This is a genomic window from Mycetocola sp. Y442 (assembly GCF_056898615.1).
The window spans coordinates 1-114,858 of sequence record NZ_JBXHBV010000003.1 but is presented as its reverse complement, the minus strand read 5'-3'; the positions used below and the strand labels follow the sequence as shown (position 1 = coordinate 114,858).

Here is a 114,858-nt window from a genome sequence, read left to right as displayed (position 1 = left end):
CGTCTTCGGAGGCGATGAATCCGCCCTCGCCGTTCTTCAGCGGGATGACGATCTCGTCGTTCGGCTCGAAGCCCGTCGACCACGCGGTGTCGGTGTTTTCCACGCGCAGAGCCTGGTCGCGGCGGATGAACAGTCCGTGATCGTTGCGGATGAGTCCGCCGGGCAGCAGGTGTGCTTCGGTGAGCATCTGGAATCCGTTGCAGATTCCCAGCACGGGCATTCCGGAGTTCGCCGCGTCGATGACCTCGGCCATGATCGGAGAGACGGATGCGATCGCACCGGCGCGCAGGTAGTCCCCGTAGCTGAATCCGCCGGGAAGAACGAGGGCATCGACGCCGTGGAGGTCGTGTTCGCCGTGCCAGAGCGCTACCGGCTCAGCACCGGCGATGCGGATCGCGCGCTGAGCGTCACGCTCGTCGAGCGACCCGGGAAAGGTGATGACGCCGATGCGCATGGCTACTCCGCCTCGGGGTAGGTGATGGCGACGACGTCTTCGATGACCGCGTTTGACAGGATCTCGTCAGCGATCTTCTCGACGTCCGCGCGGACGGCATCCGTCACCGGACCATCGACGGTGAGCTCGAATCGCTTGCCGATGCGAACCCCGCTGAACTCGGTCTTGCCGAGACGGGCGAGCGCTCCCGCGACGGCCTTACCCTGCGGGTCAAGCAGTTCGGCCTTCGGCATAACTTCAACGACGATTGTGGGCACGGATGTCTCCCGGCTGTCAGAGGTGGGCGAGCTTTCATCCTATCGGCACCTCGAACTTTCGAATGATGCCCTTAACAGGTGGTCGAAGTAGGATTTCGAACGAAAGAGAGACGATGAATCACTCCGCCCTCACCCCGGTGTTCGCCGTATTGCGATGGTCGCTGCATTCGCTGCTGATCGCACTCATCGTCGTCGTCATCGTTCGGTCGGTGATCACCGACTCGCCCATCGCCGGGCTCATCCACGGCCTCGCGGTCCTCATGCTCGCGATCTACCTCGGCGGTGCGCTCGTCGCCCACCTCAAGCCCGAGTTCGTCGCATCGTCCCGCTGGGTTCCGGTGCTGTGGATCGCCCTGCTCACGGGAGTGTGGGCCGCACTTCTCTCCATCACACCCGATGCCGCCTTCATCGTCTTCCCGCTCTTCTTCCTCTACCTGCAGGTGCTTCCACCGAAGGTTGCGGTACCCGTCGTCGCGGCGACGACGGGGGTCACCATCCTGGCCATCGGCCTTGATTCGGGGGTTTCGGTTGGCGGCGTGATCGGGCCGCTCATCGGTGCCGGTGTCGCCCTCGCCATCGGATTCGGCTATCGGGCGCTGTATCGCGAGGCAGAGGAACGCCAGCAGCTCATCACCGAACTGCTCGAGACCCGCGGTGAGCTCGCCATCGCCGAGCGGTCGGCGGGGATGCTGGCCGAGCGCGAACGACTGGCCCGCGAGATCCACGACACAGTGGCGCAGTCGCTGTCGAGCATTCAGCTGCTCCTGCACGCTGCGGAACGACTCGACACCGAACGGCCTGGCCTCAAGCAACTGCAATTGGCCCGGGAAACCGCGGCCGATTCACTCGTCGACACCCGGCGCATCATCCGCGAACTGACACCGCCGGCGCTCGATGACCGGACCCTTCCCGCCGCGCTCAAACGCCTGGCAGCGTCCACCGAGCAGACCCTCCGTGCCGGCGGAGCAGGCACGACCGTGAACTTCTCCGTCGAGGGCGATCCCGTTCCTCTTCCCATGACCGTCGACGCCACCCTGCTGCGGATCGCCCAGGGGGCCATCGCCAACGTGGCGAGGCACGCTCGGGCAACGCGCGCCGACCTCACCCTCACCTATCAGTCAGACGGCGTCTCCCTCGACGTCGTCGATGACGGCAGGGGATTCGACCCCGAACTCGCAGCGTCAGCCGCTCGAGCCGATGGCACCTTTGGGCTCACCGCCATCCGCCAGCGCGTCGACGCCCTCGGCGGAGTGCTCAGCATCGAATCGAGGCCGGGGGAGGGGACAGCGCTCGCCGTGACCCTGCCCATCCTGCAGTCGAGTTCCGCCATCCGATCCGAGACGCAGCCGAAGGTCAGCACATGATCCGCCTCCTCATTGCCGACGATCATCCCGTTGTGCGCGCCGGTCTCGGTGCGCTCTTCGCGACCGAGCCCGACTTGATTGTTGTCGGCGAGGCGGCATCCGGGGAGGAAGCTGTCGCGCGGAGTTACGCCGGCGTCGACATCGTGCTCATGGACCTGCAGTTCGGCGGCGGCATGCAGGGGGCAGACGCGACGAGGCGCATCCGCGAACGTCCCGGTGCTCCGCACGTGCTCGTTCTCACCAATTACGACACGGATGCCGACATCCTCGGTGCTGTCGAAGCGGGAGCCGCCGGCTACCTGCTCAAGGACGCGCCGCCCGAGGAACTGATTGCGGCGGTGCGTGCTGCAGCGCGGGGCGAGAGCGCACTCGCTCCCACCGTCGCCGGTCGGCTTGAGGCCCGCCAGAATGCTCCGGATGATGCGCTGAGCGCGCGCGAAACCGAGGTGCTCACCCTCGTCGCCGACGGCATGTCCAATCGCGACATTGCCAGGCGGCTCTTCCTCTCCGAGGCGACGGTGAAGAGCCACCTCGTGCACATCTTCACCAAGCTGCAGGTCTCCTCGCGAACCGCCGCCGTGGCATCCGCCCGGGAACGCGGAGCGATCCGTTCGGCCTGAGCCGCGGCTCGGCAGTCAGGCGTCAGGAGCGCGCGGTCGCGTGGAGCGTGCGGACGTCAGACCGTGATCGACTCGGCCGGCTCGTGGAGCGTGCGAAGTGCTGCGACGACATCGGTGTGCCACCGACGGGCGAGGGGAACGACCTTCCGGTACATCGCTGCCTCGTGGGTGGCGCCCTGATAGCGAACGGCGCTCGCGGCGACGCCCGATGCGCGCAGGATCGTCGCGTATCCCTCGCCGTCCAGGCGCAGCGCGTCGTACTCGGCCGTGAGGATGACCGCCGGCGGAAGGCCGCGGTGGGTGAGCGCTCGTGCCGGTGAGGCATATGGCTCGCTCGCTCGCGACCGGTCGCCGAGGTAGGCCTCAGCGACCTGGACGAGCTCGCGCCTGGCCAGGAAGCTCGGGATGCGCATCTCGCGGATCGGAGCCATGTCGATGCTCTTGCCGGTGAGGTCGGTCACCGGCACCTCGAGCACCTGAAGCCGGAGGGGATGTCCGAGCCTGTCGCGGTTGAGCAGGGCGACGCTCGCAGCGATGTTTCCGCCGGACGAGGTGCCGTTGAGGGCGAGCCGGTCCGGGTCGATGCCCAGTTCGTCGGCCTTGTCGATCAGCCAGCGAAGGGCCGCGTAGCCCTGTTCGACCTGCGTCGGGTAGCGATGTTCCGGCGCGAGCGCGTAGTCGACGGCGACGTGGATGACGCCGGCATCAGCGGTCCTCGAGCGGAACGCCGCGTCGACGCTCGTGTCCTCGACGCTGCCGAGCTGGAACGATCCGCCGAAAAACGCGAGCACGGCGGGGAGCGCAGTTCCATCCGTCGGTGACGTCCCGAGGGGGCGGTAGACCCGGACGCGAACCGTCGGGAAACCGGTGACATCGACCAGATAGTCGGTGATGTCGACGTCCGGGGGTTCGATCCCGACCCGTCCGAAGAGTTTGGTGTCCCACTTCTGGGCATTCCGGCGCTTCCATGCCGGTGTCTTGCGTTTCGCGACCTCGGCGGGCGTGAGGACGGGCTTGGGGGCGCGGGAGACCGATTTCGCCGCCGCGGCCGTCTTGTCGTGTGATGCCTCCCGGCCGGCGACCGCGGTCCCAGCGGCTTTCGTGCCGACGGTGCCCGCCGGCGATTCACGAAGGGCCCTGAACGCGGCGAACCGTCGCCAGGGGACCACTTTCGACAGGGCGCTCGTGAGGAAACCGGTGACGATGCCGCGCGTTTCGGCGACCATGTCGCGGCGTCGCTCCAGGTACAGCTTCTGGAAGTACGGATCGAGTGGCATCAAATTCCCCTTGCTCAGTCGCACGAGGCTATCAACTTCCATAGCCGGACACCCGGGCCTTGCGACCCGGAAAGGGTTCTGGCAGGCCCGCTCAGGAAGCGGAGATCTCGACCCGGATGAGGTTCGCCCACGGGTCGTCAAAGCTCACGGTCCTGCCATCGTCGCGCACCTGAACCTTGTGGTGCGTGAGCCGCTCGGTGAGTTCGCCGAGCGAATCTGCCTCCGGTACCCGGATGTCGATGCGGCCAAGGCCGAGTGCCGGCATCCGCGGGCCGGCGCCTCGGGAATTCCAGACGTTCATGGCCATGTGGTGGTGGTACCCGCCGGCGGAAACGAAGAGCGCCTGGTTTCCGAGTGAGGTCGTTGCGTCGAAGCCCAGGGTGTCGACGTAGAACTGACGTGCGGTGGCGACATCGCCGACGGAGAGGTGGACGTGCCCGACCTGGGTGCTGCCGAAGATCGACTCATCGCCCGGTGTTGACTGTCCCTCGAGGGTGAGGTGCTCGGAGAGGAACTCGTTCGGGTCGACGTAGAGCGTCGCCATCTCAACGGAGCCGTGCACCCAGCTCCACTCGGTGCGGTCGCGGTCCCAGTACAGTTCGACGCCGTTGCCCTCTGGGTCGGTGAAGTAGAAGGCGATGCTCACGAGGTGGTCGGCGCTTCCGGTGAAGGTTCCTGGTGCCTTGCGCGCGACCGAATACAGTGCAGCTGCGAGAGCTGCTTTCGACTCGAAGAGGATCGCCGTGTGAAACAGTCCGGCCGAGCCGGCGGCGGCGTGGGTGAGCTCTGGAGCGTGTTCGAGGATCACCGTTGGCACGCCGCCGCGACCGAGCGTCACTGTTCGGTCGGTGGCCGACAGGATCCGCAGGGTGACGGCATCCGTGTAGTAGGTCGTCATCGCATCGAGGTCGGCAACCAGCAGGGTGACGGGGCCCATCGCGGTATCGGCGGCGAGCTTGTCTGGGGAGGGGAATGCGTTCATGATGGGTGCAACGTTAGTTGTAGCGACAACATTCCGCAAACCTCAGGATGTCGGCACAAGCTCCCGGCCGAGCGACACTGTCCTTGGGTTGTTGGCATAGTGGCCGTAGTTCGGGATGCCCTGATACCCGGCCGAACGGTACAACGCGATTGCCGTCGGATGGTTGAGGTTGGTTTCGAGGATCATGAATGTCACCCCGTGCTCGCGCGCTGAGTTTTCGAGCCAGGACAGGATGGCGCGGGAGTAGCCGCGGCCCCTGGCCCGCTCGTCGACGAACATCCGTTTGAGCTCTCCTCTGCCGCTTTCGACGCTTCGCCAGGCACCCATCGCGACCGGTTCGCCATCGACATAGCCGACGGCGAAGGCTCCGCGCGGAGGCTGGAAGTCGGCTTCGTCGACGGGGCTCTCGTCAGATCCGCCATAGATGCTGACGTACAAGTCCTGAAGCTGGTCGATGAGTCGGCGAACATCGGGGTGCGAGTAGTCGCGCCGCGCAATGGTGAGGACGGGCTCGGTGTGCTGCATGGATCGGCTCGAGCGTACTCAGGCGGCCGCGACGGTGCGCTTGCGCAGGTCGAGCAGGCTGAGCACGAGCGCAACCACGAGCAACCCGACAATGATGAGCGTTCCGCGGCCGTAGGCATCCCGATAGATCGCCTCTGTCGTCTCGAGTCCCTGCTCGGCGTACAGCGTCGCGAAGAACGTGCTCGATGCGACGGCGACTCCGATCGCCGTTCCGACGCGTTGACCCACCTGCGCCACCGAACCGGCGACACCGCCCTGGGTGACCGGAACCTCCTGGAGCGTGAGCGTCTGGTTCGGGGAGATGACGAAGCCACCACCCGCTCCGGCGATGGTGAGCACGGCGGCGAGGAGCCAGGGCGTCAACTCTTCGGGTGTGAAGGCGACGATCGGCAGGGTGGCGCCGATGCCTGTTGCCGCGAGCGCGACGCCGACCACGACGATCTTCCTGCCCTGTGTGTTGACGAGACGCCCGCCGAGCCACGACGTCACCGCTGAGGCGAGGGCAAACGGAATCGAGACCATTCCCGCGAAAACAGCCTCGAGCCCGAGGCCCTGCTGCAGGAACAGGGTGACGATGAGGAACATGGCGGGGATCGCCGCGAAATATGCGGTCGCGATGAGGATGCCGTTGCGGTACGACGCGAGGCGAAGCAACCCGAAGTGCACCACGGGTGACTTGCCGATGCGGAGGTAGCGGCGCTCCCACCAGACGAACGCGGCACCGGCAACCACGAACCCGATGAGCCAGAGCCAGCGGCGCGGGTCGTCATCCGGGCCGCCTGTTGTCAGGACGAACGGCAGCATCAGGCTGAAGGTCGCGAGCCCGAGCAACAGGATGCCGGTGACGTCGAGGCTCGATGCCCCACCCTCGTGAATTTGCCGTTTGGGCAGGAGCCGCCAGGCGAACCAGATCGCGAGGAGGCTGAGCGGGATGTTCATCCAGAACAGGAGCCGCCAGCCGTTCTCCAACCCGCCGATCCCGATGAGCAGCCCACCGACGGTCGGACCGAAGGCCGTTGACAAGCCGATCGTCGCGCCGAACAGGCCGAAAGCCCTCCCGCGTTCGGCACCCTGGAACAGTTGCTGGATCAGTCCGAGCACCTGCGGCATCTGGATTCCTGCCGCGACCCCCTGCAGGATGCGACCGAGGACGAGGATCTCGATGCTCGGCGCGAGCGCGCACAGCAGGCTCGCGAGCATGAACGAGGTCAGCCCGATGAGGAACATGTTGCGGCGCGACTTGAGGTCACCCAACCGGCCGGACGGCACGAGCGCGAGTCCAAAGGCGAGTGCGTAGCCGGCAACGATGAGCTGCAGTTCCGTCGCACCCCCGCCGAGCGATTCTTCAATCGACGGCAGGCCGACGTTGACCTTCGACAGGTCGAGGATCGTCAGGCAGGCAACCCCCGCGCAGACCCAGAAACTCTGCCATTTAACGCGTTCACCGTGTGCATCGGTTTTGGAGGTATCAGCCACCCTTCGCACTCTACGCGGTGAGGCGAAGGAGCAATTCCCGGTAGCGGTCTGCCGTTTTCTCGACTATGGCCTGTGGCAGCTCCGGTGGCGTTCCGGTCTGGTCCCAATTCGCGGCGAGCCAGTCGCGCACGATCTGCTTGTCGAAGCTGGCCATGCGGGCTTCCGGTGTGTCCGCCGTCGCGTACACCGCGGCATCCCAGTACCTCGACGAATCGGAGGTGAGCACCTCGTCGCCGAGGGTGATGAGGCCCGTCGCGTGGTCGCGACCGAACTCGAATTTGGTGTCAGCGAGGATCACACCGCGTTTTTCGGCGAGAGCGGATGCCTCGGCGTAGATCGCGAGGGACAGATCACGTAGTGCCGTGGCATCCGTTTCACCAACGAGCTCGACGCTCTGCTCGAACGAGATGTTCTCGTCGTGCTCGCCCATCGGCGCCTTGTACGCGGGGGTATAGAGGGGCTCGGACAGGCGGTCGCCGTTGGACAGGCCGGCGGGCAACGGGATGCCGCACACGCTCTGTGACGCGACGTACTCCTTCCAGCCGGAGCCGGTGAGGTAGCCGCGGACGACGCATTCGACGGGGAACATGTCGAGTTTCTTCACGAGCATTGCGCGACCGGCGACCTCACGGGGGATGATCTCGGCGACACCGCCGTCGTGGGTCAGTTCGTGGTCGGGCAGGAGGTGGTTGGGCACGCTCAGCTGGTCGAACCACCACAGGCTCAGTGTGGTGAGGAGTTCACCCTTGCCGGGGATGCCGGGGGAGAGCACGTGGTCGAAGGCGCTGACCCGATCGCTCGCGACCACGAGGAGAGAGTCGGATGCCGTGCCGTCGGCGCGTTCGTAGAGGTCACGGACCTTGCCGGAGTAGACGTGTTTCCAGCCGGCCAGGTCAGTCGATTCGCTCACGGACCCATTATCGCGGGGTTCGATCCCGAGCTCGACCTCCGTTTGCCACAAAGGGCGCGCGACGGGCGGCATCCGCCGTTCTACGGAGCCATATTTGGCAGATCGATCTCGTGGCGGGAGGCGGGCTGGGCTGGCGATACTATTGGCGTCGAATTGCTCGTGAGGTGGCGAGCCAGCGAGCGAGATGTGGGAGCGGAATGTCGACGGCGTGGACGGGACACAACTGGCAGCTGATCGACCCGGAGGACTCGCTGACCATGGTCGGTGCCACTTTCGGAATCGGAACGCTCAACGAGCCGCTCGACGCGGCCGGGTCACTGTCGATCGCGCTCGCCGCCCTCAAGGCGGAACTGACCCGTCCGGTCGAGCTGGGCGACGGCAGGACCTATGTGCCCGAGGGGCTCGTCGATCTCCGCTCGGACACCGCCACCATCGCCATCCGTGGAAGTCTCGAGGGTGTCACAGCCGCCTGGCGGAGGTTGCCGACGCTCTCCGCCGACGCGATTTCCGACGATGTTTTCCCTGTGCGTCCCGAGCAGCCTGTCTGGCCCGCTGACCTGCTGGTTCGAACCGGCCGCAACGCCGCAGTGCTCTCGCGCTGGCAACTCACCGCTCCCGACGTCCACGAGCGCGCGAGCGCACTTCTGGCTCGACTCGATCCGTCAGCGGGGAACGTACCCGCGGTGTTCTTTACGACCGATGAATCCCTCGTGGGCATGGGGTTCCCCGTTCGGGAGGACCTGCCAGTCTTCGCGCCGGTGACGTGGGCCGATGGTACGGCGCAGCCGGACCTGACCCCGGGCATTGACCCGACCGTGCTCGCGAACAACCGGGCAGGACTTCTGCCGCGTCCCGACGAGGACGTCCTGTGCTCCGCCCTGGTGCCTCGCACTCCCGCTGGCGCTGCGGCTGCAGATGTGCTCAGGGCACAGCTGCAGGCCATGCCTGCGAACAGCAGCGCAGGCCTGACGATCCGCGGGATTGTTGTCGGCCTCGGCGCGAACTACTGCGTCTTCCTCCTGGCAGACCGGGTTCCGGACGAGGCGACCAGGCGGATGCTTCTCGGCGAGTTCAGCCGAAACCTCGGCATGGTGCCTGATCCCTGGTTGGACATCGCAGCCGCCGAAGTGAGCCGCCAGCCGTCGCCCCGCCTCGAGCGGGAACGCCGGGTCTTCGGCCTCGATCCGGTGCTCCAGGCAACGAGCGCCGACATCCGGCATGCCATCGCCTGCGCCGCCGAGACCATCCACCTTGCGCTCGGCCTCAGTCCCGCCGAACTCGACACGGGTTCGAGGCTCAACCTCGGCTCGATTCCCGGAGACCTCGAGCCGCTCGTCGGCTTCTGGGAGCCTCAGCTGGACGGCGCGCACGAGTTCCGCAGCAGCGGTGCGAACGGGACGCCCGTCACCACCGTCGCGGTCACGCCGAACAGCATCCTTCTCCCAGCGCGGCGACCCGAGAACATGCCGGGCCCGGCGACTCAGTGGGAGGGCGTCGACGCGGCTCGACTCCTCGCTGTCGTGAATGACGGGGCAGGCACACTCACCGTCATCGATGAGTCGATGGCGACGGTCTCGTTTGCACCTGCCCAGTTCCCTGACGCCGACCAGCTCATGCAGATCGTCGGCTACCACCTGGCCGGGGTAGTGCAGCTCTCGTTCCTCAGCGCGGTTCGGTTGCCGGACGATCCGCCGCCAGCGCCGGGTGGAGGATCGGCCCCCGGCGGATCGTCCGCGCCGGGTGGCGGATGGGCGCCAGGAGGGCTTTCTGCCCTCGGCGGCAGAGCGGCCTCAGGTGGGTCATCCTGGTCCGGCGGTCCATCCGTTTCAGCCGGTCCATCCGGTTCAGCCGTTCCATCCGTTCCATCCGTTCCGGGCAGCCTATCCACGCCAGCCACGGCAGCGGCGGCAGGTGCGCGATCGGGTCGACGCCCCAGGCCTGCATCGAGTAAACCTCCGAGACACTGGCTCCCACGAGTCCTTGGACTGCTGACCGCTGCTGCGCTCGTCACCGCGTTTATTGTCCTCCGTGGTGTTTTCGATGGCCCCGCCGTCACGAAGGAGGCGACGTTCGGCGACACGGTGCGTCTCGCGAATGAGACCGAGATCACCGCGCGCGACTTCGACGTGGTCTTTCCTGGCGCCGATCAGACGGAGTACATCGTCAGTGCGACCATCGAATTCTGCGCGGGTGGCGACACCGATGCGGATGATCTGCCTCCGGAGACCCAGCGCACCGTTTCGCCCGAAGACTTCGTGATGGTGAATAAGGATGGGCAGGAGGGCCGGCTCATCGACAGTGATGACCAGCTCACGAAGGTCACCCTCGATCGCGACGAGTGCACAACGGGCGAGCTGGTCTTCGAGAGCCCGGAAGTGTTCACTCCCGCGATCGCTTACGCCAACGAGGTCGGCGACGAGATCACCTGGCTCGAGTAGCGCAGGCGGGTCAGGTGGGGCAGCCGATTCAGTCGGCGACCCTGGCGGCGATATCCGTCCGGAACTGTGCGCCCTCAAGCCGGAGGTGGCCGAGCGCGTCGTATGCGCGAGCGCGCGCCTCGGTGAAGTCGTCACCGAGCGCAACAACGCTGAGCACCCGACCGCCCGTCGACACGAGGTCGGCGCCCCGTCTCGCGGTTGCGGCGTGTGCGATGTGAACGCCGGGGACGGCATCCGCCTGCTCAAGTCCTGAAATCGGCAGGCCGGTGACGGGCGATGCCGGATAGTTCTCGCTCGCGAGGACGACGGTGACGGCGGATGCCGGCGCGAACGTCGATGGATCGATGGTGCTGAGTGTTCCGGTTGCGGCTGCGTACAGCAGCTCAGACAGCGGTGACTCGAGGCGGGGCAGCACCACCTGGGTTTCGGGGTCGCCGAACCTGGCGTTGAACTCGATCACCCGGATGCCCCGGTCGGAGTCGCTGTCGCTGTCGCGTTTCGAGGTGAGGATGAGGCCCGCGTACAACAGCCCGATGAACGGGGTCTGCTCCTCGGCGAGCTGCCTCACCACGGGGACGGCGATCGTCTCGAGTACTTCAGCGACGAACGCGCTCTCGCTGCCGAACGACTCGTCGAGCCAGGGGAGCGGCGAGTATGCGCCCATTCCGCCGGTGTTCGGGCCTTCGTCGTTGTTGCCGAGTCGCTTGTAGTCCTGGGCGGGGGAGAGCGGCACGACCGTGTGCCCGTCGCTCACGAAGAAGAGCGACACCTCCTGGCCGTCGAGGAACTCCTCGACGAGCACGCTGCCGAGCTCGAGGTAGGTGCGTGCGTGCGCGAGCGCGGCATCCCGGTCGGTGGTGACGAGCACTCCCTTGCCGGCGGCGAGGCCGTCGGCCTTCACGACGTAGGGTGCGCCGAACGTGTCGATGGCGGCTTCGGCTTCGGCGATCGTCGCTGCACGGCTGGCGCGGCCCGTCGGAACGCCGGCGATGTCCATGATGCGTTTGGCGAAGGTCTTGGAGCCCTCGAGCTGGGCGGCGGCCCTGCCCGGCCCGAAGACCGGGATGCCCTGTTCGCGAAGCTCATCGGCGACGCCGGCGACGAGCGGTGCTTCCGGCCCGATGATGACGAGCTCGATGGCCTCGGCGATCGCGAAGTTCGTGACGGCGACCGGGTCGTTCGGATCGAGGTCGACGGTGGGCACAGTGCCGGCGATGCCCGCGTTTCCCGGGGCGGCGATGATGCTGTGTGCGGCATCCTCCCCGACGAGGGACAGGATGATGGCGTGCTCGCGGGCGCCGGAACCGAGGACAAGTATCTTCACGCGTACTAGCCTAGAGCGCATGGCACGTGCACGGATTGCTGACGATATCGGGCGTGAGGCCGTCGACAGGGCGGTCCGCGAGGCAGCCCTCCGCGACGACATCGCCACCGCGGTGCGCTACACGCTTCAGCTGCTCGCGGAACACTCGGAGGGCAATACCCTCGAGGTCCGTGTGCCGCCGTTCGGGGCCGTCCAGTGCATCGAGGGGCCGCGGCACACCCGTGGTACCCCGCCGAATGTCATCGAGATGGGTGCGGACACCTGGCTGGACCTCGCGACGGGACGATTGTCGTGGGCTGAAGCGGCGGCATCCGGAGCGGTGCTCGCCTCTGGGCAGCGTGCCGACCTCACGGGCCACATACCGGTGCTGCGCCTGCCGAGGTAGCGCCCGCGCGCTCGCGCCCTCGCTCGCCGAGCGCTGCAGGTGCATGCCCGCGCTGCACATACTTCTGCAGCGCAAGCATGGATGTGGCGCGCTCGACGAAGTGCGGGGGGCTCGTGCTCTCCGTTAGCGCGGGCCCGCCCGCTCACGCCCGCGTGCCCGCGTGCCCGCCCGCTCGTGCCCGCTCACGCCCGACGCTCGCTCGCGCGCGCCCGGCTCGCCGAGCGCTACAGGTACATGCCCGCGCTGCACATACTTCTGCAGCGCGAGCATGGATGTGGCGCGCTCGACGAAGCGCGTCGGGCTCGGGCTCTCCGTTAGCGCGCGTCCACCCGACGAAAGCGAGCCGCGCTCAGCGCCCGGGGAGGGCGTCGGGCTCGCCGAGCGACCGGCGCGCCAGGAGCGTCGCCCCCGCAGCCGCAGCCGGCATGGTGACGAGCGCGCCGAACGGAACGAGGAAGAGCAGGAAGACGGCGACACCGAAGCCGAGCGTCGTCGAACGCTGCGCGCGGAGGGCGGCCCGGCGCTGGGCGAGCGCGAGTCCACGCCGCTCGAACGCCACGGTCGACAATTCGAGCGCGAGAAACCAGCCACCGGTAACCGCGCCGAGCAGCCACGCGAGCAGCGTGCCGATCACGGGAACGAAGCCGAGCAGGAACAATCCGATACCGATGCCAATGGTGACCGCGAGAACCCGGATCGATTCGCCGATGCCCCGCGCAATCGACGCGAGAATCGGAGCCTCGACCTCGTGCGGAACGCCCCCGAGCGACTGTTCAACGCGCTCGGAAATTCTCTCGAAGAAGGGCTGGCCGATCAGCAGGGTGATGGCGGCATAGCTGTAGACGAAGATCATCAGTCCAGCACCGACGAGCGCAGCCATCACAAGGATGCGAATCCCCGTGCGGTACACCTCGTCCCAGTTCTCGGCGAACGGCGTGACGAAGGTTGCGATGTTCTCGAGGTTGAGCGCGAGCGCCACCGCGGCGGCGACGATCAGGACGAGCGTGATCAGCCCGGGAATCGCCCCGATCAGCATCAGCCGCGGTGAGGTGGCCCACAGGCGAAACCCTCGCCCAAGCAGACGGATGCCCATGGCGAATCCCGACACGAACCCGGTCTTCGTCTTCTGATCAGTCATGCCATCAGGCTAGCGGTCCGGCCCGCACCCGGCGCGGCGGCGTTCAATCCGGTTTGCCGGGCGGTGGCACAGCTTGATGGGCGAGAATAGGAGCATGAATTCTGAGCCAGAGCGGCCCGCTGCCCCCGAACGCTTCTCCGAAGAGCCGGCGACAGTGCAGGTCCGACGTTCACCGCGATACGCCAACTTCATGTTGCTCGGCGCGCTCCTCGGAGCCATTGCCGCGTTCGTGCTCACGCTCGCCTTCCCCGAGAACCCCGACTTCGGTCGCCTCCAGGTCTTCGGCTTCCTCCTCCTCATCGGAGTGGCCGTCGGCGTCGGTCTCTTCGGTCTGCTCGCGATCCTGCTCGAGCGGCTCGTCGGGCGGAAGGTGCACAGCGTACGAGCCGATAGGGTAGAGGTGCACGTGGCCCGAGCTGAGGAAATCGATGCTCGGACGGATGCCGAAAAGCCGGTTTCCGACGCGTCAACCGAGCACCATCCCCCGCAACTTCCCCCCACCAGCTAGGGCAACGCGTGAGCATGAACTCCACGATCCACGACGGCTCAACGAGCTATCGTGCAGCCGGCGTCGATACCGCGGCGGGAGATCTCGCCGTCTCGCTGATGAAGCAGGCGGTCTCCGCCACGCACGGCCCCGAAGTTCTCGGCGGGTTCGGCGGGTTCGCCGGACTCTACGACGTGTCGTTCCTCACGTCATACACCCGGCCGCTGCTGGCGACGTCCACCGACGGCGTCGGTACCAAGGTCGCGATCGCCCAGGCGATCGACAAGCACGACACCATCGGCCAGGACCTCGTCGGCATGGTGGTCGATGACATCGTCGTCGTCGGAGCGAAGCCGCTCTTCATGACCGACTACATCGCGTGCGGCAAGGTCGTGCCCGAGCGCATCGCCGACATCGTTGCTGGCATCGCCCGCGCCTGCTCCGCAACCGGAACCGCACTCGTCGGCGGAGAGACGGCAGAACACCCCGGCCTGCTCGGCCCAGACGACTATGACGTCGCGGGAGCTGCCACCGGCGTGATCGAGGCCGACGCCCTGCTCGGCGCACACCGCGTCGAAGACGGCGACGCTGTGATCGCCCTCGAGTCGTCGGGGCTCCACTCCAACGGATTCTCGCTCGTGCGGCACATTCTCGCCCAGCGCGGCGTCGCGTTCACCGACACATCATCCGAACTCGGCGGTCTCGTCGGCGAAGTGCTCCTCGAGCCGACCCGCCTGTACACCACGCCGCTCCTCGACCTGATCGCCCGCCACCCGGGCGCCATCCACTCCCTCTCGCACGTCACGGGCGGTGGCATCGCCGCCAACCTCGCGCGCGTGCTCCCCGCCGGCAGCTGGGCCGAGGTCGACCGAAGCACGTGGTCGCCCGCCCCCGTTTTCCGGACGCTCAGCGACATGGCCGGTTCGTCCCTCGAGAGCGCAGAGGGAACATGGAATCTGGGCATTGGATTCTTCGCGATCGTCAAGGCGGATGCCGTCAACGCGGTCATCGCGGATCTCGCCGCTGGCGGCATCCCGGCCTGGCAGGCCGGAACCGTGCACACGGGAGCACGGGACTTCAGCGGGTTTGAACAGGGCGCCAAGGGCGTCGACGGCGGTGCCGTCCGACTCGTCGGAAGCTACTCGCACTAACACCCCCAAGACCACCGCAACGCAAGGAGCCCGCTAGGTATGTGCGGCATCGTCGGCATCGTTTCCCCTGAGCCGGTCAATCAGCAGGTTTACGACGCTCTGCTGCTGCTGCAGCATCGCGGGCAGGACTCGACCGGCATCGCAACGGCCGACGGCCCGACCTTCCACATGCACAAGGCCAAGGGGCAGGTGCGCGAAGCGTTCCGCACTCGCGACATGAGGTCCCTCCTCGGCAAGATGGGCCTCGGCCACGTTCGATACGCCACGAAGGGCATCGCGGACAACGAGCAGGAGGCCCAGCCGTTCTACGTCAACGCGCCGTACGGCATCATCCTCGTGCACAACGGCAACCTCACGAACACCCGCGAACTCGCCGATGACCTGTTCCACATCGATCGCCGCCATGTGAACTCGACGAGCGACACCGAGATGCTGCTCAACGTCCTCGCCACCGAACTTCAGTCGCAGATCACCGGTCTTGAACTCGACCCTGACCAGGTTTTCACCGCGGTGTCGCAGGTACACGAGCGGGTAGAGGGGTCGTATGCAGCAATCGCCATGATTGCGGGACACGGCCTTCTTGCATTCCGTGACCCGTATGGCATCCGCCCGCTCATTCTCGGCCGGCGCTCCGCCGGGCTCGTTGGGGACGAGTGGATCGTCACGAGCGAGTCGCTCGTGCTCGAGAGCGCCGGTTATGAGGTCGTGCGCGAGGTCGCGCCGGGCGAGGCGATCTTCATCACGACGTCCGGGGAGATGTACTCGCGGCAGTGCGCGAAGAACCCGCGACTCGTCCCATGCAGTTTCGAGTATGTCTACCTGGCTCGTCCGGACTCGGTCATGAACGGAATCTCCGTCTACGAGGCCCGGCTGCGGCTCGGTGACCGCCTGGCGACGACCATCGCCGAGTACGCGCCGATGGGAGACATCGACGTCGTGATGCCCATCCCCGACTCGTCGCGCCCCGCTGCGATGCAGGTTGCCCAGAAACTCGGCATCGAGTACCGCGAGGGCTTCTACAAGAACCGGTACGTCGGCCGCACGTTCATCATGCCGGGTCAGGCACAGCGCAAGAAGAGTGTCCGCCAGAAGCTCAACGCGATGTCGATGGAGTTCAAGGGGAAGAACATCCTCATCGTCGACGACTCGATCGTGCGGGGAACAACGTCGAAGGAAATCGTCGACATGGCACGGGCAGCCGGCGCCAACAAGGTCACCTTCACCTCAGCGGCCCCGCCGGTTCGATACCCGCACGTCTACGGCATCAACATGCCGTCCCGCTCCGAGCTCATCGCCCACAACCGCAAGATCCCGGAGATCGCCCGAGAGCTGGGTGCCGACCACCTGATCTACCAGGAGGTGGCTGACATGAAGGATGCCATCATCCAGGGCTCGAATGTCACCGAGCTTGAGATGAGCTGCTTCACGGGGGAGTACGTCACGGGTACCGTCACCCCCGAGTACCTCGAGTGGGTCGAGCGCAACCAGCTCTCCTAGCCCGATCTGACGGGCTGCGTCGCTGGGTGACTGCCGTTCGGCGGTCTGTGATTAACTCGCACATGGCGTAAACAATGTCAAGAGCCGACAATGTTCTTCCGTAAAACTCTTACTTCGTGAGAGAGTTTTTCTAACGACGGGAGAGAGCACATGAGCATTACACACCGAAACACCGGTCGGCTGCACAGCCCTTTTACCGAGGTCCGCGAGGCCGCTCGCGACCAGGTTCTGATGACGCTGGCAAGCGCAACGGGTCTTCTCTCGGTGGTCAGCGTGACCATCATGATGGTCCTCGGTTCCGGCTGGAACTAGGCTGCAGCATCCGCGCCACTCACAACACACGCACGACGAAAGCACACAAACGCATGACACTCCTGGAGAGTTCCCCTTCCGCCCCAATGACGTGGGCGGCGACGGAGGAACCCGAAGCGCACGCCACCGCCGAGTGGCGCCTCGCCGACACCGATTTCTGGGCAGCGTCCTACCTCGGCTACTTCGGTGGGACGATCGACAAGCAGGGCGAGCACTACTTCGTTCGCGACACCTTCGCCCGTTATATCGGGGACTTCTCCGACCTGCCGACTGCGCAGCGTAAACTGGAGGCTCACCTCGCGTCTCTCCTCGTGGAGCAACGCGACCGGCCTTGAATTGACTGGCTCGGGCGATGATGGCCGGTTCTTTCCGGTTCTGACCCCCCAGAAAGGACGCGAGTGGCATGCCCCTCAACGTCGTTCGACACGAAGCCGAGCACCTCTACGCCCGCGAACCGCACCGCGCAACCGCTCTCGGTGCGGTCCAGGCGGTACTCCGTCTCCACCGCGCTGAAGAAATAAGCATCGAGCGTGTGCGCAAGGCCTCCGGGCTCAGCAAGAACGAATTCCACGCGATGCGATACCTGCTTCAGGCGCAACGCGAGGGTCGTGAGATGGGTCCAAAGGACCTCATAGTCATGCTCGGTCTCTCGAGTGCCGCAGTGACGAAGATCGTGGACCACCTCGTGGAACTCGGGCACCTCGACCGTCTCGCCCACAAGACCGATCGACGCGCCTGGATCCTGCAGCCGACCGCCGCAGGGGCGAAGAACATCGAGGGGTCATACGGCAACTTCCACCTCTCGGTGGTCGAGTCGATGGAGGCGCTCTCGCCCTCCGACGCTGAGGTGGTTGAGCGGGTGCTCTCCGAGGTCACCCAGCGACTCGAGTCTGCTGACAACCAGTAGCCAACCGTGGGCCAGGACTGGCCATCGATCCCGGTGCGCCCCGGTTCGTAGCGGAATCACAGACTCGCGATATAGCGTGTGGGGATGGTTTCAGAGGACGAGTTCGCCCGTGACATCGCCGCCGGCGAAAGCCCAGACCGGCCTGTTCGGCGGATGCTCCGCCGCGCGCGAGCGTGGATCGACGATCGACCGAGGCTCCGACACGCTTACCGCACGTGCGTGGGTATTCTCGGCGGACTGATTGCCGTCGTCGGCCTCATGCTCGTTCCCCTGCCGGGGCCTGGCTGGCTCGTTGTCTTTCTCGGGCTCGCCATACTCGGAACCGAGTTCGCGTGGGCCAGGCGGCTCGCGGCATTCGTCAAGCGCCAGTTGTCGCGCTTCTGGGCATGGTGGAACGCGCGCAAATCAGTTCGCGCAACGGGCTGCGTGCAGACGCCTGGTCAATGACGATCTCGGCGACACCGATCTATGCGGCGCAGAACTAATGCGGCGCAGAATTAATGCGACACCGAACTCTGCGGCGGTTACGCGCGCTTGGGTTCGTCCGCTGCCTTGTAGTCGTCGGCGTATTCCGCCCACTTCGCTGCCTCGCCTGCGTACGACTCGTCGTCGGAGTGCCCCGTGAGCTCGCGCTCAAGAGCGTCGTAGTTCACGTCGGGACTAAACGACTTCAGCTCACGTGCGATCTTCGTGTGCTTTGCCTTTTGACGGCCACGCCCCATGCGAGACCCCCTTACGAATTAGTAGCGAGGCGGTGGAGATCCGCCCTGTGATTTAGCCAACCAGGGAACGATAAAGACTAAATTCGATCTTAGCATGGCGGACCTTGGCTACCCGCCGTTGTCTGGCACAAAGCTGCGGGCAGTCGATCGTCGTCAGCCGCGACGTTGGCGGCGCGGATTCTTCGCCAGGAGCGGGCCTACCGGCGCGGCGGGCGCAGCGGTACTCGGGTCACCGGTCGAACGGGCTCGCCGCGGCGCGCCTGTCCGGGGAGCGGCCGCGACCGACGCCCGTAGATGAGCTCGGAAGAATCGAGCAGCCATGGCACCAGGGCGATGGTGACGCCGTGGACGAGCATGAGTTGCTGTCGCATTCGGTTGGCGCGTCGGTTGTGAAGCAGGCTCTCCCACCAATGACCGACGATGTACTGCGGCATATACACGGTGACGACCGTTGGCCCGCATTTCTCCCTGTACCTTGCAATGTAATCGATGAGGGGAGTGGCAACCTCGCGATACGGCGATTCGAGCACCACGAGCAGAACGCGGATGTCGTGCTCTGCCCACTGTCGCTCGAGCTCCTGCGTGGTTTCGTCGTCGACGGCGATGTGCACGGCGACGATGGATTGGTGACGCGCCGCGATCGCGTAGTCGAGGGCCTTGAGTGCCGGTTTTTGCATCTTGTTGATCAGCACCACGGCGAGGTCGCCGGCAGCCCCAAATGTCGTGGTGTCGTCGACGGTTATCTCCTGCTCGACGTCGCGATAGTAGCGGTTCACCCCGAGCATGAGCGTGTACAGCACGGGGATCAGCAGAAAGACGAGCCAGGCACCGTGGGTGAATTTGGTAATGGTCACGACGATCAGCACGACCGCAGTGAGCAACGCGCCGCCGGCATTGATCGCCAGCGCGCGCATGATCTCGCCCCGATTCGTCGCGCCTGTCCGAAGCAGCCGCACCCAATGCCGCACCATTCCGGTTTGGCCAAGCGTGAATGACACAAAGACCCCGATGATGTACAGCTGGATCAGCAGAGTGAGGTTGGCCTGGTAGACGACCAGAATCGCGCAGGCCGCGAGCCCGAGCACGATCATTCCGTTGGAGAAGACGAGCCGGTCCCCGCGGGTGTTGAGCGACTTCGGGGCATAGGAGTCGCGGGCGAGCACGGCTCCGAGGAGGGGGAATCCGTTGAACGCGGTATTGGCGGCGAGGAGCAGAACGCACGCGGTTGCCGCCTGGATCAGGTAGAACAGGATGCTGTTCGCCCCAAAGACCGCCGCGGCCACCTGGGCCATCAGGCTCGGTTGCGGTGCCGTTTCGCAGTTCGCGAACCCGATGAGGTGACAAGGATCCTCGGCGTAGTGCACCTGCGCGATGAGTGCGACGGCGGTCAGCCCGGCGAACAGAACAATGGCTGTTCCGCCCATCAGTACGAGAGTCGCCTGGGCGTTCTTCACCTTCGGGCGGCGGAACGCCGGCACGCCGTTCGACACCGCTTCGACGCCGGTGAGTGCACTGCACCCGCTTGAGAAGGCTCGGAGGAGGAGCAGAACGAAGGCTGCCTGGGTGAGGCTCTCGCCTTCGACCGTAAAAGCAGCGCTCTCCGCCACCGGCGCATCGCCGACGGCCGTTCGCATGAGGCCAACAACGATCATGACGAACACGCTGGCGATGAACAGGTAGGTGGGTGCGGCAAACGCCTTGGACGACTCCCTGACGCCGCGAAGGTTCGCCGCCATCAGGAGCACCACAAATCCGACGGCCAGCTCGACCCGCCATGGATTGAACACGGGGAGGGCGGAGATGATGTTGTCGACGCCGGATGCCACGGACACCGCCACGGTGAGCACATAGTCAACAAGAAGAGCCGCGGCGACAACGAGTCCGGCTTTCTCACCGAGATTCTTGTGCGCGACTTCGTAGTCACCGCCGCCGGACGGATAGGCCTTGATGAGCTGCCGATAGCTGGCGACGACGACGAGCAGCAACACGATGACGCACGCCGCCACCCAGGGCGCGAAGCTCAGGAACGCGAGTCCGCCGAGTGTCAGGATCATCAGGAGTTCCTGAGGGGCGTATGCCACCGACGACAGCGCGTCGCTGGCAAAAATGGGCAGGGCAAGTCGCTTGGGCAGCAACTGTCCGTCCAGGTGTGCTGTGGGGAGAGGCTCGCCGATGAGGATGCGTTTGACCTGTCGGCTGTCAGACCCAGGTTTCTTACCCGGAATAGTCACGAGCGCGAACATACTCCTTCGCCACCCAGAGTCAAGAGCGGGAAGGTGACGGCGCTGAAGCGTTCAGCGCACGATCAGGAACCGGTGACGCATCTCGATGAGTGGGTCACCGGCTCCCTGGCGGCGGGGCATCAGCTCTTAAGTCCGCCGAGTGATTCCCTCACCGTGGCGCGCACGCGGTCCAGCTCGTCTTTCAACTGCCGCACGACGTCGTCGGTCACGTCGCCCCCGGCGCTGACATGCCCGCGCAACTCCGACCGGATGGCCTGACGGAAGTCGGCGAGCACGGTGTCGGCGTCGTGAAGAGCGATGCGACTCGCCGTGCGCGGTGCCGCGTCGTCGGTGGAGACGGACGGCGCACTCGTTGCCGACTGCTTGGCCTGTTGGGCGGCGGATGCCAGATCCGCTTTGAGGGTGCGCATCGCGTGCGTCACACCGGTACGAACCTCGTCGGCCAGGCGGCGGACCGAATCCGTCAGCTCGAGTTCGATTGCGTCGAGGTCGACGCGACGGTTCTCGAGTTCGTGGCGGCCTGCGTCCGTGATCGAGTAAACGGTCTTGCGGCCGTCGCTCGACTTGGTGACGAGCCCTTCTTCTTCGAGCTTCGCGAGCCGGGGATAAATCGTGCCGGCGCTCGGTGAGTAGGTGCCACCGAACCGTTCCGAGAGTGCCTGGATCAGCTCATAGCCGTGCTTGGGGCCCTCGGCCAGGAGGCTCAGCAGGTAGAGGCGCAAGCTGCCGTGGCCGAACACCGGGCTCATGCGTGGCCACCACTTATGAAGGCATCGTCATCGCTTTCCGGTTCAGTCGAGGCACCCGTCGAGGCACCTGTCGAGGCGCCCGACTGGGGTGTCTGACCGTCTTCCGCGTCGCTCCTGCGTACAACGGAGACGCTGCCGGAAACGGAATTGGCGAGCACGTCGGTGTAGAAGTTGCCGTCTCCCTCTGTCGTGCTTGAGAACCCGCGACCGCGCGTGCCCCGAATCACTGAGTTGTCGAGCTGGAGGGTGCCAGAGACCGTATTGACGACATATTTCGTGCCTGTGTGCGCGGGGAGCCGTGCGGTGAGGCTGCCGGAGACGGCGTTCGTCGAGATCCGGTCGCACCGGCCGAAGGCGTCGATGAAGACGTTTCCCGACACGGTGTCGCTCGTGAACCGGCTGATCTCGCCCGCCACAGTGATGTCGCCCGAGATGCTGTGCGCGTTGATCGCGCCGACGTGGGACTGCACGCTGATCTCACCGGACACACTGTTGAGGTCGAGGTCGCCCGTGACCGACTCGATCTGAAGTTCCCCGCTGACCGTGGAGAGGCGCGCACTGGTCGTCAGGCCGGAGATCAACGCTCCCGCCGACACCATGCCGAACGTCAGCGCGATCTTCCGAGGCACGAGCACGCTGATCTGCGCCTTCGCGGAGTTCGAGCCGAACGATTTGAAGACCTCGAGGAAGTTGTCCCAGCCGAGTTGAGGGTGGTCGATTTCGAGCACGTCGCCGTCGATTGAGACCTTGAGCTCTTTGCCGGAAACGCTGTGCACCTCGACGCGGGCGCCGGGCTCATCGTGGCCGAGAATGTCGATCTGGCCGCCGATCATGCCGACCTTGAGCTTGCGCACAAGCTCCACGTCGATGACCCGGGATTCCCCGGGGAGCACTATCCATTTTTCGAGTGACATTGTTGATCCTTCTCCTGCCGACCATCAGGGGTCGCCGTCTGTGGAAGACGAGATATATCTCGTTCCGAACACGATATATCGCGTTTTCGCGGAGGGCAAGAGGCCTCGAGCAATACTCAGGATTCAGCTGAGGAGCCGGATCAACCCTGTTCGACCGGCAGGCCGGCGTCGGTCCAGGCGTGGGTCCCGCCCTCGACGTTGACGACGGCGTAGTCGCGACTTTCCAGGTATTCGGCGACCTTCGCGCTCCGCCCGCCGAGGGCGCAGATGAGGTAGAGAGTGTCGTCTTCGGGGAGTTCGTCGATCCTGTCGATGATCTGGCTCATCGGGATGTTGATGGCGCCAGCCGCGCGCACCTGCTGGAATTCGTCTGGCTCGCGCACATCGATGACTGTGGCGCCATCGAGCGCGGCGAGTTCGGAGACGGTGATGGTGTCCATGTGGGGTCCAATCGATCAGAACGTATCCTGCGATTCTCCGCTTGCCGCGCGGCATCCGCAAAACCGATCCGGGATCCCGCTTGACCTTGACGCAGCGTCAACCTCTAGTGTGGCCTCGAACAGGACAGAGAAGGAGCAGCGGTCATGGAGTGGTCGATTCAGGAGATCTCACGCCACGCGGGCACGACCTCGCGGGCGCTTCGTCACTACGACGATATCGGGCTGCTGACCCCGACCAGGATCGGCGACAACGGATACCGGTACTACGACGAAGCGGCACTCGTGCGCCTGCAGCGCATCCTGCTTCTTCGCGATCTCGGGCTCGGACTGCCCGCCATCGGCGAGGTGCTTGCACAGGCGACGGATGCCACTGGCGCCCTCCGCGGTCACCTCGCGTGGCTGCGAAAAGAACAGGACCGACTCGAGCTGCAGGTCGCGTCGGTCGAAGACACCATACGGAAACTGGAAAGGGGTGAACACCTGATGGCAGAGAACATGTTTGACGGGTTCGACCACACGCAATACAAGGAAGAGGTCGAGGAACGCTGGGGCACGGAGTCCTATGCGGCAGGCGACTCCTGGTGGAGGTCGCTGAGCGATGCGGAGAAGACCGAGTGGCAGGGGCGCTCAGCAGCGCTCGGCTCGGACTGGACCGCGGCGGCCGAATCGGGGGTTGCTCCCGACGGCCGCGAAGCGCAGGAGCTGGCCCGGCGCCACGTCGAGTGGCTCACATCGATCCCGGGTGCCCCGGGGGCGATCAAGGAGTACGTCACGGGGCTCGGCGAGATGTATGTCGCCGACGAGCGCTTCGCCGCCAATTACGGCGGCACCAGGGGCGCTGAATTCGTGCGCGACGCCCTCGCGCTCTACGCGGACCGCAACCTGTAACGGCCTGGTGAACCTGTGCCAGCGGCATCCGCTCGTCGTGATTGAGGCGAGCGGATGCCGCGCGCACGGTAGGTGCACGGCAGCGTCAGGGGGGCGGCTGGTCAGCTCGCGGGGGAGTCGATCAGGGGTGCGCTCGGTTCGGCCGAGCCCGACAGGCGGTTGTCCGATGCCTGATCGCGCGGCAGTTCGATCCGGAACCACGGGATCGTGATGCCGCAGAGCGGGCCGATGAGCACGGCGAAGAGCAGGGTGCCGATGCCGACGTTGCCGCCGAGGAGCCAGCCGATGCCGAGCACGGTGAGTTCGATGCCGCTGCGGCCGACCCAGATCGGCCACCCGGTGAGTTCGTGCACACCGGTCATCAGGCCGTCGCGCGGGCCGGCGCCGAACCGGGCGCCGAGGTAGAGTCCCGTGGCGAGAGCGAGCGTGAAAAGTCCGGCGGAGAAGAGCAGGATCCGGGCCCAGAGCACCAGGTCCTCGGGGATCAGCCAGAGGCCGAGATCCGCGGCGAGTCCGACGAGGAGCACGTTGAGGACGGTGCCGATCCCCGGCTTTTGCCGCAGCGGTATCCAGAGCAGAAGAAGGAGTGCACCGATCAGGATCGTGATCAGTCCGAAACCCCAGCCGGTCTTGAGCGAGACGCCCTGGGTCAGGACATCCCACGGCGAAACACCGATCCCCGCACGCACAATGAGCGCGATGGCAATCCCGTAGAGGAAGAGGCCAATGAGGAGCTGGAGGATGCGGCGGGTCATGGTTTCAATCCAATTTCACAATTGGCCTTCTGGCAAGAGGCCAATCTCTCTATAGTGGCCCCATGGTTGATGTCCACATCACGGCCCGCGCGCTCTCCTCCTTGCTTGGCCCCTGGCGCAGTGGGGACGCGGCCTACCGGAGCCTCGCCGACCGGGTCCGCCTGCTGATCCTCGATGGCCGCATTCCCGCCGACACCCGATTGCCGGCGGAGCGGGACCTGGCCGAGCGCCTCGACGTCAGCCGTACCACGGTGACCGCCGCCTACCGTGAGCTCAGGGACAACGGATTCCTCGAGAGCGTCCGCGGGTCGGGGAGCGTCGCCCAGCTTCCCGGGGTTCGGCCGGGACCCGTGACGGCCCGCCGATCGGGCTACCTCGACTTCAGCAAGGCGGCGCTGCCCGCCATCGGAGCGATGACAGGAGCTGCCGTGCGCGCGGCCGCCCGGCTGCCGCGCTACCTCGACGATTTCGACTACGACACGATCGGCCTGCCCGAGTTACGCGCGGCGATCGCGGACCGGTTCATCGAAGCGGGGTTACCCACCTCGCCGGACGAGATCATGGTCACCCTCGGCGCGCAGCACGCGATTGGACTGATCGCGAGGACCCACCTGTCGCGCGGGGATCGGGCGCTCATCGAACACCCCACCTATCCGCACGCCCACGACGCGCTCCGCTCAGCCGGGGCACGCCTGGTGCCGATCCCGGTAACCGCCGAGGACGGCTGGGACGCCGACGACCTCGAGGACGCGCTCGACAACTCGTCGCCGACCCTTGCCTACCTCATGCCTGACTTTCACAATCCGACCGGCGCGAGCATGCCGCTGGAGACCCGCCGCCGCGTGTGTCGTGCTGCCGCCCGGCAGGGGACAGTGCTGCTCATCGATGAAACGACGCGCGAACTCGATATCGACAGGCCGGGTTCTTTCCCTCCGTTCGCGGCGTCCGATGACGCCGGAGCCAAAATCATCACGGTCGGTTCGGTGGGAAAGACCGTGTGGGGCGGCATCCGTCTTGGCTGGATCCGCGCCGACCGGGGCGTCATTCGCAAACTTGTGGCCGCCCGGTCGATCGGCGACCTCGGCACTCCGATTCTCGAGCAGCTCACCGTGCTCGAACTGCTGCCAGACATGACCTCCATCCTCGAGACGCGACGCTCACAGCTTCGGGCAACGCGTGATCGCCTCGAGGACCTGCTCGGCGATCGCTACCCGTACTGGGACGTGCCGCACGTCAACGGCGGGCTGTCGGCCTGGGTCAACCTCGGAGTGCCCGTCAGTTCACAACTCGCGCTCGCCGCACGCAACCAGGGTCTGCTGATCGCGTCAGGGCCACGGTTCGGCATCGACGGCGCCTTCGAGCGGTTCATCCGCATCCCGATCACCTACGGGGTGGACGACACCGAGCGGGCAATCGACGCCCTCGCAACGGCGTGGCAGTCGATCCTCCGCGCGCCTGTTCCCGAGTCGGCGCTCCTCGCCGAGGTGGTGTGATCGACCGAGTGGATCTCGCCCGCGGAATTACGCCATGACCCGGGCGATAACGGAACGCTGAGCATTTGTCGTACGTGCAGTTCCTGCACGGGCGCTGTGACAGAATTTGCTGTGTAGAGCGGCCACGCGTCGTTTCTCCCGCCGCGCTCGCGGCAGTCACCGCATCGCCCTCAGGAGACCCGTGCACGTCCTTGCCGTTCTAAGCATGAAGAACCGTGCGCTCATCGCACTCGTCACCATCGTCGCCGCGGTCTTCGGCGGGATTGCCCTGTCGAGCCTCAAGCAGGAACTCGCTCCGAGCGTGAGCTTCCCACAGCTCGCCATCGTTGCCAGCTACCCTGGCGCGTCGCCCGAGGTGGTCAACGACGACGTCTCCACTCCGATTGAAACCGCCATCCAGGGCGTTGCCGGTATCGAGTCGACGAGCACAACCTCATCGACCAACCTCGGTCTCATCTCCGCGACTTTCACCTACGGCACCGACCTCGCCACCGCCGAGCAGAAGATCAACCAGGCGATCAACCGGATCAAGTCGACACTCCCCGAAGACGTTGAACCCGAGGTCCTCTCCGGCGGACTCGACGACCTTCCGGTGATTCAGATCGCTGCCAGTGCAACCGGCGAGAACACCGACGCGCTCGCGGACAGCCTGAACGCAACGGCCGTGCCCGACATCGAAGATATCGAGGGTGTGCGCGAAGCGGCTCTCATCGGTGAGGTCGGCAAGCGGGTCACCATCGTGACGGATGCCGTCCGGCTGGCACAGGAGGGCGTGCAGCGGACCGCGATCAGCGACACCCTCGAACAGTACGGTGTGCTCATCCCGGCCGGTGACATCATCGAAGACGGAAGTACGTTCTCCGTCCAGACCGGCTCAAAACTCGGCTCCGTCGAGGAGCTTGCCGGACTGCCGCTGGTCAGGGATGCGCCCGGGGCACCGGGTTCGGCCGTGCTCACCATCGGCGACGTCGCGTCGGTATCACTCACCGACAACCCGGTGACGAGCATCTCCCGTGTCGACGGCAAGCCGGCGCTCACCATCGCCGTGACCAAGCTTCCCGCCGCCAACACCGTTGATGTGTCCAAGGGCGTTCGCGCACTGATTCCCGACCTCGAGGAAGCGCTCGGTTCCGACGTTCAGCTCGACATCGTCTTCGACCAGGCGCCGTACATCGAGCAGTCCATTGAGTCGCTCGCGACAGAGGGCCTGCTCGGACTGGTCTTCGCCGTTCTGATCATCCTGGTCTTCCTGCTCGATGTGCGGGCGACCCTGGTCACGGCCATCTCCATCCCGACGTCAGTGCTCATCACCTTCATCGGCCTGCAGGCGACGGGATACACCCTCAACATCCTCACCCTCGGTGCGCTCACGATCGCGATCGGACGCGTCGTCGATGACTCGATCGTCGTGATCGAGAACATCAAGCGGCACATGGCCGCCGCGCGCGACCGAACGGCTGACGGCCGTGCCCTGTCGATCGTCACCGCGGTGCGCGAGGTTGCCGGCGCCATCACCGCGTCGACGATCACCACTGTCGCGGTGTTCCTGCCGCTCGCGTTCGTCGGCGACATGACGGGTGAGCTCTTCCGCCCGTTCGCGCTCACCGTCACGATCGCCCTCGTCGCGTCGCTCTTCGTCTCGCTGACCATCGTGCCGGTGCTCGCGTACTGGTTCCTCCGCGCGAAGGAGCGGAAACCGGCGAAGGCCGCCAATTCGGCGACCACGTCAGTCACGGCAGCCACGGCGACAAATGACCAGAAGGCCGTTGAGCCGGGGGCGGCGCACGTCGTCACCGCCGATGCCGTCACCGATGGCGCCGTCACCCCGCACGCTGCCGGGTCAGACGCGACGGCATCCGAGGTCGTCACCGCTCGCGAGACCGCACACACTCAGAGCGCGGTTCCGAGCGATGCCTCGGGCGAGCAGCAGGCACAGCAGCAGGGGCACCGCGAGGCCGAGCCCGCCGTCTATGCCTCCGCTGCCGCCGTCGCGGTGGCCACCCGCCGTGGTCGCAAGACCGGCGTGGAAGACGAAGACGAACTCGAGCACCCGACCCTTCTGCAAAAGGGATACCTGCCGATCATCAACTGGACGCTCAAGCACTCGGTCGTCACACTGCTGCTTTCGGTGCTCGTGCTCGGTGGCACCCTGGCCCTGGTGCCGTTCATGAAGACCAACTTCCTGGGCGACTCGGGGCAGAACACGCTGAGCGTTTCGCAGAAGCTCCCCGTTGGCTCAAGCCTCGATGCACAGGATGCTGCGGCGTCCAAGGTCGAAGATGCCCTGCGCGGCATCGAGGGAATCGACACGGTTCAGGTCTCGATCGGTTCGTCCGGTGGACTTCTCTCCGCGTTCGGCGGCGGCGGCGAAGGCAGCATCACCTACTCGGTGACGACGGATGAAGACGCCGACCAGGAAGCGCTCCAGTCCACCGTGCGCTCCGAGCTCCAGGACATCGCTGACGCCGGCGAGATCGAGCTCAGCTCCGCCGGTGGTTTCGGTGCGTCGAGTGACATCGAAGTCGACATCACGGCGCCTGACCAGGAGACACTGCGGGAGGCGACGGATGCCGTCACCGACGCGGCCAAGGACCTCGAGGGAATGCGCCAGGTCACCAACAACCTCAGCGCATCCAGGCCGTACATCGAGGTGAAGGTCAACAGGCTCGACGCCGCTGCGGCCGGCTACAGCGAGGTTGCGCTCGGCGGCTACATCTCGCAGGCGATGCAACCGACATCCGCTGGTTCGATCGTGCTCGACGAGACCACCGTCAGCATCTACATCGCGACCGACAGCCCGCCAGCGACCATCGGTGAGTTGTCAGCGCTCGAGGTTCCCACCCTTCTCGGACCGGTGCCGCTCGACACCCTCGCGACCGTCGAGGAGGTCGACGGCCCGTCGACGATCACCTCGGTGCGGGGACAGCGTTCGGCCACCGTCGCCATCACTCCGGCGAGTGACAACATCGGTACGGCGAGTGCCGAGGTGTCAACCGCGCTCGACGAGATTGACCTGCCCGCGGGTACGACCGCGACGCTCGGCGGTGTGACCGCTGACCAGGGCAACGCCTTCCAGCAGCTGGGGCTTGCCATGCTCGCCGCGATCCTCATCGTGTACATCGTCATGGTGGCCACCTTCCGGTCGCTTCGCCAGCCGCTGCTTCTGCTCGTGTCTGTGCCGTTCGCGGCGACGGGTGCCATCGGCCTGCAGGTCATCACCGGTGTTCCGCTCGGTGTCGCCTCGCTCATCGGTGTGCTGATGCTCATCGGTATCGTCGTGACCAACGCGATCGTGCTCGTCGACCTCGTCAACCAGTACAGGTCGCGCGGCATGGCGGTGACCGATGCGGTGCGTCACGGTTCGTCGCGGAGGCTCCGCCCGATCCTCATGACGGCACTCGCGACGATCTTTGCCCTGGTGCCCATGGCGCTCGGGCTCACCGGCGAGGGCGGCTTCATCTCGCAGCCGCTCGCAATCGTCGTGATCGGTGGTCTCGTCTCGTCGACGCTCCTGACGCTCATCGTGCTGCCGACGCTCTACAACCTGGTCGAGGGTGCACGTGAGCGGCGTCTCGATCGGCGGGCGGAGACCGAGCGCGAGATCGAGCGTGCGGAAGCGGCGACCGAGCAGGCGGAACCGGCGAAGGCGGCATCCGTCAGCTAAACGCCGAAGGGCAACGTCACCGAGTCAGGACGCCGACGGTTGCAGCGCTCTGGTGCGCTGCGGTCCGCCGCCGCGTCACCGCGCTCGATACCCGGTCGATGACAAATCCGAGTGCGATGGCGATCACGATTCCCGCCACCGCGCCGAGGAGTGGCTGGTCCTTCACCCAGTGCCCCGCGAGCAGGCCGATGAGAACCGAGTACGCCGCCCATGACACGCCGGCGAGAACCGTGAGCGGCCAGAACCGCCGGTGGGGGAACCCGGTGGCTCCCGCTGTCATGTTCACGGCGATCCTGCCGATGGGGACGTACCGCGCGGTCAGGATCAGCGCTGCCGGTCGGGAACGGATGCCGTGAGCGGCCCAGTCGAAGGCGCGGACGGTTCGCGGATGCCGCATCCACGCGAATCGGGTGGTTCCGATGATTCGTCCCAGCAGGTAGGCGATGTTGTCGCCGAGTGACGCCCCGACTGCGGCCACGAGGATGATCAGGATCGGGTTCGGTGCTCCGGCTGAGACGCCGATCGCGGCGGCGGCTACAACCACGGTTTCACTCGGAACCGGTGGGAAGAACCCGTCGATGACGACGACGGCGAAGACGACCGCATAGACCCACGGTGAGGTGGCCGTCGAGAGAAGGGCGTCGGAGAGGAAGTCCATGACGGTCCGTTTCGATCACGGCGTCGCAGAAGTGCGGCACCGTTTCCGAGGCTACGAAGGCCTGACGGTCGCGGCATCCTCCTCAGGTATTGGGTGAGGTCACCCCAGCGGAGGAGATCCGGGAGGGCGTTATCTCGACAAACCGTGGTGCGCGGAGGTCAGGCCTGGGTGCCGATGGCGAAGCGCACGGCACCGGCCTCGTCGACCTCAGCGTCAAGAATCTTGTCGTCGAGCATCACCGCAGCGTTCTCGTCGACAAAGATGCGGGCGCCGCTCGACTCGACGACGGCATCCGTCGGTTCAGGTGCCGTGGCGACCGCGACGGAAAGGTCGGTCGACGACGGTTCCGGGCTGGTGATCCGAAGGCCGGCATCCTCGGTCCCCGCGCTCTGGAGCGTGATGGTCTTAACGATGGTGCTTGCGTTATCGGTGAGGGTGAGCATGAGCGTCCTTTGCGATCGGCGGTGAGGAGTGTCCCACCCTTCCGAACCTGTCGGCCGACCTCAAGCTGGAGCCCGGCATTCACACGAAAGACGGAGGTCGGAAACGACGAATGCCTCCCCGCCGCGAGGCAAGGAGGCATTCGTTTGGTTCGTGGACCGTTAGGCCCGGCTGCCGCTGCGCGAGTTGCGCGTGACGAGGCCGTAGATCAGGAGCACGACGATGGAGCCGACGATGGCGGTGAGCCAGGTCGAGATGCTCCAGAACTCGTTCATGTCGATGCCGAACAGCAGGCCACCGAGCCAGCCGCCCAGAAGTGCGCCCACGACACCGAGAAGCAGTGTGATGAGCCAGCCGCCGCCCTGTCTGCCAGGAAGAATGGCCTTTGCGATTGCGCCAGCAATCAGACCGAGAAGAAGAAATGCCAGGAAGCTCAAGGCTCCACCTCCATTTGTCCGATGGATCTCCGTTGCCGGAGTCCCGTTGAACCCGCCCGGTTAGGCTGGTGTAACTCGAGAGTACCGCGTTCGGTGTTTATCTGGGGAATTGCCGCAAAGTCATTGCGAAATAGAGAAAAGTACGTGACAATTCCGCCTTTGTGCCGTAATGTAGCCAAGTCGGCTCTGGACACCGTGGATGTACCGCGGAAGGGTTTGTAAGTCTGGTGGGCCGGTTATACATCGCGAAAACGCGACTTGTATTCACTTTGATGTGAAACGGTCCCGGCCATCGACTGCCCGGGTATATGAATGCCGCAGCTCTGCTGTGCGCTTCTCGATTCATGCATGAACTAAAACCCGGAAAGTACTATGCCCAAGAACAATAAACCCGCTGGCGGCCGCCCCGCCCGCAACTTCGACCCGAGCTACGCCCGTAAGAGCGGCGGCCCGGCAGGAACCACAGCTGGCAGCAGGAGCCCGGGACACCGCGGATACCGCGCCGCAGAATCCGACGCACCGAAGAAGGCTCGCTGGAACGCCGACGAGCGCGCCCAGCGTCGTCACTCCGACGAGCCGCGCGAACAGCGCGCTCCCCGCGACGACCGTTACGACGGTGGCGCCCAGCCGCAGCGCGGCGAGCGTCCCGCGTACAACCGCGGTGAGAACCGCACCGAGCGCCCGGCCTACGGCCGCGACGACCGTGCTCCCCGCGATGACCGTGCACCCCGCGGCGACCGCAGCGAGCGTCCCTCGTACGGCCGTGACGACCGCGCCCCGCGCGGCAACGGGGAGCGTCCCGCGTACAACCGTGGTGAGAACCGCACCGAGCGCCCCGCGTACAACCGTGGCGAGAACCGGACCGAGCGTCCCTCCTACGGCCGCGACGACCGCGCGCCCCGCAGCAATGGTGAGCGTCCCGCGTACTACCGTGGCGAGAACCGCACGGAGCGTCCCGCTTACAACCGTGGTGAGAACCGGACCGAGCGTCCCGCGTACAACCGTGATGACCGTGCACCTCGCGGTGACCGCGCCGAGCGTCCGTCGTACAACGACCGCGCCCCGCGCAGCAATGGTGAGCGTCCCGCGTACAACCGTGGTGAGAACCGCACCGAGCGTCCGGCGTACAACCGTGGTGAGAACCGCACCGAGCGCCCCGCGTACAACCGTGGCGAGAACCGCACGGAGCGTCCGTCATACAACCGCGAAGACCGCGCTCCCCGTAGCGACCGCTCTGAGCGCCCCGCGTACAACAACGACCGCCCGTTCACGCGTGGCGAGCGCATCGAGCGTCCGTCGACGCGTCGCATCTCTGCGGGCCGCGACGACCGCGCACCCCGCCGCGACAACAACTTCGACCGTCCCCGCGACGCCGGAGCAGACAAGAACTTCTACCCGAACCGCGACGCCAAGGGAAACTTCACCCCCGAAGACGACGTCGTGCTCGAGCGCCTCGAGGCACAGGCCACGCTGGCCGTTGACGTCGAGGGCATTTCGTTCACCGACCTTGGCCTCGGTGGCAACATCGTCGCCGCTCTCGCTGAACTCGGCGCACCGAGCCCGTTCCCGATCCAGGCAGCAACCATCCCCGACGTCATCGCCGGCAAGGATGTCCTCGGCCGCGGTCGCACCGGATCAGGCAAAACCATCGCCTTCGGCGCACCGCTCGTCGAGAAGCTCATGGAAAACGGCGGGGGCAAGAAGCGTGCCATGGGTCGCAAGCCCCGCGCGCTGATCCTCGCACCGACCCGTGAACTCGCGCTGCAGATCGACCGCACAGTGCAGCCGATCGCCCGCAGCGTCGGCCTCTTCACCACGCAGATCTACGGCGGAGTGCCGCAGGGTCGCCAGGTTGGCGCTCTCCAGCGCGGCGTCGACATCATCGTCGGCACCCCAGGCCGGATCGAAGACCTCATCGAGCAGGGACGCCTCGACCTCTCCGAAGTGACCATCACGGTCCTCGACGAGGCCGACCACATGTGCGACCTCGGCTTCCTCGAGCCTGTGCAGCGCATCCTGCGCCGCACGGCAAACGGTGGCCAGAAGCTGCTCTTCTCGGCAACCCTCGACAAGGGTGTTGCTTCACTCGTCAAGGAGTTCCTGCCGTCCCCCGCCGTGCACGAGGTCGCCGGTGAAGACCAGGCCTCCGCAACGATCGACCACCGCGTTCTCGTGGTCGAGCACCGCGACAAGGACCGCATCATCGAGGAACTCGCGAACCGCAACGAGAAGACACTGATCTTCTCGCGCACCCGTGCATACGCCGAGCGCCTCGCTGACCAGCTGGAGGATGCAGGCATCCGTGCGGTGTCCCTCCACGGCGACCTGAACCAGGCCCGTCGTACCCGCAACCTCGCGCAGCTCACCTCCGGGCGAGTGAACGTGCTCGTTGCAACCGACGTCGCCGCGCGTGGCATCCACGTTGACGACATCACCCTCGTCATCCAGGCCGACGCGCCCGACGAGTACAAGACGTACCTCCACCGCTCGGGCCGTACGGGCCGCGCCGGCAAGGTCGGTACCGTCGTCACGATCATCCCGAAGGCGCGCCAGCGTCGCATGACCGACCTGCTCGGTCGCGCCGAGATCGAGGCTGACTACGTTCAGGCTCGCCCCGGTGACGAGATCATCGAGGAGCTCGCCGGTCGCATGACCAACAAGAAGCTCACCGCCTAACAGCTGAGCCGCCAGAACACCCGTTCCGGTCGAGACCACCCGTTCGCACGTGTGTTTTCGACCGGAACGGGTGTTTTCGTGTACCCGGCAGAATGAGTGGATGCACATTCGCCCCTTCCGTGCCGATACCGAGGTCGACGACACCGAGGCGGTCGTTGCGCTCTGGCATGCCTCCGGGCTGACCCGCCCGTGGAACGATCCCCACCGCGACATCGAGCGCAAGCTCACGACGCAGCCCGAGCTGTTTCTCGTGGGTGAGACGGATGCCACGGTGACGGCGACAGCGATGGTGGGCTTCGACGGTCACCGGGGGTGGGTCTCGTACCTGGCCGTCGATCCGTCGCAGCGCGGTCGCGGTTCCGGTCGCGCGCTCATGGCCGAGGCGGAACGGCTTCTCGCCGATCGCGGCTGCCCCAAGATCATGCTCATGGTGCGGTCGACCAACACCGACGTGCTCGCCTTCTATGACAACCTCGGCTATGCCGCCGACGATGTGACGGTGCTCGGTAAGCGACTCATTGCAGACTGAGGCCGGCCGCAGAGACCCGTTGCGGACCCGCGTACAGCCAGTCCCTCTTCGAGCCTTGCCCACCTCCGTTTCAGAGGCGTGACGACAGGCAGCCGCTCGTCATCGTGACCTCTCAGAACAGCATCGGCTGTTCGGTCGACGGCAGGATGCGCGCGCCTGTCGATCCGTCATCGCTCGTGAACGCGGGCCGCTCTCCGGCGTCGTTTCGCAACATCCCGAGCGCTTTCGATCGGATGCCGCCCGTCGCCGGGTCTTCGCGGCCCCGTTCGAGTCCGTGGGCGCGGATCAGCGGCGAAATGCGTGCGGCGAGCCAGGTGCGGTACTCCTTCGGCGCGTACTGCCCGCGGGCGTAGAGCGCTGTGTACTTCGTGACGAGTTCGGGATGCTGCCGCTCGAGCCAGTGCATGAACCACGGCTTCACTCCCGGTTTGAGGTACAGCGAGGTGAAGAGCACGCTCGTTCCTCCCGCCGCCTTCACCTGCCGCAGTGCCTCGTCGAGGTGGGCCTTCGTGTCGGTGAGGTACGGCAGGATCGGCATCAGGAACACGCTGCAGTCGAGCCCTGCGTTGCGTACCGCGGTGACGGTGGCGAGTCGCGCCTTTGCCGACGGAGTGCCCGGCTCGATCGACTTCTGCAGCTCGTCGTCGTAGATAGCGATCGACATCGCGAGGTCGACGGGCACGGTCTGGGCGACCTCGGCGAGCAGCGGGATATCGCGGCGGAGCAGCGTGCCCTTGGTGAGGATCGACAGTGGTGTGCCGGAGTTCGCCAGAGCGGTGATGATGCCCGGCATGAGCGAGTACTTGCCCTCTGCGCGCTGGTACGGGTCGGTGTTGGTGCCGAGCGCGACGGGGTACTTGCCCCAGCTCGGCTTGGCGACCTCCTTCGCGAGCACGTCTGCGACGTTGATCTTCACGACGACCTGGTTGTCGAAGTCGTCGCCGGCGTTGAAGTCGAGGTAGCTGTGGGTGGGGCGGGCGAAGCAGTTGTGGCTGATGACCCCGTTCGCGACGAAGTCACCGGTTCCCGTTGTGATGTCGATCATGTTGATCTCAGAGCCGAGATCCTCGATGGAGACGATCTGAAGGCGGTCACTTCCCTCGACGACGTTGCCCACGATCGATGATGCTCTGTCCTGCGCGGGGAGGCTCAGCCCAAAGCCGAGAAGCGACTCTTCAACAGCAAGGGTAGGCCGCTGACTGCCGTCGGTCGCCCGCTGCACGTACTTCCAGCCGCGCTCCGTGAGGAAACGGTGGTCGCCGCTGGCGATGAGTTCGGTTCCGTCGGCGAGGGTGATGCGGAACGGTCGCTTCACAGTGCCCCAGGCCGCGAGAACCGGAGTCTTCACGTAGTGGCGGTAGGAACCGCGAGTCTCGGTTCCCATGACCTCGTCCCCGACCTGCACGAGCCGCAACGGCTTCTGCCGGCCGTCACCCATCAGAATGAGGGTGTCGGGGTCGAGGCAATAGACGCACGCATGACTGCAGCCACGGTAGGGGTTGATGGTCCAGCCGAACGGCATCTGCGACTGCCGCGGGATCTTGTTCAGTGCTGACTTCGCGAGCACCTCGTGGAACGTCACTCCGGCGAACTCAGGCGTCTGCACGCTGCGCACGAGGTTGTTGAGCTTGGCGAGGCCCGGGAGCGCCGAGGGCTCCTCGGTGCCGAGCTGCTGACCATCCCACCTCATGCACTCCATTAGAACATGGATTCGAGAATAGCGGGCTATCTGTGGAGTGAAAGTGCGCGAGCGCGTTCTATGTGCGCCGACCGCTGCAGATCCATGCCCGCGCTACAGAAGCTTCTGCAGCGTGAGCATGGACGTGCAGCGCTCGGTGCAGAGGTGCGCTAGAGCAGAGCCGCGGCCACGACAAGGAGGCCCGCGCCAACCGCCCAGAACAGCACGACGAACGCCCAGTCCCGGGCCCGGAACGGCACGAGGTACCGCTCCGTCCGCGACTCGTGCGCACCGAATGCCCGCGCGTCCATGGCGAGGGCAACCCGTTCAGCGTGACGGATGGCCCCGACGAGCAGCGGCACGATGTAGCCGAGACCACGACGGATGCCGGCGAGCGGCCCCCTGCCGCCTGACACTCCCCGAACGCGGTGCGCCCGTCTGATCTGCTCGAGTTCCAGCCGGAACCGGGGCACGAACCGATAGGCGGCGAGTGCCGTGTAGCCGATGCGATAGGGCACGTGCAGCTGCTGGACCAGCGCCCGAACCAGGTCGGGACCGGTCATCGTGAGCCCGGCGATCAGCGCGAGTGACAGCAGCGCCCCGAGTCGGAGTGCCGTGGCCAGCCCGATCAGCCAGGCCCCGAGATAGAAGCGGTACTCGCCGAGCTGGAACAGGAGCGGCGTGTCGTCGACGCGTGCGGCATCCGTCCACAGCCCAAAACTGAGCGACAGCACCGCGACAATCGCCGGCAGGCCGAGCCAGAGCGCAACCGCGAGCCGGGCACTGAGTTTTGCCCCGACGGTGATGAGCAGAAGCGCAAGCAGGATAAAGACGAGCGGAGTCGCAATGTCGCGCACGAACAGCAGGTAGACCATGAACGGCAATGGCCCCGCGATCTTCGCCAGCGGGTTGAGCCTGTGCAGAAAGTGACGACCCGTCACCCCTCGCCGTACGGAGTACGGGTCGAGCGCCGCCGTCACGGGAGGCTGCCCGGCAGGTCAGCGACCCGCGAGAGTGGCATCCACGACGGATGCCGCGTCACGCCCCGCATCGCCCGCGCGAGTGGGGGAAGAATGAGCCCGGCCCTCGAGAGCAGTTCGCCGTCACCCAGGATCTCAGCGGCCGGCCCGAACGCCAGCAGCCGCCCGTCGTGCATCACAGCCACGTGGCTCGCATACTCCGCAACCAGCTGGAGGTCGTGGGTCACGGTGATCACCGTCGTCCCCGAGCGGTGCAGGTCCCGAAGCAGGGTGAGCAACTCGTTCGCCCGCTGGCGATCCTGGCCAAACGTCGGCTCGTCGAGGACGAGAACCGGGGCGCCGGTGATGAGCGCCGTGCCGACCGAGAGCCTGCGCTTCTGCCCGCCGGAGAGAAGGAACGGGTGGGCGTCGCGGTGCTTTTCCAGACCGAACCGCTCGAGCATCGCTGTGACTCGCGCCTCGATCTCATCCGCGTTCAGCCCGCCGCCCGAACGTCCGCGGCGCACCCGCAGCCCGTGGGCGAGTTCGTCAAACACCGTGTTCTCGATGAACTGGTGCTCGGGGTTCTGGAAGACGAACCCGACGTGGTCCGCCAGCATCCGCGCATCACTCGTCGCCGGATCAAGATCGCCGACGCGAACCCGCCCTTTCGGCGGCGGAACGACTCCGGCAAGAGCCTGCACGAGCGTGGTCTTGCCCGCTCCGTTGGCGCCGATCACCGTGACGAAATCACCCCGGCCGATCTCGAGCGACACGTCACGGATGATCGGGGTGCGGCCGCGGGTCACGGTGAGACCGCGAACGCTCACGGCCGCGTCCCTCGGAACGACGGCCGGCTCAGGCGTGCGTTCCGCGAGAGGGGGAAGAGAACGGATGCCGTTGAGCGCGGCCGTCAGCTCGGCCGGTGTGAGCGGGAGTGGATCGAGTACCACTCCGGCGCTCCTCAACCGCAACGCGGCGAGGGTGGCGACGGGCAGCCAGACCCCGAGTTTCGCGACCTGGTCCGCGGCCCCGGCGAGCACGGTTCTCGGGTCGCCCTGGAACGCGATTTTCCCGGTGCCGTCGAGGACGATGACCCGGTCGACGAGGTCCATGGCCGCGTCGAGGTTGTGCTCGATGAGGACAACCGCGTGGGTCCCCGCCGCAGCGATATCGCGGAGAACCGCGTAGACATCGGCAATTCCGGTCGGGTCCAGGTTGGCGGTCGGCTCGTCGAGTACGAGTACCCCGGTGTCCATCGCGAGGGCGCAGGCGATGGCGAGTCGTTGCTTGCCGCCGCCCGACAACAGGTCGGGGTTGTCGAGACGCCTCTCCCACAGCCCGACGGCATTCAGTGCGCGTTCGGCTCGCTCGAGCACCTCGGCGACGGGGAGAAGGAGGTTTTCCGGCCCAAAGCAGACCTCGTCGAACACCGTGCCGGTGACGAGCTGCGAATCGGGGTCCTGGAAGACCATCGCGACGTCCTGCGACAACCGCGACACCGTGGCATCCGCCGTTCGGATGCCGTGCACCGTGACGGTCCCTGAGAGCGTAGCGGCGACCGCGTGCGGGACGAGGCCGTTGAGTGACAGGGCGAGTGTCGACTTGCCGCAACCCGACGGGCCGAGGAGCAGGACGACTTCTCCCGTGCGAACGTCGAAGCTCACACCGTTCGGGGTGTGGTCTGCGCTCCCGTCATAGCGGATCCGCACATCGTCGAGCCGCAGCGCGGCGGTGTGATCCGGCATTCAGCTGGTCACGCGGAGGCCACTGGTGCGTTGGCCGAATCCGGGACGTGTGGCCTGCGGTCGACCTCACGCTGCAGCCCCCGCGCCACCCCGGTCTTGTCGATTCGGCTGGCGATGACCCGCCCGAGCCAGGTGAAGATAATCGGGCTCACGGCGAACAGGCCGAAGTACACGACACTGAGGCCCGCGCTGAACTGTTCGGCGCCGATGGCCAGATAGACCCCGGCGCCGAAGATGATCCCGGCGATCGCCGCAGCGAGGTAGAAGACCCAGGCCCGCCAGTACCGGTAGCGGCTGACGAGGAATGGCAGCTCCTGCAGCAGCCCGATCGCAAGGCCGGCGCCGAGGTAGCGAAGGAACCACTGGGGGCTGAAGGCCGCGGCAATGAGCCCGGCGAAGAGACCGGTGAGCAGCGCGACTCCGCCGCGTCGAAGGAGCGACTGTGCGACAACGCCGGGGAGGAAGTACACGCCGACAAGCGAACCGTAGAGAACCGGGATAGTCGCAGACATAAGCCCGTTGAGATAGCCGCTGACCACAAAAACCAGGCCACCGGCGACGCCGATGGCTGCGCAGGTGAGCAGGAGGCGGGTGCTCGCGTTTCGCATGTCGATCTCGGTTTCGGGTGAGCTGGTTCAGGGGTGAGGTAACCCTAAGTTTAGTGCGTGTCGTCTGGGAGTCGCGCTCAGGATTGTCGGCGACGCGGCGTCAATCGCACCCCGGGCAACGGCGGTGCCGGGATCCGCTCACCACCGTGGCCCTCAACCGAACCAAAACGGATGCTGCGCGATTCCCACGCGTCCCGCGCGCTCACGATCTCCTCGTGGCTCCGTGCCACGAAGTTCCACCACATGATGAGTTCCTCCGCGAATGGCAGGCCTCCGAGCAGGACGAACCGGCATCCGTCCGGGCTGGCGATGTCGAGCGATTCACGCTCCGTGCCGAGGTAGAGGAGCGGCCCGCGCGTGAGCGATTCTCCGGCCACCTCGAGAGTGCCCGAGAGCACCATAACCGCGTACTCGTAGTGCCCTTCGAGCGGGAGCGTGACGCGCGCACCAGCGTCGATCACGGCATCCGCCCCGACCAGTGGTGTGAATACGGTCGCTTCAGAGACGACGTCGCCGAGCCTGCCAACGAGGACGCTCGCGGTGAGGCCGTCCGCGCGGTAAACCGGAAGCTCGGTATGGCGCTCGAAGAACGGATCGATGTCGGCGACGTCGCGGGGGAGCGCCACCCACAACTGGAGGCCCCGAAGCGGGCTGCCGACGGGGCCGAGCGAGAACTCGGAGTGGGAGATGCCGTACCCGCTCGTCATGATGTTGAGTTCGCCCGGCTCGACGGCGACATCGCTGCCGACGCTGTCACGGTGTCGGATGCTGCCTTCGACGGGCCAGGTCACCGTCTGCAGTCCGGTGTGCGGGTGCGGCAGCACCTTCATCCCGACCTCTTCGTCGTCGAACCTGTCGAGGAAGCACCACGCGCCGACCATGGGCAGCGCGCGCTGGGGGAGCGACCGGTGCACGACGATCCCACGGATGCCTCCGAGCGGGACCTCGCGAGACTCGAGCCGGCGCGTCGTCTGCCCCGTCGCACCGGGGCGCGAGCTGAGCGACTCGCTCACCGGCTGGTCGAGTCGCGTCATTGCTGGACTGGTTCCCAGTCGACGGTGCCCTCGAACTCGGGATGACGCTTCAGCCAGGACTGAACGAACGGGCAGAAGGGGACGATCGTCTCGCCGCGAGTGGAGGCGTCCTCAAGGGCGCTCCGCACGAGGGTGGAGCCAAGGCCCATCCCCTCGAACTCTGGCTGTATGAGTGTGTGAGTGAAGGCCAGTCGGCCGGGGTTCTGGCGGAATGCGACGAATCCGGCCAGCGAGCCATCGACCCGGATCTCATACCTCGACTCGTCGTCGTTCCTCGTGACGCTGGTGGTCTGGTCGGCATCATCAGCCACAGGTTCCTGCTTTCTCACGAACGACGGAAGGGTTCATTCCAACCTATTCCTGTCGTCGTCGAGGCGCGAGCGGATTCCCTCATCCGGTCCTGTCGGGTCCGGTCACGGCGCGCCCGGTCACGGCGCGGCCGAGCCGAACGGCCACGGTCCCGGTCAGGCGAGAGCGAGCATTCCTGCTGCGACGAGCGCGAGCACGAGTCCGAGCCACTGCACGGGGGCGATCCGTTCCCTGAGCACCACGGAGGCAAGAAGGATGGTGCCTGCGGGGTACATCGCCGTGAGCACGCTCATCACCGAGAGATCACCGATCCGGATGCCGATGAGCAGCAGCGTATTGGCGAGCGCGTCGACGATGCCACACGCGATGGCGAGGCCCAGGCCCTGGCGCCACCCGGTCCGCGCTGGTGCGGAGGGGCGCCGACCGCGACCGGGGTTCCTGGTACGCAGCCAGACCAGAAACACGGCGGTGAACATCAACGCGGCGTTCACGGCTCGGTTCATCACGAGTGGAACGATCCCGGAATCCTCGGGCGTCTGGTCGATGAGGATGATGAACGCGCCGATCATCGCGCCGGAGCCGATCGCCATCAGCACACCACGGATGCTCGGTCGCACCGCGCCCTTTTCGGGAACGAAACCGACCAGGATGACGGCGACGAGCGCGAGTCCGAGGGCAAAGAATCCGAGGACGCCGAACTCGTCGCCGGTGGCCAGGCCCCAGGTCATCGGCACTATCGCCGACACGACGGCGGTGAGCGGTGACAGGATCGACATCGGTCCGATCGCGAGGCAGGCGTAGAGCAGCGAGATGGCGATGGCGCCGGTCACGCCGGACAGCCCTCCCCACAGCACGGCTTCCGCCGACCAGCGCCCGAAGCCGAGAGGCAGGACGGCGAGGAGAACGACAAGACCGGACACCGCCGCGAGCGCTGTGACCCTGAGCGGGCTGATTCGCTTCGACGCGAGGCCGCCGAGGAAGTCGGCCGCGCCATAGACGAGAGCGCCGAACAGGCCGATGACCGCGGTGAGCATGACGAAAGCGTAGTTGACCCGCTACCGCCGGGCGCTCGCCGCGGTCCGGGAGCCCCGTGCCCGGCGGGCAACGTACAGTGGAGGGAGGGCCAGTCAGCCCACACTCCCGCGGGAAGGACGATCATGCGCGCTCGGCGGACCCGCGTGCTCCGCGGCCTTCTCGCGGCCGCACTGGCCACCTTCGCCGCCGCGCTCTCCCACACGATTTCCGGCGACGCTGCTCCCGGCATCTTCGCGCTCGCCGTGGCATCCGTCCTCGCCGTATTCGTGTGCATCACCCTCGCCGGTCGAGCGCTTTCGCACTGGCGTCTCGCGGTTTCGGTCGTGCTCAGCCAGCTGGGCTACCACCTCCTCTTCGCGCTCGCGCCAGCGACGACGGGCACAGCCACGACGGGCACAACGACAACGGGCACAGCGTCCAGCGCGGGGCACCACCCCGGAATGGTTCTGCTGTCGACGGATGCCGTGACCCACGCCCACGCGACGCCCGCCGCGGCCATGTGGCTCGGTCACGCGCTCGCCGCCGGTGTCACGATTGTGGCCCTGGTTCGCGGCGAGCGAGTGCTCGTCGCTCTGTCCGAGACCCTCCGGATGGGCGTTCGGGCGCTCATCATCGCCCGTGTCGTCCCTATTGGCGGCAGCGGGGTTCGCACCGCGGCCGACTGGTTGCCCGTGCTCGTTGCCCGTCAGCGCGTGCTGCTCTCAGCCATGCGCCATCGCGGGCCTCCCGCACCCGTTCGCCGGACCCGCTCGTTCGCCTGACAACGGAGGGGACTTGCCCTCCCCGACGGGGAGCATCCGTTCGGCACACAGCAGACCATTTTCTTTCGCCGACCGCCGCTTTGCGCGCCGGTCGCACCCCAACGAATTTCGGAACTCATGAATCGAACTCACACAGTCCACCCAGGCACACAGCTGGCCCACGCGCAGGGGCAACCCGCGCCCAGAGTATGGAAGGTTGGGCAGATGCGTATTCGCCGCCTTCTTGGACTCTCGACACTCGCCGGGCTGCTCGCGGTTGCCGGCCTCGGCCTCGCCGGGGCGCCCGCGCAAGCGCACAACGCGCTGGTCTCCTCGACACCCGCTGCCGATTCCGTCGTGACGGAGCAGCCGGGTACATTCTCGGTCACCACCAACGACGCCATCCTCGAGGCGGGCGGCACGTCGAATGCCATCCAGGTTCGCGGCCCTGGTGCGGAGACCCTCTACTACGGTGACGGTTGCATGACCGTTTCGGGCAGCACGCTCAATACCCCGGTGCAGCTCGGCCAGCCGGGCGACTACACGGTCCTCTGGCAGGTGGTGTCCGCTGACGGGCATCCGATCTCGGGAGAATTCACGTTCACCTGGCAGCCGGCATCCGGCCAGGAGCTCGCGGCGGGAGTGCCAGCCGTGCCGGTGTGCGGGCAGGCCCAGGCGCCGGTTGAATCGGCCTCCCCGGAGCCGAGGTTCACCACCCAGGCAACAGACACCGCCTCCCCGTCGGGTCCGATCGAGTCTGAAGACACGACCGCCGCGCCGAACGACTTCCTCTGGATCGGCGGGGCGCTCGCCGTTCTCGTGATCGCGGCAGTGGTTGCCGTCGTCCTGGTGCGGCGAAAGAAGGGTCCGCCCGCCGGCCCCGGTGCCGACGAGGCTGGCGAAACTGACGCCGGTGACGCTTCTTCGCCACGGGACCCGCGCTAGCGAGGGCCCAGCGCTCGACGCGCCCGGCGCCGAGCGCTGCACATGCATGCGGGCGCTGCAGAAGTATCTGTAGCGCTCGCATGGGACTGCAGCGGTGGCGGTGCGCCAGCCGCGGGACCCCCCCCGCGATTACCGAGCGCTGCACATGCATGCGGGCGCTGCAGAAGTATCTGTAGCGCCCGCATGGGACTGCAGCGGTGGCGGTGCGCCAGCCGTGGGACACCTCCCGCGATTAACCGTTGTCGGCGGCAGCGGCTATCGTTTGCGAGGTGACAAACGTGCTGCCAGAAGCGTCAAGGGCCCCCACCGCAGCCGACGTGCTGCACTCGGTCTTCGGCTTCGACTCGTTCCGGGGTGAGCAGCAGGCGATCGTCGACCAGGTCATCGCCGGCGGTGACGCCGTGGTGCTCATGCCCACCGGCGGCGGCAAAAGCCTCTGCTACCAGGTGCCCTCACTCGTGCGCGACGGCACTGGTATCGTCGTGTCGCCGCTCATCGCCCTCATGCAGGACCAGGTCGACGCACTTCTGGCCGTCGGCGTCCGGGCAGCCTTTCTCAATTCGACCCAGGACCCGGTCGAGCGTGATCGCGTCGAGCAGGCGTACCTCGCCGGGCAACTCGATCTGCTCTACGTCGCCCCCGAGCGACTGAGCTCGGAGGCCACCAAGCGGTTCCTCGCGAACGGAAAGATCGCGCTCTTCGCCATCGACGAAGCCCACTGTGTATCGCAGTGGGGGCACGACTTCCGCCCCGACTATCTCGCCCTCGGCGAGCTGGCCGAGCGCTGGCCCGACGTGCCGCGGATCGCACTCACCGCAACGGCGACGGATGCCACGCACCGCGAAATCACCGAACGCCTGCACCTGCAGAACGCCGCGCACTTCGTCGCGAGCTTCGACCGGCCCAACATCCAGTACCGCATCGTGCCGAAGAACGAGCCGCGCAAGCAGCTCGTCGATTTCATCTCCAAAGAAGGAGCGGGCGAGGCCGGCATCGTTTACGCGCTCAGCCGCAACACTGTGGAGAAGACCGCGGCCCACCTGCAGGCACACGGCATTCACGCCCTGCCGTACCACGCAGGCCTCGATGCATCGGTTCGCCAGAAAACGCAGGCCAGGTTCCTCCGCGAGGACGGCATCGTCATCGTCGCGACCATCGCTTTCGGAATGGGCATCGACAAGCCCGACGTGAGGTTCGTCGCCCACATCGACCTGCCGAAGAGCGTCGAGGGGTACTACCAGGAGACCGGTCGCGCCGGCCGTGACGGAGAACCCTCGATCGCATGGCTCGCTTACGGGCTGCAGGACGTGGTGCAGCAACGCCGCATGATCGACGAGTCACCCGGCGACCTCGCCCACCGCAGGCGCATGTCCGCACACCTCGACGCGATGCTCGCACTGTGCGAAACGGTCGAGTGCCGCCGAACCAACCTGCTGAGCTATTTCGGCCAGCCGTCAGAGCCATGCGGCAACTGCGACACCTGCCTGGATCCGCCCCAGGTCTGGGACGGAACGATCCCGGCACAGAAGCTGCTCTCCACGATCGTCCGGCTCAAGCGCGAGCGGAACCAGGAGTTCGGTGCCGGCCACCTCATCGACATCCTCCGCGGAAAGACCACACCGCGCACCACTCAGTGGAAACACGAGTCGATAGCGACGTGGGGAATCGGGCAGGACCTCAGCGAGCAGCAGTGGCGTGGCGTCATCCGGCAGCTCCTGGCCAAGCGCCTGCTCGCAACGCGCGGTGAATACGGCACCCTCGGTCTCACCGACGACAGCGCATCGGTGCTCTACGGCACCCAGCAGGTGCCCATGCGCACCGAGCCGGAGCGGCGAGCGTCCGCCAGCAAGGCGCGCCGACAGGCGGCATCCGGCCTCGCCCCCCAGGATGTCGAGCTCTTCGAGGCGCTCCGCGCGTGGCGCGCGGCGACGGCGAAGCAGCAGGGTGTGCCCGCGTACATCGTCTTCGGCGATGCAACGCTGCGCGCCATCGCCGCCGCGCGGCCCGATTCCTTCGATGCGCTTGCGACGATCACCGGTATCGGCGAGAAGAAGCGGGCGACATACGGGCAGCCGTTGCTCGACGTCGTTGCGGGCCGTGAACCCGCCGAGCCGCACGAGCTGTCTGCTCCGTAGCTCGCCACTCCTCGGCTCACGGCCGTTAACGCACTCAAGCGCCGTGCCCGGGGGCACAGCGCTTGAGTGAGAAAGAGTATTCGGGCTGCTTAGCCCTTGCGAGCCTTGTCTTCGCGCTTCGCCGACTTGTCGGCGCGCTTCTCCTTCAGTGACTTCGCTGGTTCTTTCTTGGCGGAGTTTTTCTGGGGTGATTTGCTTGGCATGAGTGCTCCTTCGACCTGCCAGCCGCGTCGGCTGTGTCTCTTGACCATACGCTGTATCCGCGCGAAGGGCACGTCTTCGATCGCTCGACGGAATCTCGCGCTGCACCTTGTGGGGTCTGAATGAGGAATCACCCCCCTGACTGTAGGTTTCCACAGCGCGAGTGTGGGGCCTGTTCTCTCCAGTTGTAGCGGTGGAACGGCATTTTTCGTATCGGCAGGTGCCGCTCGTAGGTTTTATTCAGACGTACTTCAGTGCCGAAAGACAAGGACCTTCCCATGGCTGACACCACCATCCGCCCCGATGAGATTACCCGCGACGACGTGCTCGCTGACCTTCCCGCGGGTGGCCCGGACGGATCCAGGGTGAACGTGCCTGACCTCGCACACCGGTTGCTCGGTACCTGGCCGGAGCAGCGGCTGAATGCCAGGGCACTCGCCGCGCGCGAGGAGTTCCACCGCATCGAGGGTCAGAGCGTCGACGAGCACCGCGAGCGTGTCTTCGGCCAGCTCAAGCTCCTCGTCGAGAACGGCCAGGTGCACCGCGCCTTCCCCGTCGCGCTCGGCGGCAAAGACGACCACGGTGGAAACATCGCCGGGTTCGAGGAACTCGTCACCGCCGACCCGTCGCTGCAGATCAAGTCCGGTGTGCAGTGGGGCCTCTTCGGATCGGCCGTCATGCACCTCGGATCTCCCGAGCACCACGCGAAGTGGCTGCCAGGCATCATGAGCCTCGACATCCCCGGTGCGTTTGCGATGACAGAGGTCGGCCATGGCTCCGACGTCGCCTCAATCGCGACGACGGCCACCTATGACCCAGAGACGCAGGAGTTCGACATCCACACGCCGTTCCGTGCGGCCTGGAAGGACTACCTCGGCAACGCGGCGGTGCACGGGAAGGCTGCAACGCTCTTCGCCCAGCTCATCACCAACGGTGTCAACCACGGCGTTCACTGCTTCTGGGTTCCTCTCCGTGACGACGAGGGCAACTTCCTCCCCGGAATCGGCGGTGAAGACGACGGAATCAAGGGCGGGCTCAACGGCATCGACAACGGCAAGCTCCACTTCACGCACGTCCGGATCCCTCGCACGAACCTGCTCAACCGATACGGCGACGTCGCCGAGGACGGCACGTACTCGTCGCCCATCTCGAGCCCGGGTCGCCGGTTCTTCACGATGCTCGGCACCCTCGTGCAGGGGCGTGTGTCGCTTGACGGAGCCGCTGTCGCGGCATCCGCTGTCGCCCTGCAGATCGCGATCACCTACGGAAGTCAGCGGCGTCAGTTCAACGCGGCCAGCGACACGCAGGAAGAGGTCATCCTCGACTACCAGCGTCACCAGCGACGGCTGCTGCCGAAGCTCGCCACAACCTACGCGGAGATCTTCGCCCACGACACGCTGCTCGTGAAGTTCGACGGTGTCTTCAGTGGCAAGTCCGACACCGAAGACGATCGGCAGGACCTCGAGACGCTCGCGGCCGGCCTCAAGTCGCTGTCGACCTGGCACGCACTCGACACCCTCCAGGAAGCGCGCGAAGCGTGCGGTGGCGCCGGCTTCATGGTGGGGAACCGGTTGACGAGCCTGCGCGCCGACCTCGACGTCTATGTCACGTTCGAGGGCGACAACAACGTGCTGCTTCAGCTCGTCGGCAAGCGGCTCCTCGGCGACTACGCCAAGCGGTTCAAGGGCGCTGACGCGGCGACGCTCGCCCGATTCGCGGCGGAACAGGCTCGCGGAAAGGTCGTTCACGGCACCGGACTTCGCTCTCTCGCGCAGACCGTTGCCGACTTCGGGTCGACGGCACGGTCCGTCGGGCACCTGCAGAACGAGGCAACACAGCGCGAGCTGCTCACGGCCCGTGTCGAGGGAATGGTTGCCGGGATCGCCGGTCGGTTGCGGGCAGCGAGCAAGCTGAGCGCAACGGATGCCGCTGCGCTCTTCAACGCCAACCAGAACCAGCTCATCGAAGCGGCTCGCGCGCACACCGAGCTGCTCCAGTGGGAAGCATTCACCGAGGCACTCGCCGACGTCACCGACCCGGGGACGAAGAAGGTGCTGACCTGGCTCAGGGACCTGTTCGGACTCGGGCTGATCGAGAAGAACCTCTCCTGGTACCTGATCAACGGCAGGCTGTCCGGCCAGCGCGCCGGTGCCGTCACGGCGTACATCGACAGGCTGCTCGCGCGCCTCCGTCCGCACGCCCTCGACCTGGTCGAGGCGTTCGGGTACACCCAGGAGCACCTCCGGGCGCCGGTAGCCTCCGGCATCGAAGCCGAGCGCCAGGACGAAGCCGCAGCCTACTTCGCTGATCTTCGCGCCTCGGGCACCGCACCCGTGCAGGAGAAGTCGCTGAAGGCCAAGAAGAAGTAGTCGCACTCGAAGCCGCCCTTCCCGACCGGGGAGGGCGGCTTCGTTGTGGGCGGGAGCTGTCGACGGGCGTCGTCGCTACCGGCGCAAACGGCGGTACGCCCTCGCCGACAGCGGCAGAAACACGAGCGTGATCAGGAGCGGCCAGCCGAGCGCCATGCCGAGCGCGGCATCCGGCAGCCAGCCCGACGTGATGCCGGTCGGATTGCCGAACAGCTGGCGCGTGGCTGTGGCCGTGGCTGAGATCGGGTTCCACTCGGCGACGGCGCCGAGCCAGCCCGGCATCGTCTCGGGTGCAACGAAGACATTGGACAGAAAACCGATCGGCCAGATCAGGACCTGAACCGCCATGGTCGCACCGGGTCCGCGAAAGACCAGCCCGAGAAAAATGCCGATCCAGAGCAGGGCGAACCTGAGCCACAACAGGAGCAGGACGGCGACTAAGGCTGAACCGATGTCGGTGGTGATGCGCCACCCGATCAGCAGCCCTCCACCAAGAAGCACGGCGAGGTTCAGGATGGACGACGCCATGTCCGCTCCGCTGCGCCCGAGCGCCACCGCCGAACTGTGGATCGGCATCGACCGGAAGCGATCGGTGATGCCCTTGGCGGCATCCGTCGACATCGCCAGCATCGTGCCTTCGAGTCCGAACAGCATGGTCAGCGTGAACATGCCGGGGAGCAGGAAGTTGATGTAGTCGCCGCCGCCGGGGACCTCGATCGCGCCGCCGAAGAGGAACCCGAACATGAGGAGCAGCATGATCGAGAACAGCAGCCCGAAGATCGGCAGGGCGGGCTGCCTCACCCAGTGCAGCAGCTCGCGCTGGGTGAGGATCCAGCCGTTGCGCAGGGCCGACGAGCGAGGAACCGACGAGCGGGATGCCGGCGCGTGCGGCGCCGGGGAGTGGGTGAGCGTGGTCATGATGGGTTCTCCTGTGCGGTGAGTGCGAGGAACACCTCGTCGAGGGTGGGTCGGCGGAGCACGAGGTCGACCGGCTGGATGCCGGCGGCGTCGAGAGCACGCACCGTTGCCATGAGCGCCGCAGTGCCCGACCGCGCCTCTGCCGTCAGGGTGCGCGCCGCCTCGTCGAGGGTGGCCTCGCCGCCGCTCCGGATGGCATCCGCCGCTGCCGCGAGGTCAGCGGCATCCGCAACGGTGACGACGATGCGATCGGCGCCCAGTTGCTTCTTGAGTTCGTCCGGGGTTCCCGAGCGGATGACGTGACCCGCGTTCATGACGGAGATCGTGTCTGCGAGTTGGTCGGCCTCGTCGAGGTACTGGGTGGTGAGGAGGACTGTTGTGCCCGCGCGGGCGATTCGGCGGATGGTGCGCCAGACCTCGTTGCGTCCGCGCGGGTCGAGTCCCGTCGTCGGTTCGTCGAGGAAGAGGACCGCGGGGGAGAGGATGAGGCTCGCGGCGATGTCGAGGCGTCGCCGCATGCCGCCCGAGTACCCGGACACCGGCCGGGTGGCTGCCTCGCTGAGGTCGAAGGCCGCGAGCAGTTCGTCGGCGCGGACCCCCGCGCTGCGCTTGCCCAGGCCGAAGAGCCGGCCGAACATGATGAGGTTCTGCCTGCCGCCGAGGATCTCGTCGACAGCGGGGCTCTGCCCGACGAGGCCGATGCTCGCCCGGACACCGGCCGGCTGGGAGCGCAGGTCGTACCCGGCGACGGTCGCCTCGCCCGAGTCCAGGTCAATGAGGGTTGCGAGTGCGCGAACGGCCGTGCTCTTGCCCGCACCGTTCGGCCCGAGCAGGCCGTGGATCCTGCCCGCCGGGATGGTGAGGTCGAAGTCGTCGAGCGCGTGAACGGCACCATAGCGTTTGCGCAGCCGGGTGGCGCTGAGGGAAGGTGCCTGCGGGGATCGGGCGGGAGGGGAGCCGGGCCGGGAGGAGGCTGGAAGGTTCACAATACTCCTTGTCGTATGCCGTACGGAGTTAATGAGGAAACCGAGCGTACACCATACGGAGTAAGTACACTAGGGGCATGACCGCGAACGATGACCCAGGGCACACAGACCCGGATCGCACGCTGGCGCTGCTCTGGCGCCACACCCTCGGCGAACAATCCGGCGCTCGCGGGCCGAAGCAGAAGACGACGGTGGACGCCGTCGTCGCGAACGGCATCGCCCTCGCTGACGAGGAGGGGCTCGAAGCGTTCTCGATGCGCAAGGTCGCCGAGCGCATGGGCATGGGCGTGATGAGCCTGTACACCTATGTGCCAGGGCGGGAGGACCTGATCGGGCTCATGGTCGACCAGGTCACCGGCGAAGTTCCACACCCGCCGCTGGAGGGCGACCTGCGCTCCCGGCTGGATACCGTTGCGCGGCACCTGTGGGCTGAGTGTCGGAGACATCCGTGGCTGTTGTCGGTCGATACGTCGCGGCCAGCGCTCGGGCCGCACATCTCCGACCGCTACGAGTGGGAGCTCTCCGCCGTGGAGGGAATCGGTCTCAGTGACATCGACATGGACCAGGTGGTCACCCTGATTGCCGGGTTCGTGCTGAGCGCTGCCCGGATGGCCCGCGACATGGATCAGACCCAGCAGCGGTCGGGTGTGAGCGACGCCGAGTGGTGGGCGGCCAACGCGCCGGTGCTCGAGAAGGTCATGGACGGGTCGAGGTACCCGCTCGCTGGCCGGGTCGGGCAGGCCGTCGGAGAGGTGTACCAGGCGGCGAGCGACCCGCAGCTGGCGTTCGAGTTTGGGCTTGCCCGCGTGCTGGACGGGATCATGGCCTACGTCGCGTCAGACCGGTAGCGGGCTCACTGAACCTCCGCGCCCGGCGGCGGGACGGCATCCGCCCCGCCGTCATCTCGGGCGCTGCACAAACATGCGGGCGCTGCAGAAGTATCTGCAGCGCCCGCATGGATCTGGAGCGGTCGAGCTAGCCCGCGGCGACCGCGGCAGCAATCGCCGCTGGGATTGGGGTCTCACCCGAGATTGCTTCCCAGGTGAAGCCGGCCGTCTCGGGGAAGGTCAGCGCTGCGGTGATCAGCGACGCGACATCCGCGCGGGGGATCGAGCCCCGCTCGGTCTCGGTCGCGAGGGTGACGAGGCCGGTCGGCTCATCGTCAGTGAGCGCACCTGGCCGGAGGATCGTCCAGTTGAGCGACGTCTTCTTCAGCTCGATGTCCGCGTTGCGCTTGGCGGCTACGTAAGCGGCCCAGACGTCGTCGCTGGTGTCGACCTCGCCGTCGATTCCCATCGCGGAGACCTGAACGAACCGCGTGACCCCGGCGCGCTCGGCAGCCTGCGCCGACTTCACCGAGCCCTCATAGTCGACGGTGTGCTTGCGTTTGGCGCCGGAATTGGGGCCGGCGCCCGCGGCGAACACGACAGCATCCGCCCCATCGAGGATCGGGACGAGGTCGTCGACGCTCGCCGTCTCGATGTCGCAGACGACCGGCTCTGCACCGAGAGCACTGATTTCAGACGAGTGGTCAGCGTTGCGGAAGACGCTGACGACCTCGTCGCCGTTCTCGACGAGCTGTGAGGTGAGGATGCGGCTGATCTTGCCGTGTCCTCCGATGATGACGATTCGGCTCATTGTTTTCTCCCTGATCGTAAAAGTCGTAGCAGTCGTAGCAGTCGTAGCAGTCGTAGCAGTCGTAGAAGTCGTAGCGGTGGCGCCGTCGGTCAGGACGGACGCTCCTCAGGCGACTTCGTCTTCGCTGGGTCGGTCTCGGGCAGAGACCCGAGGACCTCGTCGATGCTCGCGAGGCTCTCCTTCGAGAGGCTGACGCCGGACGCCTTGACGTTCTCGCGCACCTGCTCGGGGCGGGAAGCGCCGATGATGGCGCCGGCCACGTTGTCGTTAGCCAGTACCCAGGCGACGGCAAGCTGCGCCAGGCTCAGGCCGTGCTCCTCGGCAATGGGCTTGAGGTTCTGCACGGCGGTGAGCACCTCGTCGCGGAGGAACACCTTCACCGAGTCGGCGCCGCCCTTCGCGTCTGTCGCGCGGGAGCCCTCCGGGAGCGGCTGGCCCGGCAGGTACTTGCCCGAAAGGATGCCCTGGGCAACGGGGGACCAGACGATCTGCGAGATGCCGAGCTCGCGGGAGGCCGGCACGACCTCTTCCTCGATGACCCGCCACAGCATCGAGTACTGGGGCTGGTTCGAGATGAGCTGGAAGCCGAGCTCCTTCGCGAGCGCAGAGCCACGGCGCAGCTGGTCTGCGTCCCACTCCGAGACGCCGATGTACAGCGCCTTTCCCTCGCGGACGATGTCGGCGAAGGCCTGCATCGTCTCTTCGAGGGGAGTGTGGTGGTCGTACCTGTGCGCCTGGTAGAGGTCGACGTAGTCGGTGCCGAGCCGGGTCAGCGACCCGTGGATCGACTCCATAATGTGCTTGCGGCTGAGACCGGAGTCGTTGGGTCCCTTTGGTCCGGTCGGCCAGTACACCTTCGTGAAGATTTCGAGCGACTCACGCCGTTCGGAGGCGAGCGCCTCGCCGAGCACGGTTTCCGCCGCGGTGTTCGCGTAGGCGTCGGCCGTGTCGAACGTCGTGATGCCGCTCTCGAGAGCTGCGGCGACGCACTGTTTCGCTGTGTCGTTCTCAACCTGTGACCCGTGGGTCAGCCAGTTGCCGTAGATGATTTCGGAGATTTTCAGGCCTGAATTGCCGAGATAGCGATTGTCCATGCGGCCACGCTACGCCCAGCCGGCGGTTCGAGGCCACAGAAGTTCGAGACCTTGCACCAGCTCGCGTTCTGTGCCACAGGTTCTCTGGCGGATGCCGCGATGCGGCTTCGAGAGAAGGTGCTGGACCCCCTGTCGCACCGCGCAGACAGGGATACTGTCGAGGTATGCGCGAGATGTATCCGGAGATTGAACCGTATGACACAGGGCACCTCGACGTGGGTGACGGCCAGCTGATCTACTGGGAGACGAGCGGAAACCCGGACGGTAAACCCGTCGTCTTCCTGCACGGCGGGCCCGGCGGTGGAACGACCCCGAGCCAGCGGCGCGTCTTCGACCCGGAAAGGTACCGCATAGTTCTCTTCGACCAGCGCGGCTGCGGCAAGAGCACGCCGCACGCGAGCGCGCCGGAGGCGGACCTCGAGTCCAACACCACCTGGCACCTGGTCGGCGACATCGAGAAGCTGCGTGAACACCTCGGTGTGGACACCTGGCAGGTCTTCGGCGGGTCGTGGGGCAGTTCGCTCGCCCTCGCGTACGCCCAGACCCACACCGATCGGGTGTCCGAGCTCGTCCTCCGCGGCATCTTCACCCTGCGCCAGGTCGAACTCGACTGGTTCTACGAGGGCGGCGCATCCGCAGTCTTTCCTGACCTGTGGCAGGGTTTTCTCGAACCGGTGCCGGTCGACCAGCGCCGAAATCTCATCCGAGCGTATTCAACGCTCCTCAACGACCCGGACCCGGCCGTGCACGAGCCGGCGGCGGTTGCCTGGTCGCGCTGGGAGTCGTCGACCATCACCCTTCTCCCCAACGAGGCGACCGTTGCGCGCTTCACCGAACCCGCCTACGCCGTTGCGTTCGCCCGCATCGAGAACCACTACTTCATGAACGGCGGCTGGTGGGAGGAAGGCCAGTTAATTCGGGATGCTCCGAAGCTCGCCGGCATCCCCACCGTCATCGTGCAGGGTCGATACGACATGTGCACGCCGCCGATGACGGCGTGGGCGCTCGCCGAAGGGATGCCGCACGCCGAGCTGAAGATGATTCCGGATGCCGGTCACGCCTTCGACGAGCCAGGAATCCTGGATGCCCTCATCGAAGCGACCGATCGGTTCGCCTCCTAGCGATGACGCTCGTGCCGCGCAAGCGGTTCTGCGGGTGCGATCGGGTGCGGGTAAGTTATCCCGGTGACCTTCAATCCAGACTCTGACATCTCCGGCAGCAATGTACGCAAGCGCGGTCGTGGAACAGCGATCGGCGTCGGCGGTGGTGGACTCGCTGTCGTGGCGGTCTTCCTCATCGCCCAGTTCACCGGGATCGACCTGAGCGGGTTCATCGGGGGAGGCGGAGAAGCCGGCGGTTCGGCGCCATCGGCCACGTCCCTCAGCGAACAGTGCAAGACGGGCGAGGACGCCAATGAGAACATCGAGTGCCTCATGGCAGGGGCGGGGTCGTCGATCGATGACTTCTGGATTGACAACTACAGCACCGTCGCAAGCGGCGCGTACCGGACGCCAGGCTTCGACCTCTTCGAGTCATCGACGACCACCGCGTGCGGAGCGGCATCCAGTTCGACCGGGCCGTTCTACTGCCCCGGCGACGAGACGATTTTCGTCGACACCTCATTCTTCGCGCAGTTGCGCCAGCCGCCGTTCGACACGACGGGCGGTCCGCTCGCCCAGTTGTACATTGCGGCACACGAGTGGGGGCACCACATTCAGGCGATCTCGGGAATCATGGAGTCCGCCGACCGCACGGGAACCGGTCCCGACTCCGATTCCGTGCGCATCGAGCTCCAGGCCGATTGCTTTGCGGGCGCCTGGGTAGCCGGGGCGAGCGAGACCGAAGATAAGAACGGCGTGACATTCCTCGAGCGGCCGACAGCGGCGCAGATCGCCGACGCACTTGATGCCGCCGCCGCGGTCGGTGACGACCGCATCCAGGCGGGCTCAGGCCAGGGCGTGAACTCCGAAGCGTGGACCCACGGGTCGAGCGAACAGCGCCAGCGCTGGTTCAACGCCGGTCGCGAGGGCGGACCCGGCGCCTGCGATACCTTCGCGGTGGACGGCTCCCAGCTCTAGATTGGTCAGGAAGCTCGAGTTTCGGGACCGGTGCACGCGGTGATCCCCTGCACCGGGATGGTCTCGTCTCACCACCCTGCCCCATAAACTGAGCTTTTCTCACCCGAAGAGGGGGGATCGCTCGCCACCTGCTCCGGGTTACTCTTTCAGGACAGAACGTGAAGTTCCATCACGTTCGGTGTTCTACGGCCACGCTGAGCCGTCCTTCCTCCTCCCTTGCCCACGGACAGGCGGTGGTGACTTTCGCGGCCTGTTTTCGGTGAGAAGAGTGCTGAAGTGCCCCGTCCGAGCAAGCCGGCTTCCCGGCTAAGCGTTTTCGACTCGAACAGGTCGGTCGCGCTCGCAGCGGTCTTTACCATTCTCGCCACCCTGGCCGTTCCGCTCAGTGCCGGGGCCGCACACGCCGCAGAGCCCTGCGCTCCCGGTTCGAATCCCATTGTGTGCGAGAACTCAAAGCCGGGCACGGCCCCGGACATCTGGGACATCGATCGTGCGGGAGACGCGAGCATCCAGGGATTCGCCACGGATATCAGCGTTAATGTGGGCACTCGCGTCGACTTCAAGATTGATTCTGAGGTTCTCGATTACACGGTCGACGTCTACCGCACGGGTTATTACCAGGGTCTCGGCGCTCGCTTCATTGAGCGCGCAATTCTTGCCCCTAACCGTGCAGAGGACCAGGACGAGTGCATCACTGACGAAGCGACGGAGCTCTACGACTGCGGTACGTGGGACGTGTCCGCATCGTGGGACGTGCCACCCGACGCAGTATCCGGCGTTTACATTGCACTCCTGACCCGAGTCGATACCGGCGGCTCAAGCCACATCATCTTCATCGTCAGAGACGAGGACAGCTCCTCCGACGTGCTTTTCCAAACGTCTGACCCTACGTGGCACGCGTACAACACCTATGGCGGCAGTGACTTTTATCAGGGCGCCAACAACGGGCGGGCGTTCAAGGTCAGTTATAACCGGCCGTTCAACACCCGCGCGGACATGGCAGGCCGTGACTTCTATTTCTCAAGCGAATACGCACAGGTTCGATTCATGGAGAAGAACGGGTACGACGTCAGCTACTTCAGTGGTATCGACACGGACCGTTACGGCTCCCTCCTCACCAACCACCGCGTCTTCCTCTCGGTCGGCCACGACGAATACTGGTCGGGCGCGCAGAAAGCGAACATCGAGGCCGCCCGCGACGCCGGTGTGAACCTTCAGTTCCTCGCGGGCAACGAAGGATACTGGCGCACACGCTACGAACCGTCCGCAGACGCTGGTGCCACCGCATACCGCACGCTCGTGAGTTACAAGGAGACGTGGAGCTACCAGAAGATCGACCCCAAAGACGAGTGGACCGGGACCTGGCGCGACCCTCGATATGCGCCGGCGTCTTCGGGTGCAGGCCAGCCCGAGAACAAACTGATCGGCACCCTCTATCAGGTGAACTATTCCGACCTGCCGGTCTCAGTTTCCTCACGCGAAGGTAAGTTGCGTCTCTGGCGGAACACAAGTCTGGCGAATCTGCCCCCGGGCTCGACGGCGTCACTGGCCCCGCACACTGTCGGCTACGAGTCGAACGAAGACGTGGACAACGGCTTCCGCCCAGCCGGTCTCGTGCGCCTGTCAACGACGACAGGCGACGTTCCCGAATATCTTCAGGATTACGGCAACACGGTGAAGGCCGGCACGACGAAGCATCACCTCACCCTGTACCGCGCGCCGAGCGGTGCACTCGTATTCTCGGCTGGCAGCGTGCAGTGGGCGTGGGGCCTGGACGATGAGCACGACGGAGACGGCGCATCTGCCGATCCCCGGATGCAGCAGGCGCAGGTGAATCTACTCGCAGACATGGGAGCGCAGCCGGCCTCCCTTGATCCGGCGCTTGTACGAGCGACAGCGAGCGCGGACACGACGGCTCCTACGGTGGTTATCACCAGCCCTTCGCCCGGCGCGACCGTCTACAGCGGATCGATTGTCGAAGTGACAGGCACAGCTGCAGACGTGGGCGGCGAGGTCGCCGGGGTCGAAGTGTCGACCGACCAGGGGGCCACCTGGCATCCCGCGACAGGTACCAGCGAGTGGTCATATCGCTACGTGCAGAAGGGCATGGCTGCGACGCCGACCCTGGTGCGGGCGATCGACGACAGTGCCAATTACCCGAGTTCACCAGCGTCGCACACTATTCAGGTCACCGGCCCATATTCGTTCTTCGGCGACACAACCCCTGCCACGGCCGACTCGGGCGATTCATCCGCGGTAGAACTCGGGCTGCGCTTCACGCCGGCAGTTGGCGGGTTCGTAACCGGCGTTCGTTTCTACAAGAGCAGCGCAAATACCGGTACTCACACGGGATCGCTCTGGCGGGACGACGGCGTTCGGCTCGCGTCAACAACGTTCTCGGACGAGAGTCCGTCCGGCTGGCAACTGGCTACTTTCGCCAGCGCCGTTCCGGTAACGGCGGGCCGAACATACGTGGTGTCGTATTTTGCACCGAACGGGCACTATGCCGCGGAGTCAAACTTTGGCGACTACGCCACGATCGACCGCCATCCGCTGAAGGTCAACGGGGGATATGGATCATCCGCTGCGGGAGTGCACAGCACCGAGGGAACGTATCCAACGAGAAGCTTTGGTCGAGGAAATTACTTCGTTGATGTGGTCTTCGACACGGTTGACACATCGCCACTCGTAGCGATGCAGCAATCGCCCCACCCCGGATCGTCAAGCGTGTCAACGACAACGCCCATCCGCGCGGTGCTGTCGAAGGACGTGGCCGCGGAGTCCGTCGACATATCCGTGACGGACAGCCTGGGCGCCCAGCTGAGCGGCGGCACCGCGTACAACCCGGACACGCGCACCGCAACGTTCACCCCGGCCATTCCCCTCGCCAATTCCGCTACGTATTCCGTTTCCCTGAAGGTCTGGGGTGTAGCGGGCGCAGAGCCAGTCTCAGGTGGCGATTGGTCGTTCAGCACAGCGAAACCCAACGCGGAGCCGGGGATATGCCCGTGCAGCCTGTACAACGACAGCGAGCTGCCAGGGATCATCGAGGTGGGCGACCCGGATTCGGTGACCCTCGGCGTGCGCTTCTCCGCGACCGCGCCGGGAATTATCCGGGGAATTCGTTTCTACAAGGCGACGGGGAATACCGGGATGCATGTTGGTTCCCTGTGGTCCGCGGGGGGCGACTCGCTCGCGACAGCGATCTTTAGCGAAGAGAGCTCATCGGGCTGGCAGACGGCATATTTCGCCCAGCCGGTATCGATTACCCCTGGAACCGAATACGTGGCGTCCTACCTGGCACCCTCGGGGCGCTATTCCGCCACCGCGGGAGCGTACGGAGCAGGGTTTGCCAACGGGCCGCTTCGAACCTCGGCCAGCTCAGGGTTGTACAGCTATACCAGTGCATTTCCCGATCGGGCAACGTCAACCTCGTATTCAGTGGACGTGGTTTTCGAGACAACACCGGATCCGCTGGTTGTCCAGAGCACACTCCCCGCAGATCGAGCTGTCGATGTCGCCAGAGACACCAGCATCTCCATCACTTTCTCCACGGCGATCAGCGACGGATTCGACATGACGGTGTCGGCTGGCGAGCATGAGATCAGTGGAGTGGCTTCGGTCAGTGTCAACCGCAAGACCATCGTCTTCACTCCGGACGATGATCTGCCCGCTGACCAGGATCTCGATGTCGAGGTCTCAGGGATCCGCTCGACCGGAGGGATCGCCCTGGCGAATCACCTGTGGACTTTCCACACGGCGGAAGACGGCGCAACCAGTGCCAGATACACGCTCCTCGGGAATGAGACACCGGTCGTTGTGTCGGCCACCGACGATTCATCGCCCGTCGAGCTTGGCATGGTGTTCACTGCCAGTGAAGCGGGCTCGGTGACCGCGATCCGTTTCTTCAAAGGCCAGGGAAACGGCGGCACTCACACTGGATCACTATGGAACTCGGCCGGTGAACGACTCGCAACAGTGACATTCCAGGCCGAGTCAAGCACAGGCTGGCAGACCGCGTCCTTGCCGGCGCCCGTCCCGTTGACCGCCGGGCAGGAATACGTCGTCTCGTACCTCGCACCCACGGGGCACTACTCGTACACGGGCGCCTATTTCCAGACTCCGCGCACATCCGGACCGCTGACCGGGGTCGCCGGCCGATTCCTCTATGGCAGCGCCGGAGGGTTCCCGATCCATTCTTTCAACGCCACGAACTATTTCGTGGATCTGGAGTTCACGGCCCTGGCCGCGACTCCGACTCCCACACCGACCCCTACGCCGACGCCGACACCTACGCCGACGCCGACACCTACGCCGACGCCGACACCGACGCCGACACCGACGCCGACACCGACGCCGACACCGACACCGACACCGACACCGACACCGACACCGACGCCCACACCGACACCCACACCGACACCCACTCCCTCACCACCGGCCGAGCCCGCGGTGGACCCGCTTACCCAGCCGGGAGTCACCTCCCTCTTCCATCCAGACAGCGAACCCGCAGCGACCAACTGGGAGGATTTTGACCCGGTCCAGGTCGGAATGTCGTTCACCTCGGCGGTCGACGGCGAAATCCTGGGAGTGCGCTTCTATAAGGGCACTCTCGATACCGGCGAACACACAGGCGCCCTGTGGGGTCCCACCGGGAACAAGCTCGCGAGTACCACTTTTACTCAGGAGAGTGCGAGCGGTTGGCAATTCGCCGTGTTCGACGTTCCTGTCCCAGTGCAGGCGGGAACCGTGTACACCGTCAGTTATCTCGCCCCTCACGGTCGATACTCCGTGACACCGAACGGGCTCCAGAGCGAAGTGGTCAACGGCCCACTGACAAGCGTGTGGAACGGCGGCAGATACTCCTACTCCACGGAAGCACCGACCGCGCCGATCAAGCACAACTTCTGGGTCGACGCGATGTTCAGGGCCTCACCATGACCGCTCTCTCCGCCCACGGCCCGACCCACAAACCACACCACCCCGAAGGGGAACACATGTCACAGGAGAAACTCCGGATCGCCGTTGTCGGCGCTGGCTACTGGGGTCCGAACCTCGCGCGCAATTTCTCGGCAAGCCCCGAGTGGGAGCTCGTCGCGATCTGTGACCTGGACCGGGAGCGGGCCAGTCGGCTAGCCGAGCAGTCTGGCCAGGTGTCAGTGGTCACGTCCCTGACCGAACTGCTGGAATCCGACATTATCGACGCGATCGCGATCGCCACTCCGGCGCGAACGCATTATCCGATTGCCATGCAGGCGCTCGCCGCTGGCAAACACGTTGTCGTGGAAAAGCCGCTCGCAGATTCCGGCGGTAATGGCCAGGCGATGGTCCTCGAAGCGGCCACCCGCGGCCTCATCCTCATGGCCGACCACACCTATTGCTATACGCCGGCGGTCCTCAAAATCCGAGACCTGATTGCCGATGGAGAACTTGGCGAAATCCTCTTCATTGACTCGGTACGCATCAACCTTGGCCTGATCCAACCCGATGTCGACGTGTTCTGGGACCTCGCCCCGCATGACCTTTCCATCCTCGATTTTGTCCTTCCCGGCGGCCTCAGGCCAACGGCGGTGGCTGCGCAGGGAGCAGACCCGCTCGGGGCAGGGAGATCCTGCATCGGTTACCTCACGCTCCCGCTGGAAAGCGGCGCGATCGCCCACGTGCACGTGAACTGGCTGAGTCCAACCAAGATCCGTCAGATGGTGATCGGCGGAAGCAAGCGCACGCTCGTCTGGGACGACCTCAATCCGCAACAGCGGCTCAGCGTTTACGACCGTGGCGTCGATCTCGGTAAGCAATCTGCCGGGCGCACCGACGAGAGGGACGCGAACATTTCTTACCGACTCGGTGACACCTGGTCTCCCGCCCTTCCCGAGCGAGAAGCGCTCTCGACCATGGCGGCGGAGTTCGCTTCCAGCATCCGGTCCGGCCGCCCCTCCCGCACTGACGGAGAAGCCGGGCTTCGGGTTCTCTCGGTGCTCGAAGCGGCAACTCGAAGCCTGGCCCAATCCGGAGCCGCGGTAATCCCTATACGAGGCGAACAGATGGAGACGGCGCGATGAGCGAACTGCACGGAGCACAGGTTCTGGTCACCGGCGGAGCAGGCACGATTGGGTCGACCATCGTAGATCAGCTTCTCGAGGCCGGGGTGGATCATGTCGATGTGCTCGACAACCTGGTTCGAGGGCGCAGGGCGAATCTCGACGGTGCCATTCAGTCCGGACGGGTCACCCTCGTCGAGGGTGACATTCGCGACCGTGACCTGGTCCACGACGTCACGCGTGGCAAAGATCTGGTCTTTCACCAGGCGGCGATCCGCATCACACAGTGCGCCGAAGACCCGCGACTGGCGCTCGAGGTGCTCGTCGACGGTACCTTCAACGTTCTCGAAGCAGCGGTAGAGGCATCCGTCGATAAGGTCATCGCGGCGTCGAGCGCTTCCGTCTATGGCATGGCCGAGCAGTTCCCCACCACGGAACGCCACCACCACCACAACAACGACACGTTCTATGGAGCGGCCAAGTCGTTCAACGAAGGGATGCTGCGGAGTTTCCGTGCAATGTACGGACTCGACTTCACCCTCCTGCGTTACTTCAACGTTTACGGACCTCGCATGGATGTGCACGGTGTGTACACCGAAGTGCTTGTGCGCTGGATGGAGCGGATCGCCGACGGCAAGCCGCCGCTGATCTTCGGCGATGGTCGGCAGACCATGGACTTCGTCTTCACTACCGACATCGCCAGGGCAAACCTGCTCGCCGCAGCGTCGGGGATCACCGATGGCGTCTACAACATTGCGAGTGGAACCGAGACGAGTCTTCTCGATCTCGCCGAAACGCTGTTGCGGGCGATGGACTCTGACCTCGAGGTCGAACATGGCCCTGAACGCGCCGTTAATGGCGTGGCCCGCCGCCTCGCAGACACGTCGGCCGCCAGCCGGGACCTGGGGTTCGACGCCACAGTTCCGCTCGAGGACGGTCTCCGTCAGCTCGTCGCGTGGTGGCAGCCGCTGCGCGACGAGATCTCAACGACGCAGTCAGCGGTACCGGCATGACGCGCATCAACGTGATGAAGCCCTGGCTCGGCGCGGAAGAGATCGCGGCGGTCACCGCGGTTCTCGAGTCCGGCTGGGTCGCTCAGGGGCCGCAGGTCGCGCGTTTCGAAACGCTTTTCGCGGATGCCATGGACGCGTCCTTCGCGGTCGCAACGTCCAATTGCACGACTGCGCTGCACCTTGCCCTGGTGGTTGCAGGCGTCCGTGCCGGTGACGACGTTGTCGTGCCGTCGTTCTCGTTCATCGCGACGGCGAATGCGCCGACATACGTCGGCGCGCGACCGGTCTTCGCCGATGTCGACAGAGACACCGGAAACGTGACAGCAACCACGATTGCCGAAGCCCTCACCGAACGGACAACCGCTGTTATCGTCGTCGATCAGGGCGGCGTCCCCGCTGACCTCGATCCCATCCGTGCTCTCTGCGATGAGCGCGGCATTCGTGTTATCGAGGACGCCGCTTGCGGCGCGGGATCGACCTATCGGGGTGCCCCGGTCGGGGCGGGGGCTGATATCGCGGCCTGGTCGTTCCATCCCCGCAAACTTCTCACGACGGGTGAGGGCGGGATGCTCACGACAAACAGGGAGGCCTGGGCCGATCGAGCGCGGCGACTTCGGGAGCACTCGATGAGTGTGTCTGCCACCGCGCGTCACTCGAGCGTGCTTGCTCCGCCCGAGGAGTACAGCGAGATCGGCTTCAACTACCGCATGACCGATCTTCAGGCAGCTGTCGGTATCGTTCAGCTCGGTCGACTGGCCGAGATCGTCGTGCGACGACGGGAGGTGGCGGCAACTTATGCTGAGACCCTCGCCGATGTCGACGGAATCCGGGTCGTAACCGACCCTCCGTGGGGAACGAGCAACTTCCAATCCCTGTGGCTGGAAGTTGGTTCCGGCTATCCCCTGACCAGGGACGGGCTCCTGGAGCACCTCGCCGCTGCTGACATCTCTGCCCGCCGCGGCATTATGGCGTCTCACCGCCAGCCCGCCTACCGAGGTCGGGATACCGGCTCAGCTGACCTTTCTGTGACGGAACTGCTCACGGACACGACCCTGATTCTGCCGGTGTTCCACCAGATCACCCCGGACGAAATCGGGCGGGTGGTCGACGCGATCAAGGAACCGGCAGGTCACCGGATGGCCGATCGAGGTCACGTTGACGCGAGGAGGTGACGGATGGAGAAAACTCTGTTGATCGGGGCCAGCGGGCTAGCTCGCGAAGCGCTCGCGTTGGCACGGGCTGGCTCATCCCACACGGTGTTCGGGATACTCGACGACGGCTGGGCGGATATGGGCGAGTCCTTCGCCGGACTGCCCGTTCTCGGTGCCATTGAACGAGCCGTTGACTACATCGACACCAAGCTCCTCGTTTGCGTTGGCGCTGGAGCTGTCAGGGAAGCGATTGTCGACCGACTTGCACTGCTCGGGGTTGAGCGAGATGCGTACACAACGCTCGTGGATCCGAGCGTGAGCAACAACGGCGGCGCCACCGTGGGGCCCGGATCAATAGTGCTGGCACACGCCGTTCTCACCGCCGATGTCTCGATCGGCAGTCACGTCGTCGTTATGCCGAACGTCACCCTGACCCACGGCGACACGGTGGAGGACTTCGGAACCATAGCGGCGGGAGCGACGTTTGGCGGCGACGTACGAATCGGACGAGGCGCCTACATCGGCATGAACGCCTCGGTGAGACAGCGCCTGAACGTCGGTCAATACGCCGTGCTCGGGATGGGAGCAGTTCTGCTCCAACACCTTCCTGACGGAGAAACGTGGGCCGGAATACCGGCCAGGGCTCTTGGTGCACCGCCTGAGATCATCACTCCAATCCCGCCAGCGGCTGGTGCGGCACCAACAACCGAAAGGTCATCATGAACGTTCTCCAGAGGATCCCTCTCGTGGACCTGGGCGCGCAGCAGGCGGAAGTGAGTGAAGAGATCAACGCGGGTTTGAGGGAAGTGTTTGACAACACCGCGTTCATCGGTGGTCCGCAAGTAGGCGAATTCGAGAAGGCGTATGCCCGGCTGGTTGGCACCGTCCATTGCGTCGGGGTTGCCAACGGCACGGACGCTCTCGAGCTTGCGCTCCGGGCTTCCGGGGTCACGCCGGGCGGAGAGGTGATTCTGCCGGCGAATACATTCATCGCGACAGCCGAAGCCGTCTCACGGATCGGTGCGCGACCGGTTCTTGTCGATGTCGACCAGACGCATCTGCTCATCGACCCGAGTCGTGTCGCGGAGGCCGTGACCGACCTGACGCAGGCGATCGTTCCCGTGCATCTTTTCGGGCAGGTCGCCCCGGTCGAACTCCTGACGCCGATCGCGCTCGCGAGCGGCGCTGTGATCGTGGAAGATGCGGCGCAGTCGCAGGGCGCAACCAGGCACGGCAAGGCGGCCGGCTCGCTGGGTGTGGCGGCAGGTACCAGCTTCTACCCGGGCAAGAACCTGGGAGCAGCAGGCGACGCCGGCGCTGTGACGACGAGCAGTGACCAGGTTGCGGCGCACGTCCGACTCCTCGGCGCCCATGGAAGCGCCGTCAAATACCAACACGACGTTATCGGAATGAACTCGCGCCTCGACACGGTCCAGGCCGTCGTCCTGAACGCCAAGCTACGCCGTCTCGAAGGGTGGAACGAGGCTCGTCGAACGGCGGCTGCCTACTACGCCGAATTGCTTGCCGATGTCGACCCGGTTACATTGCCCCAGACTTCTGCCGGGAACGTCGACGCGTGGCATCTTTACGTCATTCGGGTAGCGGAGCGCGATCGGATCATGCGAGTGCTCGGAGAAGCCGGCGTCGGGGTGGGAGTCCACTACCCGGTGCCTGTGCACAGGACTCGCGCTTTCAAACACCTCGGCTACAGTGCCGGCGCCTTTCCCGTGACGGAAGCCGCAGCCGAAACGATGCTCTCCCTCCCTATCTACCCGCACATCACTCGTGAGCAGCAGCGCTACGTGGTGCGCCATCTGGTGAATGCGTTGCAGCCGTGACCAGGTCTTCCCGGAGCGATCCCGCCGGCCGTCGCGCCCAGCAGGGCGCTTCGAGTGCATTCGCCTGGAGCCTGGCAAATACGCTGGTGTCCAGGGTTGCAACCCTGGGGATCGGTATTGTTCTCGCTCGCGTGCTTGGCCCCGAATCCTTCGGCACCTTTGCCGTCGCTCTCATCGCGCTGATGGCGGTCCTCAGCTTCAATGAGTTGGGGGTCAGCCTGGCGATCGTGCGATGGCCAGACGATCCGAAGAGGATCGTGCCAACCGTTAACACGATCTCTGTGTTGGGCAGCGCGGTCTTCTGCGCCGCAGCCTTTGCGGCCGCTCCCGTTTTCACCGCTGCTATGGGAGATCCTGAGGCCACGGACGTGGTACGCGTCCTGATAATCAGTGTTCTCGTCAACGGCATAGTGGCGTCACCTGCCGCGCTTCTCCAGCGTGAATTCAGGGAAAAGCCCCGCATGATCATCGATCAGATCAACGTCTGGGGAGGGTCGGTGCTTTCGGTCGTTCTCGCGCTCGCGGGTATGGGCGCCATGTCGCTGGCAATAGGGCGACTTGTGGGCAGCGTCATCGCGGCAGTGCTATTTTTGGTCGTTTCGCCGATGCCGTACCGCTTCGGACTCGACCGGGCAGTCGTCGGGCCTTTGCTGCGTTTCGGGTTGCCGCTCGCCGGCACGAGCATCATCGTTTTCGTGGTCGGCTACGCCGATCAGTTGATCGTTGGGAGCGTCCTCGGGGGCGTCTACCTGGGGTTCTACGTCCTGGCCTTCAACCTGTCGAACTGGCCGGTCAGTATCGTGTCGCAGCCGCTGCGGCGGGTCGCCCCTGCGGCATTCTCTTCGCTGCAACACCGGGAGACAGAAATGCAGGGAGCGTTGGTGTCACTCGTTGGCATCGTTGCCGCTGCGATCCTTCCTCTCATCGCGTTCATCGCCGGGGCGGCCGTACCACTGGTCAGCTTTGTCTACGGGAGCGAGTGGATCCCGGCAGCGAGCGCGCTCTCCTGGCTCGTCCTTGGTGCTACCTGCAGGGTGTTTTGCGAGCTGGCATACGACTACCTCGTGGTTAAGGGGAAGTCGGGCACGGTCTTCTCCGTGCAGGTCGGCAGTCTGGTGGTTTTGATTCCGGCTTTGACCGCTGGTGCACTCACGAACGGTTTGGCGGGGTTGGCGGCAGCGCAGGCAATCACATCACTCATCCTGATTCTGCCGCTTTACGCGTGGCGCCTCTCGCGCAGTGGTATCGCGGTTCGTCGGTTGCTGGGTGCCGTCTGGATGCCGATCAGCCTCGCGGCCCTGGTCGGCGTCGCTGTCTGGTTTCTCTCCTCCCGAATCGAGAGCCCACTCGTTGCTCTTATGTCGGGACTGACGCTGGCCGGAGCGGTTTCATTGGCGATGGTGTATCGGCGCCGCGCAGACCTTCAGATATTGCGAGCTATCGGTCGTGCGGGTAGCGCAGGGCGCAGCGGGGCAGGTAGTCCGACGTCGGACGAGGAGATGGCGAAGTGAGAGTTCTCGTTTACCCCCATGACCTGGGGATCGGCGGAAGCCAGATCAATGCGATCGAGATAGCCGGGGCGGTCCAGCGCCTGGGGCATGACGTGGTTGTGTTCGGCCGTCCCGGGCCTCTCGTGCAGCAAATTGACCGCAACGGTCTCGAATTCATCGAGTCACCGAGGCCTCACCGAAGGCCTTCTCCCAACGTCGTGCTCGCACTCTCCAAATTGGTGAGGGGCCGCGCTGTGGACATCGTCCACGGGTACGAATGGCCGCCAGCGCTCGAGGGCCTCGCAGCGATTCGGTCCGCTGGGAGAGGGTCGGCGGTAGCGACGGTGATGTCCATGTCGGTTGCGCCGTTCATTCCGAAATACATGCCGTTGATCGTCGGTACCGATCAAATTGCCCACGCTGAACGAGGCTTCGGGCGGGAATCCGTTGCGCTCATCGAGCCCCCGGTGGATCTGGAACAGAATCGACCGGACGGCGACTTCGGCCAGGAACAGTTCAGGACGACATGGGGGCTTGCCCCCGGCAGGTTGGTTGTTTCGCTCGTTACGCGCCTGGCCGACGAGTTGAAGCTGGAAGGGGTGCTTGCCGCCATCGCCGCCATTGGGGAGTTATCGGTGAACCTTCCGGTCTGCCTCCTTATCGTCGGCGACGGACCAGCGAGAGCCCGTGTGGAGCGCGAGGCAGCACAGGTGAATGGCGCGAGGGGCAGTGGAACGGTCGTCGTTACCGGGCAGCTTGACGACCCGCGCGCCGCGTATGCGGTGGCCGACATCGCGCTCGGTATGGGAGGTTCCGCGCTTCGATCCCTCGCTTTCGGAAAGCCGTTGGTGGTTCAAGGGGAGCGGGGATACTGGGAATTGTTGACGCCGTCGTCGCTTTCGCAGTTCCTCTGGCGCGGTTGGTATGGGATCGGACAGGACGCCCTCCGGGGGTCCGAAGTGCTGGCATCAATCCTTCGAGACCTGCTCAGCGACGAAGTATTGCGACGCGAGCTCGGACTATTCGGCCTCCAGACCGTGGGAGAGAGGTTCTCACTCGAGGGGGCGGCGCGCCGTCAACTGGAGATCTATGACGAGGTGTCGACGGCGCGGCGGATCCGTCGGGTCGGTGACGATGTCCGTGCCATCCGGGCGTTCGCGGGATACGAACTGGGCAGGGTGGCCGACCGCGTAAAAGGCACCCTCAAAAGTGACGATTTCAACTCAGCGCCGGTGGCGGGGGCCTCACCCCTGGATAGCGCGCGATGGACAGGAGCGGTGCGATGAGCGCGGAAGCAACGGTGGTCTGGATTTCCGGTACGAACTGGGACGACGTTCCCGGAACAGACCAGCGAATGGTACTTGCCATCGCTGACTCTGTTCACGTGATCTGGGTGGACCCTCCGGTCGGATGGAATCCGTTAGGCGGAGCTCAGCCCAGGCTCATGGCGCGAGACGTGCTGCCCGGCGTGACCCGCCTGACGATCACGACCCTGCCGGGCGTGACCAGGCCTGTAATCCGAAGCGCAACGTCGTGGCTTCTCAGCGACCAGATCCGGAAGCTTGTGGCCGCGAGGAGCGCTCACGTCGTTGCAACGGTTGTGGCGTTCCCTCTGGCTCGCTTTCCCGAGGGCATCGGCGGGATCAGAGTGCTCTATGTTACGGACGACTGGTTAGCAGGGGCTCGGCTCATGGGCCTATCCCGAGCGTCGGTGAAGAGAATCCTCACGAAAAATCTCCAGAGAGCGGACTTTGTTGCGGCCGTCTCGCCGCAACTTCTTGAGCAGTTATCGCTTCTTGTCGACCATCGGGGTGAATCGGTTGTTCTCCCCAACGGGAGTCCGCTCCCTGTCAGCGATTACCGGCCAGCCGTGCGAGATCGCGTTGTGGGGCTCGTTGGACAGCTCAATGAGCGGCTTGACCTCGGGGTCCTCGAAGCTGTGCGGGATACCGGGGTAGCAATCCGCGTGATCGGGCCGCGATCGCACGGAAGCGCCGGCTTTGAGCGGCGGCTGGACCGCTTCCTGGCCTCACCCAATGTCGAGTGGGCCGGTGCTGTACCGGGCGGCGAGGTGCAGGAGCACCTGTCGCGGCTCGCCCTCGGGCTGACGCCCTATGTGAATTCGGCCTTCAACCGCGCAAGCTTCCCGCTGAAAACTCTTGAGTATCTCGCAGCGGGAATTCCGGTGGTTTCAACCGATCTGCCGTCTTCCCGTTGGCTGAACACCCCTCATATCACCCTCTGTTCCGAGCCTTCCGACTTCGCGCGTGCGGTAGAGACCGCGCTCCAGCAGCCGGAGGATACCGCCGCGGCCCTGGCGCGCCAGGACTTTGCCAGACTGCACAGCTGGGATGCGCGCGCCAAACAATTCCTCCAACTCGTGGACCAACAGGTTTCCCCGTCTCCAAGCGGGGACGGCGGGAACCTTGCCCGAGAGAGGAACCTGTCGTGACCGGGCCGCTTCCCGCTGGTGAGAGCCAGGGCCTGTCACTCAGTGTTGTCACACCGAGCTACCGCCCGGACAAGGAGCTCTGTGTTGATCTCGTCGCCAGTGTGTTACGGAATACCGGCGACACGGTCGTTCATCACGTGATTGTTCCGCAGAAGGACCTCGGGACGTTTCGGGGCCTCGCGAGCCGCCGGACCGTCATCGAGCCAGCAGATGCGTATCTGCCGAGAAACTTCCTCAAGGTGCCTCGGGCGAATATCTGGATCAATTTCCGCCGACCCTATCCGCCTGTGAGAGGGTGGATCACCCAGCAGATTCTCAAACTGGCGATCGCAGCCTCGATGACGACCGACGTCGTTCTGCTGATCGACTCCGACCTGGTGCTCATCCGTCCGATCACCGGTGAGACCTTTGGCGCCGACGGTACTGTTGCCTTGTTTCGCGTGCCACAGGGTATCGACGGGACCCTGCCACGCCATCGTCTGTGGCATGACGCCGCTCGTCGGCTGCTCGGGCTCTCAGCGACTCCACCTGGCCCGCTCCCCGATTACATCTGCTGTCCTTGTGCATGGAGTCCCAGGATCGTGCGGTCCATGCTCCGGCGGATCGAGGCTACTACTGGCCGTCAGTGGCAAACGGCCGTTGCGCGGGAACTCCACTTCTCCGAAATGATCCTCTACGGGGTGTACGTGGATGAGATTTTCGATCGCGACCGCCTGCGTCCGTCGACGGGCGACATGAGGTGTGTCAACCATTACGAAGAGACACCGCTGACCCAAGAAGAGTTGGGTGATTTGCTTGCACATACCCGACCGTCGGATATAGCGGTCATGATTTCGGCAAAGTCGGGTACCGCGTTGGAGGTTCGGCGCGCTGCGTTCAGAGACTTTGAGGCGCCGGCGGCCGGTTGACAACCAGAAGGGGTCAGTGGCTTTTCGTGGAAGCGACAGGGTGGGAAACACCCGGGCGGGCGCGGTCTGGCTCTGAGGGTTGACGGACGCTCGTCACTTTCCTCGCCCTGTAGGGAATTTGGTTCGGGGAAACAGTGCCGCCTGTGCCGCCACTGCCGCCTGGCCCGCCTGTGCCTGGGCCAGGGGCCGGTGAGCCCGGCGCGGGCCGGCTGCCGCTCATTTCGAGCGAACGGGCGAGAGAAATGGCTCCGAACAGGAGCACGCCGCCGCCGAGTGCTACCAGGATGACCGACCGGAGGCGGCTGGAGAACTGCTCCTCCGCCCGGTCTGGCGACGATATTGCCAGAGCCGTGAAGAGGTAGGTTTCATCCGCCCCATTGACGGTCTGTATCGCGCGTAACTCGCTGACCAGCACATCGCCCAACGCCCGCGTGGTCGCGACGGCGTCTTCGGGCGCCGTTGAAACCCCCACTATATCGATGACGAACCCGTTTCCATTTGCGCTGCGGGCCACCGTGTAGTCAGGGCTGAGGCCCGCGTCCTCCAGAGACTCCATCATCGACCTGTCGCCTAACCGAGTGATCAGGACGTCCGAGATGAGCGCAGGGTCGGACGAGCGCAGGTATGGATTGTCGGAGTTCAGCTCGGCGAGCTCAGGGTGCTCGAGGAGTTCCGTTTCCGTTGGTACCCGGGGATTGACCATTGCGAAGCTCATGTTGGCTTCGTAGGACCGCGGGCCGAACTGGAATACGTAGCCTGCTGCAAGGAGGGTGAGGAGCAATACCGGGAGGACATACGCTTTGTGTCGCCACACCGTCTTCAAGACACTCATCGGGTCCACAGGGTGCCTCCATCATGTTCTCCGGATCGCGTGGACGTTCCAGCGACGGTCGGCCTCGCCGTTACCAAATCTGAGGAATACTCCTTTTTTACCATGATCCAAATGGCACCGCCTAGACCCACAAACACGGGGTAGAGGAGCGCGAAGACGGGAAATGACAGGGAATCGAAGGTCGCGGAGCACGCGGCGGCGACCATCCCGCCCGCGGCAACGGCCCCGGCGAGGGTGCGAAGCTCGGAACTCTGCGCCCGTCTGGCCGCGGCCAGGGTGGCGAAGGCTGGGATGGTCAGATAGGCGATCAGGCATGCCAGTCCGACAAGCCCCATCGATACCAGGGTGGTCAGATACTGGTTGTCGAGAATCTGCAGAGCGTTTGTCGGCAGGTAAGTCCCAGGGCCGGTGCCGACGAGTGGATGGGCCTCCACCATCTCCGCTACTCGGGGGTAGTTGTTGGTCCTGGTGCTGATTGAGGGGTCGCTTGCGTCTGCGGTGAGGGCGCCGGTGAGCGTGCTGACGAGCCCAGGTACTCCGAGAAAAAGGCCGACGATGGCCGCTGGCGAGAGCACCAGTGCCCACTGCCGTGCGGCCCGGGGCAGAAAGGGGAGAAAGGTCAGGATGCCCACAACCGCTCCGAGGACACCTGAGCGGGAGATTGTCGTCGCAACGGCGAAAACAAGCAGGAGGGTTCCTGCCCAATGGACGATCTTCTTGCCCTTCGGATCGTGTAGCCCCCTCCAAATGGAGATCGGGAGAAGCATCGAGCAGACGACGCCCAGTTCGATCGGCGTAAAGGTCGTGCCCGCGACCCTGATCAGGGCACCACGCACTTGGAAGGTCGTGTCACCGCCGTTGTACACGAACCCTGGCATGGCTTGCTGAATCCACTCCACAGGATTGATGTGCAGATAAAACTGGGTCACCGCCACGAGGCAGCAGAACGTTCCGCCGGCGAGAAGAGCTCTGACCACAACGAGTGCGTCGTCGATCGTGCGAACGGTTTCTGTGATGACCAGGATCAGGCCGGCGCTCGCGAAGAGCAACAGGAGCCACCGGTCGGCCGACGCCCGACCGGCGATGGTGCTCTCGCCCACCCAGCCCGCATAAAGCGCGACATACGACGCGCAGGTGCCCAGGATCAGCAGTGCGAGCCCGATGCGCCCGGGGTGGCGAAAGACGACTGGGTCATGAAGGCCGAACAGCCATGACGCCAACCACAGCGCGAACAGGGTCAGGGCGAGAAGCAGCGGAACTGTACCCGCCGCCCCCAACGGCTCGAGGATCATGCTCGCGGGGAAGAAGAAGATGCTGAATGCCGCGAAGCGGAGCAAGAGCGGCGGCGACGTACGCCGACGCGCTTCTCCTGCGCGCGGCTGAGGCAGACTCACTCGAGGCACCGTGGATCTGCCGGGGCACTGTAAATGTGGACCGCGTTTCCGTCTTCAAAGCCGTCGCTGAATGCGCCGTTGATTGCGGACACAATGCGGTCTTCGCCAATCACCGTCAGGGGGCCAGTACCCACGCAGGCATTCGTGATGGTCACCGTTTGTGCCTCCTGCTGCGTCGATCCGGCGAAGACATACACGCGACCGTCGTGCACCTTGGTCATGTGGTCTACGCCCCCGGCGGAGGTGGTGACGCCGTCAAGGAAGGGTGCATTCAGCACCGGTGCCAGGCTCGCGATCTGGGCGTTTACCGCGGTGACCGTCGGTCGTACCGCTGAGCCACAATCGTCTCGGAGTACATGTTGTGACAGGCAGCTTCCCCCGAAATTGTGATTGAAGTACACAACGCCACGAGCGCCATGGATGATGCTGCTCCAGACGGCCGCGCGGATTTGGGGCCCGGTGATCGTTGGCGCGTAACTTTCACTAAACGGGTGGCCGACTTCAACAAAAGCCCACACGGGCTTGCTCCCCGTCGGCTCGACCAGCGAACGCACGCGGTCGACAGTCCACCCGTAATTGCTCGCCAGGCGGCATTCGGCCTGGGTCAATGACCGGCCGCCGACCATTTGGCCGCCCTCGGACGGGCCGCAGATATTCGGGTCAGTGAACCAGTAGTTGTCGACCGAAACCACATCCTGATAGTCGTTCACAAATCGAGCTGCTTCGTCGTCTGTCTGCCAAAAAGTCACACCCTTTCCGTAGTTCGTGTAGGCCAGGATGCCCGGACCGATCTGCCTGCGGAGAGTGTCCATGATGGTGTAACCGCACTGTGCGCCAGCCGGAGAGCAGATCGGTCCCTGCCCCGGGTCGTTTCCGGTCCACGCGGCGCTTCCCGGACCGCCCCACATATCCGCTTCATCGGTCGTGAGCCGCCCGGCCGTGCCTGGCATGTCATTGCCGGTAATGGCGTATGGGCCGGTCGGACCCAGCAAGGACGTGTCTGAATTTGACGTCAGCTCGACATACAGGTTGAGCCCGGCGTCTCGATCACGCTGGACATCGCGACGAGTCAGGATGCTCTCGTACCACACGCCGACCGGGAAGAAGCTCGCGTCGGTCGGCAGGGAGTTGGAGAACTGGTCGAAGTAGTCCGGGCCGCCGTCGACCTGGCGCAGTGTGCCGACGGACGTTGTCGGGTCGCCCGGCTCTGCCGGTGGCGTCACGATCGGTGGCGTCGCTGGTTCGCTCGGTTGGGGCTGTGAAGCGAGCGACGGTGTGAAGCTGACGTCGACGAAGTAGTTGGAGTTTTCCCAGCTGTCCGTGGGAAATGCTGACTCGCCGTAACTGTAGACGCCGGCACCGGCGGGAAGCGCGAGATCTCCCCGGGTCGTCGGAGAGTCGAAATCGCCGATCGTGACCGAATAGTGTCCGCCGGGCGCGTGGTACGAGACCACGTATGGTTCATTGGCTCGGATCTTCACCGGTGACGCCAGGGTCGCGGTTTGCCACCCCGATGTCGACTCGCTCGCAAATGTCGTTTGCGCCAGCAGCACGCCTTCCCCTGTCCACAGCGAGCCGGTGTGCACGCCCGTGTTCAGCGGTGATTTGTAGAATCGGATGCTGTCCACCGAGCCGTCTGTTGTGCTGCTGAATTTCATTCCAAGCTCGACGGGGGCGGTATCGGGGTCAGTCATGGTGCGTGGGGACACGGCCGGATCCAGGGCCGTCTGGCTCGCCGCGTATGCCGCCTGGAAGGAGCCCAGAGCCAGAAGCACGGCGACCACCGATGAGATTGTCACTCGGAATCGGCTGGTGGCGCGGCGCTTTTCGGGCTGGCGGGCGCGATGAAATAAAGACATGATCCGACCTTCTGAATTGGTGCGTGCGAAAGAGATATTCGGGTTCCCTCCACTCGATAGTCCCCCATACGGGGGGCTTTGTCGACATATTCTCAGGTTGAGAAGGCGTGTACCTCATGGCGACTGTCGACTCGTGCTGTCCCGTTCCCAGGCGCGGGGCGGGCCGCCGCGACCTGACCATGGCGGCGGAAAGCGCGAAACCACGGCGAGAAGGGTATAGGCAAGCGCGTCGAGGGCGCTCGCGATCCCGCGGATGCTGAGGACGAGTTCCTTGAGGCTCGTTGACGGAGACGTGCCGCTGAACTCCGAGACCCCCCGCTGGTTGCGGCGCAGGATCGAGAGCAGTGCCGCTGTCGTCCGCGGGGTTCGAACGCGCACGGGGACGGTCGTCACTATGTGTTTCTCTTCCGGCGCGAACAGGCGATCGACGTAGAGGTCGTCCGCGGTCACAGCGGGAAATGACTCGAAACGTTCATGCCCGGACTCGCTGAGCGCGTAGACCCCGGCGCCCCACAACGCGAACCGCGTCGACGGCATCCGTCTGCGCGCTCGATAGTAGGCGCGGACGAGCGCGGATGCTCCGCTGGTGTCGTAACGGTAGATCGGTCGGGCAGCGGGTACCGAACCGGTGAGCGTGCGGAATACCCGCGCGACGGCATCCGGCTCGATTTCGATGTCGGCGTCAAGGTACAGCCGTGGCCATCGGGTGACCCAGGCGTCGCCGGCGTTGAGCGCCGCCGTCTTCGATGCTTCGGAAATTTCGAGAACGTGTACCCCCGTGTGCTTGCGAGCACGCTCGGCCGTATCGTCGGTGCACCCGTTGCAGATCACACAGATTTCGACGTTGTCGAACTCGGCAATGGGCGCGAGGTGCCGAAGTGTGCGGTCGATCACCGAGGCCTCGTTGTGAGCGGGGATAAGGATCGCGCCAGACGGGAATTCGGTGAGAACCATTACTCGGATGCTCCTGTCGCGCGGGGAAGGGACTGCCACGATTTCCTGCGAATCACAAAGCGCAGCGATCGACGGTGGTCCGGCTGTGAGAAGCGCAGCAGTTCGTGCAGGACGACTGCGAGGCGGTACGCACCCGCATATCCGGGTCCGTGCCCTTTCTCGACGTACCGGACGCGGTTGACGGTCATGAGTGCCACGAGGTCTGACGAGGTCCCTGACCCTCCCTGGCTGTGCCGGACGACGGCGTCCGGTTCGAACCAGACCACTTCACCCGCGTCGCGGACTCGCCGGAAGTAGTCGACCTCCTCCGAGTAAAGGAAGAACCGTTCATCCCAGCCACCGACGAGGTTGGCGACGTCGCCCCGGATGAGAAGCGCTGCGCCGGTTGCCCACTCCACCGTGTGAGCCCGGCGATACGGCGCAGGGCCATAGACCATCTCCGAGAGCCAGCCGGGTCGAGTGGCCCACCGGCTGCCGAAGAGGGCGTCACCGATCGCCCGGGACAGTGTCGGTTCCCGGCGCAATGATTCGTAGGTCACGCGGGAGTCCTCGAGAATGCGCGGCACGACGACACCGGCGGCCGAGTACTCGACGCGGGCGAGCAGTGTCCGGATGGCACCGGGCTCAACCTCGAGGTCGGGGTTGAGCACCAGAATCGCTTCCGCGTCTCCCACGTGCTCGCGGGCGGCGTTGATGCCCGCCGCGTATCCGACGTTGCCCGCCGTTCGAAACGCGATCACGTCCGGATGACGCGCCACAATCTCGAGCGTGCCGTCGACGGAATGATTGTCGGCAACGATGACCCTGAGACGCGAGTGCTCTGCTTCGTGGCGCAGGCTCGAAATCAGGCGGTCGATGTCAGCGGCGCTGTTGTAGGTCACGATGACGACGGCGACGTCGGCCCGCGTGCCGGGGCCCGCGAACGTTGCGTCTGCCGTCGAACCGAGCGGAGTCACGCCGTTGGTGAGCGTCATGTCTCACCGCCCGGCGGCGGCACGGCGGTATCCGCTCTCACCGGAAGACCCGGTGCGGCCCCGGATGCCATGATCCTGAGCAGCGCGGTCGGCCCCTCGACGAGATAACGTCGCCCGAGACGGCGTGGTTCGAGTACGAGGCGCCATGCCCATTCGAGTCCCGCCGATGACACCCACTTCGGCGCTCGCCGTACCCGTCCGGCGAGGAAGTCCACAACGGCGCCAAAGGCGAGGAGCACCGTTGCATGCGTCGCGGGGCCGTACTCCGCGATCCACAATTCCTGTCGCGGTTTGCCGAGCCCGACAATGAGAATGTCGGTCTTTGCATCGCTGATTTCCTGACTGATGCGGCCACAGGCATCCGGATCTGACAGCTCTTCACGCGCTGGCGACCAGAATCCGGAGATCTGCAGTGACGGTCGGGTCAATCGGAGGTAGCTGCTCAGCAGCTCCTGCGTTTCGGGCGAGCCGCCGAGAAAGCCCACGGACGCACCGGTTTGCTCGGCGCGGTCAAGGAGCGGAGTTATGAGATCGCTCCCAGCGAGCCGTGGGCAATCCTCGCCGACGAGCTGGCGGGCCCGCACGGCGACCGGTGCGCCGTCGATGAGATTGAGCCATTCCACCGGGGGGTGGGTGGGCGGTCGTGTGGGCGCGATGAGCCTGGTTCCCCATTTGGACCCGGTGCCGAAGTGGTGGATGTGGTCGAGATTGATGGATGCCACGGCGAGCGGCGTCGTTTCGTGGGCCAGTGGACGGGACGCGATGAGGTCGACAGCTTCGTCGAACCCCCTCACATCGACAGGAACTCCACCGAGGGTGATCCGGCGTTCAGGAACGAGCGTCATTTCGTCACCACCGATGGTGACCAGGCGTGCTCGATGAACAGCGACGGCGCCGTCGCTCCCTCGCTGTCGATTGCCCATACGTCGCTGTCGCCGATCGCGTCCTCGCGAGCCAGGCCGTACAGGAGCGTCGAGTCGTCGAGCCACTCCACCTGGTCGTCGACATTTTTTGATTCTGGAAGCACAACTTCCTCCTCGGTTGTCAGGGTCAGTACTGCGATTCCCCAGTGCGGGGCTTCCGGAGTTCCGGAATTCTTCTTGTAAGCGACGCGACTCCCGTCGGGCGAGAGTGACGGGCACTCGGCATTGCTCGCGACCGCCGTGAGCGTGCGCTCGAGCAGGTCTCCGTGCACCAGCCAGGTCTGGCCGCCCGACGCCGCCGTCGCGTAGAAGGTCGTGTCGTCTGCGGCGAAGGTGACGCCCCAGATGTTCCGGTCTGCCGCCGTGAGGCGCTCACCGTCGATGAACAGGGCGAAGTCTTCGAGGTTGCCGTAGCTCTCGCCGCCGACTCGCGAGACGACCGTCTCCGTGGAGAAGCCCACGGTTGCGTAGGAATGTCCCGTCACAAAAGAGGTCGTGGAGACGAGGGAGCCGTCACCAGACAGTCGTGTGCGACTCGGGATGCCGGGAAGCGGCCACGATGCCACCTCCGTGCCAGCGAGGTCGAAGACGGTGGCTGAGAAGGTCGTTGGGATGCCCCGCTGAATGCGCAGGCAGGACAGCACACCGGCAGCGGCATAGACCCGGTCGCAGGCGGTGTCACTGAGAGCCCGGTCCGCGGACGGGGTCTGAAGCGGGACCGTGGCCACCTTCCCGTAGCCATGGCCCTCTGCGGTGTTCCTGAACACGATCCGTGGCAGAGCGGCATCCGTGCTGAGCGACGTCGTACGTACTTCACTTGGCCCCGCTGCCCGCGCCTGGTACCTGGAGTACGCCGAAGTACCGTAGGCAATCGCTGCGCCGAGGACGAGGGCGGAAATGAGCAGGAGCGAGAGCCATTTGGTCCGTGAGATGGTCATGCCGGCCTCACCGTCCTGAGCGCATCGCGGAGGAGGACGATGGTCACCGGGATGACGACGGCGAGGGCGGTGGCGGCGACGAACATGGCACCGTCCCGTCCGAGCGAATACCAGAGCAATCCGAAGCCGACGGAAGCGAGGAGCCGGGACAGCGCGACTGCGGTCTGCGCCGCGGCGATGCCGCTGGCGAGGGTGTCGACCGGTGTGGTCTGGGCGGCCAGCGCCGCGAGGATGCCGTCGCTCGCCGCGTAGAACGCCCCGAGCAGGACCAGGCAGGTGATGGTGAGCTGCCAGCCGGTGGCAGGAACCGCGGCGCACACGTAAGCAGCGAGCAAGGCGACGTGGCCGAGGATAAAGACGCGTGCCCGGCCGAATCGGTCAGCGAATCGGCCCAGTGGGATGGCGAGGGCTAGGAACGCGACGTTCGTGCCGACGTAGAGCAGCGGAAAGTACTCGGTGGCGAACCCGCTCTTGCTCTGCAGGACCAGATAGATGAACCCGTCGCCGACGGTGACGAGACCGAGCAGGCCCGCCGTGAGCAGCAGGCGACGAAGCCGTGAGTCGTTGAGGTCACGCCAGCGGAACCGCGCCGCGGGTACAGCCCCGGTTGTGGCGCGCTCCGCCCGCGGACGCTTGTTCGGCACGAGGATGCCGAGGATGACGACGCCGATGATCGCGAAGGCGAGGGAAACAACGAAAATTGTGCTGTAGCCATCCGGAATGAAAAACAGGATCGCGAAGGCCAGAAGCGGGCCGAGAGCAGCGCCGACCGTGTCGAGCGCGCGATGTACGCCGAACGACCGAGCGAGGGTGCCGGGGTCTGAGGATGCCGTGATGAGGGCATCGCGCGGGGCGGTTCGTACTCCCTTGCCCAGCCGGTCGAGAGCGATAACAGCGCTGAGTGCCGCGAAGCCACTCGCGAACAGCAGGCCCACCCGGGCGACGGCGGAGATGCCGTAGCCGAAGAAGGCAACCCATTTGGGCTGGTCACCCGTGTCCGCTGCATACCCGCCGGCGATCCTGACCACGGCACTGATGCCCTGGTAGAGGCCGTCGATGACGCCGTATGCGACCGTCGACAGTCCGATGACGCCCGTGATGTACAGGGGAAGTATCGCTGACACCGATTCGGTCGAGATGTCGGTGAACATGCTCACTATGCCGAGTGCGATCACCACGGACGACACCCGCGTTGAAGCGGACTGGGTGGGTCGCCGTGCGGGAGACGACTCGGCCTGTTCTGCCGGTCCGGCGTCGGAGAGTGAAATGTACATTGTTGTGCTCTGTCCCTAGGCCGCAGTGAATGCGCCGAAGACGCTGTACGCGGTGTCGCCGGATGCGGAAGGGGTGACGGTGAGAAGGATCGTGTCCGTGCCCCGGGAGAACAGCAGAGCGCTCGAGCCCTCCGTTGCGGGAGCTATGGAGTCAACAAGATGGTGCGCAGCGAAACCGACGCGGTAGAACTCGAGGACGTCGGCCATGGTCGACGGCGTTGTGCCGACGAGTGTCACCTGGAGCCGGTTTTCGGCGGACGCGACGGAGCTCGACCGCACGGCCGTGTCCTCCTCGACTGGAATGATCGCCGAGGGGAACCCGGCAACGAGGGAGCCGGTGGCGCTCGCCGTTGCGGGCAGCGGAGCCGTGACGAGTCCCGGCAGCGGGGGAGAGACAGGGAGGCCGAGCGGGCTCGTTTGCTCCGGAGCGGGCAGGACTTCGGATGATGTCCGCTCGTTTACCGGTCCGGTTTCGCCGTCCCCACCCGGCTGAGCGGCACCGTTCCCGCCGTTCCCTCCGGACGGGGCGGACGGGTTATCGGTGGCAGCGGAGGGCGGGACCACACCGGTGCCTCCTGCTACGGCATCCGCCCCACCCGTCGACAATGGCGACGAGGTTCCTGGAACGTTGGCGGCGGGTGCCGTGTCGAGAATGGCGGAGAAGACAACGATCGAAGCGGCGAGGGTCAGCACTGTAACGATCGCGGTCAGTGCGAGACGAGACGCCCGGTCGGTCATCCGCCGGCCTTCGCCCGGGAAGGGACGTCAGCCGATCGGAGACGACCCGCTCCGCCTGTCTGCGGGAGGACCGCCGTGAGCACGCCATTGTGCTCGCGGTATTCATCTCCCGTCGATGGGCACTGGAACAGGCCGTCTCCGATGGATTCGAGGGGCACCCCGGCGCGGCCAACCCAGCCGATCCGGCGAGCGGGCACTCCAACCACCAGGGCGTGGTCCGGAACGTCCTGGGTCACCACCGCTCCGGCGGCGACGAGCGCCCATGCCCCGATGGTCACGGGGGCGATGCAGACGGCACGCGCCCCAATGGACGCGCCGGTGCGCACTGTGACGCCGACGGCATCCCAGTCCTCTGCATCCTTGCGTTTGCCGTCGACGGTGATGGCGCGGGGGAAGACGTCGTTGGTGAAGACGGCTGCCGGACCGACGAAGACGCCGTCTTCGAGAACAGCGGGCTCATAGACGAGGGCATAGTTCTGGATCTTGCAGTTGTCGCCGAGAACCACGCCTGGACCGATGTAGGAGCCGCGGCCGAGGATGCAGCCCGCGCCGATCCTGGCGCGCTCACGTACCTGGGCAAGGTGCCAGACGAGCGTGCCGTCTCCAATGCGCGCCAGGCCGTCGACGTCGGCGGTGTCCGCGATGTGCGGTGGCCTCCCCGGGCGATCCGACGCCTCGTGAGTGGCGAATGGAACGGTCATGTCAGTACGCCCCAATCGGCTTCAGCAGTACTTTGAGGGTGCGCCAGACGATCATGAGGTCGCCGGTGAGTGACCAGTTCTCCACGTAGTAGAGATCGAGGCGGACGCTCTCGTCCCAGCTGAGGTCGCTTCGTCCGTTCACCTGCCACATGCCGGTGAGTCCCGGCTTGATGTAAAGACGGCGGTGCACATGGCTCTCATAGGCCTCGACCTCCCGGGGGAGCGGCGGACGCGGCCCGACGAGGCTCATGTGGCCGAGGAGGACATTCCAGAGTTGTGGCAGCTCGTCGAGCGAGAACTTCCGGAGCACTCGGCCGATTGTGGTGACGCGCGGGTCGTCCTTGAGCTTGAACAGCACGCCATTTCCCTCGTTCTGGTCGACGAGTTGTGCGAGGTCGCTCTCAGCGGTGGTCACCATCGAGCGGAACTTCACCATCCGGAAGGTGCGCTGGCCGCGGCCAACCCGTTCCTGGGTGAAGAAGACAGGTCCGCCGTCGTCGAGTTTGATGAGCAGGGCGATGGCAACGAAGAGCGGGGTGAGGGCGACGATTCCGGCTGCCGTGGCCGCGACGTCGAATGCGCGCTTGAGGACGTGCTTTCCGCCCTCGAATTGTGGGATTTCTACGTGGATGAGGGGCAGCCCCTCAACCGGGCGAAAGTGAATCCGCGGCCCGGCGACATCCGTCAATTGCGACGCCAGGACGAGGTCGGTGGCCGTGCCCTCAAGTTGCCAGCCGAGGCTCCGGATGAAGTTCGCTCCGCCTTTGGGCTGACCGGCGATGATGACGGTGTCCGCACCGACATTGCGGGCGACCTGCGCAACATCCGTTGTACCGAGCACGGGAACAGGCTTCTGACCCGTCGTCACGGTGTGAGCATCCGTGTTTGAAACGACAGCGCCGACGACGTTGTACCCGGCACCCGATTTCTGCTGGATCTGGCGGATGACGTAGCCGACATCGTCGAGCTCCCCGACGACGAGGGCCCGGCACAGGTAGTGGTCGAGCGTGCGCTGCGAAACCAGCCAGCGCCGCCACAGCCAGTGGGCGCCGAGGAGGCTGACCGTGCCGAGGGGGAGGGCGAGCATGAAATATCCGCGGGCGATGTCGACCTTGAAGACCAGGAAGACGATGGCAAGGAGGCCGAACGCGGTGGCGCTGGCGTTGACGATGCGCTTGTATTCGGTTGCCCCGACACCGATGACCCGCGAGTCATGCACACCGAACGCGACGAGCGCCACAAGCCAGGCGACAACGATCGTGGCGGAGATCAGGATGTACTGGGCGTCCTCGATTCGCGCGCTCGCCGGGATGGCCTCGATTCCGAAACGGAGCAGGAAGGCTACCGTGACGGCGAAGACGATGGTGGCAAAGTCCGTGATGCGTAACCGGACGCGATAATTGCGGGCCCACACTCGCTCGGACTCCTGGCGGAGGGTGTGGTCGCGCGCGTCCGGAGCGGGTCGGGTCGAGATCCGGCTGAACCCGGGGAAGAAGATTCGTGATTTGATTTCGGTCATGGTGTGCCACGTCTGGTCGCTGAAAAGGGATGCCGTCTGAGGGGGCGCTGAGGTGGCTGGGTCAGAGGAGCGAGCCACGTGAAGTGGTGTCACTCCCGATGTTCGGGCGCGCCGGATAACGCTGACGACGCCGGGGCGTCGCGAAGTCCAGCGAGGAAGCTCGCCTTCCCGAAAAGCGAGCTTGCCTCATGTTTGGTGCACTATTGACAGTAGCGGCCGCGAGCCGCGCCGGGTCCCCCCAGATAGAGGGGTGAGGAATCCTCAGATACGGATGCCGTGCTGGCCACGCTGTCTGCCGACGACGTCGAGAGCATCATTTCCGGTCGAGATCATCCCGCGAAACTGGTGCTCTGGGCCGGAAGTGATGCGCTCGCCGGGCGCGGTGAAGACTTTCTGGCGAACACTACCGCTGGTAGTGTTCCATTGGTGCAGTGCCTTCATGACCACACAATCGATCGCTCCGGCCGCCGTCAACGCCCGTTCTGTACTTCTGCCATACCTGCTCGTCCTGGTTGTTGCAGTGGTGCTCATCCAGGTACTCATCGCACTGACCGGGGGAGAGGTCGGCACCCTCGCCGGGGTCCTCACCGCTGTCGTCGCCCTCGGTATCGGCACGTGGATGTGGCGCAACTACCGCACCCTCGCGAAGATTCGCTTCGGCATCGCGATCGCTCACACCATCGCTTTTCTCGCTGTGACGACGTCGTTCAGCGTGCACGCGGTGATTCGGGCGATCTCCGTCGAGTCCCCGGCCACTGAGCTTCTGGCGACTCCCTGGTTTGGCGCGACGCTTGTGATGAGCGCTGCCTGGGGAATCGGGCTGTTTCTTCATCTCACCGGCGCTGTGCTCGGCCGCGGCTGGGAAGACTGACCGTGACGCACCCCACCGAAGAGCAGGAATGGGCGGAAGGCCGGGTCGAATCGTGGGTGGAGACCTACAAGAAGTCGATGCTGACGCCGGTGATCCTTCGCGTGGTGGATGACCTTCAGCCGGTGACGATTGCCGCGATAGCGGACCAGGTTGCGTCGCGTACCGGCTGGTCGATTACCGAACGCAGCCTGTACCGGACCCTGAAGCGGCTTCAGGACGCCGGCCTGCTGCACAGTTCGGAGGTTGCGGCACCTCGAACCGGCGCCAAACTCAAGGAACTGTCGCTGACCGCGCTGGGGGCGCAGTTCCTGGCCGGCGTCGAGGCGAACCTCGTCGACATCTCAGGTCGCGGAGAGGCGTAGATCCGCGGACGAGGCCAGCCCAACCTCGCTCTTCAGCGAAAGCATCAGTTGCGGTCGAAAGCATCCGGCGCAACCGGTGTGTTCGACCGGAAGTGATGCGTTCGGCGCGGGAGGGCTGCGCCAGGGCCGGGGCCGGGGCCGGGGCTGCGCCGGGCTGGGCGGCCTGCGCGGTTAAATGAAGAAATCCCCGCAAGTAGAAGCCTTACGAGGATTTCAGTGGCTCCGACGGGCGTCGATCCCGTGACCTCACGATTTTCAGTCGTGCGCTCTACCAACTGAGCTACAGAGCCCAACGGCGTTTCTGCCGCTGGAAGGTGAAAAACCCTTCCTTTCGGAAGGGCTCTTCACTTCAGCGACCCTGACGGGACTTGAACCCGCGACCTCCGCCGTGACAGGGCGGCACGCTAACCAACTGCGCTACAGGGCCTTACTTTTTTACTTGTATTCAGTGTAGTAGTTATTGTGACCCCAACGGGATTCGAACCCGTGCTACCGCCGTGAAAGGGCGGCGTCCTAGGCCACTAAACGATGGGGCCGCGAGCCTTTGAGGGGCTCTGTAACTACCGAGAAGTAAGCATACGGTGCTCACACACGTTTTTGCAAAACGAGCGAGTGCCGTCGGCAAAAACCGCGGAATTCCGGGCCTTCGAACGACAAAACCCCGCATCCGGATCTGGATGCGGGGTTGTGTCGTTCAAACGGATGCCTAGTGGCCGCCTTCTTCGCGGAGCTTCACGAAGCCAGCCTCGACGATCGCTTCAGCTTCTGCAGCGTCGCCCCAGCCCTCGATCTTGACCCACTTGTTGGGCTCGAGGTCCTTGTAGCGAGCGAAGAAGTGCTCGAGTTCCTTGCGGGTCTGCTCCGGAACATCGGTGATGTCCTGGATGTGGGCCCAGCGCGGGTCCTTGTACTGGACGCAGACGACCTTGGCGTCCGAGCCCGCTTCGTCGCTCATGTTGAGCACGCCGACGGGGCGGACCTTGATGCCGACGCCCGGGAAGACCGGGTACTCGAGCAGCACGAGAGCGTCAACGGGGTCACCGTCGAGGCCGAGCGTGTTCTCGAAGTAGCCGTAGTCGACCGGGTAGGTGAATGCGGTGAACAGAACGCGGTCCAGGTAGACGCGACCAGTTTCGTGGTCGACCTCGTACTTGTTGCGGCTGCCCTTGGGGATTTCTACGACGACGTCGTAATCGGCCATAAGTGTGTTCTCCCTTGTGTCAAAGTCTGGAATAACGTTACTTGATGCCCACAAACAGCAATATCCGCCGCGAACCGCTCGATAAAGCGGTTGCCGAGGTGCGCCTCGCCGTGCGCCAGTCGCTCGCCGGAAACGTCCGTGAGGGCGAGGCGGTGCTCGTCGCCCTGAGCGGCGGGCCTGACTCACTCGCCCTTGCCGCAGCGACGGCTTTCGAAGCGCCAAAACAGGGCATTCGCGCGGGCGCCGTGATCATCGACCACGGTCTGCAGGATGGATCGGCGGATGTTGGGGCGTGCGCGGCGGACCAGGCGCGGGCGCTCGGCCTTGAGCCGGTGATGGTGATCCGGGTGGGCGTCGACGGTCACGGCGGGCCAGAGGCAGCGGCCCGCACCGCCCGCTACGCGGCCTTCGAATCTGCTCTCACCGACACCGGAGCATCCGCTCTTCTTCTCGGTCACACCCTCGACGACCAGGCCGAAACCGTTCTGCTCGGGCTGGCGCGCGGCTCCGGCGCGGGAAGTCTCATGGGGATGGCGCCCGTCAGCGGGCACTACCTCCGCCCGCTTCTCGGCGTTCGGCGCGTGGCAACGCACGACGCCTGTGCCGCCGAAGGACTCGAACCGTGGACGGATCCGCATAACAGCGACCCGTCGTACACGCGAGTGCGGGTCCGCCAGGCCGTGCTGCCCGTGCTCGAGAAGGAGCTTGGCCCCGGCATTGCTGAAGCGCTTGCTCGCACAGCCGAGCAGCTCCGGGAGGACACCGAGGCGTTCGACGCGATGATCGACGAGTTCATCGAGGAGATCTGCGAACCCGCTGAGGCCGGCATCGCGGTTTCCGTCTCCGCGCTGGCAGCGAACCCTCCCGCACTCCGGCACCGGATCATCCGGATGGTCGCATCGAGCGAGTTCGGTCAGTCCCTATCGCGAAGCCACACGCTCGCGATCGCGGCACTCGTCACCGACTGGAAAGGCCAGGGTCCGATCGATGTTCCCGGCTTCACAGTGACGAGGAACGGCGGCCGGCTCGAATTTTCGGCGCGACAGCCAGCGGTAGGATAAATCCATGGAATCGAGCGATATTGCAGGCGACCTCACGACCATCCTCGTCACCGAACAAGAGATTCACGACAAGCTGGATGAGCTTGCGGCTCAGATCGACTCCGATTACGAAGGCAAGGATCTTCTCCTCGTCGGCGTGCTGAAAGGTGCCGTCATGGTGATGGCAGACCTCTCCCGCGCCATGAAGAAGCACGTGTCGATCGACTGGATGGCCGTTTCGTCGTACGGCGCTGGCACGAAGTCCAGTGGTGTGGTGCAGATCCGCAAGGACCTCGATGCAGACCTCACCGGCCGCCATGTACTGATCGTTGAAGACATCATCGACTCGGGACTGACCCTGTCGTGGCTGCTCGAGAACTTCGCCTCACGCGGCGCCGCCTCGATCGAGGTCTGCGCACTGCTCCGCAAGCCGAAGGCTGCGAAGGTGGAGATCGACTGCAAGTACGTCGGATTCGACATCCCCAACGACTTCGTCGTCGGCTACGGTCTCGACTTCGATGAGCGCTACCGCAACCTGCGCGACGTGGCGATTCTCGCGCCCCACGTCTACTCCTGACCCGCATGTTTCCCCCGGCGTTTCCCCTTGCGGCGAACACAGAGGCGTAGCCCAGCTTTCTGGCGCTAGCCTTGAGGCCACGAGGCGCGTGTTGTCTCGCCGTACCTTCAGAAAGGTGTTGGGCATCCGCTCATCCGCACTATGAATTTCAAGCGCATCTTCAAAGGCCCGCTGCCGTACATCCTGATCGCGGTCATTGTCTTCTTCGTCGGTTCCAGCCTGCTCAACATGAATGGCTACAAAGAGGTGACCACCGAGCACGGACTTGAGCTGCTCGCCGACGGAAAAGTCGCCGAGGCGACGCTGACCGAGGGTGACAACCGCGCGGACCTGACCCTCGAGAAGGCCGACGGCGACAACGGCACAATGGTCCAGTTCTACTACATCAACGCGCGAGCGGCGGATGTCGTCGCTGCCGTTGATGAGGCGGCGCCCTCTGATGGTTACAACGACGAGGTACCGCAGCCCAGCTTCTGGCTGTCGGCGCTCGGACTGCTCCTCCCGCTCCTGTTGATCGGTGTGTTCTTCTGGATCATGCTCTCGAGCATGCAGGGCGGCGGGTCGAAGGTCATGCAGTTCGGCAAGTCGAAGGCGAAGCTCGTCTCGAAAGAGTCGCCGAAGGTCACCTTCGACGATGTCGCGGGCAGCGACGAGGCGATCGAAGAGCTCGAGGAGATCAAGGACTTCCTCAAGGAGCCCGCGCGCTTCCAGGCTGTTGGTGCCCGGATCCCCAAGGGTGTGCTGCTCTACGGCCCTCCCGGTACCGGTAAGACCCTGCTGGCCCGCGCCGTCGCCGGCGAGGCCGGTGTTCCGTTCTACTCGATCTCCGGCTCTGACTTCGTCGAGATGTTCGTGGGTGTCGGTGCAAGCCGTGTCCGCGACCTGTTCCAGCAGGCCAAGGAGAACGCACCAGCGATCATCTTCGTCGACGAGATCGACGCCGTCGGTCGCCACCGTGGCGCCGGAATGGGTGGCGGGCACGACGAGCGCGAACAGACGCTCAACCAGTTGCTCGTCGAGATGGACGGTTTCGACCCCAAGGCGAACGTCATCATGATCGCCGCGACGAACCGACCCGACATCCTCGACCCCGCGCTGCTTCGACCTGGCCGGTTCGACCGCCAGATCGGCGTCGACGCTCCTGACCTCAAGGGCCGCATGAAGATCCTCGAGGTGCACGCCAAGGGCAAGCCGATGTCGGAGAACGTCGACCTGGAAGTCCTCGCCCGCAAGACTCCCGGGTTCACCGGAGCCGACCTCGCGAACGTCCTCAACGAGGCCGCGCTGCTGACCGCTCGCTCGAACGCCCAGATCATCGACAACCGCGCCCTCGACGAGGCCGTCGACCGGGTCATGGCCGGGCCTCAGCGCCGCAGCCGTGTGATGCGCGACCAGGAGAAGCTCATCACCGCGTACCACGAGGGTGGACACGCCCTCGCTGCGGCATCGATGCGCAACACCGACCCCGTGACGAAGGTCACCATCCTTCCCCGCGGCCGCGCCCTCGGTTACACGATGGTCCTCCCGCTCGAAGACAAGTACTCGGTGACCCGAAACGAACTGCTCGACCAGCTCACCTACGCCATGGGCGGCCGTGTCGCCGAGGAGATGGTGTTCCACGACCCGACAACCGGTGCGTCGAACGACATCGAGAAGGCCACGGGAATTGCCCGCAAGATGGTCACCGAATACGGCATGAGCGCCAACGTCGGAGCCATCAAGCTCGGACAGTCGAGCGGTGAGGTCTTCCTCGGTCGCGACATGGGCCACCAGCGCGACTACTCGGAGCAGATCGCTGAAGAGGTCGACTCTGAGGTCCGCGCGCTCATCGAGCAGGCCCATGACGAAGCGTGGCAGGTACTGAACGACAACCGCGACATCCTCGACCGGCTGGCCGCTGAACTCCTCGAGAAGGAGACGCTGGACCACAACCAGCTCGCCGAGATCTTCAAGGACATCAAGAAGCTCCCGCCGCGCCCGCAGTGGCTGTCATCGTCCAAGCGCCCGATCTCTGAGCGTCCTCCGATCGCTGTGCCGATCACGAAGGCTCCCATCGATCCCGGCGCGACAGACGGCGGCGTCCAGAGCGACTCGAGCAACACGCCTCTCCCGCAGTCCGACCCGCGCCCAGCAACGGCGTAGCTCAGATGGCGGGGGTCGATAAGCCGCGCATCGAGGCGGCTGTCATCGAGTTGCTCGCGGCTATCGGCGAAGACGCGGAGCGGCCAGGGCTCGAGCGGACGCCGGCGCGCGTCGCCGACGCCTACTCCGAGTTCTTCGCAGGGGTTGGCGCGGATCCGCTCGACCACCTGCGCGAGTCGGTCCCGGTCGGCGATGACGGCACCGGCGAGGTTGTGCTCCTGCGCGACATCGCCTTCCGCTCGATCTGCGAGCACCACCTGCTCCCGTTCCTCGGCAAGGCGCACGTCGCATACCTGCCCGGGGATCGCGTTGTGGGTCTTGGTCGGCTGCCGCTCGTGGTCGACACCCTCGCGTCGAGGCCCCAGTTGCAGGAGCGCCTGACCGAGCAGATCGCGGATGCTCTCGAGCGCGGTCTTGAGGCACGTGGCGTTCTCGTCGTGCTCGACGCGGTCCACGGTTGCGTTGCTGCGCGCGGGGTTCGGCAGGCGAATTCGTCCACGGTGACCGTCGCAAGCCGCGGTGCACTTGCCGAGCCGGCACGCCGTGCTGAACTGTTTGCCCTGATCGGCCGCGGTACGACGGACCCGCATGCCTGATCGGGCCGAGACGTCCAAGCGGATGCTGGTCATGGGGATCGTCAACGTCACCCCTGATTCGTTCAGCGACGGCGGTCAGTTCCTCGACCACGAGCGTGCGGTCACCCACGCCAGGCGGCTCGTCGCCGACGGTGCCGACATCGTCGACGTCGGCGGGGAGTCCACCCGCCCCGGCGCGGAGCGGATCGGTGTGACCGAAGAGTTGCGCCGCATCCTTCCGGTGGTCCGCTCTCTCGCGGCCGACGGCATCCGCGTTTCTGTCGACACCATGAACGCCGAAACGGCCAGTGCCGCGGTCCAAGCGGGGGCCGAGTTCATCAACGACGTGTCCGGTGGCCTCGCTGATCCCCACATGGTGGCTGTCGCAGCCGACACCGGTGCGCCGTACATTCTCAGCCACTGGCGCGGGCACAGTGCCGACATGAACTCCCGCGCTCACTACGACGACGTGGTCGCTGACGTTCGCGCTGAGCTCGAGACCAGGATCGCTGCCCTTGAGGCCGGGGGCGTAGCGCGGGAGAGCATCATTCTCGACCCTGGTCTCGGTTTCGCGAAGACGGCCGACCAGAACTGGGAGATCCTGTTGCGAATCTCCGAGCTGCAGTCGCTCGGGCTGCCGGTGCTCGTCGGTGCGTCCCGAAAGCGGTTCCTGGGCGATTTGCTTCCGGAAGGCGCCCCGATGGGCGACCGCGACCTGCCAACGGCGGTGGTGAGCGCACTGCTCGCCGACGCGGGGATCTGGGGAGTGCGCGTGCACAGCGTGACCGCGACGGCGATCGCACTGGCTGCGCGGGCGCGCATGTCTTCCGGTTCGGCCGGTTAGAGGAACCCTTCACAGATTCCGGGTCCCCGTTGGGTCGAAACGACAACCCGCGCGAGGCCGATTAGCGGATAGTGTGTTGAACTGTGCCGCGAACGCGGCGCGAACGCTGTGAACTGGAGTTTGAATGACGACGGCAACGATTTCCCACTCTCGACTCACCCTGGCCGATCGCGTCGTGCCGCGGAGCGTCGTCAACAACATCGCCCTGATGGTGGCTGGCGTTGCCATCGTGAGCGCTACGGCAATGGTCGAAATCCCGATGTGGCCGGTTCCTGTGTCGGGCCAGACCCTCGGCGTCCTGGTCGTCGGCGCCTCACTCGGAGCGTGGCGTGGAGCCGTCTCGATGGCGATGTACATGGTGTTCGGCCTCGCCGGGCTGCCGATCTTCGCCGGAGCAACCGGCGGCATCACCGCTCTCGCCAAGCCGTCGTTCGGCTTCATCATTGGGTTCATCGCCGCTGCCGCCTTCGTCGGCTGGCTCGCCGAGCGCAACTGGGACAAGCGTCCCGTGCTCAGCCTCTTCGCGTTCCTCGGCGCGAGCCTCATTCCGTTCCTGTTCGGCATCCCGTACATGGGAATGATCCTCGGTTCGATGGGACTGCCGACGGACATCGGCACGCTTCTCGCCCTCGGCTTCTTCCCGTTCGTCGTCGGCGGCGTCGTGAAGTGGCTCATCGCGGCCTCTGTGCTGCCCCTCGCGTGGAAGCTCGTGCAGCGGGTCGACCGCCGCGGCGAGTCCAGCTAACCGCCCGTGCACCTGGCCCCGTCCTCCTGGACGGGGCCTTTTTCGTGCACTCCGGGCTCCGGCGCGGAGGCCGATGAGTGCCCGTAGAGTTGTCGGGTGACTACCGGCGACTCCATCACCCTCACGGGCATTCGTGTGCGCGCCCATCACGGCGTCTATGACTTCGAGCGGGAGGGCGGCCAGGACTTCGTCATCGACCTCACCGTGGGGATCGATCTTCGTCGTGCCGCACAGAGTGACGATGTCTCGGCGACCATCCACTACGGCGAGCTCGCCGAGCGGGTCGCTGCGGCCGTGGCATCCGACCCCGTCGACCTCATTGAGACCGTCGCAGAGCGGGTCGCGGGGATCGCACTCTCGTACCCCGCAGCAACCGACGTGCGAGTCACGGTTCACAAGCCGGATGCTCCGATCTCTGTTCCGTTCGGCGACGTCGCCGTGACCATCGTGAGGTCAGCGGCCCCGCACCAGGCCCTGACCGCGGAGGGCCGCTCATGAGTCCAATCCCGAAGCCGCCGATCCACCCGCCTGTGCGGCGCCACTCCCAGCTCGGCGGGCGCGATACCCCGGTGGTTCTCGCGCTCGGCAGTAATCTCGGCGACCGCGATGCGACACTTCGAGCCGCGCTCAAGCAACTCGAGGCCGCTGGCATCCGGCTTCGCGCGGTGTCGACGTTCGTGGAGTCCGTCGCCGTGAAGCCCGGGGGACCGGACCGGTCAGCACCCGGCTACCTCAATGCCGTTGCCCTCGGGACCACCGACCTGAGTCTGCGCGAGCTCCTCACGGCGATCCACACGATCGAGCATGACCTTGGGCGAGTCAGGACAGAGCACTGGGGAGATCGGACGCTCGACATCGACATCGTCACGTACGGTTCCCGCATCGTGAACGAACCCGATCTCGTGATCCCACACCCGCGTGCGGCGGAACGAGACTTTGTACTTGCACCGTGGCTCGAGGTCGAGCCTGACGCAGAGCTGCCGGGCCACGGCAGGGTCGACGCCCTGCTTTCATCGCTTCGGAGCACAGGGGAACCGGCATGACGCGCACGAAGGCAACGCCACTGATCGGACTCGCGGCGCTGGGACTCGCGCTTGGTTTCCTCCTCGAGCTTGGCTCGGAGTCGACAGGCGGGTCTCTTCTGATCCCGCCGATCAGCCTTCCCCTGACCCTCGTCGTTGTTGGTGCGATCATCGTCGGCTTTTCACTGCCGATCCGCCGCGCTGTCACCGGCAGGTCGAAAGCACCGGTCGATCCGTTCCAGTCCCTTCGGGTCGTCGCGCTCGCACGCGCCTCGTCGAGGGTGGGCGCGCTGCTCACCGGGGTGGCGCTCGGGGCGCTGATCTATTTCACGACCAGACCCGTGATGCCCGGAGTAGGCTCGCTGTGGCTGACGATAGGCTCATGCATTGGGGCCGTGCTACTCGCGGTAGCTGGCCTGATTGCGGAACACCTGTGCACACTGCCGAAGGACGATGACGATGACGCACCCGGAGCACCTCCCGCTCGCTGACGAGGCGAGGAACGCCCGGCACGCGGGCATCGACGGGGTCGATGACGCACCGGCCGCCGCTCAGCCGTTCTCGCCCGTGCACCCACCCGAAGAGCCGCCGGTCGAGGTGCCCGAGTACCGTGGCGGACCCGCCGCAGACGCTCCCCGACGGCTCGATCTTGCGAACGTCGAGTGGCACCGCGTCTCGCCCAAGTACATCGTGGTTGACCTGCTCGGGTATGCCATCACCGCCCTGGTGGTTCTCGCCGCTGCCGTCGTGATGCACGTCGTTCTCGATCAGCACTGGGTCTGGTGGGTCGCCGGGCCCCTCCTCGCCATCGACCTCATCTCGGGCGCACTCGCCCCGCGTCGCATCCGTTCGATCGGCTACCAGCTCCGGGACGACGATCTTCTCTTCCGCCGTGGCATCATGTGGCAGCGGCTTGTCGCTGTTCCGTACGGACGGATGCAGCTCATCGACATCAACCGCGGTCCGATCGCACGGGCGTTCGGACTCGCCGAACTGAAGTTCGTCACCGCATCGGCCGCAACGGCGATTCTGATTCCCGGGCTCCCCATCGAAGAAGCCGAAAGCCTGCGCGACCACCTGGTGGCGGTAGCGGAGAGCAGACGGACAGGGCTGTGAGCGACGAACGCGGTGCCAGCGGCATCCCCGACCCGTCAATTGCGCCGGGCGGGCAGCCGGAGCCGGTGCAGGAGCCTGTTCTGGCGCAGCAGCCGGCAGCTGTGTCGCACGCGGGCCCGGCTCAGCAGTCCGGTCCGGTGGAGCTGTCGGATGCTGCGCAGTCGGATGCCGTCGGCGAGCGGGCGGCGGCGAGCCAGGCTGTCCGCGAGAATTCTTCGCGCACACTGACCGACGGAGAGTGGCACAGGCTCCACCCGGCAACGCCGCTGCTCAAGGGCGGCATCGCGCTGATCGCGATCGCGGGTTTTGTCATCGCCAACCTCCGGGAACGTCTTGTCGACATCTTCCTTCCCGGCCAGGGCGACGGCCCCGAGGGTGACGGCTCGCGCACCTACGAATATGACCCGCTCACCTACGTCTGGGAACACGGGTACGTGCCCATAGCTCTGGCCGGGCTCTTCGTCGTTCTGCTGGTGATCATCGGCGGGTTCTTCCTGTCGTGGCGGATGCACACGTTCCGCGTCACCGACGAGGCGGTCGAGGTGAGGAGCGGCATCCTGTTCCGCACCCACCGGAAGGCGAAGCTCGACAGGATCCAGGGCGTTGGAATCAACAGGCCGTTCTTCCCCCGGATCTTCGGGGCGGCAAAGATGGACGTCAGCGTTGCCGGGCAGGATGCGAGCGTCAAGCTCGAGTACCTGTACTCCCGTGACGCGGACGACCTGCGCCGCGACGTTCTCACCCTCGCGAGCGGTGTGAAGCTCGCCGAGGCAGGCGTAGCGCCGAGGCCGACAGTCGGACCGGACGGAGTCGAAGCCTCCACCGACCCGGCGCTCACCCGGCTCGTGACGGAACGTGTCAACGAGTTCCTCGCGCCGGAGCTGGACCCCAATGCCGCCCCGCCGGAATCCGTCGTTCGAATTTCCCTCGGCAGGCTGATCGGATCGACGGTCTTGAGCGCAAGCACGGTGTTCCTCGTCGTGCTCGCCGTCGTTCTGATCGTCTCCCTCGTGAACGGACAGATCTGGGCGCTCTTCTGGTTCGTGCCCAGCGTCATCGGTTTCCTCAGCTACTACTGGTCGACGGTGATGAAATCCCTCAGGTACAGCATCGCGAAAACACCATCGGGCGTCAGGGTCGGGTTCGGATTGCTCTCGACGAGCAACGACACGCTTCCACCCGGCCGGATCCACGCCGTCGAGATCTCACAATCGGTGCTCTGGAGACCGTTCGACTGGTGGCAGGTGAAGATCAACAAGGCAGGGCTGTCGGCGGAGGCCGCGATGAGCGGAAAAGGCAACACGACGATCCTGCCCGTTGGGAACCTCACCGATGTCGCCCGGGTTCTCGAGCTGATCCTCGACGACGTGCACGCCGACGCGGCTCTCGCAGAGATGACCGCGGCGTTCCGCGCACCGCACACGTCGGGCTTTACCCTCGCGCCCCGTCGCGCCAGGTGGCTCAATCCGTTTGCGTGGCGGCGTACCGGGTACGCGGTGCACGACGGACTGCTCCTGTTCCGGCGGGGAGTGATCTGGCGCAGGCTCGACATCCTCCCGCTCGCCAGGATGCAGAGCATCGCCGTGTCGCAGGGCCCGCTCGAACGGGCATTCCGGCTCGCATCGGCTCGCGTGCACACCGTCGCCGGCCCGATCACCCCGACGCTGCCCGCCATCGGTTCCGATGAGGCGGTCCGGCTGTTCGAGCACGTCTCGAGCAGCGCGGTCCAGGCATCCGCTCGAGACCGCACGCACCGCTGGGCAGAGAACCGGGTGATCGCGTGAGCGCGAGAGCAGGCCGCCTCGGCATCGGCATTATCGGGGCCGGGCATGTTGGCCCGATCCTGGGCGCAGCCCTCGCCGGCGCCGGGCACGCGATCATCGGAATCAGCGCCATCTCCGACGAGAGCAGGGACAGGGCCGAGGCCATCCTGCCGTCGGTTCCGATCCTCGAAATCCCCGACATCGTCGAGCGCAGCGAACTGGTTATTCTTGCCGTGCCGGATGCCGAACTGCCCGCGCTCGTCGAGGGTCTCGCCGCGAGCTCGACCTGGCGGCCAGGCCAGCTCGTCGTGCACACCTCTCCCGGATCGGGCACCGCCGTCCTTGCGCCAGCGCAGGCGCTCGGCGCAATCCCCATTGCCATTCACCCCGCCATGGACTTCACCGGGACGAGCATCGATATCGGCCGGCTCAGCGAAACCTGGTTCGCCGTGACCGCGCCGGCGCCGGTGCAGCCGATCGGCCAGGCCCTCGTCGTCGAGATGGGTGGCGAACCGGTGATCGTCGCTGAGGCGGACAGGGCCGCATACGCCGAGGCGATTGAGATCGCGACGGCATTCTCCAGGTCCATCGTCTCGCAGGCCACCGGCATCCTCTCGGAGATCGGCATCGATCACCCCGGCGGCTTCCTGTCTTCCCTCGTGCGGTCGGCGGTCGACAACGCCCTTCGGGAGACGTCGAGGCCGGAATCCCTCGAGCCGCCGTACTTCGACGGCGACGGCCTGTAGCGGCTCAGCGGGTACCATCGGGGAGTGACCGACAGTATTACCAGCATCCGCACCCGCATCGATGAGGCCCGCAGCGAGGCCGTTGCCCGGGGCATCCGGAAACCCAGGGTCGTTCTCGTTCCCACGATGGGCGCGCTGCACGACGGACACCTGTCGCTGGTCCGTCAGGCGCAGTCGCTCGGCGACATCGTGGTCGTGTCGATCTTCGTGAACCCTCTGCAGTTCGGGCCGAACGAGGACCTCTCGACCTACCCCCGCACTCTCGAGCACGACACGGCGAAGCTCGCCGAGGTCGGTGTTCACCTGGTATTCGCTCCGACTGCCGCCGAGATGTACCCGGATGGCGACATCGGCACGCGCGTGACCGCCGGCGATGTCGGCACCCTTCTCGAGGGACGCACCCGGCCGGGCCACTTCGACGGTGTACTGACCGTGGTCTCCAAGCTGTTCCACATCGTGTCACCGGATGTCGCGGTGTTCGGCGAGAAGGACGGCCAGCAGCTGTTCCTCGTCAAGCGCATGGTGCGGGACCTCAACTTCCCGCTCGAGGTGCACGGCGTCAGCACGGTGCGCGCCGAAGACGGCCTGGCCCTCTCAAGCAGGAACGCTTTCCTGTCCGACAGCGAGCGGCAGGCGGCCCTCGCGCTGTCGCGCGCGCTCGAGGCGGCGGCATCCGCTGGCCAGCAGGGAGTCGATGCGGTGCTCGCTGCCGCGCACGGGGTGATCGACGGTGAGCCGCTCGTCGAACTCGACTATTTCGCCGTCGTCGACCCGGCCACGTTCTCGCCCGTCGACGAGGGCTACACCGGCCCGGTTCTAGCGCTCATCGCTGCGCGGGTCGGAACCACCAGGCTGATCGACAACAGGACCATCATCGTTTCCTGATTCCTGCTGCAAGCCGGTGCCCGTAAACTTAACCGACCCCACAAGGAGACGTCCCGAATGACTCACGCCCCAACCGCCGCCGAGGCCACCGAACCGACCGCCGAGGAGATCTTCGAGCAGAAGGCCGTGCGGCTGGCGAAGCGCGAACGCCTCATCGAGAGCGCGACGGATGCCGCTGGCGGGGCTTACCCGGTAAGCGTTCCCGTCACGACGACCATCCCTGAAGTCCGCGCGAAGTTCGGGCACCTCGAAGCCGACGAGACGACGGGGGAGACGGTCGGCATTGCCGGGCGCATCGTCTTCCTTCGCAACACGGGCAAGCTCTGTTTCGCAACGCTCCAGTCCGGCGACGGAAGCCGGATCCAGGCCATGGTATCGCTCGCTGAAGTCGGCGCTGAGTCGCTCGCCGAATGGAAGGAACTCGTCGACCTCGGCGACCACCTCTTCGTCTCGGGTGAGGTCATCTCCAGCCGCCGCGGCGAGCTCTCCGTCATGGTGCGCGAGTGGACCATCGCGTCGAAGGCGATCCTTCCGCTGCCGAACCTGCACAACGAACTCAGCGAAGAGAGCAGGGTACGCAGCCGCTACCTCGATCTCATCGCCCGCGACCAGGCCCGCCAGAACGTCATCATGCGGTCAAAGACCGTCTCGAGCCTGCGCCACACCTTCACCGAGCGCGGCTTCCTCGAGATCGAGACGCCCATGCTCCAGGTCATGCACGGCGGCGCATCGGCGCGACCGTTCACCACCCACTCGAACGCCTTCGACACCGACCTCTACCTGCGGATCGCGCCGGAGCTCTACCTCAAGCGCGCCGTCGTCGGCGGCATCGACCGGGTCTACGAGATCAACCGCAACTTCCGCAATGAAGGCGCCGACTCGACGCACAGCCCCGAGTTCGCGATGCTCGAGGCGTATGAGGCATACGGCGACTACAACTCGATCGCCGACCTGACCCAGACGCTGATTCAGGATGCCGCTCTCGCGGTGTCCGGATCGCACACGGTGACGTGGGCCGACGGTACCGAGTACGACCTCGGTGGGAACTGGGCCCGGATCTCGATGTTCGAGAGCCTCAGCGAGGCCGCCGGAGTGGAGATCACGCCGGAGACGCCTCTCGAGGAACTCAAGGCCCTCGCCGACCGTGAGGGAATCGTCGTTCCCCACCCGATCCACGGCAAGTATGTCGAGGAACTCTGGGAGCACTTCGTCAAGGGCGACCTCGTTGCGCCGACCTTCGTCATGGACTTCCCGGTGGACACCTCCCCGCTCGTTCGCGCACACCGCTCGAAGGCCGGTGTCGTCGAGAAGTGGGACCTGTACATCCGCGGCTTCGAACTGGCAACCGGATATTCCGAGCTCGTCGACCCCGTCGTCCAGCGCGAGCGCTTCGTCGAGCAGGCCCGCCTCGCGGCGGGTGGCGACGTCGAGGCCATGCGTCTTGACGAGGAGTTCCTCCGCGCCCTCGAGCACGGCATGCCCCCGACCGGCGGAATGGGCATGGGAATCGACCGCCTGCTGATGGCGCTCACCGGACTCGGCATCCGGGAGACCATCCTCTTCCCCCTGGTGAAGTGATGAACGACTTCCTGCCGAAGGACGTGACGGACCCCAGAGACCCGAAAAAGCCGTCGGGAAACCGGATCGCGATCTGGGTGATCGTCGGCGGAGTCGGACTGTATCTGCTGCTCAGCGGCATTTGGGGCATCCTTACCTAGCCTGCCCACAGCATCCGTTCACCGTAACCGGGGTATTCTTAGGCTGTCATGGACAATTTCTGGTTAAACGCGTTGTGGTCGCTCGCTCCGACCGTCCTGGTCGGGCTGATTTTCTGGGTCATCATGCGCGCGATCATTCGGTCGGACCGTGACGAGCGGGCCGCATACGCGAAGGTCGAAGCAACGGAACGCGCCCGCCTCGGCCTTCCGGCCCAGGATCCCCACTCCACGGGTGGGTCGCGCGAGGCGGCGAACTGATCCGTCGCCGCTGACGGATAGGCTGGCTGTCACTACCCCAATGACAGGAGCGGTTCGTGGACGTTGCGTCATTCTGGGCCGGCTTCTGGGCCTGGGTTGCCACAGCCTTCACCGGTAACTGGACGCTCATTCTATTCTGGGCCGTCGACTTCATCATCCGGGTGATCGCCGTCATCGTTGTTCCGCGGAACCGGCGGCCGTCGGCCGCGATGGCCTGGCTTCTCGCCATCTTCCTGATTCCGTACGTCGGGGTCATCGCGTTCATCCTGATCGGAAACCCGAAACTCCCGCGATACCGCCGCAATATTCAGGACGAGATCAACGAGTTCATCAGGATCGCCGCCGAGAATCTCCCCAAGCAGGAGTTGCGACCGAACCCGCCCGCCTGGTTCTCCTCGCTCGTGCAGCTGAACCGCAACCTCGGTGCGCTGCCGCTGCTCGGTGGGAACGAAGCCAGGCTTCTCGCCGACTACAACCACACGCTCGATGCGATGACAGCCGCGGTCGACGCTGCCGCGGTCTCGGTCAACGTGGAGTTTTACATCCTCAGTTGCGACAAGACCACCGAGCCGTTCTTCGAGGCGCTCGAGCGCGCGGTGGCGCGGGGCGTCACCGTGCGGGTGCTGCTCGATCACGTCGCCAACCTCCGCACCAAGGGCTACCTCAAGACGAAGAAGCGCCTCGATGAGATCGGCGCCGACTGGCACCTGATGCTCCCGCTCCAGCCCTGGCGCTGGAAATTCCAGCGCCCTGACCTGCGCAATCACCGCAAGATCCTCGTCGTCGACGGACTCGTCGCGTTTCTCGGGTCGCAGAACGTCATCGATCGCTCGTACAACAAGCGGGGGAACATCCGTCGTGGGCTGCAATGGCAGGAACTTGTTGCTTACGTCGAAGGGCCTGTCGTCGGCGGCATCCAGGCGATCTTCCTCAGCGACTGGTACAGCGAAACCGGCGAGCTGCTCTCGAGCGAGATCGACCTCGTGGACCCTGACAACGAGGACGGCCACCTCGACTGCCAGGTGGTGCCGAGCGGTCCGGGGTTCGACGGTGAGAACAACCTGCGGCTCTTCCTCGGACTGCTCTATTCGGCCCAGAAACGCATTGTGATCACCAGCCCGTATTTCGTGCCGGACGAGGCGATGCTCTACGCCATCACTACCGCGGTGCAGCGCGGCGTTCCTGTCGACCTGTTCGTGTCGGAGGTCGGCGATCAGGCGCTCGTCTACCACGCACAGCGTTCGTACTACGAAGCGCTGCTTCGTGCAGGCGTGCGTATTTATCTGTACCCGGCCCCATACATCCTTCACGCGAAGCACTTCACCATCGATGACGATGTCGCCGTCATCGGATCGAGCAATATGGACATGCGCTCGTTCGGGCTCAACCTCGAGGTCTCGCTGATGGTCAGGGGCGACACGTTCGTGAGGGACATGCGCGCGGTCGAAGACGAGTACCGGGTGAAGAGCCGGGAGCTCACGCTCGACGAATGGATGAAGCAGCCGCTCCGTTCGACCGTGCTCGACAACCTCGCCCGGTTGACGTCGGCGCTGCAGTAGCGGTCAGGCGCGCACGAGCACGTCGCCGACCTCGCAGCCGAGGACGTCGCAAATCGCGACCAGCGTCGAGAACCGGATCGCCCTCGCCCGATCGTTTTTCAGCACCGAGAGGTTGACGATGCTGACGCCGACTCGCTCGCTGAGTTCGGTGAGGGTCATCCCGCGTTCCGCGAGCAGCTCGTCGAGGCGACAGTGGATGCCTGTCGGCTCGTCGTCCGCGCCGCCCACTAGACGAGACCTTCGGTTTCGCGCTGCAGCCGTTCGCCGGCCTTGAACGCGAGGGCGACAGCCGCGAGGGCGATCGCAGCAAAGTAGGGAATGACGTTGCCGGTCGCAACCGCGCCGTCATAGCTGCCCTGGCTGAGGGTTGCGAAAGCGCCGTTCGTCCCCATGGTCGTGAAGAGGTTACCCAGTGTGGTGCCGACGATGAGCGTGACTGACACCGTTGTGACGAGGCGGGTGTTGATGCGGGAGAACGCCTTTCCGCTCATGAGATTTCGGCACAGCAGCATAGCGCTGGCCACGATGACGAGGGTCGTTGCCAGGTCGACGAGGACAGCGGCGACGAGCGACACGACCACAATGACCGGGAGGTCAGACACCGTCAGCCACGCTGAGTCGACGCGAACGTCCACCATCGCGCCGTCTGGCCCGAGCGGGAGAGCGGTGACGGTGTCGAAGAACGGGGCGAGAACCTCCACATTGGTGTTCGGCACGATTGACGCGATCTGCACGACGGCGTTCCCCAGCGCGAACACGGCGACCATCACGCCGACCACGATCACCGTCCAGAGATCGACGCGATCGGACCGGGTCGGACGAGCGGTGGTTTCGGTTCCCATGGTGCACTCCATCGATTATCGATAACAACGATTATCGTTAAGCTAGCGACCGGGCGGATGCCTGTCAACCGGTCCGAATCGACGGGAGCGCGTTCCGGTTGCGCGATTACGTCGAATGGCGACGTATTCGACGTAATCGCGCAACTGGAAGGGGTCAGGGCCTCCAGCCGCGAGACATCAGGGCGGCTCGAACCCGAGCCACCAGCTCCTCAGGCCGGCGAAGTAGTGCTGATGTGACCTGGATGATGATCCAGCCGGCCGCGCGGAGCGCCTCGATGCGTTCGACGTCCTTCGCGTACCTGGCACCGTGTACATGCCCCTGGTACTCGATCGCGACGCGGTACTGCGGGTAGGCCATGTCGACGCACGCGAGGAACCCGAGCGGTCCATCCACGTCGATGTTGAGGAGCGGTTCCGGCAAGCCAGCGCGGACGAGAACGACGCGACACAGGGATTCTCGTGGCGACCAGGAGTCCTCGCGGATCAGCCCGAGGGCGTCGCGAAGGTGCGTGGCCCCGACTCGGCGACCCGCACCGAGCGCGGTCTCAAGTTTCGCGCGGGTGGTCAGCGGAGGGCGCCCGACATTCGGGCGTAGAAATCCCTGCCGCCACGTGCGGCAGAAATAGTCTCCGATCACGACGAGGTCGTCGACCGACAGAGTGCCGAGCGATGCCCAGACCGAGGCCGGGGTGGCCACGCGTAACCCGTCGTGCACCCTCGTCGTTGTGGTCCGCCGGTCCGCGAGGTGCCCACGAACTCCCCGGCCGCGGGGGACGCTGGAACCTCGGAAGACACCGACGTCGATCAGGGCCGGGATCGAGATGGTGATCGGAGCGCCCCAGAGCACCGCGGCAGTGTGGTGGCTGAAGAACTCGACGGGCCGCATGCGAGTCCCGTACGCGCGTGCCAGGGTGCGCACCTCGTCAGAGTGAGCGTCAAATTCGTCGCTCGCTATGGCATCCGTCTGGCTGCCGCCTTTCGCGAGGCTGGGTTTCTCTGATTCGATGGGCGAGGTTGCGTTGGCGAGGATGCCTTGGAATTGGGCTACCGCCTTTCACGGCGCTGGGTTTCTCTGGTTCGCGGCGCGGCGCGGGGTTGCGTTGTTGAGGATGCCTTGGATTCTGGCTGCCGCCTTTCGCGACGCTTCGCGTCGCGCGTGCGCGCAGAGCGAACACAGGAGTTTTCCTCAGCCCCGGAAGTTACTCTTTTTGTACGGCACCCCCAACCCTGCCCGGGTGCCCAAGGAGCGAACATGTTTGAGAGATTTACCGACCGCGCTCGTCGCGTCGTTGTCTTGGCCCAGGAAGAGGCCAAGATGCTCAACCACAACTACATCGGAACCGAGCACATCCTGCTCGGTCTCATCCACGAGGGCGAGGGCGTTGCAGCAAAGGCGCTCGAGTCGCTCGGCATCTCGCTGGATGCCGTTCGTGAACAGGTCCAGGACATCATCGGTCAGGGCCAGCAGCAGCCCACCGGCCACATTCCCTTCACCCCGCGTGCCAAGAAGGTGCTCGAGCTCTCGCTCCGCGAAGCACTCCAGCTCGGCCACAACTACATCGGAACCGAGCACATCCTGCTCGGCCTCATCCGCGAGGGTGAGGGCGTTGCCGCGCAGGTCCTCGTCAAGCTGGGCGCCGACCTCAACCGTGTTCGCCAGCAGGTCATTCAGTTGCTCTCGGGATACCAGGGCAAGGAAGCTGCTCCCGTCGGTGGCAACACCACGGAGACCACGGCGCAGGGTGGCTCGCAGATCCTCGACCAGTTCGGCCGCAACCTGACTCAGGCTGCCCGCGACAACAAGCTCGACCCGGTCATCGGCCGTGAGAAGGAAATCGAGCGGGTCATGCAGATCCTCTCGCGTCGTTCGAAGAACAACCCGGTTCTCATCGGAGAGCCCGGCGTCGGAAAGACCGCTGTCGTCGAGGGCCTCGCCCAGGCGATCGTCAAGGGCGATGTACCCGAGACGCTGAAAGACAAGCAGCTCTACTCGCTCGACCTCGGTTCGCTCATCGCCGGAAGCCGCTACCGCGGTGACTTCGAAGAGCGCCTCAAGAAGGTCACGAAGGAGATCCGCAGCCGCGGTGACATCATCATCTTCATCGACGAGATCCACACCCTCGTCGGCGCGGGTGCCGCTGAGGGCGCAATCGATGCTGCAAGCATCCTGAAGCCTCTCCTCGCTCGTGGTGAGCTGCAGACCGTCGGTGCGACAACGCTGGACGAGTACCGCAAGCACTTCGAGAAGGATGCCGCGCTTGAGCGCCGGTTCCAGCCGATCCAGGTCAACGAACCGTCTCTCCCGCACACGATCAACATTCTCAAGGGACTGCGCGACAGGTACGAAGCGCACCACAAGGTGTCCATCACCGATGGTGCCCTCGTTGCCGCCGCGAACCTCGCCGACCGCTACGTGTCGGACCGGTTCCTGCCCGACAAGGCGATCGACCTGATCGACGAGGCCGGCGCACGCCTGCGTCTCTCGATCCTCTCGAGCCCGCCCGAACTGCGCGAGTTCGACGAGAAGATCTCGGTCGTCCGCGGAGCCAAGGAAACGGCCATCGAAGACCAGGACTTCGAAAAGGCAGCATCGCTGCGTGACGAGGAGAAGAACCTCCTCGGCGAGCGACTCCGCCTCGAGAAGCAGTGGCGTTCGGGCGACGTGAAGACGACGGCGACCGTCGATGAGGGTCTCATCGCCGAAGTTCTCGCGCAGGCCACCGGCATCCCGGTCTTCAAGCTCACCGAAGAAGAGTCGAGCCGACTGGTCTTCATGGAGAAGGCGCTGCACCAGCGCGTCATCGGCCAGGAAGAAGCCATCTCGGCACTGTCGAAGACGATCCGACGCACCCGCGCCGGCCTGAAGGACCCCAAGCGTCCCTCCGGTTCGTTCATCTTCGCCGGCCCGACCGGTGTCGGAAAGACCGAGCTCGCCAAGGCACTCGCTGAGTTCCTGTTCGACGATGAAGACGCCATCATCTCGCTCGACATGAGCGAGTACGGCGAGAAGCACACGGTCTCACGACTGTTCGGTGCTCCTCCCGGATTCGTCGGTTTCGAAGAGGGCGGTCAGCTGACCGAGCGCGTTCGTCGCAAGCCGTTCAGCGTCGTGCTCTTCGATGAGATCGAGAAGGCACACCCCGACATCTTCAACTCCCTCCTCCAGATCCTCGAAGAGGGACGGATGACGGATGGCCAGGGCCGCGTTGTCGACTTCAAGAACACCGTCATCATCATGACCACGAACCTCGGTTCGAAGGGCATCGCTGGTGGACCGGTCGGATTCCAGGTCGAGGGCGACACCGTCGCCACCTACCAGATCATGAAGGCCAAGGTCACCGAGGAGCTCAAGAAGCACTTCAAGCCCGAGTTCCTCAACCGCGTGGACGACACCATTGTGTTCCCGCAGCTGTCGAAGCCGGAGCTTTTGCAGATCGTCGACCTGTTCGCGAAGCGACTGAGCGAGCGACTGCTCGACCGCGACATGACGATCGATCTGACCCTCGCAGCGAAGGAACGCCTCATCGAGGTTGGCTTCGACCCCGCTCTCGGAGCACGGCCACTGCGCCGCGCGATGCAGAACGAGGTGGAAGACCGCCTGAGCGAGCGCATCCTCAACGGACAGCTCAACGCCGGGGACCACGTCCACGTGGACTTCACGGACGGCGAGTTCGTCTTCGACACCAAGCCGCGCGGTGAAACCGTCGGCGCAGGGGTCAACTCGGGTCGTTCGATCGGCACAGGGTCTGCGACCCCCGATCTCGCGATCGGTAACGCCTAAGCACGAGTAGTACGACAAAGGCCCGGAGGAGAAATCCTCCGGGCCTTCGTCGTGCCCGCCGGGAGGTGGTCCCGGCTCAGTTCCTGGTCCCGGTCCCGGATGTTCAGTTCAGGTGGTCGAGGTAGCGCAACAGTACGCCCTCGCGGGTTGCCCAGGGCGACACGTCGAGCTCGCGCACTCCGAACGTGGCCATGGCTTCGCTGAGCACGATGCCGCCGGCCACGATCTGGAACGTCCGATCGGTGGTGATGCCGGGAAGCTCGGGCCGTGCCGCCGCGGGGATACGGGCGAGCCGCGGCACCCAGTCGTCGAGCTGGCTCCGCCGCAGTCGCGCTCGGTCATCGCCACCGATACCGTCGACGACGCTGCCGGCGAGCCGCGCCAATGAACGGATGGTCTTCGACGAACCGACGACGTGTGTCGGTTTTGCCAAACCCTTGAACGCGGTCCGAGCCTCGGAGAGCACCGAGCGCGCGTGTCGCCTGAGTGCGTCCTGCTGGGCCTCGGTCGGCGGGTCGTCGTGGAGAAAGCCGACGGTCGTTCGCCCGGCGCCCAGGGGGAGCGAGAGCGCCACGTCAGCTTCCTCGTCTTCACCGAGCGCGATCTCGAGCGAGCCACCGCCGATATCGAAGAGCAGAATGTTCCCGGCCGACCAGCCGTACCAGCGGCGAACGGCGAGGAAGGTGAGCTTCGCCTCTTCTTCACCGCTGAGGATCTGCAGCGTCAGTCCGGTTTCCCGTTCGATCAGTTCGATGACTTCAGGGCCATTCGTCGCCTCGCGAATAGCGGAGGTCGCCATCGGCAGCACCTCGTCCAGGTTGCTCCCCTTGGCGATCCGCGCAGCTTCACCGATCGCGGCGACGAGCGCGACGATGCCCTCCTCGGTGATTGAACCGTCGGTGTCGAGGTAGCGCATGAGGCGGAGAACTGATTTGTGTGATGCCTCCGCGACCGGCCGCGCACCCGGGTGAGCGTCGACAATGAGCAGGTGGACGGTGTTTGAACCGATGTCGAGTACTCCGAGGCGCATATCGAAAACAGTACAGGTCACTAAACTTTCAGACATGACCGAACCAGGAGCATCCGAATACCTGGTTCGCCGTGCACGCACCTCCGACGTCCCCGCGATTCAGAAGCTCATCGAGCCCCTCGTTGCCGAGCGGATCCTTCTCGGTAAGGAACGAGTGGTGTTCTACGAGGCGGTGCAGGAGTTCCGCGTTGCGACGCTCCCCGACGGCACGCTGATCGGTTGCGGTGCATTGCACGTCATGTGGGAGGACCTCGGTGAGATACGCACTCTTGCCGTCGCCAGGGAGTGGCTCGGCCACGGTGTCGGCAGGGCGATCCTTGAGACGCTCGAGAAAGACGCCCGCGAGCTGGGGCTTCGGCGGCTCTTCTGTCTCACCTTCGAGGTGCCCTTCTTCACGAAGAACGGATTCCGTGAGATCGGTGAAGAGATCATCGATCCGGTGATTTACTCCGAAATGGTGCGTTCCACTGACGAGGGCGTTGCCGAGTTCCTCGACCTCGCCCGCGTGAAGCCCAACACCCTCGGCAACAGTCGGATGCTGAAACTGCTCTGACGCGATGCGGCCGCTCCTGCTCATCCGTTGTAACTCTTGCGGGGGGTTCCGCTGGGCCGCTAGCTTTTACCCACTGTTTACTTTCCCGGTGATCACGCGTTAATTGGGCCGCTCTAACGTGAGTTGGAGTTGGCCGCACTGCTCTGACAACGGCGCAACGAGGCGCTTCGCAGAGACGCGTCGGCACCGTGAAAACACCCCAGGGAGATCAATGTTGCTGTCCAAACGCGGCTGGCGCGCCGCCGCCCTCGCATCGCTGTTGGGGCTCGCTGTAGCTCCGCTTTCGGCTCTCCCGGCAGCCGCCGCCCCCGACGGTTCCGGAGTCGTGATCAACGAGGCGTACCTTTCGGGCGGCAGCGCGGGAGCAGCGTATTCGACGAAGTTCATCGAGCTCCACAACCCGACAGACACGGCCGTCGATCTCACCGGCTGGTCGGTGCAGTACCGATCCGCGACCGGTGCAGCGGCGCCGAGCGGTGTGCTTCCGCTGAGTGGCACCATCGCCGCCGGCGGGTATTACCTCGTCGCGGGCGGGAGCAACGGCGCCAATGGTGCCGCGCTTCCCACCCCTGATGCGTCGAGCGGCAGCATCAACACGGGCGGCGCTGGCGGGACGATCATCCTCGCAAACACCCCGACGGCGGTGACGCTGCCCGTCGGGAACGTCGCCGGCAACACCGCGGTCGTCGACTTGCTCGGGTACGGCACCTCGAACACGTTCGAGACGGCGGCGGCAACCGCGCCCGCCGGGAACACCGACGTCAAGTCGCTCGGACGCACGGCATTCGCTGATACCGACAGTAACGCCAGCGATTTCACGCTGTCGGCGACAATCACACCGCAGAGCACCGCGGACGGCACAGACCCGACTGACCCGACTGACCCGACCGATCCGACCGATCCGACCGATCCGACTGAACCGGAACTGCTCAGCATCGCTGAGGTTCAGGGCACCGGGGACGCGAGCCCGTGGGTCGGCGCAACGGTCACGACGACCGGAGTCGTGACCGCCGCATACGCGACCGGTGGATTCAACGGCTATTACATCCAGACGCCCGGGTCAGGCGGCGACCTCGCCGGCCACGTGGCATCCGATGGAATCTTCATCTACTCGCCGTCGACCGTCGCCGACGTATCCGCAGGACAGCACGTGGAAGTGACCGGCGTTGTCGGCGAATACAACGGGCTCAGCCAGCTCACCGTTGAGGCCGGCGGGCTCACACAGCTCGATCCGGCTACGGCACCGGTGCCCGCAGCCGTGGCATACCCGGGAACCGCCGCCGAGCGCGAAGCATTCGAGGGGATGCTGCTCGCGCCGGCCGGGGACTACACGGTGACCGACGTTTACGACACGAACGGATTCGGAACCATCGGGCTCACCGCTTCGTCGACGCCGCTGGTCAACCCGACGGTCCTCGGTCTGCCCGGGAGCGCAGAGCATGCGGCGGCCCAGGCGCGGTTCGCCACCGAACTCGTCCTTCTCGACGACGGTGCAACGACAAACTTCCTGTCCTCCGCGAATAACGGGGCGAACCGGAACATCCCGCTGCCGTACCTCTCCACCGACTCCCCGGTTCGCGTCGGTGCCGCGGTCACCTTCACCTCGCCCGTCGTGCTCGATTACCGGTTCGACAGCTGGTCGTTCCAGCCGACCGCGCAACTCACCGGGGAGAACGCTGCGACCGTCCAGCCGGTGACCTTCGAGAAGACCCGCACCGACGCGCCCGAAGATGTCGGCGGCGACATCACCCTCGGAACGTTCAACGTGCTCAACTACTTTGCGACCACGGGCGCCGACCGCTCCGGGTGCACGTTCTACACCGACCGAGCCGGAAACCCGGTCACCGTGAATAACTCGGATGCCGCTGGCTGCGGCGTTCGCGGAGCGGCCGACGCTGAGAACCTCGAACGCCAGCAGGCCAAGATCGTGTCGGCGATCAACGCGCTCGACGCTGACGTGGTTTCGCTCGAAGAGATCGAGAACTCCGCGTCCATCGGCAAGGACCGTGACTACGCGTTGAGCGTCCTCGTCGACGCTCTCAACGCGGCAGCCGGGAGTAACGTCTGGAACTTCGTGCCGTCGCCCGCCAATGTGCCCGCAGACGAAGACGTGATCCGAACCGCATTCATCTACCAGACGGCATCCGTCGAGACGGTCGGTGAGACTCGTATCCTCCTCGACTCGCCCGCGTTTACCAACGCCCGCGAACCCGATGCGCAGGCGTTCAAGCCCGCCGGCGGGGACGATGCCGAAACCTTCCTGGTGATTGCCAACCACTTCAAGTCGAAGAGCGACTCAGGGGCCACCGGTGACAACATCGACACAGGCCAGGGCGCGTACAACGGCGACCGCACCCGCCAGGCCACGGCCCTTGTCGACTTCGCTGACGAGGTATCGGGCGAGCTCGACACGAGCAACGTTTTCCTCGTCGGCGACTTCAACTCATACGCCGGGGAAGACCCGATCGCCGTTATCGAAGCCGCCGGTTACATCAACCAGGGAGCGAAGACCGGTGAGCAGACCTACACCTTCGGCCAGGCGATCGGTTCCCTGGACTATGTCTTCGCGTCACCCGCCGCTAACTCGCTGGTGACGGATGCCGATATCTGGAACATCAATTCCGTGGAGTCAATCGCGCTCGAGTATTCGCGGTACAACTACAACGCGACCAACTTCTACTCGCCAGACCCCTACCGTTCGAGCGACCACGACCCCATGCTCGTCGGCATCGACTTCAGCCCGACGAGCGTGGTGAACCTGCTGAACATCAATGACTTCCACGGCAGGATCGACGCCAACACCGTGAAATTCGCTGGAACGGTCGAGCAACTCAAGGCCCAATTCGACCCGGAGTCAACGCTCTTCCTGTCGGCCGGCGACAATATCGGCGCCTCGTTGTTCGCCTCGAGCGCCCTGCGGGACCAGCCGACGATCGATGTGCTCAACGCGCTCGGACTCGCGGCGGCCGCCGTTGGTAATCACGAGTTCGACCAGGGTTATGACGATCTCGTCGACCGCGTGATGAACGGCGGCCAGAACGCGAGGTTCCCATACCTGGGGGCGAACGTTTATAACGCGGGGACCTCGACACCGGCGCTCCAGGAATACGCGCTGTTCGAGGTGGACGGCGTCACCGTCGGGGTCATCGGTGCCGTCACCGAGGAAACCGCGTCGCTCGTCTTGCCCGCCGGCATCGCCGGCCTCGAATTCGGTGACCCCGTCGACGCCGTGAACCGGGTCACCGCTCAGCTTTCCGATGGAGACGAAGCCAACGGAGAGGCCGATGTTATCGTCGCGGAGTACCACGAGGGTGCGGGGGCAGGCACGCCTGACGGCGCGACCCTCGAGGAGGAGATCGCCGCTGGTGGAGCGTTCGCCGACATCGTGACTGAAACGAGCGCAGAGGTCGACGCCATTTTCACCGGTCACACCCACAAGCGATACGCGTGGGACGCTCCCGTTCCCGGTGGCGAGGGAACCAGGCCGATCCTGCAGACCGGCAGTTATGGTGAGTTCGTCGGCCAGATCACGCTCCAGGTCGACACGCTCACGGGTGAGGTGGCGAGCTACACGGCGCAGAACGTCGCCCGCGTCACGACAGACGATGCAACGCTGATCGCGCAGTACCCAGCGGTGGCCGTCATCGACAGGATCGTCCGATCCGCAATTGCCGAGTCGGATGTCATCGGCCGGCAGGTCGTCGGCACCGCGACGGCTCCGATTACGACGGCGTTCAGCAACGGGCTCCGCGATGACCGCTCATCCGAGTCGACGCTCGGCAACTTCGTGGCCGACGCCCTCGTCGATTCGCTCGCGGCGCCGGAGCGAGGCGGGGCTGAAATCGGCGTCGTCAATCCCGGTGGCCTGCGGGCAGACCTCGACGCTGGAGACATCACGTACGCCGAAGCAAACGCTGTGCTCCCGTTCCTGAACAACCTGGGCACGACGTCGCTGACCGGCGCGCAGTTCAAGGTCATGCTGGAACAGCAGTGGCAGCGGACCGCCGACGGCGCTGTGCCGACACGGCCGTATCTCCAGCTTGGGCTGTCGAACAACGTGACGTACACGTTCGATCCCGCGCGCGCTGAGGGTGACCGCATCACGAGTATCACGGTGAACGGCGAACCGATCGATCAGAGCCGCAGTTACCGCATCGGTTCGTTCAGCTTCCTGCTCCAGGGCGGGGACAACTTCCACGTCTTCACCAGCGCGACAGACACGAGGGACTCCGGTCTCGTGGACCGGGACGCCTGGATCTCGTACCTCACGGCGAACAGCCCGGTTTCCCCGAGCTTCGACCGTCGTTCAGTGCAGGTCACCGGCATCCCTGCCGGACCGGTTTCCGCCGGGTCCTCGGTCACCCTGAACCTGTCGAAGCTCGACCTGACCTCGCTTGGCAGCCCGGTCAACACCAGCGTGACCGCCGTGATCAACGGCACGACGGTAGCCACAGCTCCGGTGACGGACGGGGCGGCAACCGTGACCTTCACGGCGCCAGCCGGGACGGGTCCGACATCGGTGGTGATCACGGCGGCGGAGTCGGGAACAACCGTCACCATTCCTCTCACTGTTGCCCCGACTGAAGTGCCTGCGCAACCCAGTCCAGTCGAGAAGGTCATCGCCGCGATCAAGAAGATCATCAGCTGGCTCGGGCGGTTGCTCGGCTGGTAGAAAAAGCGCTTGACCGCTTCGACGCGCGGGGGGCCGCAATCGCGACCCCCCGCGCGTCCTTGCGTGCGCTCCGGATGCCTCTGGTTATCCTGATTCCATGGCCACCCGGGAGTCACGAGAGAAGCGAAGCGTCTACGTTCGCCGACGGCTGCTTGTTCTGGCCGGTTTGCTCGCCGTCATTGCGATCATCGTGCTTGTGATCTGGAAGCCGGGGTCGACGTCCGGGTTCGAAACCACGCCGAAGGCCACCGCATCAGCGAAACCGAGTGCCACGCCGTCTCCCACAGAAGAGGCGAGCGGCGAAGTGACGGACTGCTCGGAAAAGAACGTGCTCGTCGAGGCCATCACCGATAAGGGGAGTTACGGCGCGAACGAACTTCCCCAGTTGTCGTTGCAGATTACCAACACGGGAAAGAACGCCTGCTCGATCAACGTGGGCACGAGCCAGCAGGTCTTCACCATCACCAGCGGCACCGACGTCTACTGGACTTCGACTGATTGTCAGGTCGAGCCAGCGGATGCTGTCGTTCAGCTGGAGTCGGCCCAGTCTGTCGCGTCGAGCACCCCGATCGCCTGGGACAGGACCCGATCGAGTACGACGACCTGCGACGGGGAGCGCCCCCCGGTTCCGTCTGACGGTGTGTCGTACCACCTCTCAACCTCCGTCGCCGGCTTCGAGAGTGCCGAGACCAAGCAGTTCATGATTACCGGCTGACCCGCGCCTGCGAAGATAGAGGCATGCCGAAAAAGAAGCCGGAGTTCCGGTCACAGGTTCTCGCGGAAGCCCTCGAACAGCAGGACATGGCCGCCGTCGCCTTCGCACTCAGGAACGACAGGATGGTCGTCCCCCTTGTGAAGCCTGGCCAGCGCGATAAGCCGACCGACGCCGGTGAGGTGTGGACCTACAAGCAACCGGAAACCGGGCGCCTCGCCCTGCTGATCTTCAGCGATGCGGCCAACAAGCCGGCCGCGCTGCCCCCGTTCGTCGGCCTCCAGGACGGCGCCTGGCTGCACACCTTCCTCCGGACGCACGGACAGGACATCGAAACCGTCTTCTTTGACATTGCCGGGCCGCATCCGATGCAGGCGACGCCCGACGAGATTCTTCGCGTCCTCGCCCTTTAGCGAGCGGTTTTATCGGTCAATCACGCCAGCGTCCGTTGCGGCCTAAAACACCGCGTCGAGTTCACGGTCGAACGGGGTTCCCGCCGACTTCTTTGCAACGTCAAGCGCCTCACGGATGCTGCCGCTGCGGGCATCCACTATCGTCCGGTATCCCAGGCGAGTCGCCTCGGATGTGCGCTGCCGCGCAGCGCTGACCGGCCGCACCTCACCCGCGAGGGAAATCTCACCGAACGCGGCGAAGCTATGGGGGACTGCATAGCCGAGTGCAGCGGACGCGAGCGCGATGGCGATTGCGAGATCCGCGCCGGGCTCGTTGAGCCGGACTCCGCCCACCGTCGAGACGTAGATGTCTTTGTCGTGGAGGCGGATTCCTGCCCGCTGGTCGAGCACGGCGAGCAGCATGGCAACGCGGGAAGAATCGACGCCATTGGTCACTCGGCGCGGGTTTGGGGCGCTGGTCTCAAGGACGAGGGCCTGAATCTCGACCGGAAGGGCGCGTTTTCCCTCCATCGACACGGTGACGCAGGTGCCGGATACCGTGATGCCCCTGCTGAGGAAGAGCGTGCTCGGATCGGGTACTTCGGCGATGCCGTCGCCGGTCATCTCGAAGCAGCCCACCTCGTCGGTGGGGCCGAACCGGTTCTTGAGCGCGCGCACGAACCGAAGTGACGTGTGGCGGTCGCCCTCGAACTGGCACACGACGTCTACGAGGTGTTCGAGCAGGCGGGGGCCAGCGATGCTGCCGTCTTTCGTGACGTGGCCGACGAGCAGCACGGGAAGCCCGCGTTCTTTGGCAACCCGGATCAGGGTCTGGGCGACTTCGCGCACCTGGCTCGGCTGCCCGGCGATCCCGTCGGACAGCGAACTCGACACCGTCTGGACCGAGTCGACGATGAGGAGCTCGGGCTTCACCGCGTCGATCTGGCCGAGTACAACGCCGAGGTCGGTCTCGGCGGCGAGGAACAGGTTGTCGCTGAGTGCTCCGGTGCGGCGAGCTCGCAGCTTGACCTGGTTGACCGACTCTTCGGCGCTGACGTAGAGCACACGTGACTTGGCCTTTGCAGCGCGGGCGGCGACCTCGAGCAGGAGTGTGGATTTTCCGACGCCGGGCTCGCCGGAGAGAAGTATTGCGGCTCCGGGCACGATACCGCCGCCGAGCACCCGGTCGAACTCATCGATCCCGGTCGGCCAGTGCGAGACGTCAGCCTCGGTCACCTCGGTGATTGGGCGAGCAGATCGGTCGGCAGAGACGGTTGTGGCCGTGAGGCGTTGTCCGGCGTCGGCTGTTGCGTCGACGACGGTGCCCCACTGCTGGCACTCGCCGCATCGTCCCGCCCACTTCGCTGATTGCCAGCCGCACTCGGTGCATTTGAATGTCGACGTCGGTTTAGCCATGGTCAGAGCTTAACCTCGACGTCGGACATCACCGGTGCCCCCGCCCGCGCGGGACAGAACCGCATCGCGGCAGGCAGGAGCAGCGGCCCCGATTCGCGCAGGCATCCAGGATCTACTACACTCGACGGCGGTGACGTGTCCGAGCGGCCGAAGGTGCAACTCTCGAAAAGTTGTGTGCGTCTAAAGCGCACCGTGGGTTCAAATCCCACCGTCACCGCCACCACAAAGGCCCCGAATCCCCTGAAATCAGAGGGTGTCGGGGCCTTTGTCATTTCCTCGAGGGGTTAGTCGTAGACCGTCGCCGTCGGGTCCGCTACTGTCGGCTCAACGCGAAGGAGCCCCATGACCCGTCTAGCGCTGTGGCGTATGGGGGCGGTCACGACCGTTGTGCTGCTCATGGCAGGGTGCGCGGCCGCCCAGCCGGCCTACGCGGAGCTCGCGGAACCGCAAACGGATGCGGACCTGCTCCCAGGCGTTGGTGACGGCAGCGTTATCCCAGAGTCGGTACGTTTCGTCGGTGAGTATGAGGGGCGGTCTTACTTCCTCGCCAAGTCGACTCCGACATTATTCCGCGACGGGGTCTGCGTGCTCGTTCAGGCACCCGACGTCGAGGGATTCAGTTGCGGAGAAAACGAGGTCATCATTGACTACCCACTGGGGCTGGCCCGCTACGACCGCACGCCCATGCCCGATTCGGCCCTTGAGGATGACTGGGTTCGTATCTCGCCCAACGTGGTTTTGCAGCCCGCTCCCTAGCTGGTGCTCACGCTGGCGCCTGCGGCGACGTCTGGCAAACCACACAGCGAAAGACCAGCCGGCTGGAACTCAAGGAGACAACAGCCCCGCTGCAGTATCCGTCCGTAAAATGGTCGGGTGACTAATACCGCGCCCATCCTTGGCCTCCTGCTCGATGTTGACGGACCGATTGCGAGCCCGGTGAGCCGCAGCATCGCCATTCCGAGCATCGCTGGTGATCTGGTGGAGTTGGCCAATGCCGGCATCCCGGTTGCGTTCAACACCGGCCGCTCGGATGCGTTCATTAGAGAGCAGGTCGTACCTCAACTCCTCGCCCGCGGCCTCGATGCAACAGCCAGGGTGTGGGCGGTGTGCGAGAAGGGCGCGGTGACAACGCGGATCACCCCGGAGGGAATGGGCGAGATCACCGTCGACACCACGCTCGCGATGCCCGATTCGTACAGCGCTGCTATCCGGGACCTCGTCGAGTCACGGTACTCGGAGGTGGTGTACTTCGACGAGACCAAACGCGCCATGGTGTCCGTCGAGCAGCTGACGTCCATATCGGCGGAAGAATATGCCGCGGTTCGCGAGAGTTTTGACGCGGATGCCGCTCACGTCTTCGAGCGCCTCGACCTGGGATACGAGTGGAACACGGAACGGCACCCTGACGCAGATGGTGCGGTTCCCTATCGCATCGACCCGACGATCATCTCGACCGATATCGAGTCAGTGCGCCTCGGCAAGGACCTTGGGGCGCAGAAGTTCCTGGATCTGCTCACCGAGGATGGGGGCGCGGTGCCGCGGGCGTGGCGGACACTCGGCGATTCTCGAACCGATTACGCCATGGCCGACTGGTTGCATGCGCACGGATTCGACGTCGCACACGTTGACGTCCGGCCGGCGGATGGGGTTCCGGACACTCCGTACCCGGTCCGGCACCACCCGACGCTCATTCACGATGAGGCGGGCGCGGTGTATCTCGGTCGCTGGGTCGGGATGCTCCGGGGCGACGAGGACGACGACGCGAAGATTGCCTAGATTGCGGCGCTTTGCCCTCGATGCGCGAGCGCGTCAGGAGGCGACACGCCCGGCGTGCACGTGCAATTTGCCGGAGTGACGAAAGCCAACGTAGAGTAACTACTCGTCACCCCAAAGGTGCGGCTGAGCTTAGCTCGCCGGCCTCATGCGGGACCACCTCCCACTCTCAGAATCTTCCGAATTTCGGATGCTATTTTGATAGTGGGATTCCTGGCTCCTCTCTCGAGCTTTTGGCCTTCCGAATCACTTCGGATGCTGTCAGAACTGCTGAGAAAGGGTGCTAGGGTAGAGAAGTTGCCCTGCGGAGCAGCCCGGAAGGGTGAAAAGCGGGAGCATCCGATCCTTGAGAACTCAACAGCGTGCACAATGTCAAATGCCAAATACCCGTTGACTCGGCCTTTTCTGGTTGGGTTACGGATTCCTTTGGAAAACATTTAAACAACAAAGCAAGTCAGTAATGATTTGTTCTGTCAGTTTCAAACTCGCGGTTTTTCGAGCCTATTCCGGTTCGTTACCGCAAACAATGTGCCGGTCGCTTTCGGGTGGCTTGGCAATTAAACATTTACGGAGAGTTTGATCCTGGCTCAGGACGAACGCTGGCGGCGTGCTTAACACATGCAAGTCGAACGATGATCCAGAGCTTGCTCTGGTGATTAGTGGCGAACGGGTGAGT

At 65.3% G+C, this 114,858-nt stretch carries 106 protein-coding genes, 4 tRNA genes and 1 rRNA gene (1 of these 111 only partly in view); 61 read left to right on the top strand and 50 right to left on the bottom strand.

Annotated features, from left to right (window positions below):
• Positions 1-454, bottom strand: the 5' portion of a protein-coding gene (purQ, locus tag AC1X6S_RS12110) for a phosphoribosylformylglycinamidine synthase subunit PurQ (protein WP_483406009.1). Its footprint begins 242 nt before the window's first position; the window shows 454 of its 696 coding nt (coding positions 1-454); it begins with the start codon at positions 452-454; its stop codon lies beyond the left edge, outside the window.
• Between the two features lie 2 nt (positions 455-456).
• Positions 457-711 carry a phosphoribosylformylglycinamidine synthase subunit PurS gene (purS, locus tag AC1X6S_RS12105; protein WP_483406008.1) on the bottom strand — a complete coding sequence of 85 codons (255 nt, stop codon included), beginning with the start codon at positions 709-711 and terminating at the stop codon, positions 457-459.
• A 113-nt stretch (positions 712-824) separates the two neighbouring features.
• On the opposite strand from purS, the gene AC1X6S_RS12100 reads away from it, so the two are divergent.
• Together AC1X6S_RS12100 and AC1X6S_RS12095 are read left to right on the top strand one after the other, a co-directional pair.
• Positions 825-2,075: a sensor histidine kinase gene (locus AC1X6S_RS12100; RefSeq protein ID WP_483406007.1), complete on the top strand. Its 1,251-nt coding sequence runs from the start codon at positions 825-827 to the stop codon at positions 2,073-2,075.
• The gene (locus AC1X6S_RS12095; protein WP_483406006.1) at positions 2,072-2,695 is read left to right on the top strand and encodes a response regulator; all 624 of its coding nucleotides are present in this window, start codon (positions 2,072-2,074) and stop codon (positions 2,693-2,695) included. Before AC1X6S_RS12100 ends, AC1X6S_RS12095 begins: the two co-directional genes overlap by 4 nt.
• A 56-nt stretch (positions 2,696-2,751) precedes the next feature.
• Here AC1X6S_RS12095 and AC1X6S_RS12090 read toward each other — a convergent pair whose 3' ends face one another.
• The 5 genes from AC1X6S_RS12090 to AC1X6S_RS12070 form a co-directional block, all read right to left on the bottom strand.
• Entirely contained in the window at positions 2,752-3,972 is a 1,221-nt protein-coding gene (locus AC1X6S_RS12090) for an alpha/beta hydrolase (protein ID WP_483406005.1), read from the bottom strand.
• 91 nt (positions 3,973-4,063) lie between these two features.
• The gene (locus AC1X6S_RS12085) at positions 4,064-4,954 is read right to left on the bottom strand and encodes a VOC family protein (RefSeq protein ID WP_483406004.1); all 891 of its coding nucleotides are present in this window, start codon (positions 4,952-4,954) and stop codon (positions 4,064-4,066) included.
• A gap of 42 nt (positions 4,955-4,996) precedes the next feature.
• Complete coding sequence (locus AC1X6S_RS12080; RefSeq protein WP_483406003.1) at positions 4,997-5,479, bottom strand: GNAT family N-acetyltransferase; 483 nt, start codon at positions 5,477-5,479, stop codon at positions 4,997-4,999.
• A gap of 18 nt (positions 5,480-5,497) precedes the next feature.
• The gene (locus AC1X6S_RS12075) at positions 5,498-6,955 is read right to left on the bottom strand and encodes an MFS transporter (protein WP_483406002.1); all 1,458 of its coding nucleotides are present in this window, start codon (positions 6,953-6,955) and stop codon (positions 5,498-5,500) included.
• Between the two features lie 10 nt (positions 6,956-6,965).
• The gene (locus AC1X6S_RS12070; RefSeq protein WP_483406001.1) at positions 6,966-7,865 is read right to left on the bottom strand and encodes a phosphoribosylaminoimidazolesuccinocarboxamide synthase; all 900 of its coding nucleotides are present in this window, start codon (positions 7,863-7,865) and stop codon (positions 6,966-6,968) included.
• Positions 7,866-8,062: 197 nt separating this feature from the next.
• On the opposite strand from AC1X6S_RS12070, the gene AC1X6S_RS12065 reads away from it, so the two are divergent.
• Complete coding sequence (locus AC1X6S_RS12065; protein WP_483406000.1) at positions 8,063-10,303, top strand: hypothetical protein; 2,241 nt, start codon at positions 8,063-8,065, stop codon at positions 10,301-10,303.
• Between the two features lie 28 nt (positions 10,304-10,331).
• Here the strand turns inward: AC1X6S_RS12065 and purD are convergent, their stop codons facing one another.
• The gene (purD, locus tag AC1X6S_RS12060) at positions 10,332-11,627 is read right to left on the bottom strand and encodes a phosphoribosylamine--glycine ligase (protein WP_483405999.1); all 1,296 of its coding nucleotides are present in this window, start codon (positions 11,625-11,627) and stop codon (positions 10,332-10,334) included.
• Positions 11,628-11,646: 19 nt separating this feature from the next.
• Here purD and AC1X6S_RS12055 point away from each other — a divergent pair, with 19 nt between their 5' ends.
• The gene (locus AC1X6S_RS12055) at positions 11,647-12,012 is read left to right on the top strand and encodes a sterol carrier family protein (protein WP_483405998.1); all 366 of its coding nucleotides are present in this window, start codon (positions 11,647-11,649) and stop codon (positions 12,010-12,012) included.
• A 349-nt stretch (positions 12,013-12,361) separates the two neighbouring features.
• Here the strand turns inward: AC1X6S_RS12055 and AC1X6S_RS12050 are convergent, their stop codons facing one another.
• Positions 12,362-13,150: an EI24 domain-containing protein gene (locus AC1X6S_RS12050; protein WP_483405997.1), complete on the bottom strand. Its 789-nt coding sequence runs from the start codon at positions 13,148-13,150 to the stop codon at positions 12,362-12,364.
• A gap of 94 nt (positions 13,151-13,244) precedes the next feature.
• On the opposite strand from AC1X6S_RS12050, the gene AC1X6S_RS12045 reads away from it, so the two are divergent.
• From AC1X6S_RS12045 to AC1X6S_RS12015, 7 genes are all read left to right on the top strand, one after another.
• Positions 13,245-13,658, top strand: coding sequence for a hypothetical protein (locus AC1X6S_RS12045; protein WP_483405996.1), 414 nt, complete (start codon positions 13,245-13,247; stop codon positions 13,656-13,658).
• A gap of 14 nt (positions 13,659-13,672) precedes the next feature.
• Positions 13,673-14,788: a phosphoribosylformylglycinamidine cyclo-ligase gene (purM, locus tag AC1X6S_RS12040; RefSeq protein ID WP_483406703.1), complete on the top strand. Its 1,116-nt coding sequence runs from the start codon at positions 13,673-13,675 to the stop codon at positions 14,786-14,788.
• Positions 14,789-14,827: 39 nt separating this feature from the next.
• Positions 14,828-16,285: an amidophosphoribosyltransferase gene (gene purF, locus AC1X6S_RS12035; protein WP_483405995.1), complete on the top strand. Its 1,458-nt coding sequence runs from the start codon at positions 14,828-14,830 to the stop codon at positions 16,283-16,285.
• A 150-nt stretch (positions 16,286-16,435) separates the two neighbouring features.
• On the top strand, positions 16,436-16,597 hold the full coding sequence (locus tag AC1X6S_RS12030; RefSeq protein WP_483405994.1) for a hypothetical protein: 162 nt from the start codon (positions 16,436-16,438) through the stop codon (positions 16,595-16,597).
• Between the two features lie 86 nt (positions 16,598-16,683).
• Positions 16,684-16,932 (top strand): hypothetical protein, encoded by a 249-nt coding sequence (locus tag AC1X6S_RS12025; protein WP_483405993.1) that lies wholly within the window; start codon positions 16,684-16,686, stop codon positions 16,930-16,932.
• Positions 16,933-17,000: 68 nt separating this feature from the next.
• Complete coding sequence (locus AC1X6S_RS12020; protein ID WP_483405992.1) at positions 17,001-17,504, top strand: MarR family winged helix-turn-helix transcriptional regulator; 504 nt, start codon at positions 17,001-17,003, stop codon at positions 17,502-17,504.
• 84 nt (positions 17,505-17,588) lie between these two features.
• On the top strand, positions 17,589-17,951 hold the full coding sequence (locus tag AC1X6S_RS12015; RefSeq protein WP_483405991.1) for a TIGR02611 family protein: 363 nt from the start codon (positions 17,589-17,591) through the stop codon (positions 17,949-17,951).
• Positions 17,952-18,028: 77 nt separating this feature from the next.
• Here AC1X6S_RS12015 and AC1X6S_RS12010 read toward each other — a convergent pair whose 3' ends face one another.
• The 5 genes from AC1X6S_RS12010 to AC1X6S_RS11990 all read right to left on the bottom strand — a co-directional run bounded on the left by AC1X6S_RS12010 (position 18,029) and on the right by AC1X6S_RS11990 (position 22,572).
• Complete coding sequence (locus tag AC1X6S_RS12010) at positions 18,029-18,226, bottom strand: DUF3073 domain-containing protein (RefSeq protein ID WP_108391919.1); 198 nt, start codon at positions 18,224-18,226, stop codon at positions 18,029-18,031.
• Positions 18,227-18,423: 197 nt separating this feature from the next.
• Positions 18,424-20,469: an APC family permease gene (locus AC1X6S_RS12005; protein ID WP_483405990.1), complete on the bottom strand. Its 2,046-nt coding sequence runs from the start codon at positions 20,467-20,469 to the stop codon at positions 18,424-18,426.
• Positions 20,470-20,588: 119 nt separating this feature from the next.
• Entirely contained in the window at positions 20,589-21,218 is a 630-nt protein-coding gene (locus AC1X6S_RS12000; protein ID WP_483405989.1) for a PadR family transcriptional regulator, read from the bottom strand.
• Positions 21,215-22,132 (bottom strand): DUF4097 family beta strand repeat-containing protein, encoded by a 918-nt coding sequence (locus AC1X6S_RS11995; RefSeq protein WP_483405988.1) that lies wholly within the window; start codon positions 22,130-22,132, stop codon positions 21,215-21,217. The genes AC1X6S_RS12000 and AC1X6S_RS11995 overlap by 4 nt, the downstream gene beginning before the upstream one ends.
• 140 nt (positions 22,133-22,272) lie before the next feature.
• Positions 22,273-22,572, bottom strand: coding sequence for a rhodanese-like domain-containing protein (locus AC1X6S_RS11990; RefSeq protein ID WP_483405987.1), 300 nt, complete (start codon positions 22,570-22,572; stop codon positions 22,273-22,275).
• Between the two features lie 144 nt (positions 22,573-22,716).
• On the opposite strand from AC1X6S_RS11990, the gene AC1X6S_RS11985 reads away from it, so the two are divergent.
• Positions 22,717-23,460: a MerR family transcriptional regulator gene (locus tag AC1X6S_RS11985; protein ID WP_483405986.1), complete on the top strand. Its 744-nt coding sequence runs from the start codon at positions 22,717-22,719 to the stop codon at positions 23,458-23,460.
• Between the two features lie 101 nt (positions 23,461-23,561).
• On the opposite strand, the gene yczE is transcribed toward AC1X6S_RS11985, so the two are convergent.
• A complete protein-coding gene (gene yczE / locus AC1X6S_RS11980; protein ID WP_483405985.1) occupies positions 23,562-24,215 on the bottom strand; it encodes a membrane protein YczE in 654 nt (217 codons plus the stop codon).
• A gap of 62 nt (positions 24,216-24,277) precedes the next feature.
• On the opposite strand from yczE, the gene yczR reads away from it, so the two are divergent.
• Complete coding sequence (gene yczR / locus AC1X6S_RS11975) at positions 24,278-25,708, top strand: MocR-like transcription factor YczR (RefSeq protein ID WP_483405984.1); 1,431 nt, start codon at positions 24,278-24,280, stop codon at positions 25,706-25,708.
• Positions 25,709-25,913: 205 nt separating this feature from the next.
• A complete protein-coding gene (locus AC1X6S_RS11970; protein ID WP_483405983.1) occupies positions 25,914-29,372 on the top strand; it encodes an efflux RND transporter permease subunit in 3,459 nt (1,152 codons plus the stop codon).
• A 16-nt stretch (positions 29,373-29,388) separates the two neighbouring features.
• Here AC1X6S_RS11970 and AC1X6S_RS11965 read toward each other — a convergent pair whose 3' ends face one another.
• The 3 genes from AC1X6S_RS11965 to AC1X6S_RS11955 form a co-directional block, all read right to left on the bottom strand.
• On the bottom strand, positions 29,389-30,030 hold the full coding sequence (locus tag AC1X6S_RS11965) for a DedA family protein (protein WP_483405982.1): 642 nt from the start codon (positions 30,028-30,030) through the stop codon (positions 29,389-29,391).
• 158 nt (positions 30,031-30,188) lie between these two features.
• On the bottom strand, positions 30,189-30,473 hold the full coding sequence (locus tag AC1X6S_RS11960; protein WP_483405981.1) for a Fe-S cluster assembly protein HesB: 285 nt from the start codon (positions 30,471-30,473) through the stop codon (positions 30,189-30,191).
• 159 nt (positions 30,474-30,632) lie between these two features.
• Positions 30,633-30,908 (bottom strand): GlsB/YeaQ/YmgE family stress response membrane protein, encoded by a 276-nt coding sequence (locus AC1X6S_RS11955; RefSeq protein ID WP_483405980.1) that lies wholly within the window; start codon positions 30,906-30,908, stop codon positions 30,633-30,635.
• A 372-nt stretch (positions 30,909-31,280) separates the two neighbouring features.
• On the opposite strand from AC1X6S_RS11955, the gene AC1X6S_RS11950 reads away from it, so the two are divergent.
• Together AC1X6S_RS11950 and AC1X6S_RS11945 are read left to right on the top strand one after the other, a co-directional pair.
• The gene (locus tag AC1X6S_RS11950; RefSeq protein WP_483405979.1) at positions 31,281-33,584 is read left to right on the top strand and encodes a DEAD/DEAH box helicase; all 2,304 of its coding nucleotides are present in this window, start codon (positions 31,281-31,283) and stop codon (positions 33,582-33,584) included.
• Between the two features lie 100 nt (positions 33,585-33,684).
• Positions 33,685-34,113, top strand: a complete 429-nt coding sequence (locus AC1X6S_RS11945) for a GNAT family acetyltransferase (protein ID WP_483405978.1) — start codon at positions 33,685-33,687, stop codon at positions 34,111-34,113.
• Between the two features lie 112 nt (positions 34,114-34,225).
• Here AC1X6S_RS11945 and AC1X6S_RS11940 read toward each other — a convergent pair whose 3' ends face one another.
• From AC1X6S_RS11940 to AC1X6S_RS11910, 7 genes are all read right to left on the bottom strand, one after another.
• Positions 34,226-35,803, bottom strand: a complete 1,578-nt coding sequence (locus AC1X6S_RS11940) for an Rv2578c family radical SAM protein (protein ID WP_483405977.1) — start codon at positions 35,801-35,803, stop codon at positions 34,226-34,228.
• Between the two features lie 158 nt (positions 35,804-35,961).
• Positions 35,962-36,771 carry an energy-coupling factor transporter transmembrane component T family protein gene (locus AC1X6S_RS11935; RefSeq protein WP_483405976.1) on the bottom strand — a complete coding sequence of 270 codons (810 nt, stop codon included), beginning with the start codon at positions 36,769-36,771 and terminating at the stop codon, positions 35,962-35,964.
• A complete protein-coding gene (locus tag AC1X6S_RS11930) occupies positions 36,768-38,498 on the bottom strand; it encodes an ABC transporter ATP-binding protein (protein ID WP_483405975.1) in 1,731 nt (576 codons plus the stop codon). Before AC1X6S_RS11930 ends, AC1X6S_RS11935 begins: the two co-directional genes overlap by 4 nt.
• A gap of 8 nt (positions 38,499-38,506) precedes the next feature.
• Positions 38,507-39,106 carry an ECF transporter S component gene (locus AC1X6S_RS11925; RefSeq protein WP_483405974.1) on the bottom strand — a complete coding sequence of 200 codons (600 nt, stop codon included), beginning with the start codon at positions 39,104-39,106 and terminating at the stop codon, positions 38,507-38,509.
• 77 nt (positions 39,107-39,183) lie between these two features.
• Positions 39,184-40,140, bottom strand: a complete 957-nt coding sequence (locus AC1X6S_RS11920; protein ID WP_483405973.1) for a pirin family protein — start codon at positions 40,138-40,140, stop codon at positions 39,184-39,186.
• Complete coding sequence (locus AC1X6S_RS11915) at positions 40,137-40,451, bottom strand: GNAT family N-acetyltransferase (protein WP_483405972.1); 315 nt, start codon at positions 40,449-40,451, stop codon at positions 40,137-40,139. The genes AC1X6S_RS11920 and AC1X6S_RS11915 overlap by 4 nt, the downstream gene beginning before the upstream one ends.
• Positions 40,452-40,604: 153 nt before the next feature.
• The gene (locus AC1X6S_RS11910; RefSeq protein ID WP_483405971.1) at positions 40,605-41,483 is read right to left on the bottom strand and encodes an EamA family transporter; all 879 of its coding nucleotides are present in this window, start codon (positions 41,481-41,483) and stop codon (positions 40,605-40,607) included.
• Positions 41,484-41,606: 123 nt separating this feature from the next.
• Here AC1X6S_RS11910 and AC1X6S_RS11905 point away from each other — a divergent pair, with 123 nt between their 5' ends.
• The 4 genes from AC1X6S_RS11905 to AC1X6S_RS11890 all read left to right on the top strand — a co-directional run bounded on the left by AC1X6S_RS11905 (position 41,607) and on the right by AC1X6S_RS11890 (position 47,874).
• Positions 41,607-42,245, top strand: coding sequence for a hypothetical protein (locus AC1X6S_RS11905; RefSeq protein ID WP_483405970.1), 639 nt, complete (start codon positions 41,607-41,609; stop codon positions 42,243-42,245).
• A 204-nt stretch (positions 42,246-42,449) separates the two neighbouring features.
• Entirely contained in the window at positions 42,450-43,169 is a 720-nt protein-coding gene (locus tag AC1X6S_RS11900; RefSeq protein WP_483405969.1) for a copper resistance CopC family protein, read from the top strand.
• A 269-nt stretch (positions 43,170-43,438) separates the two neighbouring features.
• Entirely contained in the window at positions 43,439-45,304 is a 1,866-nt protein-coding gene (gene recQ / locus AC1X6S_RS11895; protein WP_483405968.1) for a DNA helicase RecQ, read from the top strand.
• A gap of 479 nt (positions 45,305-45,783) precedes the next feature.
• Entirely contained in the window at positions 45,784-47,874 is a 2,091-nt protein-coding gene (locus AC1X6S_RS11890; protein ID WP_483405967.1) for an acyl-CoA dehydrogenase family protein, read from the top strand.
• Between the two features lie 75 nt (positions 47,875-47,949).
• Here the strand turns inward: AC1X6S_RS11890 and AC1X6S_RS11885 are convergent, their stop codons facing one another.
• Positions 47,950-48,792, bottom strand: coding sequence for an ABC transporter permease (locus tag AC1X6S_RS11885; RefSeq protein ID WP_483405966.1), 843 nt, complete (start codon positions 48,790-48,792; stop codon positions 47,950-47,952).
• A complete protein-coding gene (locus AC1X6S_RS11880; RefSeq protein ID WP_483405965.1) occupies positions 48,789-49,778 on the bottom strand; it encodes an ATP-binding cassette domain-containing protein in 990 nt (329 codons plus the stop codon). Before AC1X6S_RS11880 ends, AC1X6S_RS11885 begins: the two co-directional genes overlap by 4 nt.
• A 77-nt stretch (positions 49,779-49,855) precedes the next feature.
• Here AC1X6S_RS11880 and AC1X6S_RS11875 point away from each other — a divergent pair, with 77 nt between their 5' ends.
• The gene (locus AC1X6S_RS11875) at positions 49,856-50,626 is read left to right on the top strand and encodes a TetR/AcrR family transcriptional regulator C-terminal domain-containing protein (protein WP_483405964.1); all 771 of its coding nucleotides are present in this window, start codon (positions 49,856-49,858) and stop codon (positions 50,624-50,626) included.
• Between the two features lie 127 nt (positions 50,627-50,753).
• On the opposite strand, the gene AC1X6S_RS11870 is transcribed toward AC1X6S_RS11875, so the two are convergent.
• Together AC1X6S_RS11870 and AC1X6S_RS11865 are read right to left on the bottom strand one after the other, a co-directional pair.
• Positions 50,754-51,416 carry an SDR family oxidoreductase gene (locus AC1X6S_RS11870; RefSeq protein ID WP_483405963.1) on the bottom strand — a complete coding sequence of 221 codons (663 nt, stop codon included), beginning with the start codon at positions 51,414-51,416 and terminating at the stop codon, positions 50,754-50,756.
• Positions 51,417-51,505: 89 nt separating this feature from the next.
• The gene (locus tag AC1X6S_RS11865; protein ID WP_483405962.1) at positions 51,506-52,510 is read right to left on the bottom strand and encodes an aldo/keto reductase family protein; all 1,005 of its coding nucleotides are present in this window, start codon (positions 52,508-52,510) and stop codon (positions 51,506-51,508) included.
• Between the two features lie 164 nt (positions 52,511-52,674).
• Between AC1X6S_RS11865 and pip the strand changes: the two genes are divergently transcribed.
• The 12 genes from pip (at position 52,675) to AC1X6S_RS11805 (ending at position 69,481) form a co-directional block, all read left to right on the top strand.
• Positions 52,675-53,631, top strand: coding sequence for a prolyl aminopeptidase (gene pip / locus AC1X6S_RS11860; protein WP_483405961.1), 957 nt, complete (start codon positions 52,675-52,677; stop codon positions 53,629-53,631).
• 63 nt (positions 53,632-53,694) lie between these two features.
• The gene (ypfJ, locus tag AC1X6S_RS11855) at positions 53,695-54,588 is read left to right on the top strand and encodes a KPN_02809 family neutral zinc metallopeptidase (RefSeq protein ID WP_483405960.1); all 894 of its coding nucleotides are present in this window, start codon (positions 53,695-53,697) and stop codon (positions 54,586-54,588) included.
• Between the two features lie 435 nt (positions 54,589-55,023).
• On the top strand, positions 55,024-59,529 hold the full coding sequence (locus tag AC1X6S_RS11850) for a DUF4082 domain-containing protein (protein ID WP_483406702.1): 4,506 nt from the start codon (positions 55,024-55,026) through the stop codon (positions 59,527-59,529).
• Positions 59,530-59,585: 56 nt separating this feature from the next.
• Entirely contained in the window at positions 59,586-60,650 is a 1,065-nt protein-coding gene (locus AC1X6S_RS11845; RefSeq protein ID WP_483405959.1) for a Gfo/Idh/MocA family protein, read from the top strand.
• Entirely contained in the window at positions 60,647-61,642 is a 996-nt protein-coding gene (locus AC1X6S_RS11840) for an NAD-dependent epimerase/dehydratase family protein (protein WP_483405958.1), read from the top strand. Before AC1X6S_RS11845 ends, AC1X6S_RS11840 begins: the two co-directional genes overlap by 4 nt.
• The gene (locus AC1X6S_RS11835) at positions 61,639-62,814 is read left to right on the top strand and encodes a DegT/DnrJ/EryC1/StrS family aminotransferase (RefSeq protein ID WP_483405957.1); all 1,176 of its coding nucleotides are present in this window, start codon (positions 61,639-61,641) and stop codon (positions 62,812-62,814) included. The genes AC1X6S_RS11840 and AC1X6S_RS11835 overlap by 4 nt, the downstream gene beginning before the upstream one ends.
• 3 nt (positions 62,815-62,817) lie before the next feature.
• On the top strand, positions 62,818-63,516 hold the full coding sequence (locus AC1X6S_RS11830) for a NeuD/PglB/VioB family sugar acetyltransferase (RefSeq protein WP_483405956.1): 699 nt from the start codon (positions 62,818-62,820) through the stop codon (positions 63,514-63,516).
• Positions 63,513-64,631 carry a DegT/DnrJ/EryC1/StrS family aminotransferase gene (locus AC1X6S_RS11825; protein ID WP_483405955.1) on the top strand — a complete coding sequence of 373 codons (1,119 nt, stop codon included), beginning with the start codon at positions 63,513-63,515 and terminating at the stop codon, positions 64,629-64,631. Before AC1X6S_RS11830 ends, AC1X6S_RS11825 begins: the two co-directional genes overlap by 4 nt.
• The gene (locus tag AC1X6S_RS11820; protein ID WP_483405954.1) at positions 64,628-66,142 is read left to right on the top strand and encodes an oligosaccharide flippase family protein; all 1,515 of its coding nucleotides are present in this window, start codon (positions 64,628-64,630) and stop codon (positions 66,140-66,142) included. The genes AC1X6S_RS11825 and AC1X6S_RS11820 overlap by 4 nt, the downstream gene beginning before the upstream one ends.
• Positions 66,139-67,407 carry a glycosyltransferase gene (locus tag AC1X6S_RS11815; RefSeq protein WP_483405953.1) on the top strand — a complete coding sequence of 423 codons (1,269 nt, stop codon included), beginning with the start codon at positions 66,139-66,141 and terminating at the stop codon, positions 67,405-67,407. Before AC1X6S_RS11820 ends, AC1X6S_RS11815 begins: the two co-directional genes overlap by 4 nt.
• Before the next feature lie 158 nt (positions 67,408-67,565).
• Positions 67,566-68,573, top strand: a complete 1,008-nt coding sequence (locus AC1X6S_RS11810) for a glycosyltransferase family protein (RefSeq protein WP_483405952.1) — start codon at positions 67,566-67,568, stop codon at positions 68,571-68,573.
• Positions 68,570-69,481, top strand: coding sequence for a DUF6492 family protein (locus tag AC1X6S_RS11805; RefSeq protein ID WP_483405951.1), 912 nt, complete (start codon positions 68,570-68,572; stop codon positions 69,479-69,481). Before AC1X6S_RS11810 ends, AC1X6S_RS11805 begins: the two co-directional genes overlap by 4 nt.
• Positions 69,482-69,494: 13 nt before the next feature.
• Here AC1X6S_RS11805 and AC1X6S_RS11800 read toward each other — a convergent pair whose 3' ends face one another.
• The 12 genes from AC1X6S_RS11800 to AC1X6S_RS11745 form a co-directional block, all read right to left on the bottom strand.
• Positions 69,495-70,313 carry a chain-length determining protein gene (locus tag AC1X6S_RS11800; protein WP_483405950.1) on the bottom strand — a complete coding sequence of 273 codons (819 nt, stop codon included), beginning with the start codon at positions 70,311-70,313 and terminating at the stop codon, positions 69,495-69,497.
• A complete protein-coding gene (locus AC1X6S_RS11795) occupies positions 70,310-71,707 on the bottom strand; it encodes an O-antigen ligase family protein (protein ID WP_483405949.1) in 1,398 nt (465 codons plus the stop codon). Before AC1X6S_RS11795 ends, AC1X6S_RS11800 begins: the two co-directional genes overlap by 4 nt.
• Complete coding sequence (locus AC1X6S_RS11790; protein WP_483405948.1) at positions 71,704-73,506, bottom strand: DUF4082 domain-containing protein; 1,803 nt, start codon at positions 73,504-73,506, stop codon at positions 71,704-71,706. Before AC1X6S_RS11790 ends, AC1X6S_RS11795 begins: the two co-directional genes overlap by 4 nt.
• Before the next feature lie 174 nt (positions 73,507-73,680).
• Complete coding sequence (locus AC1X6S_RS11785) at positions 73,681-74,520, bottom strand: glycosyltransferase (RefSeq protein ID WP_483405947.1); 840 nt, start codon at positions 74,518-74,520, stop codon at positions 73,681-73,683.
• Complete coding sequence (locus AC1X6S_RS11780) at positions 74,520-75,494, bottom strand: glycosyltransferase family 2 protein (RefSeq protein ID WP_483405946.1); 975 nt, start codon at positions 75,492-75,494, stop codon at positions 74,520-74,522. Before AC1X6S_RS11780 ends, AC1X6S_RS11785 begins: the two co-directional genes overlap by 1 nt.
• Positions 75,491-76,339 (bottom strand): WecB/TagA/CpsF family glycosyltransferase, encoded by an 849-nt coding sequence (locus AC1X6S_RS11775; protein WP_483405945.1) that lies wholly within the window; start codon positions 76,337-76,339, stop codon positions 75,491-75,493. Before AC1X6S_RS11775 ends, AC1X6S_RS11780 begins: the two co-directional genes overlap by 4 nt.
• The gene (locus tag AC1X6S_RS11770) at positions 76,336-77,355 is read right to left on the bottom strand and encodes a TolB-like translocation protein (protein WP_483405944.1); all 1,020 of its coding nucleotides are present in this window, start codon (positions 77,353-77,355) and stop codon (positions 76,336-76,338) included. The genes AC1X6S_RS11775 and AC1X6S_RS11770 overlap by 4 nt, the downstream gene beginning before the upstream one ends.
• Positions 77,352-78,629 (bottom strand): MFS transporter, encoded by a 1,278-nt coding sequence (locus AC1X6S_RS11765; RefSeq protein WP_483405943.1) that lies wholly within the window; start codon positions 78,627-78,629, stop codon positions 77,352-77,354. The genes AC1X6S_RS11770 and AC1X6S_RS11765 overlap by 4 nt, the downstream gene beginning before the upstream one ends.
• A gap of 15 nt (positions 78,630-78,644) precedes the next feature.
• The gene (locus AC1X6S_RS11760; protein ID WP_483405942.1) at positions 78,645-79,367 is read right to left on the bottom strand and encodes a hypothetical protein; all 723 of its coding nucleotides are present in this window, start codon (positions 79,365-79,367) and stop codon (positions 78,645-78,647) included.
• On the bottom strand, positions 79,364-80,068 hold the full coding sequence (locus tag AC1X6S_RS11755; protein ID WP_483405941.1) for an acyltransferase: 705 nt from the start codon (positions 80,066-80,068) through the stop codon (positions 79,364-79,366). The genes AC1X6S_RS11760 and AC1X6S_RS11755 overlap by 4 nt, the downstream gene beginning before the upstream one ends.
• 1 nt (position 80,069) lies before the next feature.
• Positions 80,070-81,587 carry a sugar transferase gene (locus AC1X6S_RS11750; protein ID WP_483405940.1) on the bottom strand — a complete coding sequence of 506 codons (1,518 nt, stop codon included), beginning with the start codon at positions 81,585-81,587 and terminating at the stop codon, positions 80,070-80,072.
• 261 nt (positions 81,588-81,848) lie between these two features.
• Positions 81,849-82,028 (bottom strand): hypothetical protein, encoded by a 180-nt coding sequence (locus AC1X6S_RS11745; RefSeq protein WP_483405939.1) that lies wholly within the window; start codon positions 82,026-82,028, stop codon positions 81,849-81,851.
• On the opposite strand from AC1X6S_RS11745, the gene AC1X6S_RS11740 reads away from it, so the two are divergent.
• Positions 82,027-82,458: a hypothetical protein gene (locus AC1X6S_RS11740; protein ID WP_483405938.1), complete on the top strand. Its 432-nt coding sequence runs from the start codon at positions 82,027-82,029 to the stop codon at positions 82,456-82,458. The genes AC1X6S_RS11745 and AC1X6S_RS11740 overlap by 2 nt on opposite strands.
• A 2-nt stretch (positions 82,459-82,460) precedes the next feature.
• Positions 82,461-82,820, top strand: coding sequence for a PadR family transcriptional regulator (locus AC1X6S_RS11735; protein WP_483405937.1), 360 nt, complete (start codon positions 82,461-82,463; stop codon positions 82,818-82,820).
• Between the two features lie 217 nt (positions 82,821-83,037).
• On the opposite strand, the gene AC1X6S_RS11730 is transcribed toward AC1X6S_RS11735, so the two are convergent.
• The 4 genes from AC1X6S_RS11730 to AC1X6S_RS11715 form a co-directional block, all read right to left on the bottom strand.
• Positions 83,038-83,110: transfer RNA gene (locus AC1X6S_RS11730), tRNA-Phe, on the bottom strand.
• A gap of 63 nt (positions 83,111-83,173) precedes the next feature.
• Positions 83,174-83,247 (bottom strand) — tRNA-Asp (locus tag AC1X6S_RS11725).
• Between the two features lie 36 nt (positions 83,248-83,283).
• Positions 83,284-83,356: transfer RNA gene (locus AC1X6S_RS11720), tRNA-Glu, on the bottom strand.
• A gap of 170 nt (positions 83,357-83,526) precedes the next feature.
• Positions 83,527-84,021 carry an inorganic diphosphatase gene (locus tag AC1X6S_RS11715; RefSeq protein WP_108391867.1) on the bottom strand — a complete coding sequence of 165 codons (495 nt, stop codon included), beginning with the start codon at positions 84,019-84,021 and terminating at the stop codon, positions 83,527-83,529.
• 44 nt (positions 84,022-84,065) lie between these two features.
• Here AC1X6S_RS11715 and tilS point away from each other — a divergent pair, with 44 nt between their 5' ends.
• The 17 genes from tilS (at position 84,066) to cls (ending at position 99,011) form a co-directional block, all read left to right on the top strand.
• Positions 84,066-85,082 (top strand): tRNA lysidine(34) synthetase TilS, encoded by a 1,017-nt coding sequence (gene tilS, locus AC1X6S_RS11710; RefSeq protein WP_483405936.1) that lies wholly within the window; start codon positions 84,066-84,068, stop codon positions 85,080-85,082.
• A gap of 4 nt (positions 85,083-85,086) precedes the next feature.
• A complete protein-coding gene (hpt, locus tag AC1X6S_RS11705; RefSeq protein WP_483405935.1) occupies positions 85,087-85,638 on the top strand; it encodes a hypoxanthine phosphoribosyltransferase in 552 nt (183 codons plus the stop codon).
• Positions 85,639-85,779: 141 nt separating this feature from the next.
• Positions 85,780-87,780 carry an ATP-dependent zinc metalloprotease FtsH gene (gene ftsH / locus AC1X6S_RS11700; protein ID WP_483405934.1) on the top strand — a complete coding sequence of 667 codons (2,001 nt, stop codon included), beginning with the start codon at positions 85,780-85,782 and terminating at the stop codon, positions 87,778-87,780.
• A 5-nt stretch (positions 87,781-87,785) separates the two neighbouring features.
• Positions 87,786-88,376, top strand: coding sequence for a GTP cyclohydrolase I FolE (folE, locus tag AC1X6S_RS11695; RefSeq protein ID WP_483405933.1), 591 nt, complete (start codon positions 87,786-87,788; stop codon positions 88,374-88,376).
• Complete coding sequence (gene folP, locus AC1X6S_RS11690; RefSeq protein ID WP_483405932.1) at positions 88,369-89,199, top strand: dihydropteroate synthase; 831 nt, start codon at positions 88,369-88,371, stop codon at positions 89,197-89,199. Before folE ends, folP begins: the two co-directional genes overlap by 8 nt.
• A 124-nt stretch (positions 89,200-89,323) precedes the next feature.
• Positions 89,324-89,944 (top strand): biotin transporter BioY, encoded by a 621-nt coding sequence (locus AC1X6S_RS11685; RefSeq protein ID WP_483405931.1) that lies wholly within the window; start codon positions 89,324-89,326, stop codon positions 89,942-89,944.
• A 96-nt stretch (positions 89,945-90,040) separates the two neighbouring features.
• Positions 90,041-90,442, top strand: coding sequence for a dihydroneopterin aldolase (gene folB, locus AC1X6S_RS11680; protein WP_483405930.1), 402 nt, complete (start codon positions 90,041-90,043; stop codon positions 90,440-90,442).
• A complete protein-coding gene (gene folK, locus AC1X6S_RS11675) occupies positions 90,439-90,987 on the top strand; it encodes a 2-amino-4-hydroxy-6-hydroxymethyldihydropteridine diphosphokinase (protein ID WP_483405929.1) in 549 nt (182 codons plus the stop codon). Before folB ends, folK begins: the two co-directional genes overlap by 4 nt.
• Positions 90,984-91,457 carry a DUF3180 domain-containing protein gene (locus AC1X6S_RS11670; protein WP_483405928.1) on the top strand — a complete coding sequence of 158 codons (474 nt, stop codon included), beginning with the start codon at positions 90,984-90,986 and terminating at the stop codon, positions 91,455-91,457. Before folK ends, AC1X6S_RS11670 begins: the two co-directional genes overlap by 4 nt.
• A gap of 106 nt (positions 91,458-91,563) precedes the next feature.
• On the top strand, positions 91,564-92,082 hold the full coding sequence (locus AC1X6S_RS11665; RefSeq protein WP_483406701.1) for a PH domain-containing protein: 519 nt from the start codon (positions 91,564-91,566) through the stop codon (positions 92,080-92,082).
• Positions 92,079-93,866, top strand: coding sequence for a PH domain-containing protein (locus AC1X6S_RS11660; RefSeq protein ID WP_483405927.1), 1,788 nt, complete (start codon positions 92,079-92,081; stop codon positions 93,864-93,866). Before AC1X6S_RS11665 ends, AC1X6S_RS11660 begins: the two co-directional genes overlap by 4 nt.
• Positions 93,863-94,591, top strand: a complete 729-nt coding sequence (locus tag AC1X6S_RS11655) for a Rossmann-like and DUF2520 domain-containing protein (RefSeq protein ID WP_483405926.1) — start codon at positions 93,863-93,865, stop codon at positions 94,589-94,591. The genes AC1X6S_RS11660 and AC1X6S_RS11655 overlap by 4 nt, the downstream gene beginning before the upstream one ends.
• A 24-nt stretch (positions 94,592-94,615) precedes the next feature.
• Positions 94,616-95,476: a pantoate--beta-alanine ligase gene (panC, locus tag AC1X6S_RS11650; RefSeq protein WP_483405925.1), complete on the top strand. Its 861-nt coding sequence runs from the start codon at positions 94,616-94,618 to the stop codon at positions 95,474-95,476.
• A 57-nt stretch (positions 95,477-95,533) separates the two neighbouring features.
• Positions 95,534-97,054, top strand: coding sequence for a lysine--tRNA ligase (gene lysS / locus AC1X6S_RS11645; protein ID WP_483405924.1), 1,521 nt, complete (start codon positions 95,534-95,536; stop codon positions 97,052-97,054).
• Positions 97,054-97,194, top strand: coding sequence for a hypothetical protein (locus AC1X6S_RS11640; protein ID WP_158270264.1), 141 nt, complete (start codon positions 97,054-97,056; stop codon positions 97,192-97,194). The genes lysS and AC1X6S_RS11640 overlap by 1 nt, the downstream gene beginning before the upstream one ends.
• A gap of 48 nt (positions 97,195-97,242) precedes the next feature.
• Positions 97,243-97,452 (top strand): hypothetical protein, encoded by a 210-nt coding sequence (locus AC1X6S_RS11635; RefSeq protein ID WP_483405923.1) that lies wholly within the window; start codon positions 97,243-97,245, stop codon positions 97,450-97,452.
• Positions 97,453-97,580: 128 nt separating this feature from the next.
• Positions 97,581-99,011: a cardiolipin synthase gene (cls, locus tag AC1X6S_RS11630; RefSeq protein WP_483406700.1), complete on the top strand. Its 1,431-nt coding sequence runs from the start codon at positions 97,581-97,583 to the stop codon at positions 99,009-99,011.
• A gap of 3 nt (positions 99,012-99,014) precedes the next feature.
• Here cls and AC1X6S_RS11625 read toward each other — a convergent pair whose 3' ends face one another.
• From AC1X6S_RS11625 to AC1X6S_RS11615, 3 genes are all read right to left on the bottom strand, one after another.
• Complete coding sequence (locus tag AC1X6S_RS11625; protein WP_483405922.1) at positions 99,015-99,239, bottom strand: helix-turn-helix domain-containing protein; 225 nt, start codon at positions 99,237-99,239, stop codon at positions 99,015-99,017.
• Positions 99,239-99,853 (bottom strand): hypothetical protein, encoded by a 615-nt coding sequence (locus tag AC1X6S_RS11620; protein WP_483405921.1) that lies wholly within the window; start codon positions 99,851-99,853, stop codon positions 99,239-99,241. The genes AC1X6S_RS11625 and AC1X6S_RS11620 overlap by 1 nt, the downstream gene beginning before the upstream one ends.
• A 154-nt stretch (positions 99,854-100,007) precedes the next feature.
• Positions 100,008-100,772 carry an endonuclease domain-containing protein gene (locus tag AC1X6S_RS11615; RefSeq protein WP_483405920.1) on the bottom strand — a complete coding sequence of 255 codons (765 nt, stop codon included), beginning with the start codon at positions 100,770-100,772 and terminating at the stop codon, positions 100,008-100,010.
• 333 nt (positions 100,773-101,105) lie between these two features.
• Between AC1X6S_RS11615 and AC1X6S_RS11610 the strand changes: the two genes are divergently transcribed.
• The gene (locus AC1X6S_RS11610; protein ID WP_483405919.1) at positions 101,106-103,634 is read left to right on the top strand and encodes an ATP-dependent Clp protease ATP-binding subunit; all 2,529 of its coding nucleotides are present in this window, start codon (positions 101,106-101,108) and stop codon (positions 103,632-103,634) included.
• Positions 103,635-103,737: 103 nt separating this feature from the next.
• Here AC1X6S_RS11610 and AC1X6S_RS11605 read toward each other — a convergent pair whose 3' ends face one another.
• Complete coding sequence (locus tag AC1X6S_RS11605; protein WP_483405918.1) at positions 103,738-104,664, bottom strand: Ppx/GppA phosphatase family protein; 927 nt, start codon at positions 104,662-104,664, stop codon at positions 103,738-103,740.
• 34 nt (positions 104,665-104,698) lie between these two features.
• Here AC1X6S_RS11605 and AC1X6S_RS11600 point away from each other — a divergent pair, with 34 nt between their 5' ends.
• The 4 genes from AC1X6S_RS11600 (at position 104,699) to AC1X6S_RS11585 (ending at position 111,014) form a co-directional block, all read left to right on the top strand.
• The gene (locus AC1X6S_RS11600) at positions 104,699-105,217 is read left to right on the top strand and encodes an amino-acid N-acetyltransferase (RefSeq protein ID WP_483405917.1); all 519 of its coding nucleotides are present in this window, start codon (positions 104,699-104,701) and stop codon (positions 105,215-105,217) included.
• A 211-nt stretch (positions 105,218-105,428) separates the two neighbouring features.
• Entirely contained in the window at positions 105,429-109,889 is a 4,461-nt protein-coding gene (locus tag AC1X6S_RS11595) for an ExeM/NucH family extracellular endonuclease (protein WP_483405916.1), read from the top strand.
• 97 nt (positions 109,890-109,986) lie between these two features.
• Positions 109,987-110,604: a hypothetical protein gene (locus AC1X6S_RS11590; protein ID WP_483405915.1), complete on the top strand. Its 618-nt coding sequence runs from the start codon at positions 109,987-109,989 to the stop codon at positions 110,602-110,604.
• Positions 110,605-110,627: 23 nt separating this feature from the next.
• Positions 110,628-111,014, top strand: coding sequence for an SseB family protein (locus AC1X6S_RS11585; protein WP_108391840.1), 387 nt, complete (start codon positions 110,628-110,630; stop codon positions 111,012-111,014).
• 42 nt (positions 111,015-111,056) lie between these two features.
• On the opposite strand, the gene radA is transcribed toward AC1X6S_RS11585, so the two are convergent.
• Positions 111,057-112,409, bottom strand: coding sequence for a DNA repair protein RadA (gene radA / locus AC1X6S_RS11580; RefSeq protein WP_483405914.1), 1,353 nt, complete (start codon positions 112,407-112,409; stop codon positions 111,057-111,059).
• Between the two features lie 129 nt (positions 112,410-112,538).
• Here radA and AC1X6S_RS11575 point away from each other — a divergent pair.
• From AC1X6S_RS11575 to AC1X6S_RS11560, 4 genes are all read left to right on the top strand, one after another.
• Positions 112,539-112,629 (top strand) — tRNA-Ser (locus AC1X6S_RS11575).
• 122 nt (positions 112,630-112,751) lie between these two features.
• Positions 112,752-113,165, top strand: coding sequence for a hypothetical protein (locus AC1X6S_RS11570; protein WP_483405913.1), 414 nt, complete (start codon positions 112,752-112,754; stop codon positions 113,163-113,165).
• Between the two features lie 117 nt (positions 113,166-113,282).
• Positions 113,283-114,185 (top strand): hypothetical protein, encoded by a 903-nt coding sequence (locus tag AC1X6S_RS11565; RefSeq protein WP_483405912.1) that lies wholly within the window; start codon positions 113,283-113,285, stop codon positions 114,183-114,185.
• 561 nt (positions 114,186-114,746) lie between these two features.
• Positions 114,747-114,858: ribosomal RNA gene (locus AC1X6S_RS11560) — 16S ribosomal RNA — on the top strand; the annotation flags it as partial.

Coding starts and splice junctions, on each gene's coding strand:
- AC1X6S_RS11990 (WP_483405987.1), bottom strand. CDS start 22,572: ATGGACACCATCACCGTCTCCGAACTCGCCGCGCTCGATGGCGCCACA.
- folE (WP_483405933.1), top strand. CDS start 87,786: ATGGCGGGGGTCGATAAGCCGCGCATCGAGGCGGCTGTCATCGAGTTG.
- AC1X6S_RS12065 (WP_483406000.1), top strand. CDS start 8,063: ATGTCGACGGCGTGGACGGGACACAACTGGCAGCTGATCGACCCGGAG.
- folP (WP_483405932.1), top strand. CDS start 88,369: ATGCCTGATCGGGCCGAGACGTCCAAGCGGATGCTGGTCATGGGGATC.
- AC1X6S_RS11765 (WP_483405943.1), bottom strand. CDS start 78,629: ATGTACATTTCACTCTCCGACGCCGGACCGGCAGAACAGGCCGAGTCG.
- AC1X6S_RS12050 (WP_483405997.1), bottom strand. CDS start 13,150: ATGACTGATCAGAAGACGAAGACCGGGTTCGTGTCGGGATTCGCCATG.
- AC1X6S_RS11905 (WP_483405970.1), top strand. CDS start 41,607: ATGCGCGCTCGGCGGACCCGCGTGCTCCGCGGCCTTCTCGCGGCCGCA.
- AC1X6S_RS11620 (WP_483405921.1), bottom strand. CDS start 99,853: ATGGGAACCGAAACCACCGCTCGTCCGACCCGGTCCGATCGCGTCGAT.
- AC1X6S_RS11685 (WP_483405931.1), top strand. CDS start 89,324: ATGACGACGGCAACGATTTCCCACTCTCGACTCACCCTGGCCGATCGC.
- AC1X6S_RS12010 (WP_108391919.1), bottom strand. CDS start 18,226: ATGGGGCGTGGCCGTCAAAAGGCAAAGCACACGAAGATCGCACGTGAG.
- AC1X6S_RS11715 (WP_108391867.1), bottom strand. CDS start 84,021: ATGGCCGATTACGACGTCGTCGTAGAAATCCCCAAGGGCAGCCGCAAC.
- AC1X6S_RS11600 (WP_483405917.1), top strand. CDS start 104,699: ATGACCGAACCAGGAGCATCCGAATACCTGGTTCGCCGTGCACGCACC.
- AC1X6S_RS11635 (WP_483405923.1), top strand. CDS start 97,243: ATGGACAATTTCTGGTTAAACGCGTTGTGGTCGCTCGCTCCGACCGTC.
- AC1X6S_RS11760 (WP_483405942.1), bottom strand. CDS start 79,367: ATGACCGACCGGGCGTCTCGTCTCGCACTGACCGCGATCGTTACAGTG.
- AC1X6S_RS11835 (WP_483405957.1), top strand. CDS start 61,639: ATGACGCGCATCAACGTGATGAAGCCCTGGCTCGGCGCGGAAGAGATC.
- tilS (WP_483405936.1), top strand. CDS start 84,066: ATGCCCACAAACAGCAATATCCGCCGCGAACCGCTCGATAAAGCGGTT.
- AC1X6S_RS11840 (WP_483405958.1), top strand. CDS start 60,647: ATGAGCGAACTGCACGGAGCACAGGTTCTGGTCACCGGCGGAGCAGGC.
- AC1X6S_RS11920 (WP_483405973.1), bottom strand. CDS start 40,140: ATGACGCGACTCGACCAGCCGGTGAGCGAGTCGCTCAGCTCGCGCCCC.
- AC1X6S_RS11940 (WP_483405977.1), bottom strand. CDS start 35,803: ATGAGGTGGGATGGTCAGCAGCTCGGCACCGAGGAGCCCTCGGCGCTC.
- AC1X6S_RS11800 (WP_483405950.1), bottom strand. CDS start 70,313: ATGAGTGTCTTGAAGACGGTGTGGCGACACAAAGCGTATGTCCTCCCG.
- AC1X6S_RS11945 (WP_483405978.1), top strand. CDS start 33,685: ATGCACATTCGCCCCTTCCGTGCCGATACCGAGGTCGACGACACCGAG.
- AC1X6S_RS11740 (WP_483405938.1), top strand. CDS start 82,027: ATGACCACACAATCGATCGCTCCGGCCGCCGTCAACGCCCGTTCTGTA.
- AC1X6S_RS12025 (WP_483405993.1), top strand. CDS start 16,684: ATGACGTGGGCGGCGACGGAGGAACCCGAAGCGCACGCCACCGCCGAG.
- AC1X6S_RS12100 (WP_483406007.1), top strand. CDS start 825: ATGAATCACTCCGCCCTCACCCCGGTGTTCGCCGTATTGCGATGGTCG.
- AC1X6S_RS11950 (WP_483405979.1), top strand. CDS start 31,281: ATGCCCAAGAACAATAAACCCGCTGGCGGCCGCCCCGCCCGCAACTTC.
- AC1X6S_RS12085 (WP_483406004.1), bottom strand. CDS start 4,954: ATGAACGCATTCCCCTCCCCAGACAAGCTCGCCGCCGATACCGCGATG.
- AC1X6S_RS11770 (WP_483405944.1), bottom strand. CDS start 77,355: ATGACCATCTCACGGACCAAATGGCTCTCGCTCCTGCTCATTTCCGCC.
- AC1X6S_RS11595 (WP_483405916.1), top strand. CDS start 105,429: ATGTTGCTGTCCAAACGCGGCTGGCGCGCCGCCGCCCTCGCATCGCTG.
- AC1X6S_RS11785 (WP_483405947.1), bottom strand. CDS start 74,520: ATGGTTCTCACCGAATTCCCGTCTGGCGCGATCCTTATCCCCGCTCAC.
- AC1X6S_RS11825 (WP_483405955.1), top strand. CDS start 63,513: ATGAACGTTCTCCAGAGGATCCCTCTCGTGGACCTGGGCGCGCAGCAG.
- AC1X6S_RS11925 (WP_483405974.1), bottom strand. CDS start 39,106: ATGCGAAACGCGAGCACCCGCCTCCTGCTCACCTGCGCAGCCATCGGC.
- yczE (WP_483405985.1), bottom strand. CDS start 24,215: ATGACCCGCCGCATCCTCCAGCTCCTCATTGGCCTCTTCCTCTACGGG.
- AC1X6S_RS12020 (WP_483405992.1), top strand. CDS start 17,001: ATGCCCCTCAACGTCGTTCGACACGAAGCCGAGCACCTCTACGCCCGC.
- AC1X6S_RS11970 (WP_483405983.1), top strand. CDS start 25,914: ATGAAGAACCGTGCGCTCATCGCACTCGTCACCATCGTCGCCGCGGTC.
- AC1X6S_RS11745 (WP_483405939.1), bottom strand. CDS start 82,028: ATGAAGGCACTGCACCAATGGAACACTACCAGCGGTAGTGTTCGCCAG.
- ftsH (WP_483405934.1), top strand. CDS start 85,780: ATGAATTTCAAGCGCATCTTCAAAGGCCCGCTGCCGTACATCCTGATC.
- AC1X6S_RS11900 (WP_483405969.1), top strand. CDS start 42,450: ATGCGTATTCGCCGCCTTCTTGGACTCTCGACACTCGCCGGGCTGCTC.
- AC1X6S_RS11605 (WP_483405918.1), bottom strand. CDS start 104,664: ATGCGCCTCGGAGTACTCGACATCGGTTCAAACACCGTCCACCTGCTC.
- AC1X6S_RS11870 (WP_483405963.1), bottom strand. CDS start 51,416: ATGAGCCGAATCGTCATCATCGGAGGACACGGCAAGATCAGCCGCATC.
- AC1X6S_RS11845 (WP_483405959.1), top strand. CDS start 59,586: ATGTCACAGGAGAAACTCCGGATCGCCGTTGTCGGCGCTGGCTACTGG.
- AC1X6S_RS12080 (WP_483406003.1), bottom strand. CDS start 5,479: ATGCAGCACACCGAGCCCGTCCTCACCATTGCGCGGCGCGACTACTCG.
- AC1X6S_RS11585 (WP_108391840.1), top strand. CDS start 110,628: ATGCCGAAAAAGAAGCCGGAGTTCCGGTCACAGGTTCTCGCGGAAGCC.
- AC1X6S_RS11985 (WP_483405986.1), top strand. CDS start 22,717: ATGGAGTGGTCGATTCAGGAGATCTCACGCCACGCGGGCACGACCTCG.
- AC1X6S_RS11930 (WP_483405975.1), bottom strand. CDS start 38,498: ATGCCGGATCACACCGCCGCGCTGCGGCTCGACGATGTGCGGATCCGC.
- AC1X6S_RS11885 (WP_483405966.1), bottom strand. CDS start 48,792: ATGACCACGCTCACCCACTCCCCGGCGCCGCACGCGCCGGCATCCCGC.
- AC1X6S_RS11960 (WP_483405981.1), bottom strand. CDS start 30,473: ATGCTCACCCTCACCGATAACGCAAGCACCATCGTTAAGACCATCACG.
- AC1X6S_RS11910 (WP_483405971.1), bottom strand. CDS start 41,483: ATGCTCACCGCGGTCATCGGCCTGTTCGGCGCTCTCGTCTATGGCGCG.
- purM (WP_483406703.1), top strand. CDS start 13,673: ATGAACTCCACGATCCACGACGGCTCAACGAGCTATCGTGCAGCCGGC.
- AC1X6S_RS12005 (WP_483405990.1), bottom strand. CDS start 20,469: ATGTTCGCGCTCGTGACTATTCCGGGTAAGAAACCTGGGTCTGACAGC.
- AC1X6S_RS11875 (WP_483405964.1), top strand. CDS start 49,856: ATGACCGCGAACGATGACCCAGGGCACACAGACCCGGATCGCACGCTG.
- AC1X6S_RS11610 (WP_483405919.1), top strand. CDS start 101,106: ATGTTTGAGAGATTTACCGACCGCGCTCGTCGCGTCGTTGTCTTGGCC.
- folK (WP_483405929.1), top strand. CDS start 90,439: ATGAGTCCAATCCCGAAGCCGCCGATCCACCCGCCTGTGCGGCGCCAC.
- AC1X6S_RS11965 (WP_483405982.1), bottom strand. CDS start 30,030: ATGGACTTCCTCTCCGACGCCCTTCTCTCGACGGCCACCTCACCGTGG.
- lysS (WP_483405924.1), top strand. CDS start 95,534: ATGACTCACGCCCCAACCGCCGCCGAGGCCACCGAACCGACCGCCGAG.
- AC1X6S_RS12000 (WP_483405989.1), bottom strand. CDS start 21,218: ATGAGCCCGGTGTTCGGCCACGGCAGCTTGCGCCTCTACCTGCTGAGC.
- AC1X6S_RS12095 (WP_483406006.1), top strand. CDS start 2,072: ATGATCCGCCTCCTCATTGCCGACGATCATCCCGTTGTGCGCGCCGGT.
- AC1X6S_RS11570 (WP_483405913.1), top strand. CDS start 112,752: ATGACCCGTCTAGCGCTGTGGCGTATGGGGGCGGTCACGACCGTTGTG.
- AC1X6S_RS11780 (WP_483405946.1), bottom strand. CDS start 75,494: ATGACGCTCACCAACGGCGTGACTCCGCTCGGTTCGACGGCAGACGCA.
- AC1X6S_RS11865 (WP_483405962.1), bottom strand. CDS start 52,510: ATGGACAATCGCTATCTCGGCAATTCAGGCCTGAAAATCTCCGAAATC.
- AC1X6S_RS12055 (WP_483405998.1), top strand. CDS start 11,647: ATGGCACGTGCACGGATTGCTGACGATATCGGGCGTGAGGCCGTCGAC.
- AC1X6S_RS11830 (WP_483405956.1), top strand. CDS start 62,818: ATGGAGAAAACTCTGTTGATCGGGGCCAGCGGGCTAGCTCGCGAAGCG.
- AC1X6S_RS12030 (WP_483405994.1), top strand. CDS start 16,436: ATGAGCATTACACACCGAAACACCGGTCGGCTGCACAGCCCTTTTACC.
- AC1X6S_RS11775 (WP_483405945.1), bottom strand. CDS start 76,339: ATGACGCTCGTTCCTGAACGCCGGATCACCCTCGGTGGAGTTCCTGTC.
- AC1X6S_RS11670 (WP_483405928.1), top strand. CDS start 90,984: ATGACGCGCACGAAGGCAACGCCACTGATCGGACTCGCGGCGCTGGGA.
- AC1X6S_RS11750 (WP_483405940.1), bottom strand. CDS start 81,587: ATGACCGAAATCAAATCACGAATCTTCTTCCCCGGGTTCAGCCGGATC.
- AC1X6S_RS11755 (WP_483405941.1), bottom strand. CDS start 80,068: ATGACCGTTCCATTCGCCACTCACGAGGCGTCGGATCGCCCGGGGAGG.
- hpt (WP_483405935.1), top strand. CDS start 85,087: ATGGAATCGAGCGATATTGCAGGCGACCTCACGACCATCCTCGTCACC.
- AC1X6S_RS11590 (WP_483405915.1), top strand. CDS start 109,987: ATGGCCACCCGGGAGTCACGAGAGAAGCGAAGCGTCTACGTTCGCCGA.
- AC1X6S_RS12090 (WP_483406005.1), bottom strand. CDS start 3,972: ATGCCACTCGATCCGTACTTCCAGAAGCTGTACCTGGAGCGACGCCGC.
- AC1X6S_RS11810 (WP_483405952.1), top strand. CDS start 67,566: ATGGCGCGAGACGTGCTGCCCGGCGTGACCCGCCTGACGATCACGACC.
- AC1X6S_RS11890 (WP_483405967.1), top strand. CDS start 45,784: ATGGCTGACACCACCATCCGCCCCGATGAGATTACCCGCGACGACGTG.
- AC1X6S_RS12045 (WP_483405996.1), top strand. CDS start 13,245: ATGAATTCTGAGCCAGAGCGGCCCGCTGCCCCCGAACGCTTCTCCGAA.
- purF (WP_483405995.1), top strand. CDS start 14,828: ATGTGCGGCATCGTCGGCATCGTTTCCCCTGAGCCGGTCAATCAGCAG.
- pip (WP_483405961.1), top strand. CDS start 52,675: ATGCGCGAGATGTATCCGGAGATTGAACCGTATGACACAGGGCACCTC.
- AC1X6S_RS11640 (WP_158270264.1), top strand. CDS start 97,054: ATGAACGACTTCCTGCCGAAGGACGTGACGGACCCCAGAGACCCGAAA.
- AC1X6S_RS12015 (WP_483405991.1), top strand. CDS start 17,589: ATGGTTTCAGAGGACGAGTTCGCCCGTGACATCGCCGCCGGCGAAAGC.
- yczR (WP_483405984.1), top strand. CDS start 24,278: ATGGTTGATGTCCACATCACGGCCCGCGCGCTCTCCTCCTTGCTTGGC.
- AC1X6S_RS11995 (WP_483405988.1), bottom strand. CDS start 22,132: ATGTCACTCGAAAAATGGATAGTGCTCCCCGGGGAATCCCGGGTCATC.
- radA (WP_483405914.1), bottom strand. CDS start 112,409: ATGGCTAAACCGACGTCGACATTCAAATGCACCGAGTGCGGCTGGCAA.